Genomic DNA, 114,470 nt, shown 5'->3' on the forward strand with positions numbered 1-114,470 from the left:
CCCTAATTTAATTATACATTATTTGTATATAAAATTTTTTTTCTTGTGTGTGTTGGTCTGTTTTATTTCAACAAGACCCCGCGCGCCCCCCGCCCCGCCCCGCGGCCGCTGCGGGTCGAGACCGTCAAGCCGCGCGCGGCCTTGCCGAAGACGGGCCAGTTCGGCCTGAGCGCCGAGCCGCGCCCCGCCGCCCAGACCATCACTTTGAGCGTCCCGACGCCGCCGCCGGCTTCCATCCTTTACGTTCCGACGCCGCAGGGACTGGTGCGCTCCGAGGCATATGAAGACTGGCTCGACCGGGCGGCGCGCCGCCTCAACGCCCAGAAGCCGGGGCGCATCGGCGCCACTTTCGCACTGGAAATCGCGGCGCCGCGCAACGCCCGCACCCGGCAATTCGGCGCGCTTGAGCGCCCGCTGGTCGAGCTTCTCGCGCGTTGCCGGATCATCCGTCGCGGCCTGTCGCCGGAAAGATTCAGCGCGACCTATGGCGGCGCCGGGTCGGAGCTCACCTTGACCGTGAGTGACCATTCGGCCGCCTGACCCAGCCCGCAACGCCAGAATTTGAGCGCCAGATGAACAAGACGCGGAAATCCAAGATCACCCTGCCCAAACTCACCTGTCTCGACACGCCGACACGCGCAGCGGCGCGAAAGACTCTGGAAAAATTCGCCCGCTCCGGCTATCGCGCGCCGGAAGGCCCCAGCGTCGAACGCCTGCTGAGAGCAGGCGAGTCCGCGCGCATCGAGACGTTTTCCGAAGTCGTGGAGGTCGCCCGCGGCGATAAATTCGAGACGGCGACGGTGGACTTCGTCCGCATTCGTCTCGACGACGGACCACTGGCGCGGCTGCGCGACCGCAACCAGCTCGACAGCGCCGACAAGGCGCGCAATTTCGCCCTGGCTCAGGCCGGCGAAAAATTCCGCGAGACTTTTTTCCGCGCGGGCCTCGACCCGCTGCGTTCGCTCGATCCGTCGCAGGAGGTTTCGGCGGCCTATTCGCCCAATGGACTCTGGCGCTGCGAGAGCCAGATCGAGGCCTTGCAGCAATATCGCGCCGCGCGCGAGGCGATCCCGGAAGATTTCCGCGAGGCGCTCGCCGCAATCGTTCTCAACGACCGCGAGATCGTCGATGTCGGCCGCGAAATCGGCGCCTACAAGGACGCGAAAATGGCCGGCGCGGTGGCCCTGTTCATCCTGCGCCGTGGCCTGACGGCGCTGGCCCGCCACTACCGGATGATTTCAGCGGCCGGAACGGTCTGAACGCCGCGCCTCAAACAGTCCCAAGCCGACGAGTCAATTCACGCGCGATCTCCAGCTCGCGCGTGAAAGGCCCCGCTGCCGAAGCCCGGATCGCATTGGCCCGCGCCAGCCCCTCGCTGCCAAAACGCGCGCGGATCGATTCTTCCACCCAGGCCTTTTCCTGTGCGTCGCGGCGGGCTTTCAGAGCGCCGCCTCGTTCGGCCCAGGCGCGATGTTCGGCCAGAGCCTGATGCAATTCCGCAATTCCCGCGCCGCTCGCCGCCGAGGCCAGGATCACCGGCACACGCCAGTCGTCGTCGCGCTCAAACAGAGTGAGCGCGCCTTCGACCTCGCTCTTCGCGCGTTTCGCGGCGTCGCCCATGTCGGCCTTTGTCACCACGACAATATCGGGCAATTCCATCACGCCGGCCTTCATGAATTGCAGGCTGTCGCCTGAACCCGGCTGGACGCAGAGAATGACGCTGTCGACGGCGAAGGAAATATCGGCCTCAGATTGCCCGATGCCGACACTTTCAATCAGCACCCGGTCGAACAAAGCGCGCATCAGCGCAGCCGCCGCGATGGTCTGGTCGGACAACCCGCCGAGCCGGTCGCGCGCCGCCATGGAGCGCACGAAAACGCCCTGATCGTCCGGGTCGGTCGCCATACGCGCGCGGTCGCCTAACAGCGCGCCGCCGGTGCGCCGCGACGAGGGATCGACCGCGATGACGCCGACCGTCTCGCCCCGCACGCGCCAGTCGCGCAGAAGGGCGTTGGTGAGGGTCGATTTGCCGACGCCGGGCGGCCCGGTCAGTCCTGCGGCATGGGCGCGAGTCCGGGCCAAAGCGGCGTCGAGCAGTTCCGCCAATTCCGCGGTTCCCTGCCGCGTCTCGATCAGCGCCAGAGCGCGCGAAAGACCGCGTTTGCCGCCGGCGGCGATGGAAGCCAGATCAGGAACAGGCGCGCGCATGAAGCCTCCGCAAATGCAGCGCGGGTCTAGCTGGCGCGGCGCCTTCTGGCAAGCCTCGGCCTCATTCTCCCACAGCGTGCAAAATCACCTCACGGCGATGCGGCGCGCGGCGATGCTCGAACAGGTAGATCCCTTGCCAGGTCCCCAGCATCAGATCGCCCTCGGCGAAGGGAATGGCGAGGCTCACCTGCGTCAAAGCCGTGCGCAAATGCGCCGGCATGTCGTCAGCGCCTTCGTTCTCGTGGCTGTAAAGCCCGCGCCCTTCCGGCGCCAAACGGTCGAAGAAGGCGAGCAGATCGTCAAGGACGGACGGATCGGCGTTTTCCTGGATCAGCAGCGAGGCCGAGGTGTGGCGGCAGAAAACTGTCAACTGCCCGAACGTCAGACCGCTGGCGCGCAGAAAGGCGCGCGCCTCGCGGGTGAACTCGAACAGCCCGCGCCCGCTGGTCGCGACGATCAGCTTCTGTTGAGCCTGCCGCAAAATGCGCCTCCCTTGCCAAAGCGGTCCCTTCTCCCCTCGCGGGAGAAGGTGGCGCGCAGCGCCGGTTGAGGGGGAGAAACTCAGGCCGTCGAGCGCGCCGCCGCGCCCAGCGCCGCCTGCGCCGCCGCGAGGCGGGCGATCGGCACGCGATAGGGCGAGCAGGAGACGTAATCGAGCCCGGTCTTTTCACAAAAAGCAATGGACGACGGATCGCCGCCATGCTCGCCGCAAATGCCGAGCTTGATCTTCTCGCGCGTTTTCTTGCCGCGTTCCGCCGCCAGCGCGACCAGTTCGCCGACGCCGTCCTGATCGAGCGACACGAAGGGATCGTGCGGGAGTATGCCCTTCTGGACATAGGTTCCCAGGAAGGAGCCGGCGTCGTCGCGCGAAATGCCGAGCGTGGTCTGGGTCAGGTCGTTGGTGCCGAAGGAGAAGAACTCCGCCGTCTCCGCGATCTCGCCCGCGCGCAAGGCGGCGCGCGGCAATTCGATCATCGTGCCGACCTGATAGGGAAGGGTCACGCCGGTCTCCTTGAAGACTGCCGCGGCCATAGCGTCGATGCGCGCCTTGACCATGTCCAGTTCGCGCTTGGAGAACACCAGCGGCACCATGATTTCCGGCGTGACGTTCTCGCCGGTCTTCTTCTGCGCCTCGACCGCGCCTTCGAAAATGGCGCGCGCCTGCATTTCAGCGATTTCCGGGAAAGCGACGGCGAGACGCACGCCGCGGAAGCCGAGCATGGGGTTGAATTCATGCAATTCGTCGGCGCGACGCTTGAGCTTTTCCGGGCTCGCGCCCGTTGCGGCGGCGACCTCGGCGATATCTTCAGCAGTATGCGGCAGGAATTCATGCAAAGGCGGATCGAGCAGGCGGATAGTCACCGGCAGGCCATGCATGATTTCGAACAGAGCGGAGAAATCCGAGCGCTGCATTGGCAGGATCTTGGCCAGGGCCGCGCGGCGGCCTTCCTCGTTGTCGGCGAGGATCATCTCGCGAACAGCGATGATGCGGTCATTATCAAAGAACATGTGCTCGGTGCGGCAAAGGCCGATGCCCTCGGCCCCGAATTGCCGCGCGATCCGGGCGTCGGCCGGCGTGTCGGCGTTGGTGCGCACCTTCAGCCGGCGCTCGCCGTCGGCCCAGCCCATCAGCACGGCGAAATCGCCCGACAGTTCCGGCTGGAGCATCGGAACGAGGCCGTCCATCACCTGCCCGGTTGCGCCGTCGATGGTGATGACGTCGCCCTTGGCGAAGGCACGCCCCATCGCATGCATGGTCTGACTGGCGTAATCGACGCGCACCGAGCCGGCGCCCGAGACGCAGGGCTTGCCCATGCCGCGCGCGACCACCGCCGCATGGGAGGTCATGCCGCCGCGGGTGGTGAGAATGCCTTCCGCGGCGTGCATGCCGTGGATATCCTCGGGAGAGGTTTCAACGCGCACCAGGATGACCTTGTGGCCGGCCGCTTTCAACGCCTCGGCCTCGTCGGACGAGAACACGATCTCGCCGCTGGCGGCGCCGGGCGAGGCCGGCAGGCCGGTGGCGACGATCTTGCGCTCGGCCTTGGGGTCGAGCGTGGGATGCAGCAACTGGTCGAGCGAGGCCGGCTCGATGCGCGCGATCGCCTCCGAACGGGTGATCAGGCCCTCAGCGGCCATTTCGACCGCGACGCGCAACGCGGCGCGCGCCGTGCGCTTGCCGTTTCGGGTCTGCAGCATCCAGAACTTGCCGCGCTCGACAGTGAATTCCATGTCCTGCATGTCGCGATAATGCGATTCCAGCAGCTTGGTCGCGCGGACGAATTCGGCGAATACCTCCGGCAGGGCCTTTTCCATCGAGAGCTTGTCGGATTTCGCGGCGATGCGCGCGGCTTCCGTGATGTTCTGCGGCGTGCGGATGCCGGCCACCACGTCTTCGCCCTGGGCGTTGATCAGGAATTCGCCATAAAGCGCATTTTCGCCGGTCGCGGGATTGCGGGTGAAGGCAACGCCCGTCGCCGAGGTCTCGCCCATATTGCCGAACACCATGGCCTGGACATTGACCGCCGTGCCCCAGCTTTCCGGGATATCGTGCAGGCGGCGATAGGTGATGGCGCGCTGGTTCATCCAGGACGAAAACACCGCGCTGATCGCGCCCCACAATTGCTCGTGCGGATCCTGCGGGAAGGGTTTTCCGATCTCGCGCTGCACGGCCTCCTTATAGCTGGCGACGACCTTGCGCCAATCATCCGCCTTGAGGTCCGTATCCTGGTGATAGCCCTTCTGATCCTTGTAGAGCTCCAGAATTTCCTCGAAATTATGGTGCTCAACGTTGAGCACGACATTGGAATACATCTGGATGAAACGGCGATAGGAATCCCAGGCGAAGCGTTCGTCGCCGGAGGATTTGGCGATAGCCTCGACCGTCACGTCGTTGAGGCCGAGATTGAGGACGGTGTCCATCATGCCCGGCATGGAGGCGCGGCCGCCGGAGCGCACCGAGACGAGCAGCGGGTTGGCCGGATCGCCGAAGACATGCGCGGCGAGCTTGCCGACATGGGCCAGAGCCGTCGCGACCTGGTCGGCAAGATCCGCCGGATAGGTCTGGCCATTAGCGTAATAATAGGTGCAGACCTCGGTCGAAATGGTGAATCCCGGCGGCACAGGCAGGCCCAGATTGGCCATTTCCGCCAGATTGGCGCCCTTGCCGCCCAGCAAGTTCTTCATCGCGCTGGCGCCTTCAGCCTTGCCATCGCCGAACGAATAAACCCATTTCGCCATGATCGAATCCTTAGACCGTCAGAGAAGAGCTGACTTCACATGTCAGAAAGCGCAGGAGATGAGCTTTGCCCGTCGCCCGCGTTTATCACCCCGGGGCGGCAAAAGCCAAGCGTCAGCCGAACATTTGAAGCCTTAGTGGCGCAATTTCAGCCCCAGGGCTATCCAGCTCGCGCCATGAAAAACCATGTCGACCCCGAAGAGGGTTCCCAGAATCACCATGGTGTTGCCCGGCCAGCCAGCGAGAATCATGCCGCCGAGCAGCGTGGTAACCACGCCTGCAAGAACTATGAAGGCCTTGGGTCCGGCCGGCAGTCGCGCGCCGAGCCAGATGCGGACGAGGCCGGCGAAGAGAAAGCCGAATCCGACGACCGCGGTCAACACCGCCGCCGCCACTTCCGGGCGGGCCAGGGCAAAAGCGCCGAAGACAAGATAGAACAGGCCGCTGATCAGCCACAGGAAGAGAGACGGCCAGTCGCGGGAATTGAGGCCGATCATGATTTCGACGCCGCCCGCCAGAATCAGCATCAGCGCGACGAAAAAGACCACCGCGAGCGTCGAAACCGCCGCCAGGATCAAGGCCGCGACGCCGAAAATCAGGCAGAGCGCGCCATAGGCGACAAACCAGCCCCAGCGCGAGCGCAGGCGCTCGATCGCGCCGCCAAGGCTGTGAAGCGTATTGGGGTTTTGCGGGCTCATGCTCATGGTCGTCTCCTGCCGGCAAGCCCGGTCCTGTCGCCGCGCCTCAGCGTCGGGAAACGATCAAAGCGGTCCGAAACAAGACCGTCAAGAGATGGATGGAGACCAAACAGCCAAGCTTTGCTGCAAATTAACACCGCGACGACAAAATACGATCGCGCAATTGCCCCTTGGACGTTCAGCGTGTAAAGCACCTTTTCGCGCTTCTTGTCAGAGGGGGAGCGAATATTGATCGAGTATGCCGTGAACAATAATTCGACGACCCCTGTTCTCGACCGTGTCAAGCTCCCCGCCGACCTGCGCCAACTCCCCGAGAGCGAGTTGCGCGCATTGGCCGAGGACCTGCGCCGTGCGACCATTGACGCCGTCTCCGTCACCGGCGGACATCTCGGATCGAGCCTCGGCGTGGTCGAGCTGACTGTCGCCTTGCATTATGTCTTTAATACGCCAAAAGACCGGGTCATCTGGGACGTCGGCCACCAGGCCTATCCCCACAAGATCCTGACCGGACGGCGCGAGCGCATCAAGACGCTGCGCCAGGCCGGCGGCTTGTCCGGCTTCACCAAGCGCTCGGAAAGCGAATACGACCCCTTCGGCGCGGCCCATTCCTCGACCTCGATTTCGGCGGGGCTCGGCATGGCGGTGGCCCGCACGCTTTCGGGCGCAGACAACAATGTCATCGCGGTCATCGGCGACGGCTCGATGTCGGCCGGCATGGCCTATGAAGCCATGAACAACGCCGGCGCCTCGCATTCGCGCCTCATCGTCATCCTGAATGACAACGACATGTCGATCGCGCCGCCGGTCGGCGCGATGTCGGCCTATCTCGCACGCCTCTCCTCGGGACGCACCTATCTCAAGCTGCGCGACGCGGGCAAGAACATCGCCCGCCATCTGCCCAAGCCCGTGGAAAGCGCGATCACCCGCGCGGTCGAGCACGCCCGGACCTATGTCACCGGCGGCACCCTGTTCGAGGAGCTGGGCTTTTTCTATGTCGGCCCGATCGACGGCCATAATCTCGACCATCTGCTGCCGGTGCTGAAGAACGTCCGCGACGCCGACGTCGGCGGCCCGGTGCTGATCCATGTCGTCACCCAGAAGGGCAAGGGCTATGCGCCCGCCGAAGCCGCCGAGGACAAATATCACGGCGTCAACAAGTTCGACGTGGTGACCGGGGCCCAGGTCAAGCCCAAGGCCAACGCGCCCTCCTACACCAAGGTGTTCGGGCAGTCGCTGGTCAAGGAAGCTGAGAAGGACGACAAGATCGTCGCCATCACCGCCGCCATGCCCACCGGCACCGGCGTCGATTTCTTCCAGCAGGCCTTCCCGAAGCGCACTTTCGACGTTGGCATCGCCGAGCAGCACGCCGTGACCTTCGCCGCCGGCCTTGCGACCGAGGGCTACAAGCCTTTCTGCGCGATCTATTCAACCTTCCTGCAGCGCGGCTACGATCAGGTTGTCCACGACGTGGCGATCCAGAACCTGCCGGTGCGCTTCGCGCTCGACCGCGCCGGATTGGTCGGCGCGGACGGCGCGACCCATGCGGGCGCCTTCGACATCGCATTCCTCGGCATCCTGCCCAACATGGTGGTGATGGCCGCCGCCGACGAGGCGGAACTGGTCCATATGGTCGCTACGGCCGCAGCCTATGACAAGGGACCGATCGCCTTCCGCTATCCGCGCGGCGATGGCGTCGGCGCCGAGTTGCCGCAGGACGGCGTTCCGCTGGAGATCGGCAAGGGCCGCATTGTCCGCCAGGGCGACAAGGTCGCCATCCTGTCGCTCGGCACGCGCCTCGCCGAAGCGCTCCAGGCGGCCGAATTGCTGGCGGCGCAGGGCATTTCGACTACGGTCGCGGACGCGCGCTTCGCCAAGCCGCTGGATGTGGATCTGATCCGCAAGCTCGCCACGGAACATGAGGCGCTCATCACGATCGAAGAAGGCTCGGTCGGCGGCTTCGGCTCCTTCGTCGCGCAGCAACTGACCGAGGATGGCCTGCTGGACGGCGGCCTGCGCTTCCGCTCCATGGTCCTGCCTGACGTCTTTCTCGATCAGGACAAGCCGGAACTCCTCTACGCCAAGGCCGGCCTCGACGCCAAGGGCATCGTCGCCAAGGTCTTTCAGGCGCTCGGCCGTCCGGCCGCCGCCGCCAAGACCGCCTGACGACTCGACAAGACCGCCTGACGCCTCAAAGGACAGCGCCGGGAGCCGATTTTCGCCCCCGGCCACGGCCCGGAACTCTCAATCGACCGAAACGTCGCGCCGGCTGTCCCACACCGCCAGGAACGCGCCCCATTTTGTCCGCAAGCTCGCCTTGTCGCTCGCCAGCGTGTCGAGGAAATGCGCGAGACGTCGGGACTTCCTCACCGTGTACAGCGTGAGCAGCGACGTCGGGATGAACACGAGAAAGAAAATCACCAGCCGGTCCGTCGTCGGCAGATCGGCGTGATTGAATAGATTCATGCCGAGGAATCCGGTCGTGATCGTGCCGACCAGGCTGAACAAGGTCACCACGGTCAGCTGCAGAATGGTCACCGCCTGCCGGCGCAACAGATCGGCCTCCATGAAGGCCTCCATGTCGTTGACCTCCTCGCGTAATTCCTTGAACAGAGCCTCCGTGCGCAGCTGTCCGGTCCAAATGCGGAAGACGTCGCGCAAGATTGCCTGATCCGACACTTCGCAGAAATAATAGCGGTGGGTGAAGCGCAGGAATGTCGCGGAAATATCGCGAATGTCATGACGGAAGCGCGATACCGAGCGGGTGTCATGACTTTCCAGCCGGCTGATGACCTCGACCAGCCGGTTCGACATCATCAGGATCGCGGCGCGGTGGAAATGTGCGATCAGCCCGAGCATGAAGAACTGGTGGCGGAACTGGCCAAGAAAGCCGCGCTCGCTGTCGATGAAGCCGGGGTCGCCAGACCGGCCGATCATGACGAACGCCTGCGGCGTGCACATGATCCGCATGTTGGGCCAATCCGGATCGTCGGTCCGGCGAGGATCGAAAAACCGGTCATAACAATGGGCGCGCTCGAAATCGGCGAGATAGATCGATGAAAGCGGCAACCAGTCGCGCGCGGCGGGGACCGCCGCGAGCGCGAGACGGGTGAATTCGGCGCGGGTCAGGCTGGCGGGATCCTCCACCGCAAGATAGGTCATCATCGGCATGCGATGATATTCCAGCGGCCGGTAGCGTACCGCGCAGGTGGCGCCGCTGCGATTGAGCATCATGGGGCGCAGCATAAAGGCCCAGTGGGCGGCGATGTCCGTGGTCTGGGAACGAGCTACCGACTCGTAAAATTTCAACCGGTTGGTGTAATCGGCGGCGGCGAGGGGAGCCCCCGCGGCGTCGAGCCATTCAACTGTCTCGAAACAATTGGCCGGCTCGCCGCTCTCGCTCCAGGCGGCGGGATAGGCGCGGCCGAAACGGTTGATCGTGTCCATCGCCACGTCGAGCGCGATGTCTTCGGCCGAAATCTCGATCACTGGAATCATGACATCGGCGTCGTAGAAGAAAAAGACGTCAGCGTGCTCGACCTTGAAACAGCGGAATTCCGCCTCTCCCGGCGCCCGCATCCGCACCGCCTTGATATCTGTGCGGCGATAGACCAGCAGCGGAGATTCCCCGTAGCTGCGCACGGATTTCGAGCGCTCGCCATAGAGGAATCGCTGGACATGGGGCAGGAAGGAAACGAATTCCCGGTAATGCCGCTCCTGGTATTGCGCGGGATCGGATGGAAAATCGTCGTCCAGCAAAACCCAGTTCGGATCTCCGTCGAGCTGGCGCCAATGCACGTCGCCCCGATCCGGCAATGGCATCAATTGCAACGGCCAGAACAGGATCTGACGAAATTTCTCGACCAGCATGGCGCCCTCCGGTCTTCAACTCGCTCTTTCGGCGTTTCGCTGTCCATGCTACCCGCAACGCGCCCCCAAAGGCCACGCGCGCGACTGTCCACGCGCCTAGACATTGGCATGAGTTGCATTCCGCATAACCCGCCGCAGGACCCGCCACATGACCCGTCGCGTCGATATAGCCCTGGTTGAACGCGGCTTTTTCGCCAGTCGCGCCAAGGCGCGGGAGGCTATTGAGGCCGGGCTCGTGACGCTCGACGGCCGCATGGTGGCGAAGCCCTCCGAGCCTGTCGCGGAGGATGCGCGACTTGAGGCCAGCGCCCCCTACCCCTGGGTGTCGCGCGGCGGCGTCAAGCTGGCGGCGGCTCTCGACGCATTCAGCATCGACCCCGCGGGAAAGCAGGCCCTCGACATCGGCGCCTCGACCGGCGGTTTCGCCCATGTCCTGCTCGCGCGCGGTGCGGCCAAAGTCACTTGCGTCGATGTCGGCCACAGCCAGCTTCACCCCGTCATCGCCAACGATCCACGCGTGACTTCGCACGAAAAGCGCGACGCCCGCGCCCTCGCCGCCGCCGATCTTCCTGCGCCGCCGCAAATCATCGTCTGCGACGTCAGCTTCATCTCGCTGTCGCTGGTGCTGCCGCCTGTCCTCACGCTGGCCGCGCCGCAGGCGGAAGCGGCGTTTCTCATCAAGCCGCAATTCGAAGCAGGGCCGGATTTCGTGAAAAAAGGCCTTGTCCGCGACGCCCATGCCCAACGCCGCGCTTGCGAAAAGATTCAATCTCTGGTCGAAAGCCTGGGCTGGCGCTTGATTGGCCTGATCCCCTCGCCGATCGAAGGCGGCGACGGCAATCGTGAATTCCTGCTCGGAGCGCGCCGGCCGTGATCAATCTCAACGCCCATCTCGACATCGAACGCCTTGGCGCGCGCGGCGAAGGCCTCAGCCGGGGGCCGAGAGGCCTGATCTTCACCCCCTACGCCCTGCCGGGCGAAACCATCCTCGCTGAGGTGGACGGCGAACGCGGCAAGCTGGTCGAAGTTCTGAGAGCCTCGCCCGAGCGAGTCAATGCCCCATGCCCGCATTTCACGAAATGCGGCGGCTGCGCCGTGCAGACGCTGAGCGCCCCCGCCTATGCGGAATGGAAGCGCGGCCTCGTCGCCGATTCCCTGCGCAACGCCGGCGTCGAGGTGGACGTAGCGCCGCTCGTCGCGGCCTGGGGCGCCGGACGTAGGCGCGCCACATTCCATGCCCGCAACGACCAGCGCGGCCAGCCCCATGTCGGCTTCATGGAGGCGCGCAGCCATCGCATCTACGAACTGGACTCCTGCCCGATCCTCGCGCCCGAAATGGCGGGCGCCCTGAACGCCGCGCGCAGGGTGGCGGAAATACTAAAGCCCCTGGAAAAGCCGCTCGACATCGTCGTGACCGCCGGCCTGCAGGGTCTCGATCTCGACGTTCACGGCTGCGGCAAGCTCGAATTCGAATTGGAGCAGGCGCTGATCGTGGCGGCGGAAAGTCTCGATCTCGCGCGCATCGCCAATCACGGCGTCCCGCTCGTCGAGCGCCGCGCGCCTGAAATCCAGATCGGCCGCGTCCGCGTGACGCCGCCGCCCGGCGCCTTTTTGCAGGCGACGGCGGCCGGCGAGGCGATTTTGGCGCAACTGGTGCTCGACGCTGTAGGCGAGGCCAAGAAAGCAGCCGACCTTTATTGCGGAATCGGCACATTCGCGCTGCGGCTGGCGGAAAAGGCCGATGTTTTCTGCGTCGAGGGCGAAGCCGGGGCGCTTGCCGCCGGCCTGCGCGCCGGGCGCGCGACGGCGGGGCTCCGCCGGCTGACCGGAGAGGCGCGCGACCTGTTCGCCCGCCCGTTGCTGGCGAGCGAACTCGCCGGTTTCGACGCCGTGGTGTTCGACCCGCCCCGCGCCGGAGCGGAGAAGCAGATGCGCGAACTGGCCCAGAGCGTGGTCCCTTGCGTCGTCGGCGTCTCCTGCAACGCCCAGACTTTCGCCCGCGACGCCAATATGCTCATCGCGGGCGGCTATGAGCTGGCGACGGTCACGCCCGTTGACCAATTCCTCTATTCGCCCCATGTGGAACTGGTCGGCGTGTTCCGGAAGGCCGCTGTCAAGGCCGGGCGCAAACGCCGCCTGCTAGGCTGAAAAACTTGCGATGGCGCGCCGTCTGGGGCAAAGCAGGAGCGCGCCACAACTGAGACGGACTGAAATGACCGAGCTTTCTCCCGCGGAGACCGCCGCGCAACTCGCCCAGATCGTCGGCGAGAAATATGTGCTGACCGCGCCGCAGGACATGGCCGGCTATCTGAGCGAGCCGCGCGACTTGTGGCATGGCAAGGCCTCCTGCGTCGTGCGCCCCGGCAGCACGCAGGAAGTCGCGGCGATCTGCGCCTTTGCGGACAAGCACGGCCTGAAGGTGGTGCCACAGGGCGGCAATACCGGCCTCGTCGGCGGCCAGACCCCGGACCAGACCGGTCGTGAGATCTTGCTGTCGCTCGGACGGCTGGACAAGGTCCGCGAGATCGATCCCGCCTCCAACACCATGATCGTCGAGGCCGGCGTCACCCTGCAGAAAGTGCAGGAGGCCGCCGAAAGCGTGGATCGGCTGTTCCCGTTGTCTCTCGCCTCGGAAGGCTCCTGCACCATCGGCGGCAATCTCGCCTCCAATGCCGGCGGGACCGCCGTTCTGGCCTATGGCAACGCCCGCGATCTCGTCACCGGCCTCGAAGTCGTGCTGGCCGACGGCTCCGTGCTCGGCAATCTCTCCAAGCTGCGCAAGGACAATACCGGCTACGACCTCAAGCACGTCTTCATGGGCTCGGAAGGCACGCTCGGAATCATCACCGCCGCAGTGGTCAAGCTCTATCCGCGCCCGCGCGCGGTCGAGACGGCGCTGATCGGCCTCGCCAGCCCGGAAAAGTGCCTCGATTTGCTGGTGCTGGCCCAGACCATGGCCGGGCCGGACCTCAAGACATTCGAATTCATGTCGCGCTTCGGCGTCGAGATCGTCGTCAAGCATTCCGCCGGCGCCCGCGAGCCGCTGGAAAGCCCGCATGAATGGTATGTGCTGCTGGAACTGGCCTCGCAGTCCGACTCCGGCCTCAGCGACACCATGATGGCCCTGCTGGAGGTCGCCTTCGAACAGGAAATCGTCGAGGACGCGGCGGTGGCCACTTCGCTCGACCAGCGCAAGGCCTTCTGGGCTTTGCGCGAAAACCTGTCCGAGATGCAGAAATTCGAGGGCGGCTCGATCAAGCACGACATCTGCGTGCCCGTGGCGCTGGTCCCGGCCTTCCTGGCGGAAGCCGTTCCTGTGGTCGAGGCGACCATTCCCGGCGCGCGCCCCGTGCCCTTTGGCCATATGGGCGACGGCAATATCCACTTCAACGTTAGCCAGCCGCTTGGCGCCGACAAGACCGCCTATCTGGCGCGCTGGGAGGAGCTGAACGAGGCAGTCCACGCCGTTGTGAAGCGGATGAACGGCTCGATTTCCGCCGAACACGGCATTGGCGTGCTCAAGCGCGACCTGCTGCCGACGGTGAAGGATTCCGTGGCCATGGACGTCATGCGCAGGTTCAAGACCGCGCTCGACCCGCACAACACGCTGAATCCCGGCAAGGTGCTTTAATCACGCCAGCAGGGCGAAGAAGCCTTCCGCGAAAACCCGCAGCGGCTGGCCGCTGCGGCGCAGCTTTGCGCGCAGCACCGCGCCCTCCCAGCCGATCCAGAAGAAATGCGCCAGCCGCGCGCAATCCCGGCCCGCGCCGATTTCCCCTCGCGTTTGGGCCAGCCGCAGGCAAGCGGCGAGCCGCGCCTCCCAATCCACGAAGACAGCGTCGAGCTGGTCGCGATAGGCTTCCGGCAAGGCCGACATTTCCTGCCCCAGATTGCCGACAAGACAGCCGCGCCGAAACTCATGGCGGCGCATACCCGCTTCGGCGTCGGCGATGAAGGCGCGCAGGCGCTCGAGCGGCGCGAGACTCTCGTCGAGCAGATGACGATCGAGCTTGGCGGCGAAATAGGCGCCATAGCGGGCGATAGCCGCAGAGCCAAAGGCCTCTTTCGACGCGAAATAATGATAGAAGGAGCCCTTCGGCACATTCGCCAGCGACAGGATCTCGTCGAGCCCGGTGGCGACGAAACCCTTTCTCGTCAGCGCCGCGACGCCCGCGCGCAGCAGCGCCTCTCTTGTGCCGGCATGATTGGGAGCTTGCTTCGGCGGGCGCCCGCGTTTGCGCGGCGGCAGATTGACCATTTCCATGAAATGATTTTAGACTGATCGTCTAATAAATGCAAAGGCCCGCTTTTGGGTCGAGGAGGCCCCATGACCAAATTCAAGGCCATTCGCATCGACAAGGACGCGTCCGGCTATCGCGCGGCTTTTTCGGAATTCGACGAGACGGAATTGATGGACGGCAACGTCACCGTGCGCGTCAGCCATTCCACGGTCAATTACAAGGACGGGCTGGCGATCACCGGCAAGTCGCCGGTCGTGCGCCGCTTTCCCATGATCCCCGGGATTGATTTCGCCGGGGTGGTGGAAAGCTCGACTCATCCCGAGTTCAAGCCCGGCGACGAAGTGGTCCTGAATGGCTGGGGCGTCGGCGAAACCCATTTCGGCGGCTATTCGCAAAAGGCGCGGGTGAAGGGCGACTGGCTGGTGCCGCTGCCCAAGGCTTTTACCGCCGCGCAAAGCATGGCGATAGGCACCGCCGGCTACACCGCCGCGCTCGCGGTGCTGGCGCTGGAGAAGCAGGGCATGACGCCGGATCGCGGCCCCGTGCTGGTCACGGGCGCGGCCGGCGGCGTCGGCTCGATCGCCGTTTCCCTGCTCGCCAAGGCGGGCTGGCGGGTCATCGCCTCGACAGGGCGCCCGGAAGAAGCGGATTTTCTGAAACATCTCGGCGCGGCGGAGATCATTGATCGCGCGGAGCTTTCCGCGCCCGGCAAGCCGCTCGGCAAGGAGCGCTGGGCAGCGGCGGTCGATGCGGTCGGGTCGCATACGCTGGCCAATGTTTTGGCCCAAACTGCTTACGAAGGCGCCGTCGCCGCCTGCGGCCTCGCGCAGGGCATGGACCTGCCGACCTCGGTCGCGCCCTTCATCCTGCGCGGCGTCTCCCTGCTAGGCATAGACAGCGTGATGAAGCCCAAGGCGGTCCGCCTGCAGGCCTGGGAACGCCTCGCGCGCGACCTCGACAAGGCCAAGCTGGCCGAACTCAGCACGACCATCGGCTATGACAAGGTAATCGAGACCGCAGCCCAGATCCTTGAGGGCAAGGTGCGCGGCCGCGTGATCGTCGAGATCGGCTAAGAGTCAGATCCCTTCGCCATTGCCGCTTCCGCCGCTCAAGACGGCGCGCCGCTTGCTCAGCTGCGCGCCGGCGTGATCCATGAAGGCGCGCACGCGCGCGGCATGGCGCAGGTCGGGGTGCGTCAGCAGCCAGAGTACGGCGCCCCGCCCGGCCATCGGCTCGTCGGTGCAGACCAGTTCCGGATGCTGGTCGCCGATGAAACGGGGCAGGAAGCCGATCCCGACTCCCTGCGCGATACATTGCGCGATCCCGACCGTGGTGTTGCAGCGCATCGCGATGCGGTGCGGCGGGATTTCCTTCTCGATCCAGTCGAACACGTCGACGCCGCCGAATTGCTCGTTGAAAGCGATATAGGAATGGCTCTCATCGGCCGGGTCGAAGCCGGACTCATAAAGTGTCCGGGACACATAGCGCCCCCAGACCGAGGAGCCGATGCGGCGGCCGACCAGAGTTTCCGGCGGAGCGTAGGTCGAGCGCACCGCGATGTCGGCGTCGCGACGCGAGAGGTTCAGCGGCTGGTTCGTGACCAGCACGTCGAGCTGGATATCGGGATAAGCCTTGCGAAAGCTCGCCAGGATCGGCGCGAGGACATAATTGAACAGCGCGTCATTGGTCGTGACCCGCAGCAGGCCCGAGGGCTTTTCGTCGCGCCCGGCGATGCGCCGCTCGAAATCCGTGACGTCGCGGCCCATTCGCTCGGCCAGCAGGACCATCTCCTGTCCGGCGGCGGTGGCGGCATAGCCGTTGCGCGACCGCTCGAACAATTTGGCCCCGATCATCTCCTCCAGCGCGCCAAGGCGGCGGAACACCGTGGAATGATTGAGGTTGAGCGAAGCCGCTGCGCCGACCAGCGAACCGGATTCCGCAATGCCGCGCACCAGGCGAAAATCGTCCCAACTGATCTGATTCATGCCGCCAGAATGGTTCAAATCCCAACCAAATTCAAGATTGCGCCGCACAAAAGAACGACGGGCGCCCGGTTCAGGACCTGGGAGCGGCGGCCCGGCGCAAGCGGTCATTGATCGCCTCGCCAAGACCTTCCTGCGGAATGGGCGCGACAGCGATCCGCTGCAACCCGCTGGCGTCCAGGAGCCGCAGCATCGAAAACAGATTGGCCGCCGCCTCGGTGAGGTCGCCCCGCGGCGAAAGGTCAAGGATCGTTCCGGGGGCGCCGGCAAATCGTCCGCCAAAATCGAGCCCCGCCTCGCCTTCCAGTACCTCCAGGGCGTCGAGCCGCACGCCAGCGCGCGGCGCATAATGCGAGGCGAGCTGTCCCGGCGCCACAGGCGCGTCGATTCCCTCCTCCGCCCCGGCGAGGCTTTCGCCCAATACGTGCTCGATCCCGGCGCGCGAAACGCCGCCCGGACGCAGCAGGACCGGCGCTTCGCCGAGCAGGGAAACGATTGTCGACTCGACCCCGACCGGACAGGCGCCGCCATTGAGCACAGCGTCGATTCGCCCATTGAGATCGGCCAGAACATGGGACGGCAGCGCCGGGCTGACATGGCCGGAAAGATTGGCGGAGGGCGCCGCGACCGGGCCTCCGGCCGCGGCGATCAGGCCGCGCGCCAGACCATTGGCGGGAATGCGCAGGCCGACGCTGTCGAGGCCCGCGCGCGCCAGATCGCAGACGCTCCCGCCCTGCGCCACCGGAAGCACAAGCGTCAGCGGCCCGGGCCAGAATGCGGCGGCCAGCTTTTCGGCGCGCGAATCGAAGCGGCCTTCGCGCCGCGCCTGGCCGACGTCCGCGACATGGGCGATCAGCGGATTGAAACTCGGCCGCCCCTTGGCGCGATAAATGGCGGCGACAGCGCGAGGATCCGACGCCAGCGCGCCGAGGCCGTAAACCGTCTCCGTTGGGAAGGCGACCAGGCCCCCGGCGCGCAAGATCGTTGCGGCCTCGGCGATTCCGCCCGGGCCTGCCGGCAGCAAAAGCGTATTTCGCTTGTCTTCCCTGTTCAAAACGCCAATCCTGTTTGACGCCGAAGACAAAAAATGGTTCACTTATAAACCAAATAAAAACGACGCCCGTCGCGCTTGCTCATGACATTGGCGCGCGCGTCAGGCAAGCCGAACGGAGAGGAAAGCCATGACGGATGTGGAGGTCGCGCGCAATGGCGCGGTCCTGGAGCTGACTCTGAACCGGCCCGCCAAGAAAAACGCACTGACCAACGCCATGTACCGCGCCCTGACCGTGGCCCTCCACGAGGCCGAGCGCGACCAGGGCATTGGCGCGGTGCTGATCGCAGGTTCGGGCGGCGTCTTTTCCGCCGGCAACGACATCGGCGATATCGTCGCCTCCGTCAGCGGCGGCGACATGGCGGGCGCCGATTTCATTCGCAAGATCGCCGCCTTCTCCAAGCCCCTCGTCGCGGCGGTCGATGGCCTCGCCGTCGGCGTGGGCACGACGATGCTGCTTCATTGCGACCTCATTTACGCCAGCCCAGCCGCGCGCTTCTCCCTGCCCTTCGTCGATCTCGGCCTGCTGCCGGAAGCCGGCGCCTCGCTGCTCCTGCCCCGCCGCGTCGGCATGGCCCGCGCCAGCGCCTGGCTGCTGGCGGGCGAAATCTTCGACGCCGGGGAGGCGCGCGAGGCGGGCCTGATCAACGCGATCGTGGCCCCAGACGCCCTGCTCGCCACGGCCCGGGAAAAGGCGGCCAGGCTTGCGGCCAAGCCGCGCACAGCCTTGCTCGCCGCGCGAAAATTCCTGCGCGGCGACAAGGAGGAAATCCTTGCCCGCATCGACGCCGAGCTGGAAGCCTTCCGCGCCGCGCTGGGGTCGCCGCAGGCGCAAGCTGCGCTCGCGGCTTTTCTCAACAAAGCCAAGTAAGCGGGCGCAGTCCCGGCTCGCAGAATCAAAGGGAGCGAATCATGTCCAGCCTGGCAGGCAAGACCCTGTTCATCACCGGCGCGTCGCGCGGCATTGGCCTCGCCATCGCGCTCCGGGCCGCGCGCGACGGCGCCAATGTCGCCATCGCCGCCAAAACGGCGGAGCCTCATCCCAAGCTTCCAGGCACAATCTATAGCGCCGCGCGGGAAATCGAGGACGCCGGCGGCCGCGCCCTGCCGCTGACCGTGGATGTGCGCGACGAAGACCAGGTGGCGCAGGCGCTGGCGCAGACCGCCGCCCATTTCGGCGGCGTCGACATCGTGGTCAACAACGCCAGCGCCATCGCGCTCGGCGGCAGCCAGCAGATCGACATGAAGCGCTTCGACCTGATGCATCAGATCAACGCGCGCGGCTCCTACATGACCGCCAAGCTCGCCTTTCCTTATCTCGCCATGGCGGAAAATCCTCATGTGCTGATGCTGGCGCCCCCGCTCGACATGAAGGAAAAATGGTTCGCGGCGCATACCGCCTATTCCATGGCGAAATTCGGCATGAGCCTTGCCGTGCTCGGCCTCGCCGGCGAATTCCGCCCGGCGGGCGTCGCGGTCAACGCCCTATGGCCTCGCACAACCATCGCCACGGCGGCGGTCAACAATCTGCTCGGCGGCGAGAAGCTGATGCGCGCCTCGCGCAAGCCGGACATCATGGCCGACGCCGCCCACGCCATCTTCTGTTCGCCGAGCCGCGAACTGACGGGGCAATTCCTGATTGACGACGTCATCCTCGCCGCACGGGGCGTGACGGAATTCGACGCCTATCGCGTCGATCCGACCAGCCCGCTCGCCCCGGACTTCTTTGTGCCCGACGATACGCCAGTTCCGCAGGGCGTCTCGCTCAAGCCGCTGGTTTGACGCTTGCTGTGCGCCCCGCTAACACGATGCGGGGCGTGCAGGAATTTCGAAAAGTCGAGTCGCGGACAATGGCGGTTTATACGGATGTCACGGACGAGGCTCTGTTCGCCTTTCTCGCCGATTACGAACTCGGCGAGGTCCTCTCGTTCAAGGGCATAGCCGAGGGCGTCGAGAACTCCAATTTCCTGCTCCATTGCCAGAGCGGCTTTTACATCCTCACGCTCTACGAAAAGCGGGTGAACCCGGACGACCTGCCCTTCTTCATCGGCCTGATGGAGCATCTGGCGGCGAAAAGACTGTCCTGCCCATTGCCGGTCAAACGGCGCGACGGGGCCGCGCTCGGCACGCTCGCGGGGCGCCCGGCCGCCATCGTCACCTTCCTCGACGGCGTCTCCACCCGCAAGCCGGAAGCGCTTCATTGCGCAGAGGCCGGCCGCGCCCTGGCGCAATTGCATCTCGCCGGACAGGGCTTTGCCCTGACGCGCCACAACGCGCTCTCGGTCGAACACTGGCCGGCGCTGTTCGAGTCCTCGCGCGACCGCGCCGAAGAGGTCTCGCCCGGCCTCGCGACGGAAATAGCAGCGGAACTCGACGCCCTGCGGCGCCTCTGGCCCTGCGACCTGCCGCAAGGCGTGATCCACGCTGATCTCTTTCCCGACAATGTCTTTTTCATCGGCCGGAAGCTCTCCGGCCTGATCGACTTTTATTTCGCCTGCACCGACGCGCTCGCCTATGATCTGGCGATCTGCCTCAACGCCTGGTGTTTCGAGACCGACGGGTCCTTCAACGCGACCAAGGGCCGCGCCCTGCTCCAGGGCTATCAAAGCCTGCGCCCGCTCGCGCCGACCGAGCGCGACGCCTTGCCCGTTCTCGCCCGTGGCGCCGCCATGCGCTTCCTGCTCACCCGGCTCTATGACTGGCTGAACGTGCCCCCGGGGGCGCTGGTGCGGCCCAAGAACCCGCTCGAATATCTCGACAAATTGCGTTTCCACCAGACCATCGAACGCGCCGCCGAATATGGGCTGGGCGAGTGACCCGCCGCGTCGCGATCTGGACCGACGGCGCCTGTTCCGGCAACCCGGGCCCGGGCGGATGGGGCGCCATCCTGACCTTCAACGGCGCCGAAAAGGATTTTTGCGGCGGCGAGCCCGCCACGACCAACAACCGGATGGAGCTGCTCGCCGCCATTTCGGCGCTCGAGACCCTGACGCGCCCCTGCGCGGTCGATCTCCACACCGATTCTCAATATGTGCGGCAGGGCGTGACGTCCTGGATGCATAACTGGAAGCGCAACGGCTGGCGCACCGCCGACAGGAAGCCGGTGAAGAACGAGGATTTGTGGAAACGGCTCGACGAGGCGGCCAACCGTCACGACGTCGCCTGGCATTGGGTCAAGGGCCATGCGGGCGACCCGATGAACGAACGCGCCGACGCTCTGGCGCGCGCGGGCATGGCGCCCTATCTGAAGGGCGCAAAACAAGGATCGGGCGCGTAAGTTCGAGCGGACCTTGCCTCCCTGCCACCCTGTTTGCTAAAGATGCCGTGAAAATTCGCATGATTGCGGCGGGGGCGGCACAAGAGCGGAACGATGATGGCCAAAGCGATGATCGCCTCGATACGTCCTATTTTCCTTTTTGCAGGTTTTTTCCTGGCTTTCTCGGCCTTTTCGGGCGGAGCGCGCGCGCAGGTCTGCAATGAAGACCTCGCCGTCTTCGGCAAGCAGCGCAATTCGGAAATCGAGTCCCTGAACTCGATTTCCAAGGCGCATGACAACAAGCTCGATCCGATCGCCGCCTGTCCGCATCTGCGCAAGATGAAGGAGATCGAGGCGAAAATGGCCGCCTATATGGTCAAGAACAAGGACTGGTGCAATATTCCGGACGATTTCCTGAATAATTTCAAGGCCAACAGCGAACGCACGACCAAGATTGCCGAACAGGCCTGCGCGCTGGCCGCCAAGGCGAAGCAGATGCAGCAGAACGGCGGCGGCGGCATCGGCAACCTGCCGCCCCCGCCCAAGCTGCCCGCAGGACCGCTCTGAGCCATGCCCGCGCCGTCGCTCGACGCCGGCGCTTTGCCGGACGCGCATCCGGCAAGCCTCTGGCGACGCCTTCCCGCAAGCTGGCAACCCTATGTCCAGCTCGCGCGGCTGGATCGCCCCGCCGGCTGGCAATTGCTGCTCGCGCCCTGCCTCTCCTCGACCTGCCTTGCGACAATCTATCGTCTCCAAGCGCCGAATTACCTGCTGCTCCTGCTGTTCTTCATCGGCGCCGTCGCCATGCGCGGCGCGGGATCGACCTTCAACGACCTGATCGACCGCGAGATTGACGCCCGGGTCGAGCGCACGCGCGGACGCCCGTTGCCCTCGGGCCGGGTCAGCCCGCGCGCCGCGGCGATCTTCATGCTGACCCAGGCGCTCGTCGGCCTTCTGGTCCTGCTGTCGTTCAATTCCTTCGCCATTCTGCTCGGCCTGTGTTCGCTGATTCCGGTGGCGATTTATCCCTTTTTGAAGCGCTTCACGTCCTGGCCCCAGGCCGCGCTCGGCCTCGCCTTTTCATGGGGCGCGCTGATGGGCTGGGCTGCGCAGACCGGCGGACTGTCGGCGCCGGCGATCTGGCTTTACCTGTCCGGCGTCGCGTGGACGATCGGCTATGACACCATTTACGCCATTCAGGACCGCAAGGACGACGTCAGCGCGGGTGTGAAATCCACCGCGCTACTTTTTGGCGACCATCTGTCCCTCGCGGTGGCCCTGTTCTATCTCGCCGCGGTGCTCTGCGCGGAAATCGCGCTCATTTCCGTTGGCGCCGGTCTCGTGGCGCATCTCGGCCTGCTCGCCTTCGCGGGGCATCTGGTCTGGCAGATCCGCCGGTTGGACAACGCCGACGAGGCCCTGGCGCTGAAATTGTTCCGCTCCAACGGCCCCGCGGGCTTCCTGCTCTTCACAGGCCTGTTCGGCGAGAACCTGCTGTTCTATCTCGTCAGGTAAACGGCTTCACTCGTAGCAGACGATCTCTCGTTCGCCGCGATGAACCGCCGTCACGCGCCCCTTGGCGCCACACAGGCGTCGCGCCGAGATCATCGAGCGGCGGCCTTTGAGCGGCCAGCCGCGCCGGCGCGGCTTGACCTCGCCGGCCTCGACCTCGCCGAAGCGGCGGCCAACCACAGCGTCGCCGCCGCTCGCGCTGCGGGTCAGGCGCGGCAGGCGGAAGAAATTCGCCCAGGACAGCCAGTCCCGGCTGATGTCCGCTTCATTTTCCGATTCCGCGAGCACCACGTCCAGGTCGGCGTCGGCATGCACCAGGGCGATGCGATAGACGAAGCCGCGCGCGGCCTCATAGACGCTGAGGGCGACGCCGCGAAAGCTTGGCGCCGGCAGGCAGAACCGCATTTTCACGCCGCCGACGCGGCGGTCGATGGCGATCGCGTCGGCCGAAATGCTGATCTCGCGCTGGCCATTGTCTGCGCGCGGATCGGCGGCGACGAGGCGTGTCATTGGCGCGGCGGGGGATGTGACCATGTCGGGCTCCTGCGGGAATTTTCCGCTGTTGGCCCATCTTTCGCCGCGACTCGCCTCAACCCTGCTAAGGAAATAGGCGGCATTTTAGTCAAACCGCTCTGGTCGGCGGCAGGTCCAATCCCGAGTTAGCCGGATTGTTCAAATTGTCGGCAACCGTGCGGAAAACGCTCGGAAAACGCGGCATTTCGCAGGTGCAAAATTTCTTGCGCTGCGACGAACGGGCGTTTACACGATAGCAAGTCTCCTTGATCAGGGTCGCGATTTGTCCGGTCTGTCCGCCTTTGCCCCGCTTCTGCCTCGCGTCGAGGCAATTGTGCGCGAGGCCGGAGACATTGCGCTGGATTATTTCCGCCACGGCGCGGCGACCCACGCCGAAGTGACCCACAAGAGCTGCGGCTCTCCGGTGACCGAGGCCGATCTTCGCGTCGACCAATTCCTTCACGACCGCCTGCTCAGTCTCGCCCCCGGATTCGGCTGGCTTTCCGAAGAAACCGCCGATTCGCCTGACCGGCTCGGACGCGAGGCGGTTTTCGTGGTCGATCCCATTGACGGCACCCGCGGTTTCGCGGCCGGCGACCCCTGCTTTTCGGTCTGCGTCGCCCTGGTGGTGGGCGGCCGGCCCTGTTTCGGCGTCGTCCGCGCCCCCGCGCTCAATCAGACCTTTGTCGCGGCGGCTGGCGGCGGCGCGCGCTGCAATGGCGTCCCGATCTCGGTCTCGAACCGCCGCGAACTTGCCGGCGCGCGCCTCTCTGTCCCGGAAGCGGTGGCCGAGGATCTGCGGCGCTCCGGGCTTTCCTTCCTGCAGCAGCCGCGTCTGCCCTCGCTCGCGATGCGCCTTCTGCGCGTCGCCGACGGCGATCTCGACGCGGCGCTGGCGCGGCAGAATTCATATGATTGGGATATTGCCGCCGCAGATCTCATCCTTCATGAAGCTGGCGGCGTGCTGACTGATTTTTCCGGCCGGACCCCATTGTACAACCAGCCCGAACCAAAACATCCCGCGCTGGCCGCGGGACCGCCCGGCCTCCAGGCCGATTTGATCCGCGCTGCGCGCGAAGGAGAGGCCAGGGCCCGGCGAGGGTCCGCCCAAAAGCTTCCCCACGCGCGCCCCGCCCTAGACGTGAAGGACTGAGCGAATGAGCCATGAAGTCGAGCCCAAGCAGTTGCTGCATCTGGTTTTTGGCGGCGAGCTGAAGAATCTCGAAACCACCGATTTCAAGGACCTGTCCAAGATCGACCTGGTCGGCATGTATCCCGATTTCCAGAGCGCCCACGCCGTCTGGAAGGCCAAGGCGCAATCGACCGTGGATAATGCGCAGATGCGCTATTTCATCGTCCACATGCACCGCGTGCTCGACCCCTCGGACGATTGAGAGAACTCGTCCCGCCGCCCTGATTCCACGCGAACGCGCGGCGGGCTCTCGCTATTTTCTCCGGCCTGCGCTATCTGTCGCCTGCAAGAACGGCGGAAGCGCGCCGGAGCGCGGTTTTTTACGCCTTCGCCGCCTTTCGGCCCGAATGGCTCGGCAATGTCGCCGGAATGCCGCGACTCCCCGCCATCCAAATCCGTCAGCTGAGCACAAGACCAGGCCGCGATGAGTTCTGCCGTGTTTCTGCCCGTTTACCGCGCCGCCGCCAACGGCCTTGCGCCGTTCAGCGGCCTGTTCCTGTGGCGGCGCGGGCAAAAGGGCAAGGAAGACCTCGCCCGCATCGGCGAGCGCCGCGGATTCGCCGAATTGCCGCGCCCGGAAGGCCGCCTCGCCTGGCTGCATGGCGCGAGCGTCGGCGAGGGCCTTGCTTTGCTGCCGCTGGTCGAGAGGCTGACCGGCAAGGGATTCCACGTCCTTGTCACGACGGGCACCGTCACCTCCGCCCGCATCCTCGGCGAAAGACTGCCGCAAGGCGCAACCCATCAATTTTCGCCGCTGGACGCGCCGCCCTTCATCACGCGCTTCCTCGACCATTGGCGGCCTGATCTGTTCATCCTCGCTGAGTCCGAGATCTGGCCCAATACGCTTTGCGCCGTCCATGCGCGCGACATCCCCATCACCCTTGTCAACGCCCGGCTGTCGCCGCGCTCCTTCGCGCGCTGGCGGCGCTTTCCCGGCTTCATTTCGGCGCTGCTCGGCAAGATCGACCTATGCCTCGCCCAGAGCCAGGACGACGCCGCCCGCCTCCTGCAACTGGGCGCGCCCCGCGTCGACGCCATCGGCAACCTGAAATATGACGTGGAGCCGCCGCCCGCCGACCCGGCGCGTCTTGTCGAACTCTCCCGACAGATCGGCCCGCGCCAGATCTGGATCGCGGCCTCGACCCATCCCGGCGAAGAACCGCTCGCGCTTCAGGCGCACAAGGCGCTGGCGCAACGCTTTCCAGGGCTCCTGACGGTTCTCGTCCCGCGTCATCCCCATCGCGGCGCGGAGATCGCCGCCGAGGCCGAGGCCGCCGGCCTCGAAGCGGCCCTGCGCTCGCGCGGCGATCCCATCACGCGCTCGACGCAGGTCTATATCGGCGACACCATTGGCGAGATGGGCCTGTTCTACCGCCTGTCGAGCGTGATTTTCATGGGCAAGTCGCTGGCCGGCCACGGCGGCCAGAATCCCATCGAGCCGGCCAAGCTCGGCTCGGCGATCCTGCACGGCCCTCATATCGGCAATTTCATCGATGTCTATGACGCGCTGGACAGCCAGGGCGGCGCCGTCGCGGTCAAGGACGCCGAAGATCTCGCCCGCCAGCTACAGGCCTTGTTCGACGATCCGGTCTATCTGCGCCGCACCGCCGAGGCCTCCCGCCGCATTGTCGGCGAACTCGGCGGCGCCGCCGACAAAATCATGCTGGCGCTCGAACATTATATCGCCCAGATGATTGTATCAGAGCAGTAGGGCTTCTAGATTTAAGCATCTGACATAGCGAGGTCCCATGCGCGCGCCGGATTTCTGGTGGTCCGCCAAGCCCGGCCTGTTCGGGCGGGCGATGACCGCTGTTCTGACGCCTTTCGCCGCGCTTTACGGTCGCGCGGCGGCGCGACGGATGGCGCGTCCCGGCTCTCGCATCAGCGCCCCGGTGATCTGCATCGGCAATTTCGTCGTCGGGGGCGCCGGCAAGACGCCAACCGCGCTGGCCGTGGCCAAATGGCTGAAACGGGCGGGCGAAACGCCCTATTTCCTTTCGCGCGGCTATGGCGGGGCGCTGAGCGCGGACGGCGCAGCCCATCTCGTCGATCAGCGCCGCCATTGCGCCGCCCAGGCCGGCGACGAGCCGCTCCTGCTGGCGCGGGTCGCCCAGACCGTGGTGGCGCGCGACCGGCCGACCGGAGCCATGCTGGCCCTGGCTGGAGGCGCCAGCCTGATCGTGATGGACGATGGCCTGCAAAACCCCAGCCTTCGCCGCGATTTCACTCTGGCCGTCATCGATGGCGGGGTGGGCTTCGGCAATGGCCGACTGCTGCCCGCCGGCCCCTTGCGCGCACCGATAGAGCTACAGCTTCAGCATAGTTCGGCGGCTCTGGTGATCGGAGAGGGCGAAGCGGGACGCGCCGCCGCCGCCCTGTTCGAAACCACCGGCAAGCCGGTCTTCCATGGCCGGCTGGCGCCTGACGCCAACGCCGCCTTGCGGATGCTTGGCGCGCGGGTCGTGGCTTTCGCGGGCATCGGACGACCGCAGAAATTTTTCGATTCGCTTCAGGCCTGCGGCGCGCGCCTCGTCGCGCGCCATGGCTTCCCGGACCATTACGCCTATCGGCCGTCCGATATCGCTGCGCTGCAGCGGCAGGCCGAGGCGCTCGACGCTCTGCTGGTGACGACGGAAAAGGACATGGTCAAGATCGCGCCCTTTCTCGCGAAACTGCGCGGGGACCTGCCGCAGCCCGAGGCGCTACCCGTGACGCTCGTCGTCGAAGAAGCCGAGGACTTGCGCCAACTCCTGCTCGACGTCCTGACGAAATTTCGAGGCGCGGGGCGGCTCATCGGCCCGATGAGCCTGTAAGGCTCAGGCTTTCGGCGGCAGCAGGCCGAGCTGGCGCAGCCTCGCCAGTTTCGCCTCCGGTCCGGCATAGGGCTCCTGGCGATCGACGCTCCAGTAGCGCAATTCCTCGATCGGAACATGCGCCCCGGTCGCGGCGCAGACGACATAGGCGCCGGGCTTTCTGATCTTGAAATCGCCGTCGAGATATTCGACTTCGGCCGGCCCGCTGAGCGGGACGCGGCGATCAATGCGGTTCATCGGCCCAATCCGTTCTGCCCCGCATTTTTTTCGGGGGTTTTACCGATGTATCGCCATTGGCCGCGCGGTTCAATCCCGAAAGGCGCGCGCGACGCGAGCCCGCGACGAACGGAGAAGGTTGCCTCTCATGTTATTTCTGTTATTCTCGATATATGGATGAATTAGCAGCTCTCAGAGCCCTTGGCGCCCTGTCGCAGCCGACCCGGCTGCAATGTTTCCGCCTGCTCGTCACGCGCGAGCCGGACGGCGTTCCCGCCGGCGAACTGGCGCGGCTGGTTGGCGTGCCGCAAAATACGCTATCGACGCATCTTGCGATCCTCGCCAACGCCGGTCTGGTCCATGGCGAGCGACATAGCCGCTCGATCATCTACCGCGCCAATTTCGATCGCCTCCGCGAGCTGGTCCTCTTCCTCCTCAAGGATTGCTGCGGCGGCCGCGCCGAACTCTGCGCGCCGCTGATCGCCGACCTCTCCCCCTGCTGTCCGGCAAAAGAGCCCGTCCAGGAGACCACCCATGACTGATCGCGTCTTCAATGTCCTGTTCCTCTGCACCGGCAACACCGCCCGTTCGATCCTGGCCGAAAAAATTCTCGCCAAGGACGGCGAGGGAAAATTCCGCGCCTTTTCCGCCGGCAGCCAGCCGAAGGGCACCGTCAATCCCTTCGCGCTGAAGGTTCTCGAAGGCTTCGGCTATCCGACCGATGGGACCCGTTCGAAAAGCTGGAACGAATTCGCCGGCGAGGACGCGCCGAAAATGGATTTCGTCTTCACGGTCTGCGACAACGCCGCCGGAGAAGCCTGCCCCTATTGGCCCGGCCAGCCGATGACCGCGCATTGGGGCGTCGAAGACCCGGCCGCCGTCGAGGGGAGCGATATCGAAAAGGAGCGCGCCTTTGTGACCGCGTTCCGCTACCTCCGAAACCGCATCTCCGCCTTTGTCGCCATCCCGGTCGAGCGGCTCGACCGTCTGACCTTATCGGGCCGACTGAACGGGATCGGCCGGATGGAGGGCGCGACCACGCCCGCCGCCGCGCCTTCAACGCCTCGCTGAACACGGGCCCGCAGGGGCGTCGGAGTGAATTCATGTCGACATTCGAACGTTATCTCAGCCTGTGGGTGGCCCTGTGCATCGTCGCGGGCGTCGCGCTCGGGCATTTCTTCCCCAACACCTTTCAACTGATCGGCGCAGCGGAAATCGCCAAGGTCAACCTGCCGGTCGCCGCGCTGATCTGGCTCATGATCATACCGATGCTGGTGAAAATCGATTTCTCCGCCCTCGCGCAGGTTAAGGAACATTGGCGCGGCATTGGCGTGACGCTTTTCATCAATTGGGCGGTCAAGCCCTTCTCGATGGCGCTGCTCGGCTGGCTGTTCATCGGCGGGATATTCCGCCCCTATCTGCCCGCCGATCAGATCGACAGCTATATCGCCGGGCTGATCCTGCTCGCGACGGCGCCCTGCACCGCCATGGTGTTCGTCTGGAGCAATCTGTCCCGGGGCGAGCCGCTGTTCACGCTGAGCCAGGTGGCGCTCAATGATCTCATCATGATCATCGCCTTCGCGCCGATTGTCGGCCTGCTGCTCGGCCTGTCGGCGATCACCGTGCCGTGGGCGACGCTTTTCCTGTCCGTCGCGCTCTATATCGTGGTTCCCGTCCTCTTCGCGCAGGTCTTGCGGCGCGCTCTGCTCGCGCGCGGCGGGGAGTCCGCCATCGCATCCTTGCTCAGGCGGCTTCAGCCTTTGTCGCTGCTGGCCCTGCTGGCGACTCTCGTCCTGCTGTTCGGCTTCCAGGGCCAGCAGATACTGGCGCAGCCTCTGGTGATCGCCATGCTCGCCGCGCCGATCCTGATCCAGGTCTATTTCAACGCCGGCCTCGCCTATCTCCTCAACCGCGCGACGGGCGAAGCCCATTGCGTCGCCGGCCCATCCGCGCTGATCGGGGCCAGCAACTTTTTCGAGCTCGCGGTGGCCGCGGCGATCAGCCTGTTCGGCTTCCATTCCGGCGCCGCGCTGGCGACAGTGGTCGGCGTTCTGATCGAGGTCCCCGTCATGCTGTCTGTGGTCAAGATCGTCAATGCGACGCGCGGCTGGTATGAGTCGGGTTCCGCCGTACGGCAACGCGATTCCGCAAGTTCTTGCGCCAAGGCTTTGGGGTTAAAATGAAAAACAGCATTGTTCATCACATCAGGAAGAGCCGCCGCCTTGATTAAACCGGACGAGTCCCTGCCGAACATTGACGAGGCCTGTTTCCAGTCCATTGACGAAACCCGCCTGCGCGCTCCGCCGCATCAGGCTCACGCTCCTCGGATCCTGCTGCTTTACGGCTCGCTTCGTCCGCGCTCCTTCAGCCGCCTGATGAGCGAGGAAGCCGCGCGGATCCTGCGCCGCCTCGGCGCGGAAACGCGCACCTTCAATCCCAGCGGCCTGCCGCTGCCGGACGATTCCGGGGCGGACCATCCCAAGGTTCAGGAATTGCGCGATCTCGTCACATGGTGCGAGGGAATGGTCTGGTGCTCGCCTGAACGACATGGCGCGATGACGGCGATCATGAAGGCTCAGATCGACTGGATCCCGCTCAGCCTCGGCGCCGTTCGCCCGACGCAGGGCAAGACGCTGGCGATCATGCAGGTCTGCGGCGGCTCGCAGAGCTTCAACGCCCTCAACCAGATGCGCATTCTCGGCCGCTGGATGCGCCTGATCACGATCCCCAATCAATCTTCCGTCGCCAAGGCCTTCATGGAATTCGACGACCATGACCGGATGAAGCCCTCGTCCTTTTACGATCGCGTCGTGGATGTGATGGAGGAGCTGGTGAAATTCACTTTGCTGACGCGGGACTGCGCGGCCTATCTGGTCGACCGCTATTCCGAACGGAAGGAAAGCGCCGAGGAATTGTCGAGACGGGTGAACCAAAGGTCGATTTGAGCCGGCGCGGCCATTCAGATCCCGAATCCCGAATCTGGCTCTGTCGCCGAATCGCCGCCATCGGGACCAAGCTCCGCCAGCCTCGGATGGCGGACCAGCGTGACCGTGCATGGCGCCTGGGCGCCTATCCGCGCCGCAACCGGGCCGATGGTGCGCCGAACGGGCGAACCGGCGCCGATCACGATCTGATCGACATGGTTTTCGCGGGCGAAGTCGATCAGCGCCGCCGCCGGATCGCTCGCCTCAAGCACATGGGCCGTGACCTGCGCGGCTGGAAGGCTCAGACCCGCCGCCCATTGGCGCACCTCGACCAGCCGCCGAACATGGAGATTGCGGCCTAACTCGTCCTGGGCGCTGTCGATGCGCAGCCGACTGGTCTTGATGATATTGACGCAGGCGAGCCGCGCGCCCGGCGCTGTGGTCATGATCCGGCCGACCGTCTCTCGCAACACATCGCCCAACGCGGCATTGACTTCGCTGAGATCCACCGCCGCCATGACGATGGGCGCCGCCGCCTGCCGCGCGGCCATGCTGCGGGGGTGGCGCGTCGGCGCGAATTTCTGCGCCCACCAGCGCCGTCGCGCCGTCAGCCAGGAATCGGCCCGGCGCTTTTCCGAGCGTTCGGTCAGGCGGATCTGCTCAGGCGTCGCGATATCCAGCGCAAGTTGGGCGGCGGTGGGGTAGCGCTTGTCCGCCTCCGGCTCCAGGCAATGCAGGATCACCTCCTGCAGCCAGGGCGGGCAGGCCGGGTTGTAGCGGATCGGCGGCTCGGGATCGCGCCAGAGCCTGCGCGCCAGCGCGCGCCTCTGGCGCGGCGCTCCGAAAGGCCGCACCCCGGTGAGAAGATAATAGAGCACCACGCCCAGCGAGAAAATGTCGCTGCGCGGATCGCCGCGGTCGCGACCGATCTGCTCCGGCGACAGATAGGGGCCCGTGCCGAGCGGCAGGCGGAATTCCTCGGCCAGCAGGTCCGGCAGCAGGTCGTGGCGCGAGAGGCCAAAATCGATCAGCGCGACTTCGCCGCTCGCCCGGCGCATGATGTTCGAGGGTTTGATGTCGAGATGGATGACGTTCTGGCTGTGCAGGTCGGCCAGCGCCCGGGCGACGCCGACGCCGATCTCGACCACTTCGTCGACCGGCAGCGGCGCGTCGTCTATCTTCTCAAGCAGCGATTCGCCCTCGATCAGCTCCATCACGATATAGGGCTGGCGGGTGAAATCGCCCGAGGCGATGAATTTGGGCGCATGCGGTCCCTGGAGCAGAGGCAGAATCATCTGCTCCATCTCGAAACTGACGATGGCGGTGGCGTCATCGCCGTCCTGAACGATCGGCGCCTTGAGAATCGCCGGAGGCGACATATCGTCGCGCGTCACGCGCCAGAGATGCGCCATGCCGCCGATATGCATGCGCTCGACCAGGCGAAAGCCGTCGATGACGTCGCCGTGGCGCAGATCGGAAAAGGCGGGTCTCTCCGTCGAAATGGCGCGTCTCCCTTTCGTCAATCTAGACCGCGGGCCATCGCGGCGACAAGCGCGCATCGGGCCGGATGGCCCCATCCGGCCCCTCGGGCGCCCCGAAATGCTTATTTTACCGAAAGGAGAGGGGCTGGTTCGGCAAAAACGGGTTTCCCTTTTGCCTCCGGCGATTTAGAACAACGCGGCATTTTAAGGGGAGGCTTTTCATGACGCCGCAGAAGATTCTCGTCGCCCAGGGCGGCGGCCCGACCGCCGTCATCAACCAGTCGCTCGCGGGCGTCGTGCTGGAAGCACGCAAATTCGCCAGCGTCAGCAAGGTCTATGGCGCCCATCACGGCGTGCGCGGCATCATAGACGAAGACCTGCTCGATCTGACGCAGGAGACCAGCCACAATCTCGAAATGGTGGCCAATACGCCCTCCTCCGCGCTCGGCTCCACCCGCGACAAGCCGGACGCCAAATATTGCCACGAGATCTTCAAGGTCCTGCAGGCGCATGAAATCGGCGCCTTCTTCTATGTCGGCGGCAATGATTCCTCCGACACGGTGCGCATCGTCGCGGAAGAGGCCATCAAGGCCAACTATCCGCTGCGCTGCGTCCATATTCCCAAGACCATCGACAATGATCTGGTCGGCAACGACCATACCCCCGGCTTTCCCTCGGCGGCGCGTTTCGTCGCCCAGGCCTTCGCCGGCGCCAATCTCGACAACGCCGCCCTGCCCGGCGTCTATGTCGCGGTGGTGATGGGGCGCCACGCCGGCTTCCTGACGGCGGCTTCGGCGCTCGGCAAGAAATTCCCCGAGGACGGCCCGCATCTCATCTACGTGCCGGAGCGCGTGTTCGACATCGACAAGTTCCTGGCCGACGTCAAGCGCACCTATGAGCGCCTCGGACGCTGCGTGATCGCTGTCTCCGAGGGCATCCATGACGCCGCCGGAGCGCCGATCATCACCAAGCTCGCCGAACAGATCGAGCATGACGCCCACGGCAATGTCCAGCTTTCGGGCACGGGCGCGCTCGCCGACCTGCTCTGCGAGGAGATCAAGAACAAGCTGAAGATCAAGCGCGTGCGCGGCGACACCTTCGGCTATCTGCAGCGCTCCTTCATCGGCTGCGTCTCCGACGTGGACCAGCGCGAAGCGCGCGAGGTCGGCGAAAAGGCCGTGCAATACGCCATGTGGGGCGACCGCAACGGCTCGGTGTCGATCAAGCGCACCGGCTATTATTCGGTCGATTACGAATTAGTTCCGCTCGAAAGCGTCGCCGGCAAGACCCGCGTGATGGAAGACGAGCTGATCTCGCCCTGCGGCACCGATGTCACCGACGCCTTCCGCCTCTATCTGCGGCCGCTGCTGGGCTCCGGCATGCCCGACGCCTTCCGCTTGCGCCCGAACAAGGTCGCCAGGGTTCTGCACAAAAGCTGACATGGCGGATCAAGCAGGCGTGGCGAATCGTCCAGAAGACAAGGGCCCGGCCGGGGTCGGCGCTTTCCTTTTGAACGATCTGGCTCCGGCGTTCTGGACGCCGGAGCTCCAGAGCGAGGAAAGCCGCTGGTGGCCCCATGTGCCCTTCGCTTTCTGGCTCGTCGCCGCGGCGCGGCCCCGGAGCCTTGTCGAACTGGGGACAGATCGCGGCGTGTCCTACACGGCCTTTTGCGAGGCGGCGCGGCGGCTGGAACTCGACGCGCGGTTTTTCGCGGTCGACAACTGGCTGGGCGATGAAGACGCGGGCGAAGAGAAAACAGGCAATACGCGCCAGAAGGTTTTCGAGACCTTCAAGGCCTTCCATGACCGCCGCTATGCAAGCTTTTCACAATTGGTCCGCGCGGACTTCGACGCGGCGCACGACGCTTTCCTCGACGGCTCGATCGACCTGCTGCATATCGACGGGCCGCAGGATTATGACGCGGCGCGCGCCATCTACGACCTGTGGAAAGGCAAGCTGTCGCCGCGCGGCGTCATCCTGCTCCACGGGGTCCGGCGCGCCGGCGAGAATTTCGGCGTCGGCCGACTATTTGGCGAACTCGCCGGCGGCGCGCCGCATTTCGAATTCCGGCACGGCGACGGGCTCGGATTGATCGCCACCGGGCCGCAACCGCCGGAGTCCATCGCCGCCTTGTGCGGATTGAACGAGGACCGGGACGCCATCCTGCGCGAACGCTTCGAATTTCTCGGTGGACGCTGGCAGGAGCGCGAGATCGCCTTCAGCCTGATGCGGCAATTCGACGACGATATCGCGGCCATGAACCCGGATGATCAGCGCATCCGATTGCCGATCCATAAAAGATTGGCGAAAAGCGTTCAGAAGACGATAGACAACCCAATGCGCCACTTCAAAAAAGGCAATTCCGAAGCCTGATGTCCAGACGCAAGCAAAGCGAAGCTCCCGCTCCGCAGACGGGACCGGACTATTGCTACCTTCGCCTTCCGATCGACGCGCGGCGCGGCGCCGCCGAGCCGCGGCCGAAGATCGGCGTCTTCATCCATGCCTATTACGAGCAGGAAATTACGGCGCTTCTGCCTTACCTTGCCCATATCGGCGCGCCTTTCGAGATTTTCATCACCACCGATTCCGAGAGCAAGAAGGCCTTCCTGCTCGAAACGCTACAGCCTGTCCATGGCGACGCGGTCACGGTGGGCGTTTTCGACAATCGCGGCCGCGACATCGCGCCGAAATATGTCGGCTTCCATGACGAGCAGCTCGCCTGCGATCTCGTCCTGCACCTGCACACCAAAAAATCGCTGCATGACACCAAACTGGCCGACTGGCGGCGTTTCATGCTCGATTGCCTGATCGGCTCGCCCGAAATCTGCGACGGAGTCCTTGGCCTCTTCACGAAAAATCCGAAACTCGGCGTCGTCGCCCCCCGGATTTTCCCCGCCGTTCATCCGGCGGTGAAATGGGGAAAAAATTACTGCAAGACGGTCTATCTAGCGCGACGCATGGGCGTGCGGCTCGAACGCGCGACGCAGATCGATTTTCCCGCCGGCTCCATGTTCTGGGCGCGCTCGGCGGCGCTCCGCCCAATCCTGGATCTCGGCCTCGGCTTCGGCTCTTTCGAGGCGGAAGGCGGGCAGGTCGACGGCACGACCGCCCATGCGGTCGAGCGGCTGATCTTCTATTCGGCGGATCGCGCCGGCTATCGCTCGCTCCATGTCGGCTCCTCCGGCGACCCGGAAGAGTTCGAAAAATTGATCGAAGCGGAGGACCTGGAACAGGGCTGGGTCAAGACAAGCTTGAAATGAAGGCGCGCGGGGCCGCGCCGCTGCAAAACGTCAAAGCCGGAGGCCGGACGATTCTGACCACGCTCGCCGATATCTGGGTCATCCTGAAATCCGGGGCGTTCCGCCATGCGGATTACGCCTGGCTGCATCTCTCGTCGCGTTATCTGGCGCCGCTCGCCTTGCTCCATTACATGGCGATCGGCGAGAAGCGCGGTTTGCGGCCGACGCCGTTCTTCGATCCGGTCTATTTCGGCGAGCGCCGTCCCCGACGCGATGGCGGCAATCTCTTTGCGGGTTTTTTGCGCGCTCCGCGCGGCGCGCCTGCCTGCCGGGAATTTGACGAGGACTGGTATGTCGCCCAACACCCGGAGGCGAGCCGCGCCTCGTCGCCCTGGGCCGCGTTCATGCGCCATGGCCTGGCCGAGTTGCAAGATCCGGCGCCGGACGTCTCTCTCGCCTTCGTGGCGCAAGCCTATCGCGGCCGCAACAAGCGCCTCGCGCGCACCCTGATGAAAGTTTTCGAAAGGCGGCGGGGCGACGGCAGGCTCTCCTGCGTGTTGCGCCTCGCCGATCTCAAGGCGAACCAGGCCGCCTTTCACGACAGTATCGTCCTGCTGTCGATGGTGGACGGCCCCGTGAAAAGGCCCTGCCTCGTCTTCGTCCAGACCAATGGCGAGCATGCGGCGGCGCTGCATGACCCCTCCCGGGGTTATGACCTGCTGCTGAACTATTATCAGCCGCCAAAAGCGCCGCCCCTCGAGGCTGAATTCGTCTTCGCCCAGAACGGAACCAAGACCACGGCGATCTGGAAGCTTCTGACGGAACGGCCCGATATATTCCAGGCCTATGACCACGTGCTGTTCCTCGACGACGACATCGCCATCGCGCCCCCGCGCCTGAACGAGTTTTTCGCCATGATGAAGATGCATGGGCTCGACCTCGCGCAACCGGCGCTCGCCGCCGGCTCCTATGGCTCCTTTCCGGCCCTGTTCCAAAAGGAAGGCTCGCCGGGGTTCCGGCTGGTGAATTATGTCGAGATCATGATGCCCGCCTTGTCGCGCCGGGCGCTGCTCGCGACGCGGGAGTGCTTCGCGCAGGGAATCAGCGGCTTCGGCGTCGACGCCCTGGTCGGAGACAAGGTTCATCGCCTGTTCGGCCCGCATATCGCCGTAATCGATTCCGTGACCGCGCGCCACGATCGCCCGATCGATCTCGACGGCGGCCCGCTCTATCGCTATTTATCAGCCAACGGCATTGATCCTGGCGTCGAGATGTGGACCATTCTCGCCGAAAACGGGCTGGAACACGGCCTCAGGGAAACGGACCCGGACGCGCATTGAAGGCCTATTACATCAATCTCGACCGCGCGGCGGAGCGTCGCTCCCATATGGAGCAGGCGCTACAGGGCGTCGATCACGAGCGCGTGGCCGCAATCGACGGCCGGTTGCAGCCGCCAACCGGACAGGGCCTGTCCCGCTTCGAGATCGCCTGCCTCGAAAGCCATCGCGAAGCCTGGAAGCGGTTTCTGGCCACGTCCGACGCCTATGCCTGTTTCCTCGAAGACGACGTGCATTTCTCTCCGGATTTCGCCGGTTTTGTCGCACAAGACGGCTGGATTCCCGCCGACGCCCATGCGGTCAAGCTCGACAGCTATTTCAATCGGGTCATGCTGGGCGCCCCGGCGCAGGCGCCGCTGGGCCGCAAGCTGGCGCTGCTCCATACGCGCCACGAAAGCTGCGCGACCTATATCCTGAGCCGGCGCGGCGCCGCGATTTTCCTGCGCCTGACGGAAAACCCGAAGCTGCCGGTGGATTACATCGTCTTTCCCGAAGACCCCGTCGGCCAGAAGCTCCGGCTCTACCAGCTCACGCCCGCAGTCGCGATCCAGGACCAGCTCTATCTGCGCCATTATGCGCGCGGCCATAGTTTCCAGAGCGACATCAGCAAGCTCGACGCGCCCAAGGCCGAAAGCGGCAAGCGCGGCGCGCTGTTCACGCTGAAGCGCGAAGCCGTTCGGCTCTATCGCCAGATTTTCAAGGCGAAACGCTATCTGGTCAACCGGCTGGCGCGCGGCCTGAAGCCCGAAATCGTGCCGTTCCAGTAAAGGCCGCTTTCGGCTCTCACCAGCCGAGAAACAGGCGCTCGGCGAGAAATTCCGGCAGGCCGGCGGCGAAGATTTTGCGCGCGGCGTCGTTCACGTCATAATTCACGCGAATGAAGTTCAGCGTACCGCGCAAATCGTCATAGAGCGCGAAGGACGCCAGCGGATTGCCGTCGCGCGGCTGGCCCACCGAGCCGAGCACCGCGAGCCAGCGGCGGCTGCGCGCCAACGGCGTCGGCAGATTGGCCGTCGGCGCGAAGAAGATCGGCGCCTTGCCGGGGGTGACATGATAGAGTTGCGGCCGGTGGACATGGCCGCAGAAGGTCACATGCGCATTGACCGCGTTCAGAGAGCGCTCGGCGGTGTCGATGCCGGTGACATAAATGAAACGCTCCGGCGCGCTGGCGTCGCCGTGGACATAAAAGGTTTCGGCGCCGCTCTCCCCGACCGTGGTCGCCATATAGGGCATCGCGGCGAGAAAGTCCTTTTGCGCCTTGTCCAGCCGCCGCGCGGTCCATTCGATCGCGGACCGGGCGGCGTCGTTCATATAGTCCGACGGGCCTTCAACCGCCGCGAGATCGTGATTGCCCATCAAACTGATGGCGCCGCGCGCGACATCCTCCGCCACACAATCGACGATATAGGACGGCTCGGCGCCATAGCCGACCAGATCGCCGAGATAGACGAATTTCTCCGCGCCGAGGCGCCGCGCCTCTAGGCGGCAGGCGTCGAACGCCTCTCGATTGCCATGGATGTCGGTAAGGAGCGCAATTAACATGTTGATCCAGATCAATGGACCCTGATTTCTAAAACAAAAATTCCGGCGCGTCGCGCCTTTCTGCTCAATTTCAGGGGGTGGCGTCAGAAAAGGCTGCCTTGCCCGCCCTCCGGCGTTTTGCGCAAGGATGCAGGCCGCTTTTTCGGCGGCGGCGCGCCCTCCGCAAGGGCGGCGTCGCGCGATCCTGCGGCGGTCGCGGCGATCTTGCCGTCGGCGAATTGCAAGGTGAGTCGCGCTCCGGGCGGAGCCTGGGCGACCGATCGCACGGCGACGTCATCGGCGTCGCGCACCAGGGCGAAGCCGCGCCGAAGCACCGCCGCATAGCCGACCGCCGCCAGCATCTGCTCGGCATGACCGAGCCTTTCCCGGCGCCGCGCCAAGGCCGAGGCCATCGCCGCATCGAGCCTCGCTGCGAGAGCCAACCGCCGCTCCTCCGCCGCGCGGAGGTCATTGCGCAGCAACGCGAGACGGGCGAGACGCGCGGAGTCGAAGCGCGCGCCAAGAACAGCCAGGCGATCCCGCCTTTTCTCGACAAGGCTCGCGCGGGCGGCGGCGAGACGGAACACGAGCGTGTCCAGGCGGCCGGAGGCGCGCTGCAATTCCGCATGCGGCGCATGCCGCGCCAGCAGACGCGAGGCGTTGGCCAAGGCAAGCTGACGCTGGGAAAAACCGGCGGCGAGCGCGGCGCGCAATTTGTCGCCCGAACGGTCGAGCCTTTGCCGCGGCGTCGCGAGCAGCGATTCCGGCCCCGGCAGGGCGCGGGCCAAGGCGCGCAGGTCGGAACACTTGCGCTCCAGCAGGCGCAGGATCGCGCCATCGTGGCGGCGCGCCAGATCGGCGAGATCGGCGAGAAGCTCCGTGCGCACCGGAACGGCCTTTTCGGCGGCGCCGGTCGGGGTCGGCGCGCGCAGATCGGCCACCAGATCGAGCAAGGTCCAATCGGTCTCATGCCCGATGGCGGAAATCAGCGGAATGCCGGACTCGGACGCCGCGCGTAAAACCTCTTCCTCGTTGAAGCTCCACAGGTCTTCCAGCGAACCGCCGCCACGCGCGACGATCAGAAGATCCGGGCGCGGAATGGCCCCCTGCGGCGCCAGCGCGTTGAAGCCGCGAATGGCGTTGGCGACTTCCGCCGCCGAGGTTTCGCCCTGCACCCGCACCGGCCACACCAGCACGCGGCGCGGGAAACGGTCGTTCAGGCGATGCAGGATGTCGCGGATCACCGCGCCCGTCGGCGAGGTGACGATGCCGATCACACGCGGCAGAAAAGGCAGCTTCTTCTTGCGGGCTTCGTCGAACAGGCCCTCGGCGCCGAGTTTCCTGCGGCGCTCTTCCAGCAGCGCCATCAGCGCGCCGAGACCGGCTGGCTCCAATTGCTCGATGACGATCTGATAGGAGCTTTTGCCTGGAAAAGTTGTGATCCTGCCGGTGGCGATGACCTCAAGCCCTTCCTGCGGCTTGGTCCGCAGGCGCGCATAGGTTCCCTTCCAGACCACGGCGTCGATGCGGGCGCTGGAATCCTTCAGCGAGAAATAGCAATGGCCGGAGGAATGCTGCCCGCGAAAATTGGAAATCTCGCCGCGCAGGCGCACATGGCCGAACTGGTCCTCGATGGCGCGCTTGAGCGCCCCGGACAATTCCGAGACGGTCAATTCGGGCGCATTGGTGAGGACGGAGGAATCGCTCATTGCGCAAGGCTAACTCTTTTGGCTGCCTTCTGGCGAGGGGTCGATTGGCGCGAAAAATGCTGATGACGCGGAAACGCCTACGCGAAAAACGCCCACGGAGCCTCCATGCCGTCCATTCCCGTCGCCCATTTGCATGAACAAGGCCAGGATATGGTGATCGTCATCATGGATTCCGGCTTCGCCCGCGCCGCGCCGAACCATCAGGAGGCGACCATCGCCCAGTTGCAGGCGCTGGCCAAGCTCAACGGCCTCAAGGGTACGATCGCGATGGTCTGGGACGCCGACGGCAAGATGGATTACCTCGCGCCACAGCCCTGGCATGACTTCTTCCGCAGCATCACGCTCGACGACGTGCGCAGTCGGATCAACGCCGAAATCAAGTGGTGACGGGCGCGTAGTGGTCGGAGCCCTGCAAATTGGCTCCCATTCGTGAATTGACGGAAATCGGCGGAATGCCGTCACAGCGGCTTCGGCAGGCTGGACCCGTTGGCGACATTCGCCGTCCGGCGCACAAACGTTTCACTGCGCGGAAAGAAGACGTCCGTCACATGGTCAGCTAAGGCCTAACGGCGCGTCAACATGCGTTCATCAACTGGCTGCGATCGCGCGTTTCCAGCCATCCGAGATCTAGATCGGGAAGCAGGATTGGGCTCTGAGCGTCAAACTTGTGGCGGGAAAATTGTTTGATATAAGCGGATAGGTATAGCTGGCGCTAACCTGATTGCCGCATCCCGGTTTGGCTGCAGAAAATGTTGACGCCGGCAGGTTTAGGCCAAGCGCATGTTGCGCGGCGTAGTTCTGGACACTGGCTGCATTCGGACAAAGAATGGCGTTGACGCTTGCGCAACGGGCCGCGGCTTCAACGCCGTTTTGCATTCCGAGCTGCGTCCATAGCAAGAGGCCAATTTGAATGGCCCCGAAAACCGCTGCTGTGAATATCGGCAACGTGAGCGCGAATTCGACTGCGGTCGCCCCTCGTTGGTCAACTATGATTGCCCGGCTTTTCATTGGATTCGCACCGTCGATTGCGCCGCGAGCGGGAAGCTGTTGCGGATGAGCGGGTATGGCAAAATCGTTCTGTATGTGCCCTGCGACGACACGGAGACGTAGGTTCCGGCGACCATGCCGCTCGTGCAAATTGAAGAGCAAGTCGCCACAGTGACGCCGGCGCTCGAAGGACAGCCGCAGAACTTGCTTGGCGCCGGCGAAGCCGCGATGGCGGAGAAGCTCGTCGCGCTTGTCACGACATTGGAGATCTGCGACCCGAAGCCATGTGCGATCGCATATTGTGCGCCCGCCTGGGCTGCATTCTGTACTTGCATATTGCGATAAATGCCCATCCCGAGGTCGAAAGTCACGACCAGCATCAAGATCGCCATAGGTCCAAGCAGGGCGAGTTCGACTGCTGCGACCCCTTGGATTCCAACTCCATTCCCGGAGAAGAAGGCGCAGATGCGCGGGCGCCATTTCGCCTCGGTCACATGGCTGCGGAAGACTCTTTGCATCGACATGGAATCTTCACCTTTCCAGCGTCATTCGACGAGCTTTGCCGCGGACGAGCCGATCGGCTTGATCGGCGTGCCCGGGCAATTGATGGCGAAGTTTGAATTGCCCGTAAAAGTGACAGTGTCGCCAACAAGCTGCGCGCAACTGTTGGCGCTGCTGTTTCCGCCAGCAAACTGCACTGCGCCCTTCGGCAGGTAGGTCGCGCCGACCAGAACCTGCGACGCCCCTCCATTAAGCTTGAAGCTGGCGCCGACTGGCATATTACGATCGCCAAACAGAACGATCCCGGCGGTTGGACCGCTGGTTGGAGGCGTGAGGTTTACGGTCGCGCCGCCATTGATCGTCGCAGTCGCATAGTTATTGCCGGTGCTTGAGGTGAACACGATTGTCACGCCGGTTCCGGTGAGCGTAGCGCTGCCATTCACCGAAAGGCTTCCCTGATCCATGTAATAGACACCCGGACTCAGCGTGACATTTGCGCCCGCGTTGAGGCTAATGCCCCCGCAATAGACGCCCGGATTGATGGTGACAGTCGCCTTGGCGGTGTAGTTGTGGGCGTCGCAACCTGAGAACGAAGGATAGGATGCGCCAGCGTAAGGATCCGGGATCGAACTGCCGCCCGTGGTGATGCCTTGCACGGTCGTAATTTTGCTTGCGCCTGAAACGCCGCCCACAACGCCAACCGATAGCGTCGAAATCGTGGCAGAACCGCCGACGTTAACCGACGAGCTGCTATTGGAGTCGCTGTACAGGGCGCAAGCGTTCAGCGCGACGCCTGTGCTTCCCTGCGCGTTGATCGCCCCGCTCGCCGTCGGATCGAGCGCAAGCACGCAGGCGACTCCGCCATAGGATTTAGCGACCGAACGCGAGGAGACGGGGACCTGTTGAGACCCCCAAATCGCAGAAAACAGCCGCGCCTGTGGCTGCCGAATGATAACCTCGATAGCATTTTGATCGGCGGTATACGAACCTGAAGTCGGCGGACGATTTACGGCGATGCTAACCCCCCTGACGCCTTTGACGAAACCATACGAATCCGCGACGGCGTCAGCTTGTACTGTCAGATCACTCGCAGTATTCGCAGCATAAGCAGCGGCGGCGCTCGCCGCTGCCGAATCCGACGCGCCTTGCATCGTCTGCCTGGTCTTGTACCAGAGGCCAATATCGGTCGCGATGCCGACGCTGCCAACAAGCACAGGCAACAGAACCGCGAAGATGACGGTGTAACTTCCGGCTTCGTCGCGTCGAAAATTCTGTAGAAGATTTTGGCTGCCGGTGACGGCGGGAGCGCGCCCGATGGCGCCAATGGCGCCTCGAACTGCGTTGACATCGCCGACGTGACGGGCCACCGCTCCTTTAGCGTCAGTCATAGCGCCCTCCCCCTGAGGCCGTAATGTTGGTTGATTTTGCGCCGGCTGGTATTTTCAGATTGTTTCCAAGCGAAGTACGTAGCCTAAGGCTCCGTAGTTAATAGCGCTATCACAGATCAAAAAATAAATGAAACGAGTCTTTAATATTGTGTTGCTATTTCATAATACCAAAAGATAAAAATGCAAATTTAAAATTTACACTACATTAACAACAGTTTTTGAAAATATACATTTGCGGACCGAAGTCGGGATCAATTCGTGGAATGCCGTGATAACAAACCGCTAGTGGCGGCGACGGCCGTGCTGAATTTGGTCACACTTCCGGGCTGGCGCATGTCTGGCGACGCTTATCGGAAGTTGCAATGCGCCGCCTGGTCGCCCCCGCAAGAGATTTGCTTTCGTCGGTCAATGCGGTTGGCGTTAGATCAATTTGATTTTGTTGATCTGAACTTCGGTCCGATCATTTGACCACCATGATGTGAGCGTTTCACGCCTTGCGCCCGACCAAAACGCCACGACGGACGGCTGCTTTAGAGCCAGACGGAAGATCGTCGCATGACCGTGCAATGTCCGGAACTTGGCGCGGCGTTGTTTTTCTCGGTCGCCCGCGAATGACGCCTTCGAGCCGATACGCGTCATTGCATCACCGTGCAAGGCATTCGATTTCTGATCCCCCTGGCCAAGTCGCCGGGAAAGTTGAAACCTCGCCCCGCCTCGCCTAAACAGACGGCGAAACGAGGCCCTTCATGAATGTTCTTCTCATCGGCTCCGGCGGACGCGAACATGCGCTCGCCGTCGCGCTCGCCAAAAGCCCGCTGCTGACAAAGCTGTTCGTCGCGCCCGGCAATCCCGGCACGGCGGCCATCGCGCGGAATGTCGTCCTCGACGTCGCCGATTTCGACGCCGTGATCGCCTTCTGCCGGGTCCAGAACATCAGCTTCGTGGTCATCGGCCCGGAACAGCCGCTGGTCGACGGGCTGGTCGATGCGCTGGATGCGGCGGGGATCAAGTCGTTCGGGCCGAGCAAGGCCGCGGCGCGGCTGGAAGGCTCCAAGGGCTTCACCAAGGACATCTGCGCCAAATACAACATCCCCACCGGATCTTACGAGCGCTTCACGGCGCGCGAACCGGCGCTGGCCTATGTGCGCGCAAAAGGAGCGCCCATCGTGGTCAAGGCCGACGGCCTCGCCGCCGGCAAGGGCGTGGTCGTCGCCATGACTATGGCCGAAGCGGAAGAAGCCGTGGACGCTCTCTTTGCTGGCGCCTTCGGCGCGGCGGGCGCGGAAGCGGTGATCGAGGAATATCTCGATGGCGAGGAGGCCTCCTTCTTCGCGCTCAGCGACGGAGAAAAGGCTTTGGCTTTTGCATCCGCGCAGGACCACAAGCGCGTCGGCGACGGCGACACCGGGCCGAACACCGGCGGCATGGGCGCCTATTCCCCCGCCCCCGTGGTGACGGACGAGATCGTCGCACAGGTGATGAAGGAGATCATCGAGCCGACTGTCGCGGCGATGAAAGCCGAGGGCTGCCCCTTCAAGGGCGTGCTGTTCGCCGGACTGATGATCGGCAAGGACGGCCCGAAGCTGATCGAATTCAACACCCGTTTCGGCGATCCGGAATGTCAGGTGATGATGGCCCGGCTGGAGGACGACCTGCTGAGGCTGCTGCTCGCCTGCGCCGAAGGGCGCCTCCCGCAACAGGTTCGCCTGTCGCCCAAGACCGCCCTGACCGTGGTGCTGGCGGCGCAGGGCTATCCGGCCGCGCCGCGCAAGGGCGGCAAGATCACCGGCGTCGAACAGGCCGAAAAAATTCCCGGCGTGAGCGTGACGCATGCCGGGACGAAGGCGGAGGGCGGCCATCTGGTCGCCAATGGCGGCCGCGTGCTGAACGTCATCGGTCTGGCCGACAGCGTCGCCGAGGCCAAGGCGCTGGCCTATCGCGGCGTCGACGCCATCGACTTTCCGGAAGGCTTCTGCCGCCGCGACATCGGCTGGCGGGCGGTCGGGACCTGACGCGGCTTCAAGCGACTGCGCCTTCGCGCAAGGTATAGCCGGCGCCGCGCACGGTCTGCAGCAGCTGCACCTCGTGGCCCTTGTCGATCTTGCCGCGCAGGCGGGAAATATGGACGTCGATCACATTGGTCTGCGGATCGAAGTGATAGTCCCAGATATTTTCCAGCAGCATGGTGCGCGTCACCACCTGCCCGGCGTGGCGCATCAGATATTCGAGGAGGCGGAACTCGCGCGGTTGCAGCACGATTTCCTTGCCGGCGCGAAACACCTTGTGCTTGAGCCGGTCCAATTCGAGATCGGCGACGCGATAGCTGGTTTCCTCATTGGCGCCGCCGCCGCGCCGCCGCGCCAGAACCTCGACCCGCGCCAGCAGTTCGGCGAAGGAATAGGGTTTTGACAAATAGTCGTCGCCGCCGGCGCGCAGGCCCTTGACGCGGTCGTCGACCTGGCCGAGCGCCGAGAGGATCAGAACCGGCGTTTCGATCTTCTGCTGCCTGAGCCCGCCGATCAGCGACAACCCGTCGAGCTTGGGCAACATGCGGTCGACAATCAGCACGTCATAATCGCCCGCTTCCGCCTTGCCATAGCCGGTCAGGCCGTCAGCGGCGGAATCGGCGTTATGGCCGGCTTCGCGAAAGGCCTTGACCAGATAAGCGGAGGCCTGGGGGTCGTCTTCGATAATCAGGATGCGCATGTCCGGCATGATAATCGATTCCTGAAAAAAAGTCGGCAGGCCAGGAGGGGGCTTCCCGGCCTGCCTTCAGGAGCGCGAACCCAAAAACGCGGGCGCCGCGTCCGTTTGGGAGGGCCTTTCGCTAGAACGCCCGGAAGTAGCCCGACCTCACGACGGATCGGAGGACAGGGCGAGGAAATGCGTGTTGTCGCCGGTCCGCACGCGCAGCAGGACGGCGCGACGGCCTTCCTTCTTGGCGTTGTCGAGCGCCTTCACCACATCCTGCGGCCCCATGACCGGCTTGCCCGCGGCGTCGAGGATCACGTCGCCGGGACGCAGACCCTTCTGGGCGGCCGGGCCGTCGGGATCGAGATCGGTCACGACCGCGCCTTCCTTGCCCGCCCCGGGCACGTCCGAAGACGGCGACAGGGAGAAGCCGAAATTCGCGAGCGCGGTCTTGGCCGCTTTTTCCGGCTGGACCGCATCGGCCTTTGCTTCCTTCTCTTCCGGCAGCTTGCCGAGCTTCACGCTGATGGCCTTTTCGGCGCCATTGCGGATGATCGTCAGATTGGCCGTGGCGTCGGGGCCGAGCGCGGCGATCTTGCGCGACAGTTCATGCGGGTTCTCGATCTTGGTCCCGTTGACGCTGGTCACGACGTCGCCCGAGACGATGCCCGCTGTGGCGGCCGGGGTATTGGGCTGGGCCTGCGCCACCAGCGCGCCGCTCGCCGACTTCAGGCCGAGGCTGTCGGCGATTTCCGGCGTGATCGGCTGGATCTGCACGCCGATATAGCCGCGCGTCACCGAGCCCTTGTCCTTGAGCGCCGCGACGACGTCGCGGGCGACTTCGGCGGGAATGGCGAAGCCGATGCCGACGCTGCCGCCCGAGGGCGAATAGATCGCGGTGTTGACGCCGACCACATCGCCCCTGGCGTTGAAGGTCGGGCCGCCCGAATTGCCGCGATTCACCGCCGCGTCGATCTGCAGGTAGTCGTCATAGGGGCCGGAGCCGATGTCGCGTCCCCGCGCCGAAACGATGCCCGCCGTGACGGTGCCGCCGAGGCCGAAGGGATTGCCGACCGCGATGACCCAGTCGCCGACGCGCGGCATGGCGTCCGCGAACTGCACATAGGGATAGCTCCCCGGCTCGGTGATCTTGAGCAAGGCGAGATCGGTCTTCTTGTCCGCGCCAATCAGCTTGGCGGGAACCGTCTTGCCGCCCTCGATCGTCAGCGTCACTTCGGTCGCGTTTTCGACGACGTGATTATTGGTCACGACATAGCCGTCGGCTGAAATGATGAAGCCCGAGCCGAGCGCCTGGCCCTTGTGCGGCTTCTGCGGCATGGGAACGCCATTCGGGCCGCCGAAGCGCTTGAAGAAGCGATAGAGCGGATCGTCGGGCGAAACCGGCGGCATGCCGGGGGGCAGGCCTTCGCCGCCCTGGTCCGGGCCGCCGGCTTCGGCCTTCTCGACGACATTGACTTTAACCGCGACGACGGCGCCCTTCACGCGATCGACCATATCGGCGAAGGAGGGCGGGCCGACCGGAGCCAGGCCCTGATTGGCCGGGGCCTCCGCATGGGCGGGGAGCATGGCGACGCTCGCGGCGGAGCCGATGAGGGCGGCGGCGCCGACGGCGCCCAGCATGGCGACGCGCAGCGGGCGGCGGCGGGCGCGGAGGGGCGCCTGTTCACGGCGGGAGGAAGGCGCAGACCAGTTCAGCATGGGGGGCTCCATAGACCGTTTTCCGAAAAGCCGGCGGCGATTCGCGCCGCTGTTCGGAACGGAATATGGAAGCCGCCGTCTTACGCGGCTGTTTCGGCCAGATGAATTTTTGGTAAGTTGGCGGAACGCGCCGAGAGGCGGGTCTGCGTCAGGCCTGGCCCTCGTCCGGTGATTGGCCGAGCAGGCTTTTCAGCCGGGCGCTTTCTTCTTCCGACAGCGGCGCGACGGCCTTGTCTCCCTGGGCATCCTGGCCCTTGCGGCGCGCGGCGAACACCGCGGCGGCGCCGAGCCCCAGAATCGCGAAGGGCGACAGCCACAACAGCAGCGTGTCCCATTCGAACGGCGGCTTGAGCAGGATGAAATTGCCGTAGCGGGCGACCAGAAACTCCTTCACCTGTGGATCCGAGTCGCCGGCCTTGAGGCGCTCGCGCACCAGCAGGCGCAGATCCTTGGCGAGCGAGGCGTCGGAATCGTCGATCGACTGGTTCTGGCAGACGAGGCAGCGCAGATTGGCCGAAATGTTCCGCGCCCGCTGCTCCAGCTTGGCGTCGGGCAGGATTTCATCCGGCTGCACCGCGAAGGCGGGAGCCGATAGCGCAAGAAGCGTGAAAAAGGCGAAGAGTCTGGCTTTCATGGCTCAGCTCGCGCCCTGCGCGCCGGCGGGAATTTTCGCCGCGCGACGGGCCACACCAACCCGCAGCCGCCGGTCGCTCAGGCTCAAGCCCCCGCCGAAGGCCATGACCAGGGCGCCCACCCAGATCAGCGACACCAGCGGCTTCCAGTAAAGCCGCGCGTCAAGCGCTCCGCTCTCGTTCTGGTCGGCGATGCTGACATAGATCTGGCCGAAGTTCAGCGTGACGATACCGGCCTGGGTCGTCGCCATCCGCCGCGTCTTGAAGAAGCGCTTGGCCGGCTGGATCAGCGCCACGATCTGGCCGTCGCGTCTCACGCTCATATGCGCGAGCGTTTCATTGTAATTGGGGCCCTGCTCCGAGGTCAGGCCGAGGACTTCCAGCTGATAGGGGCCGACATCGTAGGTCTGGCCCTGTTTCATCGCCACGATCTTCTCGACTCCCCAGCCAGTCGCGGCGAGGCCCAGCAAGGTGACGCCGAGGCCCGCATGGGCGAAGGCGGTTCCCCAGGCGGAAAGCGGCAGGCCCTTGGCGCGGTAGAAGGCGTTTTTCGGCGCGCCGAGGCCCGAGGGGAAGATGCGGCCAAAAATCTCGGTGAAGGCGCCGACGATCAGGTAAACGGCGACGCCCGCGCCGATGAAGGCCACCACCGGCGCGCCATTGATCGCCGCGAAAACCAGCATGGCGGCGAGACCGCAGACCGCCGCGAAGAACAGCCTGTGCGCCGCCCCGAGCAAGTCGCCACGCTTCCAGGAGAGCAACTGGCCGAGCGGCGCCAGCAACAGGACCGGCGCGATGAGCGGCCCGAAGGTCAGGTTGAAGAAGGGCGCGCCGACCGAGATCTTGTCGCCATTGAACGCCTCAAGCGCCAGCGGATAGAGCGTGCCGACGAAGACCGCCGCGCAGGATGCGGTGAGCAGCAGATTGTTCAGGACCAGCGCGCCTTCGCGCGAGATCGGCGCGAACAGCCCGCCCTGCTTCAGCGAAGAGGCGCGCATCATGAACAGGAAAAGGGCGCCGCCGATGAACAGCACGAGAATGCCGAGGATGAACAGGCCGCGCTGCGGATCGCTGGCGAAGGCATGCACCGAGGTCAACACGCCGGAGCGCACCAGGAAGGTGCCGAGCAGGGACAGCGAGAAGGCAAGGATGGCGAGGAAGATCGTCCAGATCTTGAGCGCCTCGCGCTTTTCCATCACCGCCGCCGAATGCAGCAAGGCCGTGCCGGCGAGCCAGGGCAGCAGCGAGGCGTTTTCGACCGGGTCCCAGAACCAGAAGCCGCCCCAGCCGAGCGTGTAATAGGCCCAATAGGAGCCCATGGCGATGCCGAGCGTGAGGAAGCACCAGGCGGCCAGCGTCCAGGGCCGGATGAAGCGCGCGAAGGCGGCGTCGATGCGCCCGCCGATCAAAGCCGCCGCAGCCAGCGAAAAGACGATCGAAAAGCCGACATAGCCGAGATAGAGCAGCGGCGGATGGATGGCGAGGCCGGGGTCCTGCAGGATCGGGTTGAGGTCGGCGCCCTCGATCGGCGCCGGCGACAGCCGCGCGAAGGGGTTGGACGTCAGCAGGATAAACATCAGGAAGGCCGCGCAGAGCAGTCCCTGCACGGAGAGCGCGTCGGCGAGCAGGCGCGGCGGAATGGCGCGCGAAAAGGCGGCCATGGCGGCGCCGCTCAAGGTGAGGATCAGGACCCACAGCATCATGGAGCCCTCGTGATTCCCCCACACTCCCGAGATCTTATAGATCAGCGGCTTGGTCGAATGGGAGTTCTCCACCACATTGGCCAGCGAGAAATCCGACGCCACATGGGCATAGGTCAGCGCCGCATAGGACAGCGCGACGAAGGCGAATTGCGTCAGCGCGACAGGCCGCGCGACGGCCATCAGCCGCGCCTCATGGGCGCGCGCGCCCCAGAATGGCAGCACGGTCTGCATGATCGACAAGGCGAAGGCGAGCGCCAGCGCGTAATGGCCGAGTTCGACGATCATTGGGTTGCTCCCGCCGGCTTGGCCGCTTGACTGGCGGCTGGGTTTTCGGCGCCGCCGGCCCAGACGCCCTGCTTTTTCAAGGCGTCGGCCACTTCGCGCGGCATGTAGCGCTCGTCATGCTTGGCGAGGATGGAATCGGCCCGGAACACGCCGCCCTTGTCGAGCGCGCCTTCCGCGACCACGCCCTGCCCCTCGCGGAACAGATCGGGCAGCAGGCCGGTATAGGCGACCGGCACTTCGGCGTTGCCGTCCGAGACGGCGAAGGTGATGCTCTTGCCTTCCAGATGGACGAGGCTGCCGGTCTTGACCAGCCCGCCTATGCGCAGGCGCTGGCCGGGGCCGACATGCTTTTGCGACATTTCCGTCGGGCCATAGAAGAACACCACATTGTCACGCAGCGCGAACAGCATCATCCCGACCGCGAGGCCAAGCACGCCGAGGGCGGAGCCAATCAAGGCCAGTCTTTTCTGCTTGCGCGTCATGTGCCGTTCAGCCCCAATTCCTTCGCCAGCGCCGCGAGTTTCTGCTGCGATTCCGCGTCCGGCAGCGCCTTGCGCGCCTGATCATACGCGTTTTGCGCCCGATCTGGTTCATTCAATACCTTGTAGGCGCGAATGAGGCGCATCCATTCGTCCGCGCTGCCGCCCTGCGAGGCCAGCCGCTGCGCCAGGCGATCGACCATGGCGTGAATGGTCTTCTGCTGTTCGTCCGCCGGCTGGGCCGCGACAGCGGCGGCGGCGTCCGCCGGCGGTGCGGCGCCTTTCCCCGACGCCTCGCCCGAAGGCTGCCCGGACGCTGGCGCCGGGCCGCCGTCGAGCGGCGCGTCGAGCATGGCGAGCTTTTCAATGACGTCGATCCGGGCGCGGGAACCCTCGGGCAAATCGGCAAGCAGCGCCGTCCACACTTCGCGCGCCTTCGCCTTGTCCTCATGCTGGGCCGCGGCGAGGCCGAGGAAATAGCGCGCCTGCAAATTCCTGGGATCGAGCGCCAGCGCGCGTTCCAGTTGATCGACGGCTTCCGGCGACACCATGCCGTCATTGGCATAGGACAGGGCCTCGGCGTATTTCACCAGCCGGTCCGGCGTCTCTCCCAGCAATTTCATCGCCTGTCCGCGCGCCTTGACGGCTTCGTCATAGCGGCCCGCGCGCAGATAGACCGGCGCCATCAGCTCCAGCGCCCGTCCGTCTTCGGGATGCGCGGCCAGATGAGCCTCCATCCTGGCGACGACGGCGGCGAAATCCTCCTGCGCTGGCGGCGCGCTCAAGCGCGCCTGCAAAGGCAGGTCGGGCAGCGCGGGATGGCCGATCCTGGCGTAAAGGCCGAGCGCAATGGCCGGAGCCGCGATCAGGGCCAGCACGGCCGCGATCTTGCGCGCCCCAGGGGAATCCGCGACCGCGACCTCGTCCGGCGCGACCGAAAGCAGCCGCCGCGCGGCCTCAGCCTTGGCCGAGTCGGCCTGATTCTTTTCGATCCCGCCGCGCGAAAGCTCCGCGTCGATCTCGGCGATCTGCGCACGATAAAAAGCGACATCGGCGGCGTCCTCGCCGCGTTTCGGCGCCGGACGCGACAAAGGCCAAAGGATGCTGAGGACGGCGACGCCGGTCAGAAGCGCAAAAAAGAGCCAGATCATGCTCGCTGCTTTAACTTTTTCCGGCCCGCAATGAAAGGGCGCCATTGTCGCAGAGAAAATGAAGGCTAACCTCGGAGCGAAAAGCGCAGGAGCGATTCCCTCTCATGGCCAATGATCCGAACAATATCCCCGGAAAGATTCTGGTCGGCAAGGCCGAGGATTACGATTACCTGACGCTGCGCTTCGGCAACCGGCACGGTCTGGTCGCCGGGGCCACCGGCACGGGCAAGACCGTCACCCTGCAAAAGCTGGCCGAAGGCTTCTGCGCCGCCGGAACCTGCGTCTTCGCCGCCGACATCAAGGGCGACCTCTCGGGAATCGCCATGCCCGGCGACGGCGCCAAGCCCTTTGTCGCCCGCGCGCAGGAGATCGGCGTCAAATATGAGCCGGACCAGTTCCGCTGCGTGTTCTGGGATATTTTCGGCGAGAAGGGGCACCCGGTCCGCGCCACGCTCGCGGAAATGGGGCCGCTGCTGCTCGCCCGCATTCTCCAGCTCAACGAGGTGCAGGAAGGCGTCCTCAATATCGCCTTCCGCGTCTCCGACGAACAGGGCCTCGCCCTTCTGGACCTGAAGGACCTGCGCGCGATCCTCACCTATCTTTCGGAAAACGCCGCCGACCTGCAGCAGCGCTATGGCAATGTCTCGGCGGCCTCGATCGGCGCGATCCAGCGGCAATTGCTGGTGCTGGAGAACCAGGGCGCCGACAAATTCTTCGGCGAGCCGGCGCTGGACATTCTGGACCTGCTGAAGCCGGACGTCGACGGGCGCGGCTTCATCCATATTCTGAAAGCTGAAAAGCTGGTCCTCAGCCCCAATCTCTATGCGACTTTCCTGTTCTGGCTGTTGTCCGAACTCTTCGCCAAGCTGCCGGAGGTTGGCGACCTCGACAAGCCGAAGCTGGTCTTCTTCTTCGACGAGGCGCATTTCCTGTTCGACGACGCGCCCAAGGCGCTGTTGCGCGCCATTGAGCAGGTGGTGCGGCTGATCCGCAGCAAGGGAGTCGGCGTCTATTTCGTCACGCAAAGCCCGCTCGACGTGCCGGAGACTGTGCTGGGCCAGCTCGGCAACCGCGTGCAGCACGCCTTGCGCGCCTTCACCCCGCGCGACCAGAAGGCGGTCAAGACCGCCGCGCAGACCTTTCGCCAGAACCCGAAACTCGACACCGCCGACGTCATCACCAAGCTCAATGTCGGCGAGGCGCTGGTCTCGATGCTGGAAGCCTCCGGCACGCCCGCCATGGTCACGCGGGCCAGGATCGCCCCGCCCGCCTCACGCGTCGGGCCGATCACCGACGCCGAACTGGCGGAAGTCCAGGATTCCAGCCCCTTCAAGGGTAAATATGACATGGCGGTGGATCGCGAATCGGCCTTCGAGATCCTTCAGGCGAAGGCGCAGGGGCGCACGTCCGGCCCCCCGGTGGGCTCCAATGAGGAGGAAGGCGGGCTCCTGTCACAAATCGGCGCCGGGTTGCAGGACCTGTTCCGCTCCAAAGGCAAGCGCCCGTCCATCGCGCAATCGGCCATCCGCTCGGCCGCGACCTCCGCCGCCCGCAGCGTCGGCTCGGCCATCGCCAAGGAAATTCTGCGCGGGGTCACCGGCGGGATGAAGTGAGGCGCGTTGTTGGGTCGAGGCCGGGTTAGGGATATTCCGCTCCCGCCTCGAAGCGGTCATCCGCAGGGGCGTAGCCGAAGGTGGCTTTCGCGCCGGCGCCGAAGGGCCGGAAAGTGACGGCCGGTTCGCTAACCATAAGGCGAAAGGCGCCCGTTCGCGGCGGCTCCGTCGGCTGGCCAATGCTGCGAAAGCAGTTTAACTTGCCCCGATAGGGGCGCCAAGGCAACCGAATTGGGTGCTGAGGTCAAGCGCTGAATGACGCATTCATCGTGGTCGCACGGCGATTCTCATAGCTCTCACATAGAAGAGTGACGGTCGCCTGATCGATGCGCGTCGTCTCGTGAGGGCGTCATGGCTGAGGTATCTGTCAACAAGACCGACGTCATCGAGCTGTCCGCCGCAGACCCGACCCTTGTCGTCGATTCCGGCGTGTCGATCCTGACCACAACGCCCGATGGCGTTTACGGCGATGAAAAAGCCGTCTGGGCCGTGACCAACAAGGGAACCATCGCCTCGGGCGGCGCGCCCGGAACCGACGGGATCTATCTTCAAGGCCCGAGCAGCGTTGTCGAGAACGACGGGTCGATCTCCGGCTCGGGCGGCGTTTTCCTCGGCGCCGGCGGCACGGTGACCAACGCCCTCAATGCCAGCATTAGCGCGAGCGGATCGCCGGCAACCGTCGGCGCGCCCGCTGTTTCCGGCATAGATGTCGAATATGGATTCGGTACGGTCCGCAATTTCGGAACGATCGGCTCAAACAGCTATGGCGTCGCTCTCGAAGCGGGAGGCGCCGTAACCAATTATGCGAGCGGGTCGATCACCGGCGCCACGGATGCGATCTACTCTGTCCGCGCCTCCGCAACTGTCGACAATTTCGGCCATCTGACGGCAACCGCTGGCGACGGCGTCGGCTTCTATAACGGAGGCGTGCTGATCAATGAGATCGGAGGCGAGACGACAGGCTCGGCGCCCGGCTCCTCTGCTGTCAAATTCCATGAATTCTCGGGCTCGCTGCAAAACGACGGCGCCATGCGCGGCAGCGAAGCCGGCGCCTATTTCCAGGCGGGCGGCACGGTCGTCAACGGCGCCAACAATGCGTCAGCCTTGCTGCAGGGCGACAATTTTGGAGTGTACCTCTCAAACCTTCCAGGATCCACAAGCCTGGAATCGGTGACAAACTACGGCGTGATCACGGCGACGGCCGCCGCCTCCTATGGCGTCTATATCGACGGCGCCGGGGGCACGGTGACCAATGCCGGCGTCATCGCCGGAAGCGCCTATTCTGTCGACTTTGCGGTCACCAACGCGGGAAACCGCCTCATTGTCCTTCCCGGCGCGATCTTCAACGGTCTGGTCGCCGGAGGCGGCGGCACATTGGAACTGGCCGGAACGTCCGCCAGCACGTTCGGCGGGAGCATCGGAACGAGCGGCGCTTTCCAGGGCTTCAGCGCCCTTCAGGTCGACTTGGGCGCGACATGGAAGCTGAGCGGGAGCGTCTCGATTCCGACTGTGCTGCTTGATGGCGTTCTGGAGGTCGCCTCGAGCCTCACAGCCACGTCGGTCCATTTCTACGCGGGCGGCAAGCTGATCATCGATAATGCGTCCAGCTTCACCAGTCCCTCGCTGGAGAATTTCGCCGTCGGGGACGTGATCGACATCCACGGGATTGCCGCTAGCGGCGCCACGATTTCCTACAATACGGCGACCGGCGTCGCGACGATCGTCAATGGCGCGCAAACGGTGAAGCTCAATTTTCAGCCCTCCACCCTTGGCGCGGGAAGCTTGCAGCTTGTCTCCGATGGCGGGACCGGACTCGACGTCGTGCTCGCCTCATCGACGCCGCCGGCGTCCCCCACGCCGATCACGCCCACGCCGCTTCAGGGGACGAGCGGGACGACGGAGTTATCCGCCAACCAGACCAGCGTCGTCATGCTGTCCGCGCCTAATACGACCCTGCTTGTCGATTCCGGCGTATCGATCCTGAGTGCGACAGATCATGGCGTTTACGGCAATGAAACAGCCGTCTGGACCGTGTCCAACAAGGGGACGATTACGTCGAATGGCGCGATCGGAACCGCCGGCGTCTACCTTCAAGGCCCGGGCAGCATCGTCACGAACGAGGGGTCGATCTCCGGATCAGCCGGCGTCTATCTTGGCGACGGCGGCACGGTCACCAACGCTCTCAATGCGTCCATTCACTCAAGCGGAACGCCGACAGCCTCAGCCATAGCCGTTGTTTCCGGCGTCAATATCGAATACGCGACGGGATCGGTCAAAAACTACGGGACAATCACGTCCGAAGGCTACGGCGTCGGCCTCCAGGATGGCGGAAGCGTCATCAATTACGCCAGCGGATCCATCACCGGCTCCGAGGACGCCATCTTCATCGAGCGCTCCTACGGCATGGTCGACAACTATGGCCAACTGAACGCCACATTCGACGACGGCGTCGGTTTCTTCAACGGCGGCACGTTGATCAATGAAATCGGCGGCCAGGTGACGTGCCTCAACGCGACTTCCGGGACCGGCCCATCCGCCGTGTTCTTCTCGCGATACTCGGGGACGCTGCAAAATGACGGAACCATGCGCGGGACAAAAGCCGCCGCCTATTTCCAGATGGGAGGCACGGTCGTCAACGGCGCCAACAATGCGTCAGCCTTGCTGCAGGGTGACGATTATGGCGTGCTTCTCTCAAATGCTCCGGGGTCGAATACGACGGAGACCGTGACAAACTACGGCGTGATCACGGCAACGGCCGCCGGATCCTGCGGCGTCTATATCGCCGGCAATGGCGGCACGGTGACCAATGCCGGCACGATCACCGGCGCCACCTATTCTGTCGATTTCGCCGTCGCCAACGCGGCCAACCGCCTCATCGTCGATCCCGGCGCGATCTTCAATGGTCTGGTCGTCGGAGGCGGCGGCACATTGGAGTTGGCCGGAACGTCGGCCGGCGTTTTCAGCCCGATCATCGGGCCCACAGGCGATTTCGAGAATTTCAGTACGCTTCAGGTTGATGTAGGGGCGACATGGAAGCTGAGCGAGAACGACTCGATTCCGACGGTGCTGCTCAATGGCTCGCTGGAGGTCTTTTGGAGCCTCCAGGCCACGGCGATCGTCTTCGGCGCAGGCGGCAAGCTGATCGTCGATAATGCGTCTGCTTTTTCCAGTCCCTTGCTGGAGAATTTCGTCGCCGGAGACGTGATCGACATCCATGGGATCGCCGCCGCCGGCGCCACGATTTCCTATGACTTGAGCGGCGTCGCGACGATCGTCAATGGCGCGCAAACGGCGAAACTGAATTTCCAGCCCTCCACCCTTGGCGCTGGAACCTTCCAGCTTGTCTCCGACGGCGGGACCGGAGTCGATGTCGTGCTCGCGATCTGCTTCATGGCCGGCACGCAAATCCTTACGCCCCATGGCGAAGTCGCCGTGGAAGCACTCAAGCGTGGCGATATGGTGTTGACCGCCGACGGCGCCGAAAAGCCCGTGATCTGGCTTGGACGGCAGACGATCTCGACCCTATTCGCCGACCCCATTCGCGTTTGGCCGATCCGCGTCAAGGCCGGCGCTCTTGGCGAAAATATTCCGTCGCGCGACCTTGTGCTTTCGCCAGACCACGCGCTGCTGGTCGGCGGGGCGCTGATTCACGCAGGAGCGCTGGTCAACGGGTTATCGATCGTTCGGGAAAGCGCTGTTCCGGCGGTTTTCACATATTATCACGTCGAACTCGACGATCATTCGCTGATCCTCGCAGAAAACACGCCGGCCGAGACATTCGTCGACAACGTCGAGCGTCTGGCCTTCGATAATTGGGCCGAGCACGAGGCGCTCTATCCCGATGGCAAGTCGATCGAGGAATTGCCCTATCCGCGGGCCAAAGCGCGCCGTCAAGTACCGATGAATATTCGCGCGATTCTGGCCGAACGGGCCGAGAGCATTGGGGCGGCGGCTTCTGTCGCCGTCGCTTGATCAACTGCCCCCCGGCGAGGCGCCTTCCCTGATACGGGCGGACAATCAGCAGGACGCGGCCCTCTTCGACGTAGCGGGCTATACCCGCCATCTGGAAGAGCTTTTTCGCTTGATGTGGGGGCGCTATCGCGACGGCCTTCCCCGCGCGGCGATCAAATGATCTCGCGGATCGAAGGGCGAGCGGTGCGCGGGCGAACCAAATATCTGTGAAGAGCGGCGGCAAAGATCGATTGTTCGCCAGCGGGGTGCTACCTAGGCCGATGCGCTGGGCGGCTCGACCGCAAAGAATCGGCCGCAAGGAAATTGATTTGAACAATCGGTTTGAGCGCCGGGCGACGCTTTGGCGCGCGGCCATGGGACGCGGATGGGAACTGGCATCGACATTGGCTTGACAGGCGCGGGAGCCCCGGCTGTCATCGACCTTGAGGAATTGCTCGCCACGCGCCTGCTGGTTCAAGGCAATTCGGGGTCCGGAAAATCGCATCTGCTGCGCCGCCTGCTTGAACAGAGCGCGCGGCTCGTCCAGCAGATCGTGATCGACCCCGAGGGCGATTTCGTCTCGCTGGTCGAGCATTATGGCCATCTGACGCTCGACGCCGCCGAATGCGAGCGCGACCTGCCCGTAATCGCGGCGCGCGTCCGGCGCCACCGCGTCTCGGTCGTGCTCAATCTGGAAGGGCTGGAAGTCGACGGGCAATTGCGCTGCGCGGCGCAATTTCTCAACGCCCTGTTCGAAGCCGAGCGCGACATCTGGTATCCGGCGCTGGTGGTGGTGGACGAGGCCCAGCTGTTCGCCCCCGCCGCCGCGGCCGACGCCTCGGACGAAGCGCGGCGCATGAGCCTCGTCGCCATGACCAATCTGATGTGCCGGGGCCGCAAGCGCGGGCTTGCGGGCGTGATCGCCACGCAGCGGCTGGCGAAACTGGCCAAGAATGTCGCCGCCGAAGCCTCAAACTTCCTGATGGGACGCACTTTTCTTGACATCGACATGGCCCGCGCCGCCGATCTTCTCGGCATGGAGCGCCGGCAGGCCGAGGCCTTCCGCGACCTTGAGCGCGGCGCCTTTATCGGCCTTGGCCCCGCCATCGCGCGGCGGCCGGCGGCGATTCGCATCGGCCCGGTCGCAACGGCCGATCGCGGCGGAGCGCCTAAACTGCTGCCCTTGCCCAATGCGCATCACGGACAGGACTGGCAAAGCCTGATCTTCACGCCGGGCGACGGTGAGAAATCAGAAGCGCCGCCGTCGCGCCCGCGCGCACCGCGGCTTGAAATCGCCCAGAATATTTTTGCGCAGATCGAACAGGCCGCCTCGCCTCAATTCGTCGCCGCGCCGCCGCCAGACCTCACCGACGACGAACGCGAAGCGGAGATCGACGGCATCCTGCGCCAAATGCTGGCCGACAAGGACTTCGCCTTCCAGCTTCCCGCCGCGCTGCATCAGGATTTTCTCGTGCGCTGGCGCATTCGGCGCCTGGGCGCGGGCGCCCCGGATCTGGCGGTCTTCCGCCGCCGGGTGACGATCATGCGCGCGCGCTTGGCCTATCCCGGCGACGCCGACGAGGACGCCTGGGCGCGCGCCATCGAACTGGTCCAGCGGCTGCCCGATGATTTGCAGGTGGTGTTTCTGCTGCTGAGCCGCGCGGCGGCCACCGCCCGCGTCTGCCCGCCCGACGACGAGATCGCGCAATTCTTCGGCAGCCATTCGCCCGGCCGCGCCCGGCGCATGCTCGATCAGCTGGAGAAAACAGGGTCGATCGTCGCCCGCACCGATTTCCAGAAAAGGCGCATCATCGCCTTTCCTGAACTCGGAATCGAAACCGCCGCGCAATGTGACGCGGCGGTTTCCTAAAATCGAGCGACGCCCTCAGGGCAGGCGTAAGTTCATTCTTTCCCCGCCGCCGCCGGCGCGGGCGCGTCAGGCGGAGGCAGAGGCTCGGTGGTGACCTGACCTGGCGGCGGGCGCGGAGTCCGGTCGGCCCCGGCGTCGATCACCGCCTGATCGGCGGCGCGCGGCGCGGCGGCGCGAGCGCCGATCTGGCGCACCACCTGCGGCGAATTGGCGTAATTGTCGTGGCCGATCAGGTTGGAAGACAGGTTGGAAATGTCATAAACGCCAATTCCGAGCCCCTCGATGAGATCGCGGTCGCGATCGGAGGTCGGATCGAGCGCGCCGAGGCGCCGGTCGCCCTGGAGCCCGGCAGAAACCTGCAAGGCGCGGTCGTCCTTGGACACATAGACCGAGAAATGCGACGGATCGAGCCGCGCGATCTGCTGCTTGAACACCGAGAGGTCGATGTCCGGCGCCGCCAGCATGACATTGCCCAGCTTGCCATGCAGATCGGCCGAACCCGAGAGCGCGGCGCCACGAAGCGTCTCCATCGTCAGCCAGGTGCCCATGGAATGGGCGAGGATGTGGATGCGGCCGATCCCGGGGGTTTCCGCGAGATCGTTCAACAGGTTGAGATAGGCGTCGCGCGAGGCGGTGGCGCTTTCCTTGTCCGCGCCATAGGCGAGCAGCGCCGCCTTGGAAGGCCAGGTGAACAGAACCGGGACGCCGCCGAACTTGGTGTCCACGACGATCTGCGCGAGGCGGAAGCGGGCCTCATCCAGCGAGGTGTTGAAGCCGTGGACGTAGACCAGCACGTCGCGGTTGACGCCGACGCGGCCGGAGAGATGGGACGCGAGCTGCTCGGTGAATTCGTCCTCGTCGAGCTGGCTGCGCGACGCCACCGCGAAATGATGGTCGGGATTGGTCCCGCCGATGGCGGGCCGTTCGATCGCGCCGGGCTTGTGATCCGGCGGGACGGAAATGTAATCGAGCGAAAAGCGCGCCTTGGCGCCGGGCGTCAGCTCGGTGGAGTGGTTGCCGCCCTTGCGCGTCGAAACGGTGAAGATTTCAGCCGTATAGGCGGTCTGGTCGGATCCGCCGCCGAATACGCCGCCAAAATTGAAGCCGTCGCCGGCGCGCGCCGCGCCGCCGGGCGCCAGGATCAAGACCAGAGAGAGAAACAGGCCCGAGCCGGCGATGCGCGCCGGCCAATGGTTCAAGATTTTTCGCACTGTCATTTCCTCGTCGGGGGCCGCAGAGGGCTTCGCCGCGCCGCAACAAAACGCCCACGGGCTTAACCAAAGATGAATCGCCCGCGCCTTATCCACCGAGCAGATGCAACATAAAGGCGGCGACAATAGGACCCCGCGACGACGCGACGGCGAAGGCGCGCCCCTCGCCTAAGGCGGAAGAATCTGCACAATTGCGCGAATGCGGCCTTTTATCGAGGAATGGAGAAACATGCACGGGTGGCTGACGATCATCGGCGTCATCCTCGCGATCTGGCTCCTGCTGGCCTATCTGGCCCTGCCCGCGATCTGGCGGCGCGCCGAACGGCAATCCGTGCTCGCGGGCTATGAAATGGTGACGCGCACCAAACAAGGCATCGCGGGCGATCCGATCAATTTCGGCCTTGTAGGCGATGAGGCGGAGGTTGCCGCCGCCTTTCGCGCGGCGGGCTGGATCCTGGCCGATTCGGTGACCCTGCGCTCCAGCCTCAAGATCGCCGGCAGCGTCGCCTTCCACCGCCCCGATCCGTCGGCGCCGGTCAGTCCGCTGCTTTATGCCGGACGCATCGAGGACCTCGCCTTTCAATTGCCCGCGGGCGTTTCGGCGGCCCATCGCCACCACATCCGCCTTTGGCGCGTGGGCGACAAGCTGTTTCAGGATCGCCCGCTCTGGCTCGGCTCCGCCAGCTATGACAGGAGCGTGGGGCTGAGCCATTTCACCTTGCAGGTGACCCATCATATCGGCTCCGATCTCGACGCCGAGCGCGAATTCGTCGGCCAATCGCTCGGCAAGGCCGGCGCAATCCGCTCCTTTTTCCAGATTTCGGGCGTCGGCCCGACCTTGCGCGGCAAGAATGGCGGCGGCGACCGCTATTTCACCGATGGCGACGTTCTGATCGGCGTGCTGGCGCCTGAAGGCGAGCTGGCGCCCGGCGTCCCGGTCGAGCCGCCGAACAATCCGCCCCACATCGACATTCGTAGCGCGATCGTCCATGCGCTTGGGGAGCGGCAATAATCTACCGCCGACAGGAGACGCGGCCTTGACCCATGCGACCGACGATTCGAAGCCCGCGACGCCCAAAGCCGGCCCGGAGACGACGCCCCCGCTGATTCAGACCTCCTTTCAGGACCATGTCGGAATCATCGCTTTCGACCATTATTCGCGCCGCAATGCGCTCAGCCAGAGCCTGATCGCGGCGGTGCTGGCGGCCTTCGAGACCTTCAAGTCCCGGCAGGCGCGCGTCGTCATTCTGCGCGCGGCGCAGAATGAAAAGGTCTGGTCGGCCGGCCATTCGGTGGATGAATTGCCCAAGGCGGATATCGACCCCCTGCCCTATGACGACCCCCTGGAACAGCTTTTGCGCGCGGTGAAGCGCTTTCCGGCTCCGGTCGTCGCCATGGTCCACGGCTCGGTCTGGGGCGGTGCCTGCGACCTCGTGCTGGCCTGCGACCTCGTCGTCGCCGACGAAACCGCCACTTTCGCCATCACCCCGGCCAAGATCGGCGTGCCCTACAACATCGTCGGCATTCTCAATTTCATGAGCCAGTTACCCCTGTCCGTCGTGAAGGAAATGTTCTTCACCGCCGATCCGATCGACGCCAGGCGCGCGGAACGGATCGGCCTCGTCAACCGGCTCGCGCCTCCCGACGCGCTTGAGGCGGAAACCTTGGCTTTGGCGCGAAAGATCGCCAGCCGCTCTCCAGCGGCCATTTCCACCCTGAAAGAAGCCATGCGGGCGCTGAGCGCCGCGGCTCCGATCACTCCCGACACCTACGAATATTTGCAGGGCCTGCGCCGCAAGGTCTATTTCGGCCCCGATTACCGCGAGGGAATCGCCGCCTTTCTGGAAAAGCGCCCGGCGCGCTTTTGAGCCATCCGGCGTTGGCCACCGCCCGCGCCGTTTGACTCATGCCCATCCTCATAGGTGAAAACCTGTGAGGATGGGTCAGGAGCGAATGCGACGCCGAGCTTACGCGAGGGATTCCCTGATCGCGACGAGTCGCGATCAGGGAGAAATAGTATCAGCGCCCCGACGCCAATAACCGGTCTCGCAAGTCGACCGCGAGCGATTCGATACGCTCCGTCAACTCGCGCACCGTGCGCGTCAGGGCGATATTCTGCTCGATGAGCAAACCGACCTGCTCCGTCAATTGATTGTTCCTTCCGAGCATTTCCACCAGCAGCCCGGTCTGGCCGTGCATCTCCCCGAGGCGTTCGGCGCTCAGCTGGTAGAGTTCCTCGCGATGCAACGCGTCGGCCTCGCTATGCGCCTTGTCGCGGTCCGCCTGCCGGGTCTGCGCGAGCAGAATAAGCGGCGCGGCGTAGGCGGCCTGAAGCGAGAAGGCGAGATTGAGCAAGATGAAGGGATAAATGTCGAACTGGGTCCAGCCGGCGAGATTGATCCCGATCCAGGCCGCGACAATGAGCGTCTGCCCGATCAGAAAGGTGGGCGTGCCGAAAAAGCGCGCGAAGCCTTCGGCCTTCAGCGCAAACCAGTCGTCGCCGAAAACCGAGCTGAGATGCCGGTGGGGAATGTGAAACCGCCAGTGCCGCCCCATGGACGGATGTTGCGAATCGCTCACTTCGATCTCCTCTCGTGATTCGCGAGTGGGCCTGCCGTCAGGCGTCCGACACCCTATGATTTTTTCGGCGCGGAAACACGGGGGCGCCGCGTCCTCGCCTTCGACAAAGGACATCTGGCGCCGCAGCGCGCAAAGTGGCAAAAGGAACGCAAACAGTGCAGGAGAATTTTCGCATGGCAGCGTCCGAGCAAGCCGCGCCCTTCATCGACAGTTTCGCTCCCTCCACCGAGGAGCAATGGCGCAAGAAGGTTGAGGCCGCCCTGAAAGGCGCGCCCGCGCAGAAGCTGGTCACCAAGACCTATGACGGCTTCGACATCCAGCCGCTCTATGCCCGCGCCGCCAACAGGCCGCGCGCCTTCCGCGCCAGCGGCGACTGGGCCGTGACCGCCCGCGTCGATCATCCCGATGCCGCCGCCGCCAACGAGCTGGCCCTGACCGATCTCGAAAACGGCGCCACCGGCCTGCAGGTCGTCTTCGCGGGCGCGGTCGGCGCCTATGGCTTCGGCCTCAAGGACGCCGCCGCCCTTGCCCCGGCCCTGAAGGACATCCAGCTCGACGCCGGGCTGCGGATCGTGCTCGATCTGCCCGTCCACTCCGGCCTTCATGTCGCGGCTCTGCTCGATCTCGTCGCCGCGCGCGGCTATGATCCGAAAACGCTCGACATTTCCTTCGGCCTCGATCCGATCGGCGCCGCCGCCGCGACCGCCGCGCCGCTGAACTGGGCAGAAGAAGGCCCGAAACTGGCCGAATTGGCCAAGATTCTCATCGCCAAGGGCTTCGACAAGGGCCTGATCGCCGCCGACGGCCGCGTCGTCCACGCCGCGGGCGGCTCGCCTGCGCAGGAACTGGCCTTCGCGCTGGCCAGCGGCGTCGCCGCCCTGCGCACGCTGGAGGCCGCCGGGCTCAGCCTCGACGCCGCACGGAAACTGATCGATTTTCGCCTCGCCGCCGACGCCGACGAATTCATCACACTGGCCAAATTCCGCGCCCTGCGCCGCTTGTGGGCGAGCGTCGAGCGCGCCTGCGGCCTTGAGGCGAAGCCTGTTCGCGTCCATGGCGAAACCGCCTGGCGCATGATGACGCGGCGCGACCCCTGGGTGAACTTGCTGCGCGCCACCGTGGCGGTGTTCTCGGCTGGTCTCGGCGGCGCCGATTCGATCTCCGTGCTGCCCTTCACCCAGGCGCTCGGCCTGCCCGACGTCTTCGCCCGCCGCATCGCCCGCAACACCCAACTGGTTCTGCTGGAAGAATCCAGCCTCGGCAAGGTCGCCGATCCGGCTGCGGGCTCGGGCGGCGTCGAGGCGCTCACCGATTCCCTCGTCGAGCGCGGCTACGCCCTGTTCCAGGACATCGAAAAAGCCGGCGGCCTCGCCAAGGCGCTGGAAAGCGGCGCCTTCCAGTCCGAAGTGGCCAAGACCGCCGACGAGCGCGCGAAAAACGTCGCCCGCCGCAAGGAGCCGCTCACCGGCGCCAGCGAATTCCCGGACATTCACGAAAAGCCCGTGACCGTGCTGCTGCCCGCCCCGGCCGCGCCCGCCGTCAACGCAAAAGCCAACCCCAAAACCCTCTCGCCGCACCGGGTTGCGGAAGCCTTCGAAGCGCTGCGCGACCAGGCCGACGCCGCTTCCGCGCGCCCGAAGATTTTCCTGGCCAATCTCGGCCCGGTCGCCGCCTTCACCGCCCGCGCCACCTTCGCCAAGAATTTCTTCGAGGCGGGCGGCGTGGAAGCGCTCGGCAATGACGGCTTCGCCGACGCCGTCGCGCTCGTCGCAGGGTTCAAGGCCAGCGGCGCGAAGCTCGCCGTGCTGTGCTCCTCCGACGCGGTCTATGCCGAACAGGGAATCGAGGCCGCCAAGTCCCTCGCCGCCGCCGGCGCGCATCTCTTCGTCGCGGGACGTCCGGGCGAGCAGGAGGCGCAATGGCGCGACGCCGGGGCGCAAGATTTCGTCTTCGTTGGCAGCGACATCCTCGCGCAACTCCGCGACGCGCTCAAGGCGGCGTGACTTTTTTGCGGCGCCGCGAAATTTTCGCGGCGCCAGCGTGATTTGAAGCTTTGCAATCGACGCAAAGCATGCGAGCCAAACCCCGTTCCATTCACGCCCCGAAGCGCCCGCCCCCGCCGTTCAGCGGGTCGCGCTTCGGAAAAGCGGCGACTGCGAAAACCGAATCGCCGGTTAATCGCCCCGCCGCTCTGGCCGCCTGTTCCGGGAGATGACGCGTGCGCGCGAAAGTTCTTGTCGCCAGCCTTCTGCTTGCATCCGCGCTTGCCGCGCCTCTTGCCACCCCGGTCGCGGCCAAGCCTGTCCATGACGGCCAATGGCGGGTGGATATCCAGACGTCGGTCGGCAATTGCCCGCCCGGCGGCCAGGTCGTCGTGACGATCAAGGACGAGCGGGTCACCGCCATCGACGCCGGGGGCGTCGAGCCTTGGGGCTATATCGACGACACCAACACCTTTGTCGGCCATTTCAACATCGGCGAGAAGGTTGTGCGCGCCAATGGCGACGTGAAGGGCCAGACCGCCTCCGGCCCGTGGTCCTCCAATACGGATTATTGCGGCGGACGCTGGACCGCCCGCAAGATCGACTAGAACTTGCCGGCGCCGCGCAGGACGCTACGATGGCGCCATGAGCGGCACAGACCAGACCACTGAAAACGAGAGCGAAAAGCCCGACGCAGATGAGGCGCCGCGCTTCGATCTCGCCTTTGACGCCCCCGTGGGCCATTTGCTGCGCGTCTCGCCGCTGGTCCGACGCATCGTCGCGCCCAATCCCGGCCCCTTCACCTTCACCGGGACCTGCACTTACGTCATCGGCGAAGGCCAGGTCGCGGTGGTCGATCCCGGCCCCGACCTGCCCGCCCATGTCGAGGCGCTGCTCGACGCGCTGAAAGGCGAGACGGTCGCAGCGATTTTCGTCACCCATACCCATCGCGACCATTCGCCTGCCGCACGCCTTCTGCAACAGGCCACGGGAGCGGAAATCATCGGCTGCCCGCCGCATTTCCCGGCCCGCGAGATGGCGCTCGGTGAGATCAACAAGCTCGACGCCTCCAATGATCCCGACCATCGCCCGGACCGCGAACTCGGCGACGGCGAGGTTTTCGAGGGCTCCGGCTTCTCGATTCGCGCAGTCCATACGCCGGGCCACACCATGAATCATGTCTGTTTCGAGCTGGTCGAGGAAAAGGCGCTCTTCACCGGCGACCACATCATGGGCTGGTCAACGTCCATCGTCGCGCCGCCGGACGGCGCCATGCGGCTCTATCTCGATTCGCTGGAAAAGCTCCGCGCTCTCGATCACGCGGTCTATTGGCCCGGCCACGGCGGCCCGGTGTCACAGCCGCAGCGTTTCTTGCGGGCCCTTCTTCACCACCGCCGCGCGCGCGAAAAATCCATCCTTGCCGCGCTTGGCGCGGGGCCGCTCGCGCCGGCCGAGATCGTCGAAAAAGTCTATGAAAAGCTGGACGCGCGGCTGAAAGGCGCCGCCGCGCTCTCGACCTTCGCCCACCTGGAAGACCTTTACGAGCGAGGCCTCGTCGCGACAAATGGGACGCCGCAGCTGACAGGCAAATTTTCGCGGCTGTAGAAGATAGAAGACTTCGCGCCGCGACATACGGGTTGCCGGTTGGGCATCACGTCAGCTTTGGCGATGATGCAAGGAGCCCCGCCAAGGCAGCGACGGGAATGTCGACAAACGGCTCGAAGCGGTCCTACGAAATGATGGTCCTGCCGGCGACTATCGCACGCTCAGCGGACGTTGCGGTAGCAAATGAAGCAGCGCTCGAGACCCAAGGTAGAAATTCCCAATCGATAACTTAACCATCGGCTGACGACGGCAACGTTTCCGGGTTGAAAACTGTCGTTTTCGGTAGCAGTCTAGGATTGACTGAGTTCTCCGTGTAGAGAAATTCGGTCCAAAAGGGTTGATAAACATCCGCTTCTACCTGCCAGATATCAATCGAGGGGGGAGAAATGTCCAGATTTTTCAACCGCGCGTCCAACGACTGGAACAACAGCGTAAGTCCGAACTTCGCAGGCGACGTTTGGGGCGATCATGACGACATTTCGGGCGCCTCCTCGACAAACGGGGGCGTGGGTGTTCTTGCAGCCATTCAGTCCGGCGAGATCCCAGCCCCGCTCGTCGCCGCTCTTTCGAGCCGGACGGCCCAAAGCACGACGTCCTTGCCCTATTCAACCTTTAAGGCGACATCGGGAACGACGACCACCAGCAGCGGCGCGAAATGGGGCGGCATCTCCTTTTCGTCGACCGAGGGTTATTATTATCCGCCAGACAATGCCTTAGGCGTCAATAACGCTGCTTCCGGCTCCCAGACTGTTGTGACGGCGGAAAACAACGCGGTTCGCATCGACAAATTCAGCGGTGGCGCGATTTCCTCCTCGACCATGTCGGGGGAAAACAGTTTGTTTGGCTCCCCCGCCTCGGGTTTTTTCTACACTGACCCGCGCGTGATTTTCGATGCGCAGGCTGGAAAATTCATCATTACCGCGGACGAGGTGAACCCGAACACCGGCAAGAGCTATTTCGTCTATGCCGTCTCATCGACCGCGGCGCCGACCTCCTTCACTTCGGGATGGACGGTGCATTCCATCAGCACCACCTTTAACGGCGCGTTGTGGACCGACCAGCCGCTCGTGAGCCTGAACAATGGCTCGCTTTACGTGACCACCAACATGTACGACACGGCCGGCAATTATCAAGGCGACAACCTGACGGTCATTTCCAATTATGCTACCACGCCCTCCGCCATAACTGTTTCGTCGCTCAGCGGACCCTCTTACCAGCCCGCGACGATCGAGGACGGGTCAAGTGCGATCCAATATTTCGTGTCGCACAACGGCGCCAATCTGGACATCATCGATTCCTCTGGAGCGGTCGTGGCGACGATCGGCGGCATGCCCGCCGAGTCGCAATTCGCCGCGACACAGAAAGGCTCGACCTACATGCTGGATGCGGGAGACGGGCGGGTCACCAGCGCCGTCTATGACGCTAGCCACAATCTGCTCTATGCCGTGTTCGAGGCGGCGGGTTCTTCGAGTTCGCCGACAGACAAGCTTGTCCAGTACAATCTCTCCACCGGCGCCGTCGACACCGTCAATCTGAACGATCTCCTGCCTTCGTCCGGTTCGACGAGCGGCGCCGGCACGTTCAATGCCTCGCTGGCCGTCGACGCTCAGGGAGACCTGTTGGTGAACTTCAACGCCAGCGGGCCCAACATGTATGCTGCGGATTATTATGCCGTCTGGAAAGCGTCCAGCGGCGTCGCACCGACGCCGACGGCGAACAATTATTCGAGCCTTTACGACTATCAAAATAGCGTCGCGGCATATGTCGATCCCCGAAAGGATCTTATCGGCCGCTGGGGCGATTATTCGTCCGCGATTGCCAACCCGAGCGTCCAGAACGGATTTTACATTTCGAACGAATATGACAATGGCAGCACCAGAGTGCTGTTCGCCAACTACAATAGCTGGGGAACGGTCATAGCCAGCGTCAATGTGTGAGAGGAATCGGATCTTTTAGGTGCCGCTGGCGTCGCCAGAAAAGGGCTGGCAGCTTAGCATGGGACGCGCCAGACCGGCTGCTCGAAGGGGAAAATATGGCCTAAGATGTCGTCAGCGATCCAGGGGGCGCTAATTCAACGGCGATTTCATGAAGGTCGGCAAAGAGACGATGCAGGCAAATTTTCACCGCGTCCGTCAGTGACGGGAATCGGCGCATCCTTTCCATGTGCGACAGACTGGTCAGCATCCGATACCAGTCCTTCGCACGTGGACAGGTTCCCGCCGACTCCGGTCGGACAGCGTCGTCCGCCCTCTGCTCGAAGCCGACCTTCCTGATTGTGTCGACTTCTGTCTCTTCACGGCGCATTCTCTCCGTTGCGCCTTCGACCTCAATGCCGCTTAAACCGGCCCTTCTGCCTACAGCGGGTTTCCGCCGAGAACGGTCGACTATACGGTTGCCACCGGCTTATCTCTCTTCTTGCTTGCCCTCCGGCTGATGATCGTCGAAGGCGGACGCGCGCGCGCTAATTCGCTTCGTCCTTTTCTTCGAGCGAATCGCTCAGCTTGCCGATGAGCTTGGCGCCCGCTCCGAGATCGTTGCGCAGGTAGCGCGTCACCGCGCGCATATCGACCCGGGTTTCGTCCTCGCCGGGGCGGATGCGGATGGCAATCGCCACGGGCAAGTTCAGGGCGGGCGAATGGGCGAGCGCCTCGATGTGTCCCTCCGGCCGCTTGGGGCCGCCGGGCCGCACCTCTTCGAGGATCTTCCAGCGCAATTGCAGCACGGCCTCGCGCGTCGCCTTGAAGGCCTCGTCCATTTCCATGTCGAGCGCGATCGTCTTGACGTCGGGATAGGCGGCGAGCTGCTCTTCCCCGCGCGCGGCATCGAGCGGACCCGGCGTCCAGCCGCCGCGCCCCGCGACCGCGTCGGGCGAGGTCAGGAAGGCCGGCGGATCCTCGACATCGGTGGAAATATCGGCGAGCCAGGGCGGGCTGCCGGCGGTGTAAATCAGAAAGGCCGGGTAAGGCGCGAGCAAAGCGAGCAGCAGAAACGTGGCGATGATCTTCCCGACGCCGCGCCGGCCCTTGATCCAGATTGACGCCAGAGCCCCAAGCGCGAGGCCGACCGCCACGAGGGCAACCGAGAGCGCGGTGACGAAAATGAACAGCCCGACGCCCGGATCTGGCGTGGCGCTGGGCTGCAAGGTCAGGATGGCGAAAAACCGCGCCAGCGCCCCGCGCGAATGGGCGGCGACAAGGGCGAGCGCGGCGAGCAGCAGGGCGAGCTTGGCGAATTTGGTCGAGAGGATCGCCAGGCGCGAGACCGGCTCTTCCACGTTTACGCGCCGCAAGGCGCTGTCCATTCCCCCCATATCGCCATTCCGCCAGACGGCCGGCAAACGCCGTGAAAAAACCGCGCCGTGAATTTGGTAGCCTGCCTCGCCTCGCGAGGCAAGCGCGGGCCATTTGGCCTTTTGCGCGCTTTAGGGTTAGAACGCGGCGTTCCTTTCAGACGATCCGGCCGCCATGTCGCACAACACCTTCGGACATCTCTTCCGCGTCACCACCTTCGGCGAGAGCCACGGCCCCGCTTTGGGCTGCGTGGTCGACGGCTGCCCCTCGCGCCTGCCGATTGAAGCCGCCGAGATCCAGCAATTTCTCGACCTGCGCCGGCCCGGCCAATCGCGTTTCACCACCCAGCGCCAGGAGCCGGATCAGGTCAAGATCCTCTCCGGCGTCATGACGGACGAGACCGGCGTGCAGCGCACCACCGGCGCGCCCATCGCCCTGATGATCGAGAACACCGACCAGCGCTCCAAGGACTATGGGGAGATCAAGGACTCCTATCGCCCCGGCCACGCCGATTATGTCTATGACGCCAAATATGGCATTCGCGATTATCGCGGCGGCGGCCGCTCCTCGGCGCGCGAGACCGCCGCGCGGGTGGCGGCGGGGGCCATCGCCCGCAAGGTCATCCCCGGCGTGACCATCCGCGCCGCGCTGATCCAGATTGGGCCGAAAAAGATCGATCGCTCCCGCTGGGACTGGGAGGAAGTCTCGCGCAACCAGCTGTTCTGCCCTGACGCGGTCGCCGCAGTCGAATGGGCCGATTATCTCGACGACATCCGCAAGGCCGGCTCTTCGATCGGCGCTGTGCTGGAAGTGGTCGCGGACGGCGTTCCCGCCGGCTGGGGCGCGCCGATCTATGGCAAGCTCGACGCGGAACTCGCCGCCGCGCTGATGTCGATCAACGCCGTGAAGGGCGTCGAGATCGGCGACGGCTTCGCCTCCGCCGAACTGACCGGCGAGGAAAACGCCGATGAAATGCGCGCGGGCCAAGACTCCTCAAATTTCGGCCCGGTTTTCCTGGCCAATCACGCGGGCGGCGTGCTGGGCGGCATTTCCACCGGCCAGCCCGTGGTGGCGCGCTTCGCGGTCAAGCCGACCTCGTCGATCCTGACGCCGCGCCGCTCGGTGGACCGTTACGGGGCGGAAGTGGATTTGCGCACAAAAGGCCGCCACGACCCTTGCGTCGGCGTCCGCGCGGCGCCCATCGCCGAGGCCATGGTCGCCTGCGTGCTGGCCGACGCCTTCTTGCGCCATCGCGGCCAGCAGGGCGAAGGTTTTTCGTGGCCGTTCGAAAAATAACGAGAAGACCAGACAGCAACGGGCGCACCCGCACGGCAAAGCCGGCTGCTTGCGAGTTTTGGCGACGCGTCGGAATAACGCGGCGGGACGATCCTATTGTAATTCAATAAGAAATAATTATTTATTTAAAATCGCAACTACGTATTCAATGTTTTGAGCAGCTGAAAAATGCACCTCCCCTCGATTGATATTTTTGTCGCCATCGGCGTTACTGTTTCTACAGCGGTTACGGACGCCGTCTATGTCTTTTTCAACGCCTCGGTTTCAGAGCGAAGACGAATAGCGGCGGCGACGTGGAGCAGCATCTGGTACATGCTGTCCGCATTCGCGGTCATCAGCTACACCTCGAACTGGGTCTATGTGCTTTTCGCGGCTATAGGCGCGTGGATCGGAGGATTCTTTTCCATTACTGCGCTTAACTGGATAAGTCCGCGAAAAGAGCATACCTCGTCGGCGAAGTAGATCGAGTCATCGGGGCAATTGTGTCCTCGCCACCGCCCCGACCATCGGCCCCATCGGCAAGGTAAAATCATTGCGTCCGAGATTGGGCGCATAGAGCGCCGAAATCGAGCCGTCGAGGAAGAGCGCATTTTCGCAATGCAGCGCGTCGCGGAACAGGCTGGCGAATTCGTAAAAAGTCACCGGCTCGTTGGAAATGGCGAAGACGACCTGCCCCTCGCGGTCCACGCCGACGCCATTGCGCGTCTTGGCCGAGATTCCCTCGGCGTGGATGCGAGGGTGGATCTTGCCGTTGAGCACCAGCATCGGGCCTGATTGCGTGGCGTAGTCCGCAGCCGGGCGCTGGCTGAGGAAATGCGCTGTCTCCGTCACGCCGGCCTGCCCGGGCCCAATGTAAAACACGCCATTGGGCTTGAGATGGAAATTGCCGGCGCCGCCGCGCGTATTGGCCCGCCGCAACTCGACGCCCTTCTCGACATAGAGACCGACCGGCGCGTAATTCGAATCATACATGCCGGCGTTCATGGCGAAAACCAGCTTTTCGCCCGATTTGAGCGTCGCCGCCGCAGCCTCGAAACTCCCCAGCGGTTCGCCGTCCGGCGCCCGCCAGAACAGCCGCAGGTCGTCCGTTTTCGGATCGAATCGGCAGATCGTATAGGAGCGCCCGCTTTGCTTGAGATCGCCGCAAGGCGCCGCCGGCACGGGCCAAGGGGCGGCGAAAACCGGGGTCAGCGCGAACATGAGCAGCAAGAATCCGCGGATTGTGATGAGATAAAAATGTGACCGCATGGGCCTCCCGAACGGATTTTAGTATTGCTAAAATCCGGAAATTCTCTAGTTTCTCCGCCATGAAGCTGGCGGAATGGTTGCGCAAAACCGGCGTGAGCCGGATCGAGTTCTCAAGGCGCCTCGGCCTGACGCCCGGCGCCGTGAGCCAGCTCTGCAATCAGGAAAGCGTCTGGATGTCGCGCGACACGGCCCAAGCCATAGCGCGCGAAACCGGAGGCGCCGTAACGCCGAACGACTTTCTGCCCGAGGTCTGTGGCGAGGACAAGATGGGAGGACACTCCGTGACGAATTCGGTGACCCAGGCCATTGAGGCGATGAAGCGCGGCGAGATCGTCATCGTGACCGATGACGACGACCGCGAGAATGAAGGCGATCTGGTGATGGCGGCGAGCCTGTGCACGCCGGAGAAAATGGCCTTCATCATCCGCAATTGCTGCGGCATCGTCTGCGCGCCCCTCAGCGTCGCCGAGGCGCGGCGGCTGCATCTCACTCCCATGGTGGCGGACAATGACGCGCCGCTCGGCACCGCCTTCACCGTCTCGGTGGACGTCAAGCACGGCCTGACCACGGGCATTTCGGCGGAACAGCGCTCCAACACCGTGCGCGGCCTCGCCAACAATAATCTCGGCGCGAGCGATTTCGTGCGTCCCGGCCATGTGTTCCCGCTGGTGGCGCGCGAGGGCGGCGTGCTGATGCGCTCTGGCCATACCGAAGCCGCCGTCGATCTGTGCAAACTCGCCGGACTGCCTCCGGTGGGCGTGATCTGTGAACTGGCCAATGACGACGGCACCGTGATGATGGGGCCGCAGATCGTGGCCTTCGCCGAAAAGCACAATCTCAAGCAGATTTCGGTGGCCGATCTCATCGCCTATCGCCAGGCGCGCGAGACGCTGGTCGAGCGCGTCGCCGAATTTCCCGTCAAGACGCGCTTTGGCGAATTCACCGGCTACGCCTTTGTGACGCCGTTCGACAAGGTGCAGCATTTCGCTATCGTGGCGGGCGATATCGGCGAGGGCCGTGACATCCCCGCCCGCCTCCATCGCGCCGACATCATGAGCGACGTGTTCGGCGGCGGCGCTTCCATCAACAAGGCGCTGGAAAGCTTCACCAAGCAGGGACGCGGCGTGCTGGTCTATCTGCGCGACGGCGCGGCGGGCGTTCCCGCCACGCTGGTCGGACAGGAGCAGGAGGCAGGCGCCGAGAACGAGCGCGCGAAAAACTGGCTCGATATCGGCGTCGGCGCGCAGATCCTGCGCAATCTCGGCGTGTCCTCGATTCGCCTGCGCACCAAGACGCCGCGCAAATATGTCGGCCTCTCGGGCTTCGGCATCGAGATCACCGGCACGGAGGACGGCCTTTGAGCCCGGAGACGGACGACGCCGAAGCTCTGCGCCATCGCGAGAAAATGGCGAAGCGCAAACAGGTTCAGGACGCCGAGGTCGCCGCCAAGACTGTCGAGTCCAAGGGACTGCTGATGGTCCACACCGGCCCCGGCAAGGGCAAGTCCAGCGCCGCCTTCGGGCTTGTGCTGCGCGCGCTCGGCCATGACTGGAAGGTCGGCGTGGTGCAGTTCGGCAAGGGCGGAGAAAAAAATTCTTGGCAGACCGGCGAACGCAAGGCGCTGGAGCGTTTTTCCGATCTGGTCTCCTGGCACACTCTGGGCGAGGGGTTTACGTGGGAGACGCAGGACCGCGCCCGCGACATCGCCGCCGCCGCCCGCGCCTGGGACAAGGCGAAAGAACTGATGGCCGATCCAGAAATCAAGCTGCTGGTGCTGGACGAGTTGAACATCGCCTTGCGCTATGAGCATCTGCCGCTCGACGAAGTGGTCGCGACGCTCATTGCGCGGCGGCCGGACCTCCATGTCATCGTCACCGGACGCAACGCCAAACCCGAACTGGTCGCCGCCGCCGATCTCGTCACCGAAATGCAGGCGACGAAGCACCATTTCGCCGCCGGGGTGAAAGCGCAGGCGGGCATCGAGTTCTGATGGCGGGTTCTGGCACGGCTTTGGCGCTGATGTTTCAGGGCACGGGCTCCGACGTCGGCAAGTCCCTGCTGGTCGCCGGGCTGTGCCGCGCCTATACCCGGCGCGGCCTCAAGGTGCTGCCCTTCAAGCCGCAGAACATGTCGAACAACGCCGCCGTGACCCAAGAAGACGGAAATGCCGGCGGCGAGATCGGCCGCGCGCAGGCGCTGCAGGCGCGCGCCTGCCATGCCGCGCCAAGCGTCCACATGAACCCCGTCCTGCTCAAGCCGCAGAGCGAGATCGGCTCGCAGATCGTCGTGCAAGGCAAGATTTTTGGGACCGCGAAGGCGCGAGATTATCAGGCGCTCAAGCCGCAACTCGCCTCCTTTGTCTCAGACTCTTTCGCCCGTTTGCGCGCCGAGGCGGACCTTGTTCTGGTCGAGGGCGCGGGGAGCCCCGCCGAGGTCAATCTGCGCAAGGGCGACATCGCCAATATGGGTTTTGCGCGGGCGCATGATGTCCCGGTCGTACTGATCGGCGACATCGACCGCGGCGGCGTCATCGCCCAGGTCGTCGGCACAAAAATCGTGCTGGACCCCGCCGACGCCGACATGGTGCTTGGCTTTCTCGTCAACAAGTTTCGCGGCGACGCCAGCCTGTTCAGCGAGGGCATGAACCTGATCGCAGAAAAGACAGGCTGGGCGGCGCTCGGTCTCGTGCCCTTCTTCGCACAAGCGGCGCGCCTGCCCGCCGAAGACGCCGTCGCCCTGTCGCGCCGGGAGAAGACGCAGGGCGGCGGCAAGATCATCGCCGTGCCGCAGCTGCCGCGAATCAGCAATTTCGACGATTTCGACCCGCTCAAGCTTGAGCCCGATGTCGATCTGCGCATGATCCCGCCCGGCGAACCGCTGCCGCTCTGCGATCTCGTCATCCTGCCGGGGACCAAGGCGACCATCGCCGATCTCGCCTTTTTCCGCGCGCAGGGCTGGGACATCGACCTGCTCGCCCATGCTCGGCGCGGCGGCAAGGTTTTGGGCATTTGCGGCGGCTATCAGATGCTGGGCCAGACGGTCTCGGACCCGCTCGGCATGGAAGGGCCGCCCGGCGCCATCGCGGGCCTCGGCCTGCTTGACGTCTCGACCGAATTGACCGCCGAGAAAATCCTGCACGCCTGCGCAGGCGTTTCCATTCCCGAGGGCGCCGGTTTTTCGGGCTATGAAATGCATGTTGGAACAACCCGTGGCCCGGATTGCGCGCGGCCGCTGCTGCGCTTTGCGAACGGCCGCGCCGACGGCGCCGTCTCGGCCGATGGCGCGATCCGCGCCTGCTACGTCCACGGACTGTTCGGCGATGAAGACCAGCGCGCCGCGCTCCTGCGCTGGATCGGCGCCGAGCCTTCGGCGCTTGGTTATGAGGTGGAAGTCGAGCGCGTGCTCGACGCCCTCGCCGCCCATCTCGAACAGCACATCGATCTCGATGCGCTGCTCACCCTAGCGCGATGACCAGCAACCCCGCCAAGACGAGCATCTGCGCGGCGCAGGCGCGGCGGTAAAGCGTCAGCGCGCGGCGAATGTCGGCGGCGTCCAGCTCCGCGCGGCCGTCGCCCATGTAAACGTCATCCACCATCTCGCCGCCATAGACGCGCGGCCCCGCCAGCTTGAAGCCGAGCGCGCCGGCCAACGCCGCCTCGGGCCAGCCGGCGTTGGGCGAGCGATGTTTTCCGGCGTCGCGGCCCACGGCGACCCAGGCCGCGCGCCATTCCGCGCGCGGCGTGAAGGCGGCGGCCAAAATGATCCACAGCGCCGCCAGCCGCGAGGCCGGCAGGTTGACGAGATCGTCGAAGCGCGCCGCCGCCCAGCCGAAGTCCTTGTAGCGTTCGTTCCGGTGGCCGATCATGGAATCCGCCGTATTGGCGGCCTTGTAGAGCGCCCCGCCCGGCAGGCCCAGCGCGGCGGTCCAGAAGGCCGGCGCGACGATTCCGTCGGAGAAATTCTCCGCCAGACTCTCCACCGCCGCGCGGGACACGCCGGCGACATCGAGCGCCGACACGTCGCGCCCGACGATCATCGCCACTTTTTCACGCCCGCCGGCGAGTCCTTCGCGCTCCAGCGCCTCGGCCACCGCCGCGACATGCTCATAGAGGCTGCGCTGCGCGACGAGCGACGACGCCAGCACGGCAAGGACGATGAAGCCAAACCAGTTCTGTGGCGCCCAGTCACTCAGAAGGCGCGCGACTTCGCCCGTGACGGCCAGAACGATCATTAGGCTCAGCGCGCCCAAAACTTTGCGGCGGTCGCGGGAAAACTCGGGCCGGTTGAGCATTTGCTCCAGCCGCGCGATAAGGGCGCCAATCCAGCTCACCGGATGGCGCAATACAGCGTAAACCGGCGCGGGATAGCCGATCAGGGCTTCGAACAGCAGCGCCGCCAGGGCGAGCGCGAGGGTGAAGGCGGAAAACATGGTTGCGGCGACGAATCTTTCGGACGAGACCGCCCTAGCCTATCACGGCGGCGGCCTCGCCGCCGCCCGCCGCCTGTTTCCGCAAGCGCCCGAGCCCTGGCTCGACCTTTCGACCGGCATCAATGCGGCGCCTTTTCCTTTTGCGCCGGTCAGCGCGGCGGCTTACGCACGGCTACCGGAGGCGGAGTCCATCGCAGAGCTGGAAGGGGCTGCGGCGGAACGCTTCGGGTTGGGCGCCGGTGCGGGCATCGTCGCAGCGCCGGGAACGCAGGCGCTGATCCAGCTGCTGCCGCGACTGCTGGGCGCGAAAAAAGTAGCGATCCTCGGCTTCACCTATGCGGAGCATCAACGCGTCTGGGCCGCCAGCGGCGCCGAGGTCGCAGTCTGCGACAGACTCGACGAACTGGCCCACGCCGATCTCGCCGTCGTCGTCAATCCGAACAATCCGGACGGACGGTTGTGCAATCCGCGCGACCTGCGCGATCTCGCGCGCGGCATGTCGGCGGAAGGCAAAAGCCTGATCGTGGACGAGGCCTTCATCGACCTTCTGCCGCGCGAAAATAGCCTCGCGCCGCTGCTGCCTTTGCCCGGCGTCCTCGTGCTGCGCTCCTTCGGCAAGACTTTTGGGCTCGCAGGCCTGCGGCTCGGATTCGCGCTCGGCGAGACATCCCTGACCGATTCGCTGCGCGCGGCGATCGGCCCCTGGGCGGTGAGCGGCGCGGCTGTCGAGATCGGGATCGAGGGCTATCGCGACCGCGCCTGGCTGAATGAGACCGCCGCGCGACTTGGGCGGGATTGCGCCCGCCTCGACGCCCTGCTGGCGGCTGCCGGATTCGAGATTGTCGGCGGAACGCCCTTGTTTCGCCTCGCCCGTCATGAGCATGCGCAACAGATCTTCCGGCGCCTGTGCGGGGCGGGCGTGCTGACCCGCCCCTTCGCGACGCGGCCGGGCTGGCTGCGTTTCGGCCTACCGCACGGCGAAGCCGATTTCGCGCGACTGGCTCAAGCGTTTGTCTAGGCTTTCGCTTCAAGCCGGTCGAAGCCCTTGAGTCTGTAGATGATGATGGAAATCAACCAGCTTGCGGCAAACAGGCCGATGATGCCGTAACCAAGCAGGCCGAAATTCTCATTGAGCGCGCCGATCGAGTCCCAGAACGCCCCGTGGAGTTCGTAATGGTCGGCGATCATGCCGAGCGTTTCGATGCCGCCGATCGCCAGAGCGACCAGCGCCGAGACGGCGGTGATGGTGAGATTGTAATAGATCTTGCGCACCGGCTTCATGAAGGCCCAGCCATAGGCGCCGAGCATCAGCACGCCGTCGGCGGTGTCGACCAGCGACATGCCCGCCGTGAACAAGGCAGGGAACACCAGCAAGGACGCCAGCGTCGCGCCGTCGGCGGCCTGGGTCGCGGAAAGTCCGAACAAAGCCACTTCCGTCGCCGTGTCGAAGCCGAAGCCGAACAGCATGCCAACCGGAAAGAGATGCCAGCTCTTGCGCACCATGGCGAAGACCGGACGAAACAGGCGCGACAACAGGCCGCGCTTGTTCAGCAGCAGGTCGAAATCCTCGTCCGTGACGTTTTCGCCGCGCTTGACCGCCTGAAAACTGCGCCAGACGGAAGCGAAGACAAAAATATTGAAGATCGCCAGCAGGAAAAGGAAAAGCGCCGAGGCGCTGGTGCTGACGATATGGCCGACGGCCTTGAAATCCTCGAACCGCGAACTGATCGCCACGCTGGCGAAGCCAACGGCGATCGACATCGCCACCACCACGGCGGAATGGCCGAGCGAAAAGAACAGCCCGACCGCGAGCGGCCTTTGGCCCTCCTGCATCAGTTTGCGCGTGGAATTGTCGATGGCCGCGATATGATCGGCGTCCACGGCATGGCGCAGGCCGAGCGAATAGGCCAGCAGCGCCGAGCCCAGCAGCACCGGCTTGTCGTGAAAGACCGCGAAGGCCCAGGCCCACGCGGCGATATTGGCGAGCGCGAGCCCGCTGAAAAGAAAAAGCAGCTTTTGGCGCAATGGCCCGCGCTGCGCGAACGCTTCCGGAAGTCCCTGCATAACACCCTCGTATGCGACGGTATGTTCACCGGCCCTCATGGGACGGCGGGCAAGGGCAGGTCTCCTGGCTTGCGAGTCATCGCGAAACGCCAGCCTTCCCGGACAAATCCAGTGGCCATTTGCGGCGTTGCGCTCGTCGCTTACAGTTGCGGGGGCAGCCGGGGAGTTTCACCCCGTTCCCTATTAATCCCTAGGGAGCCTTGCTGCCGAGACGTTAGCGGAGGACGCCGCGCGAGGCAAACTCATTTGTCGCCGCGGCTGGTCGCGGAAATCGCCTGCATGACCTGTTCGGTGAAGGACTGCACCGCGCCCGGCGCATGCGAGACGAACAAGGTGTTGGTCTTGTCCTGCTCACCGATCGACTTCAGCGTGTCGAAATATTGCGTCACCAGGACGAGCTGCATGACTTCCTTGGCGCTGGCGTCGCCGAGCGTCCGCTGAAAATCCTCGATCGAGCCGCGCAGGCCCTCGATGATCGCCTTGCGCTGATTGGCGATGCCCTGGCCCTGCAGCGCCTTGCTCTCGGCCTCGGCTTCGGCCTTCTTGACGACCAGGATCTTCTCGGCCTCGCCGCGCGCATTGGCGGCGACCTGCGAGCGTTGCGCCGCGTTGATGTCGTTCATCGCAGCCTTGACCTTGGGGTCGGGGATGATGTCGGTCACCAGCACATTGACGATCTCATAGCCGAACGCCGCCATGTCGACGTCGAGCTCATGCTTGACCGCGGCGGCGATGCTGGACTGGCTCGCGAAAACGTCGTCCAGCATCATGCCGGGCACATGGCCGAGCACGACCTGTTCGACATAGGCCTTGATCTGCGCCTCGGGGTCCGAAAGCGCGTAATAGGCCTCGAAGGCCTTTTCCGGCCGCACGCGGGTCTGGACCGAGATCGGAATGGTGACAAAGACATTGTCCTTCGTCTTGGTCTCCATGGTCAGAGACATCTGGTTGACGCGCAGGCTCATCCGCCCGTCCACCTTGTCGATATAGGGAACCTTCCAGTTCAGGCCGGCCTGGGCGACGCGCAGATAGCGGCCGAACCGCGTGATGACCCCGACCTCGGCGGTCTGGACCGTGAAAAAACTGCCCAGCACGGTCGCCAGCACGAAGAGCAGCGCAATGCCGCCGAAAGACGAAAGCAAAATATCCATGAAACGCCCACTTGAAAACGCCGCTTGCACGCGGTCAAAGCGAGGACGCGACGGTCCGTTCAGGTCCATCAAGCCATCGTCCGGTGAAAGTTACAAGACGCGCGCCGCCAGCAATCCCGGCCGGAAGCGAATGGGCTTAACCGAAGGAAAACGGTGTATTGCCGCAATGCAACGAAAGTCTGGGAGATGCATCCCCCGTTTGAAGGATGCGGTCTCAGCTTTCCGGGATGACACTGGCGGCGTGAACCGGAATTTTCGGTCCATGATTTGAAGAGCGAGCCATTTTCACAGGCTCCGGGCTTCTCTCCCGGAGCGCAGCGGACAGGGCCGGACGGCGCAGGCCGACGACCCTGTCCGCTTTTTCAATGTCAGACCGTGGCGATCGCTTCCAGCCTTTCCCGGCCGCGCCGCGCCATGATCTTGTTCAGCGCCGCGACATAGGCGCGCGCCGAGGCGACCAGCGTGTCCGGATCGGCGCCCTTGCCCGAGACGACATTGCCTTCTTCCGACAGCCGGACCGTGACTTCCGCCTGCGCATCCGTGCCTTCCGTCACGGCGTGGACCTGATACAGCTCCAGCTTGGCGTCATGCGGCGCCAGCGCGTGGATGGCGTTGAAAATCGCGTCCACCGGGCCGTTGCCTGTGGCCTGATGGGTCTTCAACTCGCCGTCGAAGTCCAGCGTCAGTGCGGCCTTCTGCGGCCCCTTGGTCCCGGCGACCACGGTCAGTTCGACGACCTTGATCCGCTCATGCGAGCTGACGATCTCGTCGTCGACCAGGGCGACAATGTCTTCGTCGTAAACGATCTTCTTGCGGTCCGCCAAATCCTTGAAACGCGTGAAGGCGACCTGCAATTCATTGTCGCCCAGCTCGTAGCCCAGCTCCTTCAGCTTTTCCTTGAAGGCGTGGCGGCCGGAATGCTTGCCCATCACCAGCGAGGTCTTCTGCACGCCGACCGATTCCGGCGTCATGATTTCATAGGTATGGGCGTTCTTCAGCATGCCGTCCTGATGGATGCCGCTTTCATGGGCGAAGGCGTTCCGCCCGACGATGGCCTTGTTATACTGCACCGGGAAGGACGTGACCGCCGAGACCAGTTTTGACGCCCGGGTCAGCAATTTGGCGTCGATGCCGTTCGTGAAAGGCAGGATGTCGGCGCGGGTGCGCAGGGCCATCACGATTTCTTCCAGCGCCGCATTGCCCGCGCGCTCGCCGATGCCGTTGATTGTGCATTCGATCTGCCGCGCGCCGCCCTGCACGCCGGCGATGGAATTGGCCACCGCCAAACCCAGATCGTCGTGGCAATGGACCGAGAAGATCGCCTTGTCGGCGTTGGGCACGCGCGACCGCACCATCTCGAACAAGGCGCGATATTCGTCCGGCGTGGTGTAGCCGACGGTGTCGGGAATATTGATCGTTGTCGCGCCGGCATTGATCGCGGTCTCGACCGCGCGGCACAGGAAGTCATGCTCCGTGCGGGTGCCGTCTTCCGCCGACCATTCGACGAATTCGACATGGTTTCGCGCGCGGGAGACCGACGAGGCGATCAGCTCCAGCACCTTTTCAGGGTCCATTTGCAGCTTGTACTGCATATGGACCGGCGAGGTGGAGATGAAGGTGTGGATGCGCGGAATGCGGCCGTGACGCACCGCCTCGGCGCAGCGGTCGATATCCTTGGCGGAAGCGCGCGACAGGCCGCATACGGAGGCGTTCTTCACGCGGCGCGCGACTTCGGACACGGATTCGAAATCGCCCTGCGAGGCGATGGGGAAGCCGGCCTCGATCACATCGACGCCCAGAGCGTCCAGAATGTCCGCGACTTCCAGCTTTTCTTCAAAGGTCATCGAGGCGCCGGGGCATTGCTCGCCGTCGCGCAAGGTGGTGTCGAAGATGAAGACCCGGTCTTTGCCACAAGTCTGGTCCGAAGTCTGGGCGGAGGAATGATTTTGCTTGGTCATGAGATGTTCCTGGCGATAGGCGCCCCAATTCGCGCTCGGCATAGTCCTGTTGAGCTGTTCAAGCAATTGTCGCGGACATGCGAAGCCGGGGCCGGAAAAGGCTGCGGCGAAAATCCCCTGAGCGCCCAGGCAAAGCCCGGCCGGCCCTCAGGGGTTGATAAGAAGAAGAATTTTGGCGAGCGCGCGCGCGGATGCGGCCGGGGCAAAAGCGCCGGCTTTCATCATCTGCGTCTGGTTGGTCTCAAAGGACACGGGCGGCTCTACGATTGGGCTGCGAACAGCCTCGGTTATTTCTAATAGCGTGATCCCGCCGGCAAAATCAAGGGCGTGCTCATCGCGACGGCGATGTCCCGCGCGCGACGCGCGGTCGCTTTCGGCAGGCGAGCAGAACATTCGCCGCTCTAAGGCGCTGGCGATTCAATGCGTTCAGGCCTTTTTCCGCGCTTCAGCGTCAGCACTGTCGCCCAAAGTGACGAACTCATTGACCATCGCCTCGTAATCGGCCCAAAACTCGGCCTTTACGAGAGCCCAGACACCCTTCGACCGGGCCGCTTGCGCGACTTTGGCGCGCAAGGCGTCATTGCTTTTCTCAATCCCCCTCACAAAATTGTGCTGAAGATTGGAGAAACGTCCCGTTTCCTCGAACTCCCTCCGCCGCTTTCGCAGCGTTTCGGCAAGTTCTTCAAGTTTTTCGCTGAGTTGCTGCTCTTCCCTGTCGGACACGGTCAAGGCCTCCCGGGGGGCGCTCGTGCGCCGAGAGCAGATGGGCTACAGCGGCGAAGTCACGAACGTGAATTGACTATTGAAACCATATGGGGATCGGCGCCATTCGGGACAATGGCTGGCCGAGGGAGGTCGTTTCTTGGCCAGATTTGGTCTACCGGTGGCGAAAGCGAGCGATTGACCGATCTCTATTCCCTGCGGTTCGCCCCGCCCAGCGGGAAGGCCTGAGACCACGGCCCGATCAGGGCCAGCCGCCGGAAAAATAGACCACCTGCCCCGTCGTGAAGGGCGAAGCGCCAGAGGCGAAAAAGGCGATCAGAGCGCCGACTTCTTCCGGCTCGCCCAAGCGGCCGAAGGGCACTTTTTCGGCGATCAGCGCGCGCCCGTCCGGATCGTCGATGAATTTGGCGCGCGGATAATACATCTCGCTATAGAGGTAATTGGGCGCGACGACATTGGCCTGGATGCCGAAAGGCGCGGCCTCCTTGGCCAGCGCCCTGGCGAAGGCCGTCGTCGCGGCGCGCAGGCTGGTGGGCACAGCGAAGCCGGGTTCCGGCCGGGTCTCGCGCGCCGAGGTCACGAAGACGAAACTGCCGGAGCGCCGCTGCTTCATCGCCGGCAGGAAAGCCTGCGTGAGTTCGATCGGGAACAGCACTACGGCGTCAAAAGTGGCGCGGAAATCGTCGAGCGGAATATCCTCGATGGCGTCGCGCGTGATCGGATAGACGTCATTGCTGACGATGGCGTCGGGCAATCCCGCCACCGCCAGGATTTCAGCCTGGATATCGACCGGCGTCTGGGCGCCCAGCGCCCGCGCGCCGGTCTCCTGCTCGAAGTTTTTTCGCGCATCGGGCGAAACAAAGGAGGCGTCATGACAGAAGACCTGCGCGCCGCTCTGGACCAGCGCCGTCACCGCGCCCGGTCCGCAATATTGTCGCGCGTTGGTCAGCAGAATCAGGCGCATTCCTCCGCTCTCCCCTGCGCAAGAATCACTCCACCGTGACGCTTTTGGCCAGATTGCGCGGCTGGTCGACATCCTTGCCCATGTGGACCGCGGTGTAATAGGCCAGCATCTGGATCGGCGCGGCATAGACGATGGAGCTAAATTCCGGCGCCATGTCGGGCATGCGGATCTCACCGGCGAGCGTGACCGCCGCCGCTTCGATGGCGTTGGAATCGCCGACCAGAATGATCTTGCCGCCGCGCGCGGAAACTTCCTGCAGGTTGGAGACGGTTTTTTCCAGCACCGGATCGGTCGGCGCGATCACGATCACCGGCAATTCCTCATCGATCAGCGCGATGGGGCCATGCTTCAACTCTCCGGCGGCATAGCCCTCGGCGTGGATATAGGAAATTTCCTTGAGCTTCAGCGCGCCTTCCAGCGCCAGCGGGTAGGAGGTGCCGCGTCCGAGATAGAGCACGTCGGTCGTCTTGGCGAGCTGCTGCGACAGCGTCTCGATGCCTGCCTCCAGCTTCATCGCCTCGGCCAGCAGGCCCGGCACGACCATCAGTTCATTGACCAGCCGCCGCTCCTCCGCCGCGTCGAGCGCGCCGCGCGCCCGGCCCAAAGCCACCGCGAGCGCCGCCAGAACAGTGAGCTGGCAGGTAAACGCCTTGGTCGAGGCGACGCCGATTTCGGGACCGGCGAGGGTTGGCGCGGCGACGTCGCTCTCGCGGGCGATGGTCGAGGTCGGCACATTGACCACGCCAACGATCTTCTGTCCGTGGGCCTTGGCGTAGCGCAGCGAGGCCAGCGAATCCGCAGTCTCGCCGGACTGCGAGACCACGATCATCAGCCCCTGCTCCGGCAGCGGCGCCTCGCGGTAGCGGAATTCCGACGCCACGTCGATCTCGACCCGCAGCCGGGCGAAACGCTCGAACCAGTATTTGGCGACCAGCCCGGCGTAATAGGCCGTTCCGCAGGCGGTGATCGTGATGCCCGTCAGGCTTTTCGCGTCGAACGGCAGCTCGAACGGCAGCCGCACCGCGCCAGCGGAAAAATCGATGTAATGGGCGAGCGTGCGCGCCACCACTTCCGGCTGTTCATGGATTTCCTTGGCCATGAAATGCCGGTAATTGCCCTTGTCGACCAGAAAGGCGGAGGCCTGCGTCTTCAGTTTGGGCCGCAAGACCAGCTCGTTGTCCTCGTTGCGGAATTCCGCCGAGCCGCGCCGCAGGATCACCCAGTCGCCGTCTTCGAGATAGGTGATGGTGTCGGTGAAGGCGGCCAGCGCCAGCGCGTCGGAGCCGAGATACATCTCCCCGCCTTCGCCATAGCCGACCGCCAGAGGCGCGCCGCGCCGCGCGCCGATCAGCAGGTTCTCCTCGCCCTCGAACAGAAGCGCCAGCGCGAAGGCGCCCTTGAGCCGGGGCAGGCTGGCTGCAACCGCCTGTTCCGGCGACAGGCCGCGACGGATCTGCTCCGTCACCAGATGCGCCACGGCCTCGGTGTCGGTCTGGGTGACGAATTCATGGCCCTGCGCGATGAGTTCGTCGCGCAATTCGCGGAAATTCTCGATGATGCCGTTATGCACCACCGCGAGCTTGTCGGTGGTGTGGGGATGGGCGTTGTTCTCGGTGGGGCGGCCATGCGTCGCCCAGCGGGTGTGGCCAATGCCGACCGAGCCATGGAGCGGCTTCTCGCGCAGCAGGGCTTCGAGATTGCGCAGCTTGCCCTCAGCGCGGCGGCGCTGCAGCCGTCCGTCTTCCAGCGTTGCTATGCCGGCCGAATCATAGCCGCGATATTCGAGCCGCTTGAGCGCGTCGATCAGCGGTCCGGCGACCGGACCCTGACCGAGAATGCCGACAATGCCGCACATGAATTCAAAATCTCCGATTGATCGCGCCGATCAGAAAGGCCGGGTTCAAGCCCGGACGCAAGTCAATTTGCGCGACAATGCTTTAACACGGCCTCGGCGCGGCGACGAAGGGCCAAGCTTGCGCCGGCCGCCAAGTCCTTTTTCCCGAAAACTCTGCAACCTTTTTGCAAAATTCGCAAAGCTCGGCCCTGGCCGTCTTTGGAAGGCGGCGTCTAAGCCTTATGGCCGGGCGCCTCGCCTATTTTGCGGCCTTGAGCGCCGCCATCTTCTTGCGGAAGGCCGCGGCCCAGCCTGGCAGCACCGCCTGGCGGCCGCGCGCGACGGCGAGCGCGTCGGCTTCGACATTCTCTGTGACCACCGAGCCGGAGCCGACAAAGGCGCCGTCGCCGATCTCGACCGGCGCCACCAGCGCCGAGTTCGAGCCGATGAAGGCGTCGGCGCCGATCCTGGTGCGATATTTGAGGAAGCCGTCGTAATTGCAGGTGATGACCCCGGCGCCGATATTGGCGCGCGGGCCGATGCTGGCGTCGCCGATATAGGTGAGATGATTGACCTTGGCGCCTTCGCCGATATCCGCCTTCTTGATCTCGACGAAATTCCCGATCCGCACCTTGTCCGCAAGGTTCGCGCCGGGCCGAAGCCGGGCGTAGGGGCCGATGGCGACATTCTTCGCCAAAGTCGCGCCTTCGAGATGCGAGAAGGAATGAATGACGCTGCCGTCGCCGACCGTCACGCCAGGGCCGAACACGACATGCGGCTCAACCACAACATCCGAGCCCAGAACGGTGTCGAAGCTGAAGAAAACCGTCTCCGGCGCAACGAGCGTGGCGCCGCCGAGCATGGCCGCCAGCCGCAGCCGGCGCTGTATTTCCGCTTCCGCGACCGCGAGCTGGGCGCGGTCGTTGACGCCCAGCACTTCCTGAGCCGGCGCCATGACCAGCGCGCAGGCCGCGCCTTCTCCTCGCGCCATGACCACGGCGTCAGGCAGGTAATATTCTTTCTGGGCGTTGGAATTGCCGATGCGCGCCAGCCAGTCGAGCGCCCTCTTGCCGTCGAGCGCCATCAATCCGGCGTTGCAGGCGCCGACCGCCAGCTCGGCGGGACTCGCGTCCTTGTGCTCGCGGATCGCCAGCAGCGCGCCGTCATTGTCGGTGAGAAGGCGGCCATAGCCGGTCGGGTCCTCCGGCTCGAAGCCGAGCACGGCGATTCCCGCACCGTCGCTAAGCTTTTCGCGCAAATGGGCGAAAGTCTCGGGGCGCGTCAGAGGCGTATCGGCGAAAAGGACCAGAACATCGTCGAAGCCCTCCGCCAGGGCGTCGCGCGCCGCCAGCACGGCGTGGGCGGTGCCGAGCCGTTCCGCCTGCACGAGAATCCGGGCCTCTGGCGCGGCGGCGCGCGCCTCGGCGGCGACGTCGTCCCGTCCCGGGCCAACCACCACCGCGACCGCGTCCGCGCCGGCCCGGGCCACGGAATCCAGCACATGGGCGAGCATCGAGCGCCCGGCGACCTTGTGCAGCACTTTCGGCAAAGCGGAGCGCATGCGCTTGCCTTCGCCGGCGGCGAGAACGATGGCGAGGCAGCGGCGCGGCGCGGCGCGGCGTTCGGTTTGCGTCGTCATGAGACCCTCGGTGCGAGAAATCGGGGCTTGAAGTTTGGCGGGTTTGGCGCTTACAGGCTGGGGTGTATAGGGGAGCGGCAAAATCCGGCAAGGCAAAAAATCCGCCTCGCAACCGCCGCAAATTAGTTTATAACCCGCCAGCCGGGGAAAAGCGGACGGATAAGGGCGATCTCCATTCGTATGAGCCCTAGGCCATTCGTATGAACCTTTTTGCGGGCGCCGGCCCTTGGCGAGGAGCGTCTTCCGCGCCAAGAATGACAAGACAATCGGAACGGACTGCCTCTCCCATGTTGAAGCGACGGGAAGTGTTACAATTGGCGGGAAGCGCCGCCGCCCTCGCCGCCGCCGACACATTGCCTTCCGCATTCGCCCAGGAACAGCCTGCCGACGCGATGCCCTTCTCCGGCCCTGCCGTCGTCGACATGGCGCGCGCCCTGGCCTCGAAACCCTTTGTCGCGCCCAACGTCGACCTGCCGGGCGCCCTGACCAGCCTCACCTATGAAGGCTATGTCGCGATCCGAGCGAAGCCCGACGGCCTGATCTGGACCGACGATTCAAGCGGCTTCGTCATCGAGCCGCTGCACCGCGGCTTCATCTTCACCAATCCGATGCAGATCAACCTCGTAGAGGGCGGCCTGTCGCGGCGGTTGAATTACGACGCCTCCAAATTCGTCTTCGGCGGCGTCAATCTCCCCGCCCCGCCGACCAAGCTCGACTTTTCCGGCTTCCGCGTGCTGCGGCGCGACGATCGCGGCGACTTGCAGGAACTGGCCATCTTCCAGGGCGCGAGCTTCTTTCGCTCGGCGGCGCGCGGCCAGAACCTCGGCGTCACCTCGCGCGGCCTCTCCATCCGCACCGGCGACGCGCGGGGCGAGGAATTTCCCTTCTTCCGCGCGGTCTGGATCGAAAAGGCCAGCCGCGCCGCCAACGCCCTGACCATCAACGCCCTGCTCGATTCGGAAAGCGTCTCCGGCGTCTATCGCTTCACGATCCACCCCGGCGACGCCACCATTATCGACGTCGAATGTTCGCTGTTTCCCCGCGCCGCGCTCGATTATTTCGGGCTGGCGACCATGAGCGCGACCAGCCTTTTCAGCCCGCTCGACCGGCGCGGCGACGACGACGTGCGCGACGCGGCGGCGGAATGCACCGGGCTCCAGATGCTCACCGGCGCGGGCGAATGGGTCTGGCGCCCAGTCTCGAACCGCAACAATCTCCAGATTTCGGAATTCGTGGACAATAACCCCAAGGGATTCGGCTTCCTCCAGCGCAACCGCGAATTCGACGATTTCTACGACCTCACCCAGCATTGGGAGCGCCGCCCGTCGCTCTGGGTCGAGCCAATCGGCGACTGGGGCGCCGGATCCGTCGAACTGGTCGAAATTCCGTCCGACAACGAAAACGCGCAGAACATGATCGCCTTCTGGCGGTCGAAAACGCCGCTCGCCAAGGGCCAGCAGGCCGATTTCGCCTATCGCCAGTTCTGGTGCTGGTCGCCCCCGTCGCGTCCGCCGGCCGCCGCCGTCACCGGCTCGCGCGGCGGGCGCGGCGGCGCGGCCAAGCAGCGCCGTTTTCTGGTCGAATTTCGCGGCGACGCTCTCGGCGATGTCGCCCGCATGGCCGATGTAAAGGCCAATCTGACCATTTTCCCGGGGAAAATCGCCAGCCTGCGCACCTATCCGGCGCCCGAGCGCAAGAGCTGCTATGTGCAGTTCGACATTGACGTCGCGAGCGAAAACGCCTGCGAAATGCGCCTGACCCTTGAATCCCAGGGCGCGCCCCTTTCCGAGACCTGGCTTTACAGATGGACGCTGTAACCGAGACCGCCCCCGCCCACGCGCCGAACGCCCCGCCGGCGGCGCCCTTCGCGCCCGCCATGCCGGAGGAATCGCGCCTCGACATGCCGGAACAGAAGCTGTCGCGCTTCGATCCGGCGACCGAGCGGCGTAAATTCGTCAACAAGTTCCGCTCGCCCTGGCTGTCACGCCTCGTCACCTTCGGCGGCGGCCTCGCCCTGACCAGCTGGGGCGCCTATGAAATGTACCGCGTCATCGACGTGGGCGGCATCACCTTCCTGAAATGGGTGCTGCTGGTCCTGTTCCTGGCCAATTTCTCCTGGATCGCCCTGTCCTTCGCCGCCTCCGTGGTCGGTTTCCTGCATCTGCTGTTCGTCCGTCCCAAGCCGCCCGCCCAGCCGGAAAGGCTCTCGACCCGCACCGCAGTGGTCATGCCGATCTATAATGAAACCCCCTCGCGGGTGTTCGGCGCGCTTCAGGCCATTTACGAGGATGTCGAAGCCACCGGCCTCGGCGCGTCCTTCGACTGGTTTTTCCTTTCCGACACCACCGACCCGGACGTCTGGATCGCCGAGGAGCGCGCCCTGCTCGCTCTGCGCGGCAAGCTCGGTCCGAAGGCGCGGGTCTATTACCGCCATCGCGCCAAGAACACGGCGCGCAAGGCCGGCAACGTCGGCGATTTCGTCGCCCGCTGGGGCGGCGCCTATGAACAGATGGTCGTGCTCGACGCCGACAGCCTGATGACCGGCCACGCCATCGTCTCGCTCGCCGCCGCGATGGAGGCCGACCCCGACGCCGGCATCATCCAGACCCTGCCGCTGATCATCAACCGCAACACGCTGTTCGCCCGGGTGCAGCAATTCGCGGCGCGCATCTACGGCCCGGTCATCGCCGACGGATTGTCCTGCTGGATGGGCCGCGACGGCAATTACTGGGGCCACAACGCGATCATTCGCACAGCCGCCTTCGCCGCCCATTGCGGCCTGCCCCATCTCAAGGGCAAGCCGCCCTTCGGCGGCCATATCCTGAGCCATGATTTCGTCGAGGCGGCGCTGATCCGCCGCGCAGGCTATTCGGTCTATATGCTGCCCTCGCTGGGCGGCTCCTTCGAGGAAAGCCCGCCGTCGCTGATCGACGTGGCGGCGCGCGACCGCCGCTGGTGCCAGGGCAATCTCCAGCACATCAGCGTGCTTCCCGCCAAGGGGCTGGTCTGGCCCACGCGCCAGCATTTCGCCACCGGCATCATGGGCTATGTCGCCTCGCCGCTCTGGCTGGCCCAGCTGCTGGTCGGCATTCTGCTCGTTCTGCAGGCGAGCTATATCCGCCCGGAATATTTTTCCAAGGATTTCACGCTTTTCCCGACCTGGCCGCGATTCGACGCCGAAAGGTCGCTGGAGCTGTTCATCGTGACCATGGCGGTGCTGCTGGCGCCAAAGCTGTTCGGTCTGATCGTCGCCTTGTTCGACGGCCCGACGCGGAAGGGCTCGGGCGGCGCGCTTGGCCTCGTCTTCTCGACCCTGTTCGAAGTGCTGATGTCGGCCTTGCTGGCGCCGATCATGATGATGGTCCATGCCGGACACGTCATGCATATCATCTTCGGCTTCGACACCGGCTGGGAGCCGCAGCGGCGCGACGACGGCTCGGTGCCCTTCAAGGCCATCATGCGCCGCCACCGCGACCATGTTTTGCTCGGCTTCATCTCGCTCGTCGCGGCGCTTCTGATCTCGCCCTCGCTGGCCGCCTGGATGTCGCCAACCATCGCCGGCCTGATCCTCGCCATCTTCCTCTCCTGGGCCAGCGGCCAGAAATCCATCGGACTCGCCTTGCGCCGCGTCGGCCTGCTGATGACGCCGGAAGAAAAGAATCCGCCGCCCATCGCCTCGCGCGCCAATGCGCTCTCCGAGGCCCTCGCCGCCGACGGCCACGACCAGGCCGACGGGCTGCGCGCCCTCCACGACGACCCGGCGTTCTGCGCCCTGCACCAGTCCTTCCTGCCGCCCGCGCCGCATCGCGCGCTCGGCGACATCACGCCGGAACGGGCCATGGCGGTGGCCAAGCTCAGCGACGCCCGCAGCATTGACGACGCCGTGAAATGGCTGCAGCGCAAGGAGCGCATGGCGCTGATCCAGGACCGCGCCCTGATCGCCCTGCTCACGCGGCTGCCCGCCTCGGGCGCCGCCGCGGCCGAGTAAGACAACGGGTGAGGCGAATCGGCAACGCGGCTTGCGAAAATCGCGGCGTCGTTAATCGTGGGTTAAGACGAACAATAGAAAATGACGGCTCTGGAACAGCGGGTTGCGCCAACCCGCGCGGAGCCTCCGATGAACGATCTGATCCCCCCGTCGCATCCCGTGCCGCAAGCCCGGCGGCAGACAGAGCCGAACTGGGACGCCGCTTGGGACGCGTCCCGTGACGCCTCGTGGAACGCCTCCTGGGACGCCTCCTGGGACGAAGCGCCGGAAATCGAATTCCGGCCGGTTTCGCCGACACGCCCCAAATGGCGCCTGTATTCCGCTTCCGCGGGCGCGCTGCTGTTGACCTTGGGCGTGGGCTGGGCGGCGGCGGACAAGATCGGCGGCTATTTCGGCCCGCCCGCCCCGGATCCGGCGGAGATCAAGGCGGCGGAGGCCCTCACGGCCGCACAGGCGCAGCGCCGCGAACTCGCCGCCCTTCGCGTCCACGTCGAAACCCTGAAGAGCAAGCTGGAAGCACAGACCCAGAAATCGCGCGCGGCCGAAACGACCATCGCCTCGCTGCAAAAAGGCCTCGCCGAAGAGAAGGCCGACGCCGCGTCGGCGGCCTCGCAATTGCAAGCCAAGATCGAAAAGATCCAGAGCCAGGCTGCGGAAAAAGCCGCCGAAAAGGCGGCTGAACGCAATATCGACAAGACGACGACCGCCTCGATCCCCAAGCCCCTGCCCCGTCCGGCGCAAATACAGGCCGCGGCGCAAGCTGCCCGTCCGGCGCCCTATCGCAACTTCGTCCTGCGCGATATCGGCCCCGGCCGCGCTCTGGTCGAAGGCGGCGGCCGGATCGAGGAAGTCGAGCCCGGCGATATCCTGCCTGGCGGCGCCATGGTGGAGCGGATCGAGCGGCGCGGCCAGAGCTGGGTCGTGATGACCGACCGCGGCTATATCGGCCCGGATTACAACTGGGACGATTGATCGTCAAAACTCTGGGCGCAAGGACGCGCCCGGCGCCAGCGCCTCGGCATAGGCCGCCTGCAGGGCGGGAAGAATATCCTCGACCTTGTCGCGGACCAGATAGCGCGCCTCGCAATTCGCCCGGATGAAGCCCTGTTCGCGCATATGGTCGAGCAGGGACAGCAGCGGGCGCCAGAATCCGGCGATATCGGCGATCAGCACAGGCTTGTCATGGCGTTGCAGCTGCACCCAGGTCAATTGCTCGACCAATTCCTCAAGGGTGCCGATTCCGCCCGGAAGCGCGACAAAGGCGTCGGCCTTTTCGAACATCAGCCTCTTGCGTTCGTGCATGTCCTCGACCACCAGCAGGTCCTGCACGCTTTCGAGCATGTTCTCGCGCTTTTGCAGGAAGCGCGGGATGATCCCGGTGACATGGCCGCCTGCGCTCAGCACGGCGTGGGCGACCGCGCCCATCAGGCCGAGATCGCCGCCGCCATAGACGAGGCCGATGTCGCTCTCCGCGAGAATGCGGCCGAAATCCCGCGCCGACGCGATAAAAGCCGGGTCCGCGCCCATGGATGAACCGCAATAGACACAGATTTTCCGAATCCTGCGCATCGCTCGCCCCATTCGTCGCCCCTTTCTGTCCTGCCGCCCGGAAACGGTCAAGCCACGCGCGGATAATCTCTTTTGTCGCATGGCGATTTCGGCCAAGCGGGCATAAATAGGGCGCAACAGCCGTTCCCGCCGGAATCGCGGGATCCTTCGCCGTCCGGGCCATCCGCCCGCAAACCCTTAAGAGGCGTCATGTCCGCCAAGCCTGAAGCCGATCACGTGCAGCCCGTCCGTCTCGCCGACTACCGCCCCACCGACTACCTGATCGATTCGGTCCATCTGGACATCAGCCTCAATCCGATCGCGACCCGGGTCATTTCGCGCCTAAGCCTGCGCCCCAATCCGGCTGGCGTCGCCGGCGCGCCGCTCGTGCTCGACGGCGGGGACCTGAAGCCCTATCGCGCGCTGCTCGACAATGAGGCGCTGAACCTCTCCGAAGTGTCGACCCCCGACCGCCTGACCATCGCCAATCCGCCCGCGCGTCCCTTCACGCTGGAAGTCGAAACCCTGCTCGACCCCTCCGCCAATACGCGGCTGGAGGGCCTCTACCGCTCCGGCTCGGCCTATTGCACGCAATGCGAGGCCGAAGGCTTCCGCCGCATCGCCTATTATCTCGACCGCCCCGACGTGATGAGCGTCTTCACCGTGCGCATCGAGGCCGACGAGCGCGAGGCGCCGGTGCTGCTCTCCAACGGCAATCCGGTCGAGAGCGGCGAGGTCGGCAACGGCCGCCATTACGCCATCTGGCACGATCCCCATCCCAAGCCCAGTTATCTCTTCGCCCTCGTCGGCGGCGATCTCGGCTCCATCGAGGACGAATTCACCACCGCCTCCGGACGCAATGTGAAGCTCGCGATCCATGTCGAGAAGGGCAAGGAGCACCGCGCCCATTACGCGATGGAGAGCCTGATCCACGCCATGCGCTGGGATGAATTCGTCTATGGCCGCGAATATGACCTCGACGTGTTCAACATCGTCGCCGTGCCGGACTTCAACATGGGCGCGATGGAGAACAAGGGCCTCAACATCTTCAACGACAAATATATCCTTGCGATCCAGGAAACCGCGACAGACCATGATTACGCCGGCATCGAGACCGTCGTCGCGCATGAATACTTCCACAACTGGACCGGCAATCGCATCACCTGCCGCGACTGGTTCCAGCTTTGCCTGAAGGAAGGCCTGACCGTCTATCGCGACCAGGAGTTCACCGCCGACCAGCGTTCGCGCGCCGTGGGGCGCATCGCCAGCGTCCGGACGCTGCGCGCCGCGCAATTTCCCGAGGACGCCGGCCCGCTGGCGCACAACGTTCGCCCGGACACTTACAGCGAAATCAATAATTTCTATACGGCGACCGTCTATGAGAAGGGCGCCGAGATCATCCGTATGCTGCGCTGCCTGATCGGCCATGAGGCCTATCACAACGGCATGGCGCTCTATTTCGAGCGCTACGACGGCAAGGCCGCGACAGTGGAGGATTTCCTGTCCTGTTTCGCCGAGAGCGCGGGGCGCGACCTCGGCCAGTTCTTCCACTGGTACCAGCAGGCCGGCACGCCGAAGCTCACCGCGCGCGGCTCCTATGACGCGGAGACGAAGACCTATACGCTCGACCTGTCGCAGGCGACGCCGCCCACCCCAGGCCAGCCCGAGAAGAAGCCGCTGCTGATGCCGATCCGACTCGGCCTGATCGGCCGCGACGGCCAGGAAATCCCGTTGGTCCAGGACAATCCGGCCAGCCCGCGCGAAGCCAAGTACGGGATTTTCGAACTGGCCGACGCGCAGCGCCGCATCGTCTTCAAGGACGTGCCCAGCAAGCCTGTCCCCTCGCTCGTCCGCCGCTTTTCCGCGCCGGTGATCCTCGATGTCGATCTCGATGAGGACGACCTGCTGCTGATGATGGCCCATGACAGCGACCCCTTCAATCGCTGGCAGGCGGCCCAGACCCTCGCCACGCGGCTGCTGATCCGGTCGACGCAACTGATCCGCGCCGGCGAACTGCCCGACTTCAACCCGGCCTTCGCCGAAGCCCTCGGCGCTGCGATCGAGGCCGGCGATGCCGACCCGGCCTTCGCCGCGCAAATGGCCGCCCTGCCGAGCGAAGGCGATATCGCCCGCGACATCGGCTCGGACGTCGATCCCGACGCCATCTTCCTGGCGCGCCGGGCCTTGCGCTCCGATATCGGCAAGCTGCTCGGCGAACGCCTGCTCGCCGTCTATGACCGCCTGGCGTCGGACGCGCCTTATTCGCCCGACGCCGCCAGCGCCGGCCGCCGCGCCCTGCGCAACGCCTGCCTCGATCTCTATGCGGCCGCCCATTCGTCGGACGGCTCCGAAATCGCCATGCGCCAGTTCCAGGCTGGCGCCAACATGACCGACCAGATGGCCGCGCTTGCGGTTCTCTCGGCCTACGCCACGCAGCAGCGCGAGCGCGCGCTGGATTCCTTCTTCCGCTCCCACGCCGACGAACCGCTCATCGTCGACAAATGGTTCTCGCTTCAGGCGATGATCCCCGAGCCCGAAACGCTGGCGCGCGTCAAGCGGCTGATGCATAACCACGCCTTCAGCCTGACCAATCCCAATCGCGTGCGCGCGCTGATCGGCGCCTTCGCCACCGGCAATCCGACCGGCTTCAACTCCGCCGACGGCGCTGGCTACCGCTTTGTCGCGGAAACCGTCCTGAAGCTCGACGAGGTCAATCCGCAGGTCGCCGCGCGCCTGCTCTCGGCGTTCCGTTCCTGGCGCAATCTCGAAGCCGGCCGCCGCGCCCTCGCCCGTGAGGCGCTGGAGCTCGTCGCGGGGCATAGCGCGCTGTCGCCGGACCTGCGCGACATTGTGGCGCGCTCGCTCGCCTGACGCGGAAATCCAGCCTCGCGCCAGCCCGCAAAGACGCCCCTTCGCGTCCGGCGCAGAGGGGCGTCTTCGCCTTGTTTTCGCTCCATTTTCGCCCCGTTTCGGCAAGCCAGCCCAAGCGCGCGGCGATAGTGAGGCGCCGCCCGCGGCCGATCGCATTTTCTTCGCCTCCTATTGTTTTATCACACTTTTTTTGACCACCTCGCTCCCGCCCGCGCGCTTCTCGCCTGACGCCGCGACCTTTTGCGCCGCAAGGAAATTCGGCGAAATTTTGCTTTCATTAACGAAAATTTAGGCTGGACAAAAAGCCGCCTTGGGATTCGAATGGAACTGATTCGGAGGCGTCGCTTTAAAGCTCCGGATCGTCAATTTTCACCATTGTGGGAGCGAGTCATGGCGCGTGCGAACGCCGCCGATGCCTCATTTTGTCTTGATGCATCGAGCCCGCCTGAACCCATCTGGAAACCGACCGGGGCGTCCAGCCTTCCGCAAGGCGGCGCCGCTGTGACGCATCTTTTTCCCACCGCGCGCCCGGTTCACGCCGCGCAGGGCGACGACGCACAGGCCACGCAGGGAGACCATGCCCCGATGGCCGCGCTCACGCCGAAAGAGCGCCTTGAGCCCCTGCTGCATAGCGCCCTGCCGGCGATGATCGTGCTGTTTCTGCTCACCCTGTTCGGCGTCGCAGCGCAGGTCGCCCTGCAGAGCTATGACAAGGTGGTGCCGGAAGCCCTTGCCGAGATGGAGATGGTCGGCCGTCTTGCGGCGGAAGACCTCAATGTCGCAACCCGCCATGCGGCTCCGGGAGCGCCCGCCGCCATGATCCTGGAATCGGCTCTTGGCCGCTTCCTGACCCGCGGACGGATCATCGCCGTCACCGATCCCGACGGCCAGATCGTCGCCGCCTTGCCGCCGGGCGCGATCCGCGCGAACTCGCTGTCCGGCCATCTCGGGACTTCGCAGCCCCTCACCGTCTTCGCCGAAAAGGCCGGGCCGATGCAGATCGCCCTGTCGAACGGCACCGAGGCGCTCGCAACCGTGCGCAATCTCGACGCGCCCTATGGCCAGCTCGCGATCATCCAGCCAGTCGATAGCGCCCTTTCCGAATGGCGCTCCGCCGCCTGGCGCTCCGCCATACTCCTCATCGTCACCTCCGCCGTGATGGGCATCGTCGCCTTTGCCTATTTCGCCCAGGCCAGCCGCGCCATAGACGCCGAATCCGACCGCGCGCGCATCCGCAACCGCATCGACGCCGCGCTCGATCGCGGACGCTGCGGGCTGTGGGACTGGGATCTCGCCAATGGCCGCATCTATTGGTCCGATTCCATGTATGACATGCTCGCCATGGAGCGCGCGGGCGAGTTCCTGTCTTTCGGCGACGTCAAGAAGCTGATCCATCCTGACGACGGCGACCTTGGCGAGATCGCCGAGCAGTTGACCGCGCGCCGCGCCAATTCCGTCGACCACGCCTTCCGCATCCGCGATTCCCGCGGCGAATGGATCTGGATCCGGGCGCGCGCCCAGGTCATCCACGAAGGCCGCGAACGCACGCCGCATCTGGTCGGCATCGCCGTCGACATTTCCGAGCAAGTCAGGCTCGCCGAACGCAGCGCCGCCGCCGATCTTCGCCTGCGCGACGCCGTCGAGACCATTTCCGAGGCTTTCGTCTTGTGGGACACGCAGAACCGCCTCGTGCTGTGCAACGCGAAGTTCCAGCGCCTCCACGGCCTGCCTGCCGAATGCATCGTCCCCGGAACGCCCTACGCCATGGCCATGGCCCAGTCGCAAAGCTTCGCCGAACAGGCCGAAGTCCTGCCGAACGACGGCGCCGGCCGCGTCTATGAGGCGCGCCTCGCCGACGGACGCTGGCTCCAGATCAACGAGCGCCGCACCAAGGACGGCGGCTATGTCTCGGTAGGCACCGACATTTCCGCGCTGAAACAGCATGAGCAGCAATTGCTCGACAGCGAGCGCCGCCTGATGGCGACCGTGGCGGACCTGCGCAAATCCCGCCAGACGCTCGAATTGCAGGCGCAGCAGCTCGCCGAACTCGCCGAGCGCTATCTCGAGCAGAAGGCCGAGGCCGAAGGCGCCAATCGCGCCAAGTCCGATTTCCTCGCCAACATGAGCCATGAACTGCGGACGCCGCTCACCCATATCATCGGCTTCGCGGAAGTGATGGAGCAGCAATATTTCGGCGAGATCGGCAACGAACGTTATGTGCAATACGCCAATCACATCCGCCAATCGGGCCAATATCTGCACGGCGTGATCAGCGACGTGCTGGAAATGTCGCGGCTCGACGCCGGCCAGATCGCCCTTCAGGCCCGCGAGATCGACCTCGCCCCGACGCTGGCCGAAGCGGTCGACGCCCATCGCGCCCCGGCGGCTGCGAAACAGGTGGAGATCGCCTTCGAAGCCCCCGCCGACAGCCGCGTCGTCGCCGATCCCGAGCTGTTGCGCCGCGTCGTCGACATTCTGATGAAGAACGCCCTGAAATTCACGCCCGAGGGCGGCCGCATCGCCGTGCGCGCGGTCCGTCAAGGGGCGGCGCATGACATCATTGTGGAGGACAGCGGCTGCGGCATGAATGAGGAGGAGCTGACGCGGGTCTGCCGGCCGTTCGAGCAGCGTTCGCCGCTGATGCAGGACGGCATGAAGGGCCCCGGCCTCGGCCTCTCGATCGCTCATTCGCTGGTCGAACTGCATGGCGGCGAATTGCGCATCGATTCCGCCCCGGGCCAGGGCGCGAAAGTCTGCATCCATCTGCCCGGGCCGCGCGAACAGGCGCGCAAACGGATCGCCGCCATCAGCGCGGCCGAGTGAGCGCCAAAAAGCCGATCAGCGCCCGCGCGAGAACACTGCGTCCATATGGGCGGCCAGCGCGAGGTCCTGCCCCGTGACGCGCCCCGCATCATGGGTGGTCAGCTCGACCCAGACCCGGTTGTAGATGTTCTTCCATTCCGGATGGTGATCCACCCGCTCGCAATAAAGCCCGACCTCGACCATGAAGGCCAAGGCCTCGGCGAAGGCGAAGAATTTGAAGACCTTGGCGATCCTTTTGTCGTCGCCGCTCCAGCCGTCGGGAATCATGACCATATCCTGCTCTCCCATGCGAGGCGTGACGCGCCCGCCCTGCGCTGATAATTTATAATCCGATTCAGGCAGGAGCCGTCATGTCCAATCTCGATAAAGCCCTCTCCGCGCTCGACGCCGACCGCGAGGGCGCACTGGAGCGGCTGTTCGCGCTGCTGCGCTTCAAATCCATCTCGACCGATCCCGCCTTCGCCCCGGACTGCGCTGCGGCCGCCGACTGGCTGGTCGGGCAGCTGAAAGAGCTGGGCTTCGAGGCCTCGTCGCGACCGACTGCCGGCCATCCTATGGTGGTCGCCAAGGCCAAGGCGGTGCGGCCCGACGCGCCCAATGTGCTGTTCTATGGCCATTACGACGTGCAGCCGGTCGATCCGCTGGAGCTGTGGCGCGCCGACCCCTTCGCGCCCGAAATCGTCGAAGCGGCCCCGGGGCGCAAGCAGATCGTCGCGCGGGGCGCCGCCGACGACAAGGGCCAGCTGATGACCTTCCTGGAAGCCTGCCGCGCCTTGCGCGCCAATGGCGGACTGCCTTGCCATGTCACGATCCTGTTCGAGGGCGAGGAGGAGTCCGGCTCGACCTCCCTGCCCGCCTTCCTCGCGGCCAATGGCAAGGAGTTGAAGGCCGATCTGATGCTGGTCTGCGACACCAATATGTGGGATCGCGACACCCCGCTCATCACCTGCATGCTGCGTGGGCTGGCGTTGGAGGAAGTCGTCGTCAAGGCCGCCAGCCGCGACCTTCATTCCGGCATGTTCGGCGGCCCGGCCGTCAATCCGATTCATGTGCTGTCGCGGATCATCGCCGGCCTGCATGACGAAAACGGCCGCGTCACCCTGCCGGATTTCTATGAGGGCGTCCCCGAACTGCCGCCGGACATCAAGCAGCAATGGGCGGCGCTCGATTTCGACGAAAAGGCCTTTCTGGGCGAGGTCGGGCTGTCCGTCCCCGCTGGCGAGGGCAATTATTCCGTGCTGGAGCAGATCTGGGCGCGGCCGACCTGCGACGTCAATGGCGTCGTCGGCGGCTATACCGGCCAGGGCTCGAAGACCGTGCTGCCGGCGCAGGCCAGCGCCAAATTCTCCTTCCGCCTGGTCGGCAAGCAGGACCCGCAGGCGGTTCTGGAGGCCTTCCGCGCCTATGTGCGCTCCTGCCTGCCCGAGGATTGCGAGGCGGAATTCATCAGCCACGGCGCCAGCCCGGCGCTGTCGCTGCCGTTCCGCTCCGAGGCGCTTCAGCGCGCCAGCCGAGCGCTGGAGGCCGAATGGGGCAAGCCCGCGGTGCTGGCGGCCTCGGGCGGCTCAATCCCGATCGTCGGCCTATTCAAGCGCGAATTGAAGATGGATTCGCTGATGGTCGGCTTCGGCCTCGACGACGACCGCATCCATTCGCCCAATGAGAAATACGAATTGTCCTCGTTCCAGAAAGGCGCGCGCAGCTGGGCGCGGATTCTGACCGCGCTGGCGGATTAAAGGCTAGCGACTTTCAATATTTCTACGGTGAAGAAGCGATCAGATAGCTTTTATAAGCTCTCTAATTGAGTCTGGATGTCAAAACTATTTCGACATCAGGACTACTCAATTGGAAGTTGGCCGGAACACCACTCAGGCCGCCTTGTAGATCAAACGGAATTTTTGCGTTTTCAAACGCCCGTTTGACTGCCTGTTCGGCTGGACGCAACGAGCTTGGATTTTGAACGCGAACGGCTATGCCAGAAGGTGGAGCATTGCCAAGTCCCATGGCAATCGGCGTCGTTACAGCCCATCCACTAGACTGGAAAGTAAGAGCAACATCGCCTGCCAGCATTTTTACGTCAGCAGCTGCGGCATCATGAATTATTGCAACTGCAAACCTTGAACTGTTAATTTCGTTCTTGATTGCTTGCGCTTGTTCGCCAGACAATCGGCGAGGAAGCAGGGATTTAACCTGTTGCTCCAACGTGTCCAATCGCGCTTTCGCCTCTGCGGGCGTCGCCCCATTGAGTTTTTCTTTGTAGTCAGATAGCTGTTCGTCCTTGAGCTTTAGGCGGCTCTCGTAGTTCTCGATAATTGAGCTATAGCGCCAATTCACCACACCCCAAATCAACCCACCAGCCACTACGACAGCAATACAAAAAGAAACCGGCGCCCCCGCAAGGATCTCCTTCCACTCACCTGTCATATGTTTTATAAAATCTTCCACGTTCATCTGTTTCACTTATATAGTTATCGCGAATCTAGCGGTTTAAAATGCCGAAAAAGGAGAACATAACATGACCTCTATGGTCAAGTTGATTCGTGCCCGTTCCATTCTACTTCTGGCCTCATATTCCCAATTAGACACCACTCCGAACACAATTTCGTAACGCGACCTTAGGAAATTCCAATCGGCCGGATATTGCTATCCAGCCGCCACAAACAGAAAGCCCGCCTGTGCTGCCCTGGATACTCCTCGACACCGCGTCAATCCCCGGCGGCGGCGCGCTGCGGCTCAAGCGGCGCGGCAATGAATTTTCGATCATGCTCGGCGACAATGAGCTGATGAATTCGCGCCTGAGCGGCTCCGAGGAGGCGCTGGCGACATTGAGCCTCGCTAAGATCGCGCACCGTTCGGCGGCCAGAATCCTGATCGGCGGCCTTGGCATGGGCTTTACCCTGCGCGCGGCTCTGGGAGCGCTGGGCGCCGCCGCGCAAGTCGAGGTGGCGGAACTCGTCCCCGCCGTTGTCGCCTGGGCGCGCGGGCCAATGGCCGAGGTCTTCGGCGGCTGCCTCGACGATCCGCGCGTGAGAATTCTGGAGGGCGACGTCGGCAACATTGTCGGCGCCAACGCCGGCGTCTATGACGCCATTCTGCTTGACGTGGACAATGGCCCGGATGGACTGACTTCAAGCGCCAACGACCGCCTGTATAATGGCGCCGGCCTCGCAGCCGCCCGCGTCGCGCTCAAGCCCGGCGGGATCGTGGCTTACTGGTCGTCGGGGCCGGACGAAAATTTCACCCGACGTTTGCGCAAGGCCGGTTTCGAGGTCGAGGAACGCCCGGTGCGCGCGGGCCGCTCGCGCGGCGCCCGCCACATGATCTGGCTTGCCGCGCGAAACTGACCGCAGGAACAAAGAGGGACAATCGCCACGAAGCCGATTCGCGCCCGTTCTGTTCGTGCAAAATTCCGCCCTTCCCGTTTTGGGGCGCCTGTCTCGGAAGAGGCCGAAAGCAATCCTTTACGCCGGGAACGAACGCGGGATATCCACAAATCAGCGATTCGTTCAGGTCTCATTCCCGTCCTGATCGCCAAATCCCATTTCAGGCCTTAAGCGCAGGTTAACAGGCAAGCTCCTGTTAAGGTTTCGCTTTCCCGCGCGGCTTGGCCGGTTTGGCGGCTTTGGGGACCTTGGCGGGCCAGGCTACGATCCGGTCGATCATCTCGTCGACCGACAGCTCGTCCTCCAGCGCATGGACGCGGCCGAGCACCGAAATCCCGGCCTCGGCCACGCTCTCGCGCCGCCCGCTGACCAGCGGATGCCATTCGGGCAGGTCCTGGCCATGGGCGAGCAGGCGATAGGCGCAGGTCGGCGGCAACCAGGTCAGGGATGCGGCGCTGTCCGGCGTGAGGCGGATGCAATCCTTCACCCGCCTTGAGCGATGTCCATAATCGGAACAGCGCGCCGTCGCGGGGTCGAGCAGGCGACAGCCGACGTCGGTGAAATGAATTTCGCCGCTGTCCTCGTCCTCAAGCTTCACCAGGCAGCAGCGGCCGCAGCCGTCGCACAGGCTTTCCCATTCCGCCTTCGAAAACGCGCTCAGGGCGCGGTCCCGCCAGAAGGGTTTTTTGGCGTCGCTTTCGGCCTTGGTCTTCTTCGTCTGCGTCATGGTCCGGTTCAAAATGGGGCAAATGGGGATGGCGCGGCTTTTGCGCTTGAAGGCCGATAGAGTTAAGACAATGTTAAAGGCGTCGGCGCGCGCCGCCTGTCAAGGCCAGCGCCGCGACGATGGACACACGAAGCGCCAAAGCGGCCCACGAAGCGCCGCAGCAAAGACCGGATGGAGCGCCGCAACCTTGGCCTACGACTTCAACCAAGCCAGATGGTTCCGCGCGCTGCGCAATGCGCTGCTCGGCTTCGATTCGTGGATCGACAGCACGTTTTATTCGCTGAGCACGGACACGGCCGACCTGTGGCGGAATTTCTCCAGCTTCATGGAGCGGTTCCATGTGCGCGGCGCGAGCCGCGTCGCGGTGGAACTCGCCTGCGAGGGCCTCACGCTCGGCGTGTTCGGCGGGCTTGTCCTCGTCGTGCTGGCGCAGCCGGCCTTCCGCCTCACCGCCTCGGGGGACTGGCTGAAGAAGACCGACCTCGCCGTGACCTTCCAGGACCGCTTCGGCAAGGAGGTCGGGCGGCGCGGCATTCTCCACGACGACGCCGTGACGCTGGATCAATATCCCGATTACGTCGTGCAGGCCGTGCTCTCGACGGAAGACCGCCGCTTCTATGACCATTGGGGCGTCGATCCCATCGGCCTTGGTCGCGCGCTCACCGTCAACGCCCGTTCGTCGGGCGTGGTGCAGGGCGGCTCCACCCTTACCCAGCAATTGGCCAAGAATCTCTTCCTGTCCAACGAACGCACCCTCACCCGCAAGATCAACGAGGCCTTTCTGGCGTTCTGGCTGGAGTCCCATCTCAGCAAGAACCAGATCCTGCAGCTCTATCTCGACCGCGCCTATATGGGCGGTGGCACTTTCGGCATTCAGGCGGCGTCGCAATTCTATTTCGGCCGCTCGGTCAAGGACGTTTCGCTGGCGCAGGCCGCCATGCTCGCCGGACTGTTCAAGGCGCCGACCAAATTCGCTCCCCATGTCAACCTGCCCGCCGCCCGCGCCCGCGCGCTCGATGTGCTCAACAACATGGTCGTCGCGGGCTATCTGCGCGAGAATCAGATCGCGGAGGCGCAGCGCAACCCGGCCTCGCCGGTCGATCGCAGCGCCGAGGCGAGCACGCCCGACTGGTATCTCGACTGGGCCTTCAACGAGATCAAGGCGCTGTCCGAATCCGGCAAGCTCGGGCAGGACCGCGTCTTCACCGTGCGCACGGCGCTCGATTCGAGCCTGCAGAAAAAGGCCGAGACCACCATCGACGAAATGCTGCGCGAGAGCGGACCGGCTTTCCACGCCAAACAGGGCGCGACCATTGTGCTCGAACCGCTCGGCGCCGTGCGTGCGCTGGTCGGCGGCCGCGATTATGGCGCCAGCCAGTTCAACCGCGCCACCGACGCCCAGCGCCAGCCCGGCTCGTCCTTCAAGCCCTATGTCTATCTGACGGCGCTGATGAGCGGAAAATTCACGCCGCAGACGACGGTGGTGGACGCGCCGATCTGCCTCGGCAACTGGTGCCCGAAGAATTACAAAGGCTCCTATGCCGGCTCGATGCCGATGTGGAACGCGCTGGCCCATTCGTTGAACACGGTCGCCGTGCGGCTTTCCATTGCGATTGGCGATGGCGACGCCAAGAAGGGCCGCGCGCGCATCATCGCCACGGCGCGCCGGCTGGGCGTCACGGCGCCCCTGCCCGACACGCAATCGCTGCCGCTCGGCGCCGACGAAGTCAGCCCGATGGATCAGGCCACGGCCTATGCGGCCTTCGCCAATGGCGGCAAGCGCATCAAGCCCTATGCCGCGCTGGAGATCGCCAACAGCCGCGGCGAGCTGATCTACACTCATGATCGCGACGGCGAGCAGCCTCAGCAGGTGATCGACCCGCGCAATATCAACGATCTCGTCTTCATGATGACGCAGGTTGTCGAACAGGGCACGGGCCGCCGCGCCATGCTCGACGGCGTCAAGGTCGCGGGCAAGACCGGCACGACCAATGAATACAAGGACGCCTGGTTCTGCGGCTATACCGGCAATTTCGTCGGCGTGGTCTGGTACGGCAATGACGACGACCTGCCGATGGAGCGCATGACCGGAGGCACCCTGCCCGCCGCGACCTGGCACGACATCATGCAATTCGCCCATAGCGGCGTCGATCTGAAGCCCCTGCCCGGTTCGACCCTCATCGCCGAACAGGGCCCGGTCGTGCAATTGACCAATAATGCGGGCGCGCAGACACTCAAGGTCCGCGAGCAATTGTCGAAGAAATCATCGGAAGCGCTCGGCTCGATCGAGAACCTGATGAAGGCGACCGCCGAAAAGCATGGTGCGCTCGACCTGACGCGCCCATCGCGCTACGCCGCCGCCGAACCCGCCGAGGTTTTTGCCCGGCGGCGGGGCGCGATCGTCGATCTGCGGTAACGATTTCCGGCAAGGAATGACTGCGACGGGCGGTGAACGGCTTTACAGCGATCGGCCGCCTCCGGCTCATAGTCGCCTTTCCCGACGAGGTCCGCGACTGTCTGATGTCGACCCGTTGCAGTCCCATCGGCATAAAATTCAAACGGCTACTGTTCGGGCTTTATCCACCGCTCCAACGAGGAGGTTATTGTTTACGGACGAGCTTTCGCGACAGACAACGCCATGTTCACCATGTTGCCGATTTGGTCGAGTGCCTTTGCCGCGACTTCTTCTTGCTCTTCGAACGGAAGTTGCGGGTCCATTACTTCAACTGGCATCCGAACGTGAAACTCGCTGCCATGTTGAACAGGCCATGCTTCCTCCGGAAGCTTTCCCTCCACATGGCGTTCTGCGGTCGGAGCCCAGGCCTTTTCGAAGATCGCGCTGACCTCACCTCGAAAGAAGGCATGCTTGAATCTGATTCCGGGCGGTAGCCCTAGCGCCCCGAGATAATATTCGCGGTCTCTACCCTCCTGGCGCGATGCTTGCAATTGTGGATACCGGGCCTGCACGAAGTCATGGTAAGCCCTCTTGAGAGGCGCTATGACGGCATCGTAAGCGTGATTGGCTCGATTGTCGGCTTCACGCGCTCGGGTCTGTCGAGATGCCGCAGCTACGAGGATCGCGTGCCTCCACTCCCAGCCGGGATACGCTGCACCTTCGATGCTCTGGCCTAGCTCTTCGAGTGAAACGCGGTCATGCCAACGTTGGTCGGTCGGCACGCCAGCTAGATAGCCCGCAGGTGCGCAAAGAACTGTCTTATAACGATCGACGGCGCCCTCCTCGCAGAGGATACTGCCCCGCAGATGGTAGCGCTCGCATTGATTGGGCTGCATCGGCGCGCCAATCTTGTCTTCTATCATGACAGCGACACTTTCCTCCCCGAGTCTAACAATCACCAGGACATCGGTTTCACCATGCTCGCGATGAACGCTGTGCCGTGCTGTTTCGACGACAGCCCCTGTAAGGTCGAGACGCCCGGTTAGCCAGTCGGCGAAAGAGCGACACATGTGGAGTTGCTCAATCAGGATCAAGTCAATGTCGCGCTCTTGCACAGAGAACGGGAGGCCGGTGTTGTAGCGCGCAAGTATCGGATTCATTATATCCTCGACAATCTCAAGGGCCGAGCGAGTTTGGCCTATTCGCCCGAGGTTTCATAGAATCGTTAGGGTTGTGACGAGTTACGCGTGTTGCGGGGCGTTAGACGATCATGGCGGTCACCTAGACGTAATACGAAACCCTAAATTCTTCTCCGCATCGGTGCGCGTGATGATCTCGTGCAGCGGCCGCTATCCGGCCTGTTGCTTCCATTCGCCCGAGGGTCCGCTTCCCGCCCAAACTCACCTCTGATGGCGGCGTCCGGGGATTTCCGCTTTCCGCCGATACTTGTCCTTGCTGGCGAGATTTCGGATCGTCCGCTATCCGCCGATAGCCGCCGCAGCTAACCCTTCTTCCGAGCCAGCCGCGACAAGCCCATTTGCGCGGCGGTGACGCCGAGCGCCCGGCAGCCGCCGAGCGTGACGCCGCCATAGACGACCAGCCCCACCAGTCCGAAACAGGCCAGCGCGATCAGGCTGCCGAAAATGCCGAGGCTGCCGCCGAGCGCGGCGAAGGGCGCCTGCAGCCAGAGCGAGATATTGGCGAGAATGACCGTCGCCGTCGCCGCGGCCAGAGCCACGCCTTTCAGCGTGTCGTCCGGCTGGAACAGATAGCGGCGCAGTCCGATGAACATCAGCAGACCGAGATTGATCCAGGCGTTGGCCGAGGTCGCCAGCGCGATGCCGACCGCGCCCAGCGGCTTGTAGAGCAGGATTTTCAGCAGCAGGTTGATCGCCAGCGCGCCCAGGGAAACATACATGGGCGTCTTGGTGTCGCCCATGGCCTGGAAGCCCGAGCGCAGGGCGTTGATGGCGATCATCGCCAGCAGGCCGGAGCCATAGGCGCGCAGCACCGCCGCCGTGGCGAGGGAATCACCCGCCTTGAAGGCGCCATGCTCGAACAGCGCGCGCACGATGACGTCGGGGATGACCATGAAGGCGACGACAAAGGGCGCGGTCAGCACGATGGTCATGGCGAGGGTGCGGTTCTGCGCCGTGAAGGCGCCTTCCCAGTCCTCGCGCGCGAAACAGCGGCTCATTTCCGGCAGCAGCACCGTCCCCGCCGCGACGCCGACGAGGCCGATAGGCAATTGATAGAGCCGCTCCGCATAGTAAAGCGACGACATGCCGCCGGTCTGCAGCAGCGAGCCGATGATCGTATCGGCGAACATGGCGATCTGCACGCCGGAGGAGCCGATCACGGCGGGGCCGAACCTGCGGAAAAAGGCGCGCACATCCTCGCCCCAGCCCGGCCGCGCGATCTTCTCCATCAGATTCAGACGGCGCGCGGAAAACATCAGCAAAGCAAGCTGGGCGATGCCCGAGGCCGTCACGCCTGCCGCCGCCGCGTAGGCCGCATTGGGAAACAGAAAGGCCACCGCCAGAAAAGCCATGGTGACGACGTTCAGCAGCACTGGCGCGAAGGCCGCCACGGCGAATTTGCCATGGGCGTTCAGCGTCGCCGAATGCATGGTCACCAAAGTCACGCAAAACAGATAGGGAAAGGTGATGCGGGTGAGGCTGACGGCGAGGTCGAATTTCGCGGGATCGGCGGCGAAGCCCGGCGCCATCAGGCGGATGAAGCCGGGCATGAAGATCCAGCCCAGCGCCAAAATCACGATCTGCGAGATGAGCAGCAGCGTGAAGATCTGGTTGGCGAAATGCCGCGCCGACCAGATGTCGGATTTCTCGTAAACGCGCAGATAGGTCGGCACATAGGCGGCGTTGAACGCCCCCTCGCCGAAAATGGCGCGGAAATGATTGGGCAGCCGCAGCGCCACCGCGAGGGCGTCGCCGAGCAGTCCGGCGCCCACGAGGCCGCTGAGCATCACGTCGCGCAGGAATCCGGTGACCCGGGAGAGCAGCGTGAAACCGCTGACCGAGAGGAAGCTTTTATACATGAACCGCCGTCAATTCCGGGTGGGACGATCTTTTTACGCTCATTCGCCCTTGGCCGGCGAGGTTTCGTTCGGAGCGGCGGCGCCGATTTTTTCGGCGACGATGTAAAGCGGGCGCCCTTTCACCTCGGCAAAGACACGCCCGATATATTCGCCCAGCACGCCGAGCGAGATCAGCTGCACGCCGGCGAAGAACATGATCGACACGATCAGCGAGGCGAAGCCGGGCGCGGAGACGCCCCAAATCAGGGTCTCCAGCACGTAATAGACCGCATTGACCAGTGCGAAGGCCGCGATAGCCATGCCGATATAGGTCCATACCTTGAGGGGCACGGTGGTGAACGACACGATGCCGTCGAAGGCGAAGCGCGTCAGCTTGCGATAGGAAAATTTCGACACGCCGGAATGACGTTCCGCGACCTCAAAGGGCACGCCGGTGGATTTGAAGCCGATCCAGGCATAGAGACCTTTCGAAAACCGCGCCCGCTCGCGCAGGTTTTTCAGCGCATCGAGCGCAACGCGGTCGAGCAGGCGGAAATCGCCCGCGCCCTTGGGCAGCTCGATTTCGCCGCAGGCGCCGAAGAGATGGTAAAATTGCTCGGTGAGCCAGCGCCGCGCCGCCGAATCCGTCTCGCGGCTGAGGCGGACGCCGTAAATATTCTGATAGCCCTCGCGCCATTTGGCGACAAACTGGGCGATGGCCTCGGGCGGGTGCTGCAGATCGGCGTCCATGATGACGGCGGCCCGCCCGCGTGCGGAATCCACCCCCGCGGCGATGGCGATCTCCTTGCCAAAATTGCGCGAAAACGAGAGCGCGCGCAGGCGCGGATCCTGTTCATTGAGGGCGCGAAGAACTTCAACCGTGTCGTCGCTGGAGCCGTCGTCGACGAAAATCACTTCGAAGCTCTCGACGCAGGCCAGAGCCGGGACGAGACGGGCGACCAGCTGACGCAGATTCCCGCTCTCGTTGAACACCGGCACGACCACTGTCAGCTCCGGCGCCGCGACGCTCATTCGGTCAGACATTTCCCATCGGGTCCTTGTTTGTCGCCGGGCGCTCGCACGGCGGGTGCGGCATGGTCGCAGGAACATCTAGGCCGCAGCGCAAAAATGCGCAAGAAAGGGGCGAATTTGCGTCTGACCCGGATCGGCCATGTCGACTTCCACCAGCTTCGCGCTCTGCGCCGACGACTTCGCTCTGTCCCCCGCCGTCACGGCGGGGATTCTGGAGGCGCTGGCGGCCGGACGGCTCACCGCGACTTCGGCCATGACCACGCAGGCGAATTGGCCGGACGCCGCGAAAGCCTTCCGCGCTCTGGCGCCCCGGGCCGATCTCGGCCTGCATTTCAACCTGACGCTCGGCGCGCCGTTGGGAAAAATGCGGAGTTTCGCGCCCAATGACGCCTTTCCCGCGATGAACGCCATTGTCCCCGCCGCGTGGCGCTCGGCCTTGCCGCGCGGGGAAATCCTGGACGAATTGCGCCGCCAGCTCGACGCGTTCGAGGACGCCTACGGCGCACCGCCCGATTATGTCGACGGCCATCAGCATGTGCAGGTTCTGCCCGGCATCGCGGACGATCTCATCGCCGAACTTTTGGCGCGGGGGCACGCGGGACGCATCTGGCTGCGCGACAGCGCCGACCGGCCAAGGCGGATTTTTGCGCGCGGAAAACATTGGGGCAAGGCCTTGACCGTGGCGGCGCTCGCGCGCGGCTTCCGCGCCAAGGCGCGCGCGGCGGGCTTTGCGCTCAATGACGGCTTTTCCGGCTTTTCCGATTTCGACGCCAAAGGCGATTACGCAGCCGATTTTGCGACTTTCCTGCGCGCGCCGGGCGCGAGACACCTCATCATGTGCCATCCCGGCCATGTCGACGCCGAATTGGCGCGGCTCGATCCCGTCACCGATTCGCGGGAGACCGAGCTGGCTTTCCTGCTCTCCGACCGTTTCACGGAAATTCTCGACTCGGCGGGAGCGAAGCTCGCTCCGCTGTCCGCGATGTGAGCGCGGTCAAGCCTGGAATTCGTCGAGACAGTCTCGAAGAGCGGCAAGATCGACCGAAAAGCCCGTTTTTGCATCGACGCCGCGCAGCGCGACGAGACATCCCTGTTTGCGTTCGACAAGCGCGCGAAAGCCATCGACTTCCGTTCCGGGCGGAGTCAACACAATCGCCCGCACGCCGCGCGGTGCGACCGCAATATTGGCCAGCCCGGCGCCGCTGGCGCCGACGATGATTTCCGCATGCGAAAAAGCGCGGATCTGCTCCGTGAAGAGCATGCCCGCCAGATCGACGGCGACGAAGCCCCGCGATTGCAACAGCTCCAGCAGCGCCGCCGCATTGACCGGCATATCCGCGCCGCCAGCGACATAGATGCGCTTCGGCGGGTCAACGCCGCCGGCGAGTCGCGCCGGCAGCGATTCCAGCACCTCGAGCGCCTGCGGCGAGACGAATGATCCGCCTTCCAGCGGCAGGGGATAGACAGCGCGCTGCAGGAAGACCGGCGCTTCGCCCAAAGCGACAATCCGCTCCGGCGCGACGCCGAACAGGCACAGGCTGTCGCGGACGATTCGCGCCATGGCTTCCGGTTGGCGGGAAAGGGCGATGCTGAACTGCGACAGATCGCAAAATTGCGCGGCGATGGCGACGAGCGGCAGCACGCCGAGCAGCCAATGGCCGTAATCGCCATCGCCACTCTGGCGCAGATAGATGAAATCGCCGGAAAGGCGCTGCATCCGGGTCAGCGGCCAGACCCGCGCGCTCCATGTTCCGTCCCTCTCGCGGCGGAGCGGCCCGCACCCCGCGCCCGGCTCCATCCCGGCGAGACTTTCCGCGACGAGGACGCCGCCCGAGGACATCAGCGCGCCGCCCCCGAGCGAACAGAACTCCTCGAACAGCGCCAACCCGCCCGCGCCCGAATCCGGCGGCAGGGGATGAAAGCCTCGGGCGATTTCCGTCGCCGGAAGCACCAAGGCGCGACGCCGGCGCGGCGAAGTCAGCGCCAGAGGCCCAATGCCGAAATCGAAAAAGCGCCAGTGGAACGCCTCGGGCTCCGCCGCCGGCATCAGGCGCTCAATAGCCCATCGGCGCGTCGCCAGCCGGCTCCGGTCCCGTCGCGCCAAGGGCGCCGACCGGAAGCGACGCGGCGATTGGCCCGGCCTTGGTGAAATTGAGCGTGACGCGGACCTCGCCGCCCTGAGCCAAAGGCTGTTTCAAGCCCATGAGCATGAGATGGAGGCCGCCCGGCTTGAGAGTCACGGTCTCGCCGGGCTTGATCTCGACGCCGTCGGGCAAGCCGCGCATGGTCATTACGCCATTGGCCATGCCCGTTTCATGCAGCTCGACCTTTTCGGCGACATCCGCTGTCGCGGAAACCAGGCGATCGGGCGCCGCCCCCTTGTTGACGATGGCCATATAGCCCGCGCCGACCCGGGCGCCCTTGGCCGTGGCCCGGCTCCAGGGCGCCTTGATCTCGATATCGGCCGCCGAGGCCTTGTCCGCCAAAAGCCCCGCACCGGCCAGCAAAAGCCCCGTCCCCAGCGCGGCGCCGCGCAAAATTGTATTAAAGGCGCGCATTTTGTCCTCCCCCTTCATTCTTCCGGGATGCGTTTGATCTTGCGCCCGCGCGAATAGCCATAGGCGAGCAGGATGGCGAGCAGCCCGCCAAGCGGCGGCGCGAAATCGGCCATCATTTCCGGCGGCATCGCGCTAGCTAGCACGGCCGTGTCGGCCGCCGCCATCCGCCCGGCGACCCAGCCCAGCAGGCCCGCGCTCGCCCAGAGCAGCGGCGGCTTGCGCAGCGCATTGATGAATTGCGCCGAGCCCAGCGCCAGCAGCGGGATGGACAAGGCCAGGCCGAACAGGACCAGCGGCTTGACGCCCTGCGCCGCGCCCTGAACCGCCGTCATGTTGATGAGAGCCCCCGGCGCGTCGAAGGCCAGCGCGGCGGCCATGGCCGCGCCGAGGCCGCGATGCGGTTGAATCGCCGGCGCCTTGTTCGTTTCGCCGCGAATGGCCGTCGCCAGCGCCGCCCAAAGCAAAAGGGCCGCGCCGGCGAATCCGAAGCCGGGCAGATCCGCGCAGGCCATCAGGGCGTAAGCCAGCGCGATGCGCAGGAGGATGAACAGGACGGTCCCGAGATTGATCCCCAGCCGCTTCTGCTCCTGCGGCAAGGCGCGGGTCGCCACGGCAAGCGCGACGGCGTTTTCGCTGGAGAGAATGAGATCGAGCCAGAGAATTTCGATCAGGCTGGCGATGGTTTGCGAAAAGTCCATGTTTTTCCTGTCGATCCAAATCTTTCCCGGCGGCTGTGGCGGCGGAGATTAGGCCAAGGCGAAATCTTTCGCCATCGACAGAATGACGCGGGCCGCGCTTTCCAGGCGCGCGCCGCGCCAGTTCGGCACATGGATGAAACAGGCGCAACGGTCCATCAACAGCGAAAGATAGAAGCTTTCATTGCAAAGATAATCGCCCGCGTCATGCGACAGCGCGGCGGGCAGGCCGTTGCGGCTCGCCAGCGCAGCGAGGCGGGGAGCGGCGCCTGAGCCGTGCAGGACGTCCGGGCCGCCATGCACGATGAAGCGGCAAAAGGGTCGCTGCCTGGCGGCGTCTGGCCTCAGGATCGAGGCGCGGTTGCGCGCCAGCGTCTCGATGGTCAGGCGCTTTCGCCGCGCCGCCACGCCGAGCAGCAGCACCGCGTCGGGGCTGGTCTCCGCGAACAGGCGGGAAAGCGTCGGCGACAGCGCGAAGCGATCGACCGGCAGTACGGCCGTATGCAGGTCGATTCCCGCCAGGGCGAAGACGCGCTTTTTCCGCTCCAGCCGCCGCGTCAGGATCTCGGCCGGGTTGGTCCGCTGGCCGGGGAAGGACCCGAAGCCCGCGACGAGCAGAGATTTCCGCGTATTGAAAAAGTTCACAGGCCGAACGCCGTCGCGATCTTCTCGACCGCCAGGGTCGGAGACAGCGACCCGTCCGCCACCCGGCGCTCCAGATCCGGCAGCAGCGCGCGCACCTGGGCGTTGGAGCGCAGCCGTGAAAACAGCAGGTCCTCCAGCATTGTCCACATCCATTTGACCTGCTGGTCGCGTCGCCTTTTGGCGAATTCGCCCGTCGCCTCATATCTGCGGCGATGTTCGACCACCTGCGCCCACATTTCGTCGAGGCCGATATTGTCGAGGCCAGAGACCAGCACGACCGGCGGCGACCAGTTTTGCGAGGCTGGCATCATGATATGCAGGGCGGCGCGATATTCGCCCGCCGCCCGCACGGCGCGGGCGCGGTTCTCGCCTTCCGACTTGTTGACCGCGATCATGTCGGCGATTTCGAGCACGCCCTTCTTGATGCCCTGCAATTCGTCGCCGGCGCCAGGAAGCATCAGCACCAGGAAGAAATCGGTCATTTCGGCGACCGTGGTCTCGGACTGGCCGACGCCGACCGTCTCGACCAGAATGACGTCGAAACCCGCCGCCTCGCACAGCAGCATGGTCTCGCGGGTTTTCGCGGCGACGCCGCCGAGCGTGCCCGACGAGGGCGAGGGGCGGATGAAGGCGTTGCGCTCGACCGCGAGCCGGGCCATGCGCGTCTTGTCGCCAAGAATCGAGCCGCCCGAGCGCGAGGAAGACGGATCGACCGCCAGCACCGCGACCTTCTGGCCGGCGGCGACGAGATTCGCGCCCAAAGTATCGATGGTGGTGGATTTGCCGACCCCCGGCACGCCGGTAATGCCGACGCGTATGGCGCGGCCGGTGTGCGGCAGCACGAGCTGAACGAGTTCGCGCGCCTGTTGCTGATGCTCGGGCTTGCGGCTCTCCACCAGAGTGATGGCGCGGGCCAGCGCGGCCCGGTCGCCCGCGCGCAAACGTTCGGCCAGCGAAGGAACATCGAGGGCGCGGGGGTGGAGATTAGGATGCGGGGCGGTCATGCTGTCTTACTTATATCATCAGCCTTGACCGCGACCCATCGCGGTCAAGGATTCCCTCGCATAAGCTCGGCGGCGCAGTCGCGCCTAACCACGACTCACAGATGAGAACCTGCGAGTCTTGGTATTATAAGCGGGCCGCGCCAGGGACGGAAGGCGCCGATTAAACCGGGATCAGGGCATTCCGGGCTGCGGAACGAGAGGCGCGCCCCAGCCGCCGCGCTGCTGGACCGCATTGACCTGCACGCCTACGGTCAGGCGATCCGTGATGGCGTAATCGACACCCGCGCCGACGGTCGTGATGGTGGTGGCGGCCTGCGAACCAACAAACATGTCGTTGAGCGCGTCGAAGCCTGTAGGCGCGCCGTTCAGCGCGCTGGTCGGTCTGGCGAGCCCCGCGCCGAGCGTGACATAGGGCATCAGGCGGCCCATGTCATAGCCGATCTTGACCTCGGCCATTCCGAAATCATAGCCGCGCGGACGATATTGCGAGAGCCCCGGGAGATAGCCGGCCGAGCCCTGCGCGCTGATCACGATGTTATTGTCCAGCTCCTTGCCATAGCCGACATAGGCGGCGCCGCCGAAGCCGCCGCGCCCACCCCGCCCGGCGCCTGCAGCGCCGAAGATTTCAGTCCCCACCGTCAGGCCGGACCAGCGACCGGAGGGCTGCGCCTCGTCCCAGGGCGGCAGTTGCGGCGGCGTTTCATAAGGCGAGGCGCCGCCGACGAAAAAAGGCAGGCTGTCCGCCCGCGCCGACGGGGCGACAGCGAGGCATAGCAGGCAAACGAAAGGGACGGCGCGGATCATGGCGGCCTCAAAGGAACACGCGACTCTCATCGCAGCCAAGTCTGGCGGCAAAAAGGCGACGTTCCAAGGCAATTTTCCCGCCGGCGAGAGTGTTTGCAAACTGAGTGGCTCCCGGTTCGCATATAAAGCTAGCGCGGCGGCGCGCCCTCGGCGATGAAGCCCCTGATACGCTTCAGGGACGTGTCGACCGCGGCGTCGAAGCGGCGGATCGAACGTTCAATGTCAGTGTTCGAATCCAGCTGCCGGAAACGCGCCTCGCCGGCGTCGCGCTGGCGTTTCGGATGATCCACGCCTACCGTCGCCGATCTCCTGCGCATCCTGACCTGGAATTCGGAATAGGTCTTGCTCTGGTAATGGTTGATCTGGATCCGGTGTTAGGCGACGCGATCCGAGATGCCGAAATTGATCATTTCGAACGCGCCGAGATCAGAAAGCGTGCGGCGCCCGCTTTCGACGACAATAATATCTGCGCTCGCCTCCCGGGCGAGGGCGACGCGCAGGTCGCTGTAACAGGCGCTGTCTTCAAGGAAATCTCGACTATCACCGACGCGACCACCGGGGCGAGCGGGACAGGATCGACCGCCACCGTCACTGTCAGCGGCGGCGCGACGATCCCGGCCGGCCATTCGGTCAAAGAAACTGAATGAGAGCCACTAGATTTCGAAACTCACGCCTCGTCGGAATCGCCCCCGCGCGCGCGGAATTCCGCGCGCAGATCGTCGATGCTGGCGTCGGCGCCGTCGCGTTCCCAGCGCCAGAACGTCCAGCCATTGCAGGCGGGAAGACCCTGCGCCAGCGCGCCGATTTTGTGGATCGAGCCGACGATGTCGCCCAGCGCGATGGCGCCGTCCGCGCGAACGACCGCCCGCCAGCGGCGCTTTTCGTCGAACAGTTCGGTCCCGGGCAAGATCATGCCGGCCTCGATCAGGCTGGCGAAGGCGACCCGCTTTTCCTGTCTCTTGCCAAGAGGCGTCGAAAAGGCGGTTTCCGGCAGAGGCTCCGCCGCCGCAATGCGCGC

The 114,470-nt window shown here is 64.6% G+C and carries 104 protein-coding genes and 1 riboswitch (1 of these 105 running past the window's edge); of the genes, 53 read left to right on the top strand and 51 right to left on the bottom strand.

Annotation, left to right across the window (positions count from 1 at the left end):
• Positions 1-45: 45 nt before the first annotated feature.
• Together QM467_RS13360 and QM467_RS13365 are read left to right on the top strand one after the other, a co-directional pair.
• Entirely contained in the window at positions 46-540 is a 495-nt protein-coding gene (locus QM467_RS13360; RefSeq protein ID WP_283366828.1) for a hypothetical protein, read from the top strand.
• Positions 541-572: 32 nt separating this feature from the next.
• A complete protein-coding gene (locus QM467_RS13365) occupies positions 573-1,259 on the top strand; it encodes a DUF6456 domain-containing protein (protein ID WP_283366829.1) in 687 nt (228 codons plus the stop codon).
• Positions 1,260-1,269: 10 nt separating this feature from the next.
• Here the strand turns inward: QM467_RS13365 and meaB (QM467_RS13370) are convergent, their stop codons facing one another.
• From meaB (QM467_RS13370) to QM467_RS13385, 4 genes are all read right to left on the bottom strand, one after another.
• Positions 1,270-2,208: a methylmalonyl Co-A mutase-associated GTPase MeaB gene (gene meaB / locus QM467_RS13370; RefSeq protein WP_283366830.1), complete on the bottom strand. Its 939-nt coding sequence runs from the start codon at positions 2,206-2,208 to the stop codon at positions 1,270-1,272.
• A gap of 61 nt (positions 2,209-2,269) precedes the next feature.
• Complete coding sequence (locus QM467_RS13375; protein ID WP_283366831.1) at positions 2,270-2,689, bottom strand: secondary thiamine-phosphate synthase enzyme YjbQ; 420 nt, start codon at positions 2,687-2,689, stop codon at positions 2,270-2,272.
• Between the two features lie 80 nt (positions 2,690-2,769).
• A complete protein-coding gene (ppdK, locus tag QM467_RS13380; protein ID WP_283366832.1) occupies positions 2,770-5,448 on the bottom strand; it encodes a pyruvate, phosphate dikinase in 2,679 nt (892 codons plus the stop codon).
• Between the two features lie 132 nt (positions 5,449-5,580).
• Positions 5,581-6,150: an HdeD family acid-resistance protein gene (locus tag QM467_RS13385; RefSeq protein WP_283366833.1), complete on the bottom strand. Its 570-nt coding sequence runs from the start codon at positions 6,148-6,150 to the stop codon at positions 5,581-5,583.
• A 237-nt stretch (positions 6,151-6,387) separates the two neighbouring features.
• On the opposite strand from QM467_RS13385, the gene dxs reads away from it, so the two are divergent.
• Positions 6,388-8,307, top strand: a complete 1,920-nt coding sequence (gene dxs, locus QM467_RS13390; RefSeq protein ID WP_283366931.1) for a 1-deoxy-D-xylulose-5-phosphate synthase — start codon at positions 6,388-6,390, stop codon at positions 8,305-8,307.
• A gap of 78 nt (positions 8,308-8,385) precedes the next feature.
• Here the strand turns inward: dxs and QM467_RS13395 are convergent, their stop codons facing one another.
• Complete coding sequence (locus QM467_RS13395) at positions 8,386-10,011, bottom strand: hypothetical protein (protein ID WP_283366834.1); 1,626 nt, start codon at positions 10,009-10,011, stop codon at positions 8,386-8,388.
• 148 nt (positions 10,012-10,159) lie between these two features.
• On the opposite strand from QM467_RS13395, the gene QM467_RS13400 reads away from it, so the two are divergent.
• From QM467_RS13400 to QM467_RS13410, 3 genes are all read left to right on the top strand, one after another.
• Positions 10,160-10,885, top strand: a complete 726-nt coding sequence (locus QM467_RS13400; RefSeq protein ID WP_283366835.1) for a TlyA family RNA methyltransferase — start codon at positions 10,160-10,162, stop codon at positions 10,883-10,885.
• Positions 10,882-12,159 carry a class I SAM-dependent RNA methyltransferase gene (locus QM467_RS13405; protein WP_283366836.1) on the top strand — a complete coding sequence of 426 codons (1,278 nt, stop codon included), beginning with the start codon at positions 10,882-10,884 and terminating at the stop codon, positions 12,157-12,159. Before QM467_RS13400 ends, QM467_RS13405 begins: the two co-directional genes overlap by 4 nt.
• A gap of 64 nt (positions 12,160-12,223) precedes the next feature.
• Entirely contained in the window at positions 12,224-13,642 is a 1,419-nt protein-coding gene (locus tag QM467_RS13410; protein WP_283366837.1) for an FAD-binding oxidoreductase, read from the top strand.
• On the opposite strand, the gene acuR is transcribed toward QM467_RS13410, so the two are convergent.
• Entirely contained in the window at positions 13,643-14,275 is a 633-nt protein-coding gene (gene acuR / locus QM467_RS13415; RefSeq protein WP_283366838.1) for an acrylate utilization transcriptional regulator AcuR, read from the bottom strand.
• Positions 14,276-14,338: 63 nt separating this feature from the next.
• On the opposite strand from acuR, the gene acuI reads away from it, so the two are divergent.
• Positions 14,339-15,325: an acrylyl-CoA reductase (NADPH) gene (gene acuI / locus QM467_RS13420; protein ID WP_283366839.1), complete on the top strand. Its 987-nt coding sequence runs from the start codon at positions 14,339-14,341 to the stop codon at positions 15,323-15,325.
• A 3-nt stretch (positions 15,326-15,328) separates the two neighbouring features.
• On the opposite strand, the gene QM467_RS13425 is transcribed toward acuI, so the two are convergent.
• Positions 15,329-16,237, bottom strand: coding sequence for a LysR family transcriptional regulator (locus tag QM467_RS13425; protein ID WP_283366840.1), 909 nt, complete (start codon positions 16,235-16,237; stop codon positions 15,329-15,331).
• A gap of 70 nt (positions 16,238-16,307) precedes the next feature.
• Entirely contained in the window at positions 16,308-17,288 is a 981-nt protein-coding gene (locus QM467_RS13430; RefSeq protein ID WP_283366841.1) for an L-threonylcarbamoyladenylate synthase, read from the bottom strand.
• A gap of 127 nt (positions 17,289-17,415) precedes the next feature.
• Between QM467_RS13430 and QM467_RS13435 the strand changes: the two genes are divergently transcribed.
• The 6 genes from QM467_RS13435 to ubiA all read left to right on the top strand — a co-directional run bounded on the left by QM467_RS13435 (position 17,416) and on the right by ubiA (position 22,056).
• Positions 17,416-18,156, top strand: coding sequence for an enoyl-CoA hydratase-related protein (locus tag QM467_RS13435; RefSeq protein ID WP_283366842.1), 741 nt, complete (start codon positions 17,416-17,418; stop codon positions 18,154-18,156).
• A gap of 41 nt (positions 18,157-18,197) precedes the next feature.
• Positions 18,198-19,067, top strand: coding sequence for an SDR family oxidoreductase (locus QM467_RS13440; protein ID WP_283366843.1), 870 nt, complete (start codon positions 18,198-18,200; stop codon positions 19,065-19,067).
• A gap of 68 nt (positions 19,068-19,135) precedes the next feature.
• Positions 19,136-20,101, top strand: coding sequence for a homoserine kinase (thrB, locus tag QM467_RS13445; RefSeq protein ID WP_283366844.1), 966 nt, complete (start codon positions 19,136-19,138; stop codon positions 20,099-20,101).
• Positions 20,098-20,562 carry a ribonuclease HI gene (gene rnhA / locus QM467_RS13450; protein ID WP_283366845.1) on the top strand — a complete coding sequence of 155 codons (465 nt, stop codon included), beginning with the start codon at positions 20,098-20,100 and terminating at the stop codon, positions 20,560-20,562. Before thrB ends, rnhA begins: the two co-directional genes overlap by 4 nt.
• A 96-nt stretch (positions 20,563-20,658) precedes the next feature.
• Positions 20,659-21,108 carry a hypothetical protein gene (locus QM467_RS13455; RefSeq protein WP_283366846.1) on the top strand — a complete coding sequence of 150 codons (450 nt, stop codon included), beginning with the start codon at positions 20,659-20,661 and terminating at the stop codon, positions 21,106-21,108.
• Between the two features lie 3 nt (positions 21,109-21,111).
• Positions 21,112-22,056, top strand: coding sequence for a 4-hydroxybenzoate octaprenyltransferase (ubiA, locus tag QM467_RS13460; RefSeq protein WP_283366847.1), 945 nt, complete (start codon positions 21,112-21,114; stop codon positions 22,054-22,056).
• A 6-nt stretch (positions 22,057-22,062) separates the two neighbouring features.
• On the opposite strand, the gene QM467_RS13465 is transcribed toward ubiA, so the two are convergent.
• Positions 22,063-22,587, bottom strand: coding sequence for a DUF6101 family protein (locus tag QM467_RS13465; RefSeq protein ID WP_283366848.1), 525 nt, complete (start codon positions 22,585-22,587; stop codon positions 22,063-22,065).
• Between the two features lie 313 nt (positions 22,588-22,900).
• Here QM467_RS13465 and QM467_RS13470 point away from each other — a divergent pair, with 313 nt between their 5' ends.
• The 4 genes from QM467_RS13470 (at position 22,901) to lpxK (ending at position 26,571) form a co-directional block, all read left to right on the top strand.
• Entirely contained in the window at positions 22,901-23,719 is an 819-nt protein-coding gene (locus QM467_RS13470) for a 3'(2'),5'-bisphosphate nucleotidase CysQ (RefSeq protein ID WP_283366849.1), read from the top strand.
• A gap of 4 nt (positions 23,720-23,723) precedes the next feature.
• The gene (locus QM467_RS13475; protein ID WP_283366850.1) at positions 23,724-23,960 is read left to right on the top strand and encodes a DUF4170 domain-containing protein; all 237 of its coding nucleotides are present in this window, start codon (positions 23,724-23,726) and stop codon (positions 23,958-23,960) included.
• Between the two features lie 234 nt (positions 23,961-24,194).
• The gene (locus QM467_RS13480; RefSeq protein WP_283366851.1) at positions 24,195-25,469 is read left to right on the top strand and encodes a 3-deoxy-D-manno-octulosonic acid transferase; all 1,275 of its coding nucleotides are present in this window, start codon (positions 24,195-24,197) and stop codon (positions 25,467-25,469) included.
• Between the two features lie 37 nt (positions 25,470-25,506).
• Entirely contained in the window at positions 25,507-26,571 is a 1,065-nt protein-coding gene (gene lpxK / locus QM467_RS13485; protein ID WP_283366852.1) for a tetraacyldisaccharide 4'-kinase, read from the top strand.
• 3 nt (positions 26,572-26,574) lie between these two features.
• Here the strand turns inward: lpxK and QM467_RS13490 are convergent, their stop codons facing one another.
• Positions 26,575-26,808: a DUF2093 domain-containing protein gene (locus QM467_RS13490; protein ID WP_283366853.1), complete on the bottom strand. Its 234-nt coding sequence runs from the start codon at positions 26,806-26,808 to the stop codon at positions 26,575-26,577.
• Positions 26,809-26,960: 152 nt separating this feature from the next.
• Here QM467_RS13490 and QM467_RS13495 point away from each other — a divergent pair, with 152 nt between their 5' ends.
• Genes QM467_RS13495 through arsH form a run of 4 tightly spaced genes read left to right on the top strand, consistent with a single transcriptional unit; the run spans position 26,961 to position 29,732 of the window.
• Positions 26,961-27,329 (top strand): ArsR/SmtB family transcription factor, encoded by a 369-nt coding sequence (locus QM467_RS13495; protein ID WP_283366854.1) that lies wholly within the window; start codon positions 26,961-26,963, stop codon positions 27,327-27,329.
• Positions 27,322-27,858: an arsenate reductase ArsC gene (locus QM467_RS13500; RefSeq protein ID WP_283366855.1), complete on the top strand. Its 537-nt coding sequence runs from the start codon at positions 27,322-27,324 to the stop codon at positions 27,856-27,858. Before QM467_RS13495 ends, QM467_RS13500 begins: the two co-directional genes overlap by 8 nt.
• 32 nt (positions 27,859-27,890) lie before the next feature.
• Positions 27,891-28,970 (top strand): ACR3 family arsenite efflux transporter, encoded by a 1,080-nt coding sequence (gene arsB, locus QM467_RS13505; RefSeq protein ID WP_283366856.1) that lies wholly within the window; start codon positions 27,891-27,893, stop codon positions 28,968-28,970.
• Positions 28,971-29,009: 39 nt separating this feature from the next.
• Positions 29,010-29,732 carry an arsenical resistance protein ArsH gene (gene arsH / locus QM467_RS13510; RefSeq protein WP_283366857.1) on the top strand — a complete coding sequence of 241 codons (723 nt, stop codon included), beginning with the start codon at positions 29,010-29,012 and terminating at the stop codon, positions 29,730-29,732.
• A gap of 14 nt (positions 29,733-29,746) precedes the next feature.
• On the opposite strand, the gene QM467_RS13515 is transcribed toward arsH, so the two are convergent.
• On the bottom strand, positions 29,747-31,234 hold the full coding sequence (locus QM467_RS13515) for a serine/threonine protein kinase (protein ID WP_283366858.1): 1,488 nt from the start codon (positions 31,232-31,234) through the stop codon (positions 29,747-29,749).
• Positions 31,235-31,413: 179 nt separating this feature from the next.
• On the opposite strand from QM467_RS13515, the gene QM467_RS13520 reads away from it, so the two are divergent.
• From QM467_RS13520 to QM467_RS13540, 5 genes are read left to right on the top strand one after another with little or no spacing between them, the layout of a single operon-like run.
• Positions 31,414-32,631 carry a 6-phosphofructokinase gene (locus tag QM467_RS13520; protein ID WP_283366859.1) on the top strand — a complete coding sequence of 406 codons (1,218 nt, stop codon included), beginning with the start codon at positions 31,414-31,416 and terminating at the stop codon, positions 32,629-32,631.
• A gap of 1 nt (position 32,632) precedes the next feature.
• Positions 32,633-33,565 carry a class I SAM-dependent methyltransferase gene (locus QM467_RS13525; protein ID WP_283366860.1) on the top strand — a complete coding sequence of 311 codons (933 nt, stop codon included), beginning with the start codon at positions 32,633-32,635 and terminating at the stop codon, positions 33,563-33,565.
• The gene (locus tag QM467_RS13530) at positions 33,565-34,452 is read left to right on the top strand and encodes a rhamnan synthesis F family protein (protein WP_283366861.1); all 888 of its coding nucleotides are present in this window, start codon (positions 33,565-33,567) and stop codon (positions 34,450-34,452) included. The genes QM467_RS13525 and QM467_RS13530 overlap by 1 nt, the downstream gene beginning before the upstream one ends.
• Positions 34,449-35,771: a hypothetical protein gene (locus QM467_RS13535; RefSeq protein ID WP_283366862.1), complete on the top strand. Its 1,323-nt coding sequence runs from the start codon at positions 34,449-34,451 to the stop codon at positions 35,769-35,771. Before QM467_RS13530 ends, QM467_RS13535 begins: the two co-directional genes overlap by 4 nt.
• Positions 35,768-36,535 carry a glycosyltransferase family 25 protein gene (locus QM467_RS13540; RefSeq protein WP_283366863.1) on the top strand — a complete coding sequence of 256 codons (768 nt, stop codon included), beginning with the start codon at positions 35,768-35,770 and terminating at the stop codon, positions 36,533-36,535. The genes QM467_RS13535 and QM467_RS13540 overlap by 4 nt, the downstream gene beginning before the upstream one ends.
• 16 nt (positions 36,536-36,551) lie before the next feature.
• Here the strand turns inward: QM467_RS13540 and QM467_RS13545 are convergent, their stop codons facing one another.
• Positions 36,552-37,310 (bottom strand): metallophosphoesterase family protein, encoded by a 759-nt coding sequence (locus QM467_RS13545; protein WP_283366864.1) that lies wholly within the window; start codon positions 37,308-37,310, stop codon positions 36,552-36,554.
• Positions 37,311-37,393: 83 nt separating this feature from the next.
• Positions 37,394-38,998, bottom strand: a complete 1,605-nt coding sequence (gene xseA / locus QM467_RS13550; RefSeq protein WP_283366865.1) for an exodeoxyribonuclease VII large subunit — start codon at positions 38,996-38,998, stop codon at positions 37,394-37,396.
• Positions 38,999-39,103: 105 nt separating this feature from the next.
• Between xseA and QM467_RS13555 the strand changes: the two genes are divergently transcribed.
• Positions 39,104-39,385: a hypothetical protein gene (locus QM467_RS13555; protein WP_283366866.1), complete on the top strand. Its 282-nt coding sequence runs from the start codon at positions 39,104-39,106 to the stop codon at positions 39,383-39,385.
• Between the two features lie 240 nt (positions 39,386-39,625).
• Here the strand turns inward: QM467_RS13555 and QM467_RS13560 are convergent, their stop codons facing one another.
• From QM467_RS13560 to QM467_RS13575, 4 genes are all read right to left on the bottom strand, one after another.
• Positions 39,626-40,006, bottom strand: coding sequence for a TadE/TadG family type IV pilus assembly protein (locus tag QM467_RS13560; protein ID WP_283366867.1), 381 nt, complete (start codon positions 40,004-40,006; stop codon positions 39,626-39,628).
• Complete coding sequence (locus QM467_RS13565; RefSeq protein WP_283366868.1) at positions 40,003-40,509, bottom strand: TadE family protein; 507 nt, start codon at positions 40,507-40,509, stop codon at positions 40,003-40,005. The genes QM467_RS13560 and QM467_RS13565 overlap by 4 nt, the downstream gene beginning before the upstream one ends.
• A gap of 21 nt (positions 40,510-40,530) precedes the next feature.
• Positions 40,531-41,874 (bottom strand): TadE/TadG family type IV pilus assembly protein, encoded by a 1,344-nt coding sequence (locus tag QM467_RS13570; RefSeq protein ID WP_283366869.1) that lies wholly within the window; start codon positions 41,872-41,874, stop codon positions 40,531-40,533.
• A 420-nt stretch (positions 41,875-42,294) separates the two neighbouring features.
• A complete protein-coding gene (locus QM467_RS13575) occupies positions 42,295-42,513 on the bottom strand; it encodes a hypothetical protein (protein ID WP_283366870.1) in 219 nt (72 codons plus the stop codon).
• Positions 42,514-42,620: 107 nt separating this feature from the next.
• Between QM467_RS13575 and purD the strand changes: the two genes are divergently transcribed.
• Positions 42,621-43,886, top strand: coding sequence for a phosphoribosylamine--glycine ligase (purD, locus tag QM467_RS13580; RefSeq protein ID WP_283366871.1), 1,266 nt, complete (start codon positions 42,621-42,623; stop codon positions 43,884-43,886).
• A gap of 7 nt (positions 43,887-43,893) precedes the next feature.
• Here purD and QM467_RS13585 read toward each other — a convergent pair whose 3' ends face one another.
• The 6 genes from QM467_RS13585 to ccmI all read right to left on the bottom strand — a co-directional run bounded on the left by QM467_RS13585 (position 43,894) and on the right by ccmI (position 50,534).
• Positions 43,894-44,580 (bottom strand): response regulator transcription factor, encoded by a 687-nt coding sequence (locus QM467_RS13585; protein ID WP_283366932.1) that lies wholly within the window; start codon positions 44,578-44,580, stop codon positions 43,894-43,896.
• 147 nt (positions 44,581-44,727) lie between these two features.
• Positions 44,728-46,284 (bottom strand): Do family serine endopeptidase, encoded by a 1,557-nt coding sequence (locus tag QM467_RS13590; protein WP_283366872.1) that lies wholly within the window; start codon positions 46,282-46,284, stop codon positions 44,728-44,730.
• Positions 46,285-46,432: 148 nt separating this feature from the next.
• A complete protein-coding gene (locus QM467_RS13595; RefSeq protein ID WP_283366873.1) occupies positions 46,433-46,918 on the bottom strand; it encodes a cytochrome c-type biogenesis protein in 486 nt (161 codons plus the stop codon).
• 3 nt (positions 46,919-46,921) lie between these two features.
• Positions 46,922-48,904, bottom strand: a complete 1,983-nt coding sequence (locus QM467_RS13600) for a heme lyase CcmF/NrfE family subunit (protein WP_283366874.1) — start codon at positions 48,902-48,904, stop codon at positions 46,922-46,924.
• A complete protein-coding gene (gene ccmE, locus QM467_RS13605; RefSeq protein ID WP_283366875.1) occupies positions 48,901-49,386 on the bottom strand; it encodes a cytochrome c maturation protein CcmE in 486 nt (161 codons plus the stop codon). Before ccmE ends, QM467_RS13600 begins: the two co-directional genes overlap by 4 nt.
• Positions 49,383-50,534 carry a c-type cytochrome biogenesis protein CcmI gene (gene ccmI / locus QM467_RS13610; protein WP_283366876.1) on the bottom strand — a complete coding sequence of 384 codons (1,152 nt, stop codon included), beginning with the start codon at positions 50,532-50,534 and terminating at the stop codon, positions 49,383-49,385. The genes ccmE and ccmI overlap by 4 nt, the downstream gene beginning before the upstream one ends.
• 104 nt (positions 50,535-50,638) lie before the next feature.
• On the opposite strand from ccmI, the gene QM467_RS13615 reads away from it, so the two are divergent.
• From QM467_RS13615 to QM467_RS13625, 3 genes are all read left to right on the top strand, one after another.
• Entirely contained in the window at positions 50,639-52,147 is a 1,509-nt protein-coding gene (locus QM467_RS13615) for a helicase HerA-like domain-containing protein (RefSeq protein WP_283366877.1), read from the top strand.
• Between the two features lie 351 nt (positions 52,148-52,498).
• Complete coding sequence (locus QM467_RS13620; RefSeq protein ID WP_283366878.1) at positions 52,499-56,119, top strand: Hint domain-containing protein; 3,621 nt, start codon at positions 52,499-52,501, stop codon at positions 56,117-56,119.
• A 364-nt stretch (positions 56,120-56,483) separates the two neighbouring features.
• Positions 56,484-57,968, top strand: a complete 1,485-nt coding sequence (locus QM467_RS13625) for a helicase HerA domain-containing protein (RefSeq protein WP_283366879.1) — start codon at positions 56,484-56,486, stop codon at positions 57,966-57,968.
• A 32-nt stretch (positions 57,969-58,000) separates the two neighbouring features.
• On the opposite strand, the gene QM467_RS13630 is transcribed toward QM467_RS13625, so the two are convergent.
• Positions 58,001-59,185 carry an alpha/beta hydrolase gene (locus QM467_RS13630; RefSeq protein WP_446737778.1) on the bottom strand — a complete coding sequence of 395 codons (1,185 nt, stop codon included), beginning with the start codon at positions 59,183-59,185 and terminating at the stop codon, positions 58,001-58,003.
• A 223-nt stretch (positions 59,186-59,408) separates the two neighbouring features.
• Between QM467_RS13630 and QM467_RS13635 the strand changes: the two genes are divergently transcribed.
• Together QM467_RS13635 and scpB are read left to right on the top strand one after the other, a co-directional pair.
• The gene (locus QM467_RS13635) at positions 59,409-60,191 is read left to right on the top strand and encodes an LssY C-terminal domain-containing protein (RefSeq protein WP_283366881.1); all 783 of its coding nucleotides are present in this window, start codon (positions 59,409-59,411) and stop codon (positions 60,189-60,191) included.
• 25 nt (positions 60,192-60,216) lie between these two features.
• Positions 60,217-61,047, top strand: coding sequence for a methylmalonyl-CoA decarboxylase (scpB, locus tag QM467_RS13640; protein ID WP_283366882.1), 831 nt, complete (start codon positions 60,217-60,219; stop codon positions 61,045-61,047).
• Between the two features lie 151 nt (positions 61,048-61,198).
• Here the strand turns inward: scpB and QM467_RS13645 are convergent, their stop codons facing one another.
• The gene (locus QM467_RS13645) at positions 61,199-61,759 is read right to left on the bottom strand and encodes a DUF1003 domain-containing protein (protein WP_283366883.1); all 561 of its coding nucleotides are present in this window, start codon (positions 61,757-61,759) and stop codon (positions 61,199-61,201) included.
• 173 nt (positions 61,760-61,932) lie between these two features.
• Between QM467_RS13645 and QM467_RS13650 the strand changes: the two genes are divergently transcribed.
• From QM467_RS13650 to QM467_RS13665, 4 genes are all read left to right on the top strand, one after another.
• Positions 61,933-63,762 (top strand): methylmalonyl-CoA mutase subunit beta, encoded by a 1,830-nt coding sequence (locus tag QM467_RS13650; protein ID WP_283366884.1) that lies wholly within the window; start codon positions 61,933-61,935, stop codon positions 63,760-63,762.
• Between the two features lie 215 nt (positions 63,763-63,977).
• Positions 63,978-64,349 (top strand): hypothetical protein, encoded by a 372-nt coding sequence (locus QM467_RS13655; protein WP_283366885.1) that lies wholly within the window; start codon positions 63,978-63,980, stop codon positions 64,347-64,349.
• A gap of 37 nt (positions 64,350-64,386) precedes the next feature.
• Positions 64,387-65,346: an MBL fold metallo-hydrolase gene (locus tag QM467_RS13660; protein WP_283366886.1), complete on the top strand. Its 960-nt coding sequence runs from the start codon at positions 64,387-64,389 to the stop codon at positions 65,344-65,346.
• A 386-nt stretch (positions 65,347-65,732) separates the two neighbouring features.
• On the top strand, positions 65,733-67,283 hold the full coding sequence (locus QM467_RS13665) for a hypothetical protein (RefSeq protein WP_283366887.1): 1,551 nt from the start codon (positions 65,733-65,735) through the stop codon (positions 67,281-67,283).
• Between the two features lie 524 nt (positions 67,284-67,807).
• On the opposite strand, the gene QM467_RS13670 is transcribed toward QM467_RS13665, so the two are convergent.
• On the bottom strand, positions 67,808-68,635 hold the full coding sequence (locus QM467_RS13670; RefSeq protein WP_283366888.1) for a DUF1499 domain-containing protein: 828 nt from the start codon (positions 68,633-68,635) through the stop codon (positions 67,808-67,810).
• A gap of 175 nt (positions 68,636-68,810) precedes the next feature.
• Between QM467_RS13670 and aroC the strand changes: the two genes are divergently transcribed.
• On the top strand, positions 68,811-69,932 hold the full coding sequence (aroC, locus tag QM467_RS13675) for a chorismate synthase (RefSeq protein ID WP_283366889.1): 1,122 nt from the start codon (positions 68,811-68,813) through the stop codon (positions 69,930-69,932).
• Between the two features lie 168 nt (positions 69,933-70,100).
• Positions 70,101-70,394, top strand: a complete 294-nt coding sequence (locus QM467_RS13680; RefSeq protein ID WP_283366890.1) for a hypothetical protein — start codon at positions 70,101-70,103, stop codon at positions 70,392-70,394.
• Between the two features lie 6 nt (positions 70,395-70,400).
• On the opposite strand, the gene QM467_RS13685 is transcribed toward QM467_RS13680, so the two are convergent.
• On the bottom strand, positions 70,401-71,180 hold the full coding sequence (locus QM467_RS13685) for a phosphodiester glycosidase family protein (protein WP_283366891.1): 780 nt from the start codon (positions 71,178-71,180) through the stop codon (positions 70,401-70,403).
• A 59-nt stretch (positions 71,181-71,239) separates the two neighbouring features.
• Here QM467_RS13685 and ribB point away from each other — a divergent pair, with 59 nt between their 5' ends.
• From ribB to QM467_RS13700, 3 genes are read left to right on the top strand one after another with little or no spacing between them, the layout of a single operon-like run.
• Positions 71,240-72,541, top strand: coding sequence for a 3,4-dihydroxy-2-butanone-4-phosphate synthase (ribB, locus tag QM467_RS13690; RefSeq protein ID WP_283366892.1), 1,302 nt, complete (start codon positions 71,240-71,242; stop codon positions 72,539-72,541).
• Positions 72,538-73,170, top strand: a complete 633-nt coding sequence (gene cobO / locus QM467_RS13695) for a cob(I)yrinic acid a,c-diamide adenosyltransferase (protein WP_283366893.1) — start codon at positions 72,538-72,540, stop codon at positions 73,168-73,170. Before ribB ends, cobO begins: the two co-directional genes overlap by 4 nt.
• Before the next feature lie 29 nt (positions 73,171-73,199).
• A complete protein-coding gene (locus QM467_RS13700) occupies positions 73,200-74,651 on the top strand; it encodes a cobyric acid synthase (RefSeq protein ID WP_283366933.1) in 1,452 nt (483 codons plus the stop codon).
• On the opposite strand, the gene cbiB is transcribed toward QM467_RS13700, so the two are convergent.
• The gene (gene cbiB, locus QM467_RS13705) at positions 74,635-75,609 is read right to left on the bottom strand and encodes an adenosylcobinamide-phosphate synthase CbiB (protein WP_283366894.1); all 975 of its coding nucleotides are present in this window, start codon (positions 75,607-75,609) and stop codon (positions 74,635-74,637) included. The two genes, QM467_RS13700 and cbiB, sit on opposite strands and share 17 nt — an antisense overlap.
• Here cbiB and cobD point away from each other — a divergent pair.
• The gene (cobD, locus tag QM467_RS13710; protein WP_283366895.1) at positions 75,608-76,627 is read left to right on the top strand and encodes a threonine-phosphate decarboxylase CobD; all 1,020 of its coding nucleotides are present in this window, start codon (positions 75,608-75,610) and stop codon (positions 76,625-76,627) included. The genes cbiB and cobD overlap by 2 nt on opposite strands.
• On the opposite strand, the gene QM467_RS13715 is transcribed toward cobD, so the two are convergent.
• The 8 genes from QM467_RS13715 to glmU form a co-directional block, all read right to left on the bottom strand.
• On the bottom strand, positions 76,624-77,673 hold the full coding sequence (locus QM467_RS13715) for a HoxN/HupN/NixA family nickel/cobalt transporter (RefSeq protein ID WP_283366896.1): 1,050 nt from the start codon (positions 77,671-77,673) through the stop codon (positions 76,624-76,626). The two genes, cobD and QM467_RS13715, sit on opposite strands and share 4 nt — an antisense overlap.
• A gap of 36 nt (positions 77,674-77,709) precedes the next feature.
• Positions 77,710-77,890: riboswitch (cobalamin riboswitch) on the bottom strand.
• Positions 77,891-77,915: 25 nt separating this feature from the next.
• Entirely contained in the window at positions 77,916-78,824 is a 909-nt protein-coding gene (locus tag QM467_RS13720; RefSeq protein WP_283366897.1) for an SPFH domain-containing protein, read from the bottom strand.
• Between the two features lie 368 nt (positions 78,825-79,192).
• Positions 79,193-80,782: a 2-isopropylmalate synthase gene (locus QM467_RS13725; RefSeq protein ID WP_283366898.1), complete on the bottom strand. Its 1,590-nt coding sequence runs from the start codon at positions 80,780-80,782 to the stop codon at positions 79,193-79,195.
• 147 nt (positions 80,783-80,929) lie between these two features.
• Positions 80,930-81,175, bottom strand: a complete 246-nt coding sequence (locus QM467_RS13730; RefSeq protein ID WP_283366899.1) for a hypothetical protein — start codon at positions 81,173-81,175, stop codon at positions 80,930-80,932.
• Positions 81,176-81,208: 33 nt separating this feature from the next.
• Positions 81,209-81,511: a hypothetical protein gene (locus QM467_RS13735; RefSeq protein ID WP_283366900.1), complete on the bottom strand. Its 303-nt coding sequence runs from the start codon at positions 81,509-81,511 to the stop codon at positions 81,209-81,211.
• Positions 81,512-81,746: 235 nt separating this feature from the next.
• Positions 81,747-82,469, bottom strand: a complete 723-nt coding sequence (locus QM467_RS13740; protein WP_283366901.1) for an SDR family oxidoreductase — start codon at positions 82,467-82,469, stop codon at positions 81,747-81,749.
• 25 nt (positions 82,470-82,494) lie between these two features.
• The gene (gene glmS, locus QM467_RS13745; RefSeq protein WP_283366902.1) at positions 82,495-84,324 is read right to left on the bottom strand and encodes a glutamine--fructose-6-phosphate transaminase (isomerizing); all 1,830 of its coding nucleotides are present in this window, start codon (positions 84,322-84,324) and stop codon (positions 82,495-82,497) included.
• A 238-nt stretch (positions 84,325-84,562) separates the two neighbouring features.
• A complete protein-coding gene (gene glmU / locus QM467_RS13750; RefSeq protein ID WP_283366903.1) occupies positions 84,563-85,942 on the bottom strand; it encodes a bifunctional UDP-N-acetylglucosamine diphosphorylase/glucosamine-1-phosphate N-acetyltransferase GlmU in 1,380 nt (459 codons plus the stop codon).
• 305 nt (positions 85,943-86,247) lie between these two features.
• On the opposite strand from glmU, the gene QM467_RS13755 reads away from it, so the two are divergent.
• From QM467_RS13755 to QM467_RS13765, 3 genes are all read left to right on the top strand, one after another.
• The gene (locus tag QM467_RS13755) at positions 86,248-87,759 is read left to right on the top strand and encodes a glucan biosynthesis protein (protein ID WP_342395129.1); all 1,512 of its coding nucleotides are present in this window, start codon (positions 86,248-86,250) and stop codon (positions 87,757-87,759) included.
• Complete coding sequence (gene mdoH / locus QM467_RS13760; RefSeq protein WP_283366905.1) at positions 87,747-89,930, top strand: glucans biosynthesis glucosyltransferase MdoH; 2,184 nt, start codon at positions 87,747-87,749, stop codon at positions 89,928-89,930. Before QM467_RS13755 ends, mdoH begins: the two co-directional genes overlap by 13 nt.
• A gap of 129 nt (positions 89,931-90,059) precedes the next feature.
• Complete coding sequence (locus tag QM467_RS13765; RefSeq protein WP_283366906.1) at positions 90,060-90,902, top strand: hypothetical protein; 843 nt, start codon at positions 90,060-90,062, stop codon at positions 90,900-90,902.
• A 3-nt stretch (positions 90,903-90,905) separates the two neighbouring features.
• Here the strand turns inward: QM467_RS13765 and QM467_RS13770 are convergent, their stop codons facing one another.
• A complete protein-coding gene (locus QM467_RS13770) occupies positions 90,906-91,499 on the bottom strand; it encodes an LOG family protein (protein ID WP_283366907.1) in 594 nt (197 codons plus the stop codon).
• 189 nt (positions 91,500-91,688) lie between these two features.
• On the opposite strand from QM467_RS13770, the gene pepN reads away from it, so the two are divergent.
• Positions 91,689-94,349, top strand: a complete 2,661-nt coding sequence (gene pepN, locus QM467_RS13775; protein WP_283366908.1) for an aminopeptidase N — start codon at positions 91,689-91,691, stop codon at positions 94,347-94,349.
• Between the two features lie 501 nt (positions 94,350-94,850).
• A complete protein-coding gene (locus QM467_RS13780; protein ID WP_283366909.1) occupies positions 94,851-97,172 on the top strand; it encodes a PAS domain-containing sensor histidine kinase in 2,322 nt (773 codons plus the stop codon).
• Positions 97,173-97,187: 15 nt separating this feature from the next.
• Here the strand turns inward: QM467_RS13780 and QM467_RS13785 are convergent, their stop codons facing one another.
• Positions 97,188-97,445 (bottom strand): 4a-hydroxytetrahydrobiopterin dehydratase, encoded by a 258-nt coding sequence (locus tag QM467_RS13785; RefSeq protein WP_283366910.1) that lies wholly within the window; start codon positions 97,443-97,445, stop codon positions 97,188-97,190.
• Between the two features lie 77 nt (positions 97,446-97,522).
• Between QM467_RS13785 and QM467_RS13790 the strand changes: the two genes are divergently transcribed.
• Complete coding sequence (locus QM467_RS13790; RefSeq protein ID WP_283366911.1) at positions 97,523-98,908, top strand: M20/M25/M40 family metallo-hydrolase; 1,386 nt, start codon at positions 97,523-97,525, stop codon at positions 98,906-98,908.
• A 61-nt stretch (positions 98,909-98,969) separates the two neighbouring features.
• On the opposite strand, the gene QM467_RS13795 is transcribed toward QM467_RS13790, so the two are convergent.
• Complete coding sequence (locus tag QM467_RS13795; RefSeq protein ID WP_283366912.1) at positions 98,970-99,623, bottom strand: hypothetical protein; 654 nt, start codon at positions 99,621-99,623, stop codon at positions 98,970-98,972.
• 224 nt (positions 99,624-99,847) lie between these two features.
• On the opposite strand from QM467_RS13795, the gene QM467_RS13800 reads away from it, so the two are divergent.
• On the top strand, positions 99,848-100,516 hold the full coding sequence (locus QM467_RS13800; protein ID WP_283366913.1) for a hypothetical protein: 669 nt from the start codon (positions 99,848-99,850) through the stop codon (positions 100,514-100,516).
• 235 nt (positions 100,517-100,751) lie between these two features.
• On the opposite strand, the gene QM467_RS13805 is transcribed toward QM467_RS13800, so the two are convergent.
• The gene (locus QM467_RS13805; protein ID WP_283366914.1) at positions 100,752-101,282 is read right to left on the bottom strand and encodes a YcgN family cysteine cluster protein; all 531 of its coding nucleotides are present in this window, start codon (positions 101,280-101,282) and stop codon (positions 100,752-100,754) included.
• Between the two features lie 187 nt (positions 101,283-101,469).
• Here QM467_RS13805 and QM467_RS13810 point away from each other — a divergent pair, with 187 nt between their 5' ends.
• A complete protein-coding gene (locus QM467_RS13810) occupies positions 101,470-103,698 on the top strand; it encodes a transglycosylase domain-containing protein (protein WP_283366915.1) in 2,229 nt (742 codons plus the stop codon).
• Positions 103,699-103,889: 191 nt separating this feature from the next.
• Here QM467_RS13810 and QM467_RS13815 read toward each other — a convergent pair whose 3' ends face one another.
• The 3 genes from QM467_RS13815 to QM467_RS13825 form a co-directional block, all read right to left on the bottom strand.
• Positions 103,890-104,837, bottom strand: a complete 948-nt coding sequence (locus QM467_RS13815) for a hypothetical protein (protein WP_283366916.1) — start codon at positions 104,835-104,837, stop codon at positions 103,890-103,892.
• 341 nt (positions 104,838-105,178) lie between these two features.
• A complete protein-coding gene (gene murJ, locus QM467_RS13820) occupies positions 105,179-106,735 on the bottom strand; it encodes a murein biosynthesis integral membrane protein MurJ (protein WP_283366917.1) in 1,557 nt (518 codons plus the stop codon).
• A 39-nt stretch (positions 106,736-106,774) separates the two neighbouring features.
• Positions 106,775-107,758, bottom strand: coding sequence for a glycosyltransferase family 2 protein (locus QM467_RS13825; protein ID WP_283366918.1), 984 nt, complete (start codon positions 107,756-107,758; stop codon positions 106,775-106,777).
• 127 nt (positions 107,759-107,885) lie between these two features.
• Here QM467_RS13825 and QM467_RS13830 point away from each other — a divergent pair, with 127 nt between their 5' ends.
• Positions 107,886-108,734, top strand: a complete 849-nt coding sequence (locus QM467_RS13830) for a ChbG/HpnK family deacetylase (protein WP_283366919.1) — start codon at positions 107,886-107,888, stop codon at positions 108,732-108,734.
• A 6-nt stretch (positions 108,735-108,740) separates the two neighbouring features.
• Here the strand turns inward: QM467_RS13830 and QM467_RS13835 are convergent, their stop codons facing one another.
• The 7 genes from QM467_RS13835 to QM467_RS13865 form a co-directional block, all read right to left on the bottom strand.
• On the bottom strand, positions 108,741-109,793 hold the full coding sequence (locus tag QM467_RS13835) for a glycosyltransferase family 61 protein (RefSeq protein ID WP_283366920.1): 1,053 nt from the start codon (positions 109,791-109,793) through the stop codon (positions 108,741-108,743).
• A 7-nt stretch (positions 109,794-109,800) separates the two neighbouring features.
• Entirely contained in the window at positions 109,801-110,304 is a 504-nt protein-coding gene (locus QM467_RS13840) for a copper chaperone PCu(A)C (RefSeq protein WP_283366921.1), read from the bottom strand.
• A 14-nt stretch (positions 110,305-110,318) separates the two neighbouring features.
• Entirely contained in the window at positions 110,319-111,002 is a 684-nt protein-coding gene (locus QM467_RS13845) for a TerC family protein (RefSeq protein WP_283366922.1), read from the bottom strand.
• A 48-nt stretch (positions 111,003-111,050) separates the two neighbouring features.
• Positions 111,051-111,644 carry a pyroglutamyl-peptidase I family protein gene (locus QM467_RS13850; protein ID WP_283366923.1) on the bottom strand — a complete coding sequence of 198 codons (594 nt, stop codon included), beginning with the start codon at positions 111,642-111,644 and terminating at the stop codon, positions 111,051-111,053.
• Positions 111,641-112,648, bottom strand: a complete 1,008-nt coding sequence (gene meaB, locus QM467_RS13855) for a methylmalonyl Co-A mutase-associated GTPase MeaB (RefSeq protein ID WP_283366924.1) — start codon at positions 112,646-112,648, stop codon at positions 111,641-111,643. Before meaB (QM467_RS13855) ends, QM467_RS13850 begins: the two co-directional genes overlap by 4 nt.
• Positions 112,649-112,819: 171 nt before the next feature.
• A complete protein-coding gene (locus QM467_RS13860; protein ID WP_283366925.1) occupies positions 112,820-113,452 on the bottom strand; it encodes an outer membrane protein in 633 nt (210 codons plus the stop codon).
• Between the two features lie 128 nt (positions 113,453-113,580).
• Entirely contained in the window at positions 113,581-113,742 is a 162-nt protein-coding gene (locus QM467_RS13865; protein ID WP_283366926.1) for a hypothetical protein, read from the bottom strand.
• Between QM467_RS13865 and QM467_RS13870 the strand changes: the two genes are divergently transcribed.
• A complete protein-coding gene (locus QM467_RS13870; protein ID WP_283366927.1) occupies positions 113,734-114,099 on the top strand; it encodes a hypothetical protein in 366 nt (121 codons plus the stop codon). The genes QM467_RS13865 and QM467_RS13870 overlap by 9 nt on opposite strands.
• 20 nt (positions 114,100-114,119) lie before the next feature.
• On the opposite strand, the gene QM467_RS13875 is transcribed toward QM467_RS13870, so the two are convergent.
• Positions 114,120-114,470, bottom strand: the 3' portion of a protein-coding gene (locus QM467_RS13875) for a DNA methyltransferase (protein WP_446737779.1). It continues 852 nt past the right edge of the window; only the last 351 of its 1,203 coding nucleotides appear in the window; its start codon lies beyond the right edge, outside the window; its stop codon occupies positions 114,120-114,122.

The sequence above is a fragment of the Rhodoblastus sp. 17X3 genome (assembly GCF_030056575.1).
Lineage (GTDB): Bacteria > Pseudomonadota > Alphaproteobacteria > Rhizobiales > Beijerinckiaceae > Rhodoblastus.

Bases quoted from the DNA above. Each gene is read 5' to 3' on its own strand.
- QM467_RS13365 (WP_283366829.1), top strand. From the start codon at position 573: ATGAACAAGACGCGGAAATCCAAGATCACCCTGCCCAAACTCACCTGT.
- meaB (WP_283366830.1), bottom strand. From the start codon at position 2,208: ATGCGCGCGCCTGTTCCTGATCTGGCTTCCATCGCCGCCGGCGGCAAA.
- ppdK (WP_283366832.1), bottom strand. From the start codon at position 5,448: ATGGCGAAATGGGTTTATTCGTTCGGCGATGGCAAGGCTGAAGGCGCC.
- QM467_RS13385 (WP_283366833.1), bottom strand. From the start codon at position 6,150: ATGAGCATGAGCCCGCAAAACCCCAATACGCTTCACAGCCTTGGCGGC.
- QM467_RS13395 (WP_283366834.1), bottom strand. From the start codon at position 10,011: ATGCTGGTCGAGAAATTTCGTCAGATCCTGTTCTGGCCGTTGCAATTG.
- QM467_RS13400 (WP_283366835.1), top strand. From the start codon at position 10,160: ATGACCCGTCGCGTCGATATAGCCCTGGTTGAACGCGGCTTTTTCGCC.
- QM467_RS13410 (WP_283366837.1), top strand. From the start codon at position 12,224: ATGACCGAGCTTTCTCCCGCGGAGACCGCCGCGCAACTCGCCCAGATC.
- acuR (WP_283366838.1), bottom strand. From the start codon at position 14,275: ATGGAAATGGTCAATCTGCCGCCGCGCAAACGCGGGCGCCCGCCGAAG.
- acuI (WP_283366839.1), top strand. From the start codon at position 14,339: ATGACCAAATTCAAGGCCATTCGCATCGACAAGGACGCGTCCGGCTAT.
- QM467_RS13425 (WP_283366840.1), bottom strand. From the start codon at position 16,237: ATGAATCAGATCAGTTGGGACGATTTTCGCCTGGTGCGCGGCATTGCG.
- QM467_RS13435 (WP_283366842.1), top strand. From the start codon at position 17,416: ATGACGGATGTGGAGGTCGCGCGCAATGGCGCGGTCCTGGAGCTGACT.
- QM467_RS13440 (WP_283366843.1), top strand. From the start codon at position 18,198: ATGTCCAGCCTGGCAGGCAAGACCCTGTTCATCACCGGCGCGTCGCGC.
- thrB (WP_283366844.1), top strand. From the start codon at position 19,136: ATGGCGGTTTATACGGATGTCACGGACGAGGCTCTGTTCGCCTTTCTC.
- QM467_RS13455 (WP_283366846.1), top strand. From the start codon at position 20,659: ATGGCCAAAGCGATGATCGCCTCGATACGTCCTATTTTCCTTTTTGCA.
- ubiA (WP_283366847.1), top strand. From the start codon at position 21,112: ATGCCCGCGCCGTCGCTCGACGCCGGCGCTTTGCCGGACGCGCATCCG.
- QM467_RS13465 (WP_283366848.1), bottom strand. From the start codon at position 22,587: ATGGTCACATCCCCCGCCGCGCCAATGACACGCCTCGTCGCCGCCGAT.
- QM467_RS13475 (WP_283366850.1), top strand. From the start codon at position 23,724: ATGAGCCATGAAGTCGAGCCCAAGCAGTTGCTGCATCTGGTTTTTGGC.
- lpxK (WP_283366852.1), top strand. From the start codon at position 25,507: ATGCGCGCGCCGGATTTCTGGTGGTCCGCCAAGCCCGGCCTGTTCGGG.
- QM467_RS13490 (WP_283366853.1), bottom strand. From the start codon at position 26,808: ATGAACCGCATTGATCGCCGCGTCCCGCTCAGCGGGCCGGCCGAAGTC.
- QM467_RS13495 (WP_283366854.1), top strand. From the start codon at position 26,961: ATGGATGAATTAGCAGCTCTCAGAGCCCTTGGCGCCCTGTCGCAGCCG.
- QM467_RS13500 (WP_283366855.1), top strand. From the start codon at position 27,322: ATGACTGATCGCGTCTTCAATGTCCTGTTCCTCTGCACCGGCAACACC.
- arsB (WP_283366856.1), top strand. From the start codon at position 27,891: ATGTCGACATTCGAACGTTATCTCAGCCTGTGGGTGGCCCTGTGCATC.
- QM467_RS13520 (WP_283366859.1), top strand. From the start codon at position 31,414: ATGACGCCGCAGAAGATTCTCGTCGCCCAGGGCGGCGGCCCGACCGCC.
- QM467_RS13525 (WP_283366860.1), top strand. From the start codon at position 32,633: ATGGCGGATCAAGCAGGCGTGGCGAATCGTCCAGAAGACAAGGGCCCG.
- QM467_RS13530 (WP_283366861.1), top strand. From the start codon at position 33,565: ATGTCCAGACGCAAGCAAAGCGAAGCTCCCGCTCCGCAGACGGGACCG.
- QM467_RS13535 (WP_283366862.1), top strand. From the start codon at position 34,449: ATGAAGGCGCGCGGGGCCGCGCCGCTGCAAAACGTCAAAGCCGGAGGC.
- QM467_RS13545 (WP_283366864.1), bottom strand. From the start codon at position 37,310: ATGTTAATTGCGCTCCTTACCGACATCCATGGCAATCGAGAGGCGTTC.
- xseA (WP_283366865.1), bottom strand. From the start codon at position 38,998: ATGAGCGATTCCTCCGTCCTCACCAATGCGCCCGAATTGACCGTCTCG.
- QM467_RS13555 (WP_283366866.1), top strand. From the start codon at position 39,104: ATGCCGTCCATTCCCGTCGCCCATTTGCATGAACAAGGCCAGGATATG.
- QM467_RS13560 (WP_283366867.1), bottom strand. From the start codon at position 40,006: ATGAAAAGCCGGGCAATCATAGTTGACCAACGAGGGGCGACCGCAGTC.
- QM467_RS13565 (WP_283366868.1), bottom strand. From the start codon at position 40,509: ATGTCGATGCAAAGAGTCTTCCGCAGCCATGTGACCGAGGCGAAATGG.
- QM467_RS13570 (WP_283366869.1), bottom strand. From the start codon at position 41,874: ATGACTGACGCTAAAGGAGCGGTGGCCCGTCACGTCGGCGATGTCAAC.
- QM467_RS13575 (WP_283366870.1), bottom strand. From the start codon at position 42,513: ATGACGCGTATCGGCTCGAAGGCGTCATTCGCGGGCGACCGAGAAAAA.
- purD (WP_283366871.1), top strand. From the start codon at position 42,621: ATGAATGTTCTTCTCATCGGCTCCGGCGGACGCGAACATGCGCTCGCC.
- QM467_RS13585 (WP_283366932.1), bottom strand. From the start codon at position 44,580: ATGCGCATCCTGATTATCGAAGACGACCCCCAGGCCTCCGCTTATCTG.
- QM467_RS13590 (WP_283366872.1), bottom strand. From the start codon at position 46,284: ATGCTGAACTGGTCTGCGCCTTCCTCCCGCCGTGAACAGGCGCCCCTC.
- QM467_RS13595 (WP_283366873.1), bottom strand. From the start codon at position 46,918: ATGAAAGCCAGACTCTTCGCCTTTTTCACGCTTCTTGCGCTATCGGCT.
- QM467_RS13600 (WP_283366874.1), bottom strand. From the start codon at position 48,904: ATGATCGTCGAACTCGGCCATTACGCGCTGGCGCTCGCCTTCGCCTTG.
- ccmE (WP_283366875.1), bottom strand. From the start codon at position 49,386: ATGACGCGCAAGCAGAAAAGACTGGCCTTGATTGGCTCCGCCCTCGGC.
- ccmI (WP_283366876.1), bottom strand. From the start codon at position 50,534: ATGATCTGGCTCTTTTTTGCGCTTCTGACCGGCGTCGCCGTCCTCAGC.
- QM467_RS13615 (WP_283366877.1), top strand. From the start codon at position 50,639: ATGGCCAATGATCCGAACAATATCCCCGGAAAGATTCTGGTCGGCAAG.
- QM467_RS13620 (WP_283366878.1), top strand. From the start codon at position 52,499: ATGGCTGAGGTATCTGTCAACAAGACCGACGTCATCGAGCTGTCCGCC.
- QM467_RS13625 (WP_283366879.1), top strand. From the start codon at position 56,484: ATGGGAACTGGCATCGACATTGGCTTGACAGGCGCGGGAGCCCCGGCT.
- QM467_RS13630 (WP_446737778.1), bottom strand. From the start codon at position 59,185: ATGACAGTGCGAAAAATCTTGAACCATTGGCCGGCGCGCATCGCCGGC.
- QM467_RS13635 (WP_283366881.1), top strand. From the start codon at position 59,409: ATGCACGGGTGGCTGACGATCATCGGCGTCATCCTCGCGATCTGGCTC.
- QM467_RS13650 (WP_283366884.1), top strand. From the start codon at position 61,933: ATGGCAGCGTCCGAGCAAGCCGCGCCCTTCATCGACAGTTTCGCTCCC.
- QM467_RS13660 (WP_283366886.1), top strand. From the start codon at position 64,387: ATGAGCGGCACAGACCAGACCACTGAAAACGAGAGCGAAAAGCCCGAC.
- QM467_RS13665 (WP_283366887.1), top strand. From the start codon at position 65,733: ATGTCCAGATTTTTCAACCGCGCGTCCAACGACTGGAACAACAGCGTA.
- aroC (WP_283366889.1), top strand. From the start codon at position 68,811: ATGTCGCACAACACCTTCGGACATCTCTTCCGCGTCACCACCTTCGGC.
- QM467_RS13680 (WP_283366890.1), top strand. From the start codon at position 70,101: ATGCACCTCCCCTCGATTGATATTTTTGTCGCCATCGGCGTTACTGTT.
- QM467_RS13685 (WP_283366891.1), bottom strand. From the start codon at position 71,180: ATGCGGTCACATTTTTATCTCATCACAATCCGCGGATTCTTGCTGCTC.
- ribB (WP_283366892.1), top strand. From the start codon at position 71,240: ATGAAGCTGGCGGAATGGTTGCGCAAAACCGGCGTGAGCCGGATCGAG.
- QM467_RS13700 (WP_283366933.1), top strand. From the start codon at position 73,200: ATGTTTCAGGGCACGGGCTCCGACGTCGGCAAGTCCCTGCTGGTCGCC.
- cobD (WP_283366895.1), top strand. From the start codon at position 75,608: ATGGTTGCGGCGACGAATCTTTCGGACGAGACCGCCCTAGCCTATCAC.
- cbiB (WP_283366894.1), bottom strand. From the start codon at position 75,609: ATGTTTTCCGCCTTCACCCTCGCGCTCGCCCTGGCGGCGCTGCTGTTC.
- QM467_RS13715 (WP_283366896.1), bottom strand. From the start codon at position 77,673: ATGCAGGGACTTCCGGAAGCGTTCGCGCAGCGCGGGCCATTGCGCCAA.
- QM467_RS13720 (WP_283366897.1), bottom strand. From the start codon at position 78,824: ATGGATATTTTGCTTTCGTCTTTCGGCGGCATTGCGCTGCTCTTCGTG.
- QM467_RS13725 (WP_283366898.1), bottom strand. From the start codon at position 80,782: ATGACCAAGCAAAATCATTCCTCCGCCCAGACTTCGGACCAGACTTGT.
- QM467_RS13730 (WP_283366899.1), bottom strand. From the start codon at position 81,175: ATGTTCTGCTCGCCTGCCGAAAGCGACCGCGCGTCGCGCGCGGGACAT.
- QM467_RS13740 (WP_283366901.1), bottom strand. From the start codon at position 82,469: ATGCGCCTGATTCTGCTGACCAACGCGCGACAATATTGCGGACCGGGC.
- glmS (WP_283366902.1), bottom strand. From the start codon at position 84,324: ATGTGCGGCATTGTCGGCATTCTCGGTCAGGGTCCGGTCGCCGGACCG.
- glmU (WP_283366903.1), bottom strand. From the start codon at position 85,942: ATGACGACGCAAACCGAACGCCGCGCCGCGCCGCGCCGCTGCCTCGCC.
- mdoH (WP_283366905.1), top strand. From the start codon at position 87,747: ATGGACGCTGTAACCGAGACCGCCCCCGCCCACGCGCCGAACGCCCCG.
- QM467_RS13765 (WP_283366906.1), top strand. From the start codon at position 90,060: ATGAACGATCTGATCCCCCCGTCGCATCCCGTGCCGCAAGCCCGGCGG.
- QM467_RS13770 (WP_283366907.1), bottom strand. From the start codon at position 91,499: ATGCGCAGGATTCGGAAAATCTGTGTCTATTGCGGTTCATCCATGGGC.
- pepN (WP_283366908.1), top strand. From the start codon at position 91,689: ATGTCCGCCAAGCCTGAAGCCGATCACGTGCAGCCCGTCCGTCTCGCC.
- QM467_RS13785 (WP_283366910.1), bottom strand. From the start codon at position 97,445: ATGGTCATGATTCCCGACGGCTGGAGCGGCGACGACAAAAGGATCGCC.
- QM467_RS13790 (WP_283366911.1), top strand. From the start codon at position 97,523: ATGTCCAATCTCGATAAAGCCCTCTCCGCGCTCGACGCCGACCGCGAG.
- QM467_RS13795 (WP_283366912.1), bottom strand. From the start codon at position 99,623: ATGAACGTGGAAGATTTTATAAAACATATGACAGGTGAGTGGAAGGAG.
- QM467_RS13805 (WP_283366914.1), bottom strand. From the start codon at position 101,282: ATGACGCAGACGAAGAAGACCAAGGCCGAAAGCGACGCCAAAAAACCC.
- QM467_RS13815 (WP_283366916.1), bottom strand. From the start codon at position 104,837: ATGAATCCGATACTTGCGCGCTACAACACCGGCCTCCCGTTCTCTGTG.
- murJ (WP_283366917.1), bottom strand. From the start codon at position 106,735: ATGTATAAAAGCTTCCTCTCGGTCAGCGGTTTCACGCTGCTCTCCCGG.
- QM467_RS13825 (WP_283366918.1), bottom strand. From the start codon at position 107,758: ATGTCTGACCGAATGAGCGTCGCGGCGCCGGAGCTGACAGTGGTCGTG.
- QM467_RS13830 (WP_283366919.1), top strand. From the start codon at position 107,886: ATGTCGACTTCCACCAGCTTCGCGCTCTGCGCCGACGACTTCGCTCTG.
- QM467_RS13835 (WP_283366920.1), bottom strand. From the start codon at position 109,793: ATGCCGGCGGCGGAGCCCGAGGCGTTCCACTGGCGCTTTTTCGATTTC.
- QM467_RS13840 (WP_283366921.1), bottom strand. From the start codon at position 110,304: ATGCGCGCCTTTAATACAATTTTGCGCGGCGCCGCGCTGGGGACGGGG.
- QM467_RS13845 (WP_283366922.1), bottom strand. From the start codon at position 111,002: ATGGACTTTTCGCAAACCATCGCCAGCCTGATCGAAATTCTCTGGCTC.
- meaB (WP_283366924.1), bottom strand. From the start codon at position 112,648: ATGACCGCCCCGCATCCTAATCTCCACCCCCGCGCCCTCGATGTTCCT.
- QM467_RS13860 (WP_283366925.1), bottom strand. From the start codon at position 113,452: ATGATCCGCGCCGTCCCTTTCGTTTGCCTGCTATGCCTCGCTGTCGCC.
- QM467_RS13870 (WP_283366927.1), top strand. From the start codon at position 113,734: ATGATCCACGCCTACCGTCGCCGATCTCCTGCGCATCCTGACCTGGAA.